At 70.7% G+C, this 114,431-nt stretch carries 104 protein-coding genes, 3 tRNA genes and 3 rRNA genes (2 of these 110 running past the window's edge); 73 read left to right on the forward strand and 37 right to left on the reverse strand.

The annotated features are described in order from the left end of the window. The 3 genes in view from ispD to rlmB are tightly spaced (at most 28 nt apart) and all read left to right on the forward strand, a layout consistent with a single transcriptional unit that may run on beyond the window. On the forward strand, positions 1–262 hold the end of the coding sequence (gene ispD, locus BJK06_RS10240; RefSeq protein WP_083295180.1) for a 2-C-methyl-D-erythritol 4-phosphate cytidylyltransferase. It extends 914 nt beyond the left edge of the window; 262 of the gene's 1,176 nt are visible here — the last part of the coding sequence; its start codon lies off the left edge, out of view; the stop codon is at positions 260–262. 17 nt (positions 263–279) lie between these two features. After that, entirely contained in the window at positions 280–1,689 is a 1,410-nt protein-coding gene (gene cysS, locus BJK06_RS10245; RefSeq protein WP_070417804.1) for a cysteine--tRNA ligase, read from the forward strand. 28 nt (positions 1,690–1,717) lie between these two features. Further along, positions 1,718–2,728, forward strand: a complete 1,011-nt coding sequence (rlmB, locus tag BJK06_RS10250) for a 23S rRNA (guanosine(2251)-2'-O)-methyltransferase RlmB (protein ID WP_070417805.1) — start codon at positions 1,718–1,720, stop codon at positions 2,726–2,728. Between the two features lie 123 nt (positions 2,729–2,851). On the opposite strand, the gene BJK06_RS10255 is transcribed toward rlmB, so the two are convergent. Continuing rightward, positions 2,852–4,159 (reverse strand): DUF4032 domain-containing protein, encoded by a 1,308-nt coding sequence (locus BJK06_RS10255; RefSeq protein WP_092385133.1) that lies wholly within the window; start codon positions 4,157–4,159, stop codon positions 2,852–2,854. Positions 4,160–4,241: 82 nt separating this feature from the next. Beyond that, positions 4,242–5,342 carry an ABC transporter ATP-binding protein gene (locus BJK06_RS10260; RefSeq protein WP_070417806.1) on the reverse strand — a complete coding sequence of 367 codons (1,101 nt, stop codon included), beginning with the start codon at positions 5,340–5,342 and terminating at the stop codon, positions 4,242–4,244. A gap of 243 nt (positions 5,343–5,585) precedes the next feature. On the opposite strand from BJK06_RS10260, the gene BJK06_RS10265 reads away from it, so the two are divergent. Next, the gene (locus BJK06_RS10265) at positions 5,586–6,530 is read left to right on the forward strand and encodes a thioredoxin domain-containing protein (RefSeq protein WP_070417807.1); all 945 of its coding nucleotides are present in this window, start codon (positions 5,586–5,588) and stop codon (positions 6,528–6,530) included. Positions 6,531–6,549: 19 nt separating this feature from the next. Here BJK06_RS10265 and BJK06_RS10270 read toward each other — a convergent pair whose 3' ends face one another. Then, entirely contained in the window at positions 6,550–7,443 is an 894-nt protein-coding gene (locus tag BJK06_RS10270; RefSeq protein ID WP_070417808.1) for a neutral zinc metallopeptidase, read from the reverse strand. A 64-nt stretch (positions 7,444–7,507) separates the two neighbouring features. Here BJK06_RS10270 and BJK06_RS10275 point away from each other — a divergent pair, with 64 nt between their 5' ends. After that, positions 7,508–8,449, forward strand: coding sequence for a 2-deoxy-5-keto-D-gluconate 6-phosphate aldolase domain-containing protein (locus tag BJK06_RS10275; protein WP_070417809.1), 942 nt, complete (start codon positions 7,508–7,510; stop codon positions 8,447–8,449). A 21-nt stretch (positions 8,450–8,470) separates the two neighbouring features. Here BJK06_RS10275 and BJK06_RS10280 read toward each other — a convergent pair whose 3' ends face one another. Then, positions 8,471–9,268, reverse strand: a complete 798-nt coding sequence (locus BJK06_RS10280; RefSeq protein WP_070417810.1) for an NAD(P)H-hydrate epimerase — start codon at positions 9,266–9,268, stop codon at positions 8,471–8,473. On the opposite strand from BJK06_RS10280, the gene BJK06_RS10285 reads away from it, so the two are divergent. Further along, positions 9,267–10,067: an alpha/beta fold hydrolase gene (locus BJK06_RS10285; protein ID WP_070417811.1), complete on the forward strand. Its 801-nt coding sequence runs from the start codon at positions 9,267–9,269 to the stop codon at positions 10,065–10,067. The genes BJK06_RS10280 and BJK06_RS10285 overlap by 2 nt on opposite strands. 53 nt (positions 10,068–10,120) lie before the next feature. After that, complete coding sequence (locus BJK06_RS10290) at positions 10,121–11,152, forward strand: aldo/keto reductase (RefSeq protein WP_070417812.1); 1,032 nt, start codon at positions 10,121–10,123, stop codon at positions 11,150–11,152. 183 nt (positions 11,153–11,335) lie between these two features. On the opposite strand, the gene BJK06_RS10295 is transcribed toward BJK06_RS10290, so the two are convergent. Further along, positions 11,336–11,411, reverse strand: a tRNA-Thr gene (locus BJK06_RS10295). Between the two features lie 36 nt (positions 11,412–11,447). Then, entirely contained in the window at positions 11,448–11,852 is a 405-nt protein-coding gene (gene msrB, locus BJK06_RS10300; RefSeq protein WP_070417813.1) for a peptide-methionine (R)-S-oxide reductase MsrB, read from the reverse strand. A gap of 57 nt (positions 11,853–11,909) precedes the next feature. Here msrB and BJK06_RS10305 point away from each other — a divergent pair, with 57 nt between their 5' ends. From BJK06_RS10305 to BJK06_RS10335, 7 genes are all read left to right on the forward strand, one after another. Then, positions 11,910–12,383: a GNAT family N-acetyltransferase gene (locus BJK06_RS10305; protein ID WP_070417814.1), complete on the forward strand. Its 474-nt coding sequence runs from the start codon at positions 11,910–11,912 to the stop codon at positions 12,381–12,383. Further along, positions 12,383–13,384, forward strand: a complete 1,002-nt coding sequence (locus BJK06_RS10310) for a DUF2332 family protein (protein WP_070417815.1) — start codon at positions 12,383–12,385, stop codon at positions 13,382–13,384. Before BJK06_RS10305 ends, BJK06_RS10310 begins: the two co-directional genes overlap by 1 nt. Before the next feature lie 96 nt (positions 13,385–13,480). After that, entirely contained in the window at positions 13,481–13,777 is a 297-nt protein-coding gene (locus tag BJK06_RS10315) for a DUF3263 domain-containing protein (RefSeq protein WP_229085283.1), read from the forward strand. Next, positions 13,774–14,355 carry a LytR C-terminal domain-containing protein gene (locus BJK06_RS10320; protein WP_070417817.1) on the forward strand — a complete coding sequence of 194 codons (582 nt, stop codon included), beginning with the start codon at positions 13,774–13,776 and terminating at the stop codon, positions 14,353–14,355. The genes BJK06_RS10315 and BJK06_RS10320 overlap by 4 nt, the downstream gene beginning before the upstream one ends. A 203-nt stretch (positions 14,356–14,558) precedes the next feature. Beyond that, positions 14,559–14,762, forward strand: a complete 204-nt coding sequence (locus BJK06_RS10325; RefSeq protein ID WP_022903461.1) for a cold-shock protein — start codon at positions 14,559–14,561, stop codon at positions 14,760–14,762. A gap of 238 nt (positions 14,763–15,000) precedes the next feature. Beyond that, complete coding sequence (gene groL / locus BJK06_RS10330; protein WP_070417818.1) at positions 15,001–16,620, forward strand: chaperonin GroEL; 1,620 nt, start codon at positions 15,001–15,003, stop codon at positions 16,618–16,620. 177 nt (positions 16,621–16,797) lie between these two features. After that, positions 16,798–17,847, forward strand: coding sequence for an endonuclease domain-containing protein (locus BJK06_RS10335; RefSeq protein WP_156794830.1), 1,050 nt, complete (start codon positions 16,798–16,800; stop codon positions 17,845–17,847). 59 nt (positions 17,848–17,906) lie between these two features. Here BJK06_RS10335 and BJK06_RS10340 read toward each other — a convergent pair whose 3' ends face one another. From BJK06_RS10340 to BJK06_RS10360, 5 genes are all read right to left on the reverse strand, one after another. Further along, positions 17,907–19,616 carry a cell wall metabolism sensor histidine kinase WalK gene (locus tag BJK06_RS10340; RefSeq protein WP_070417820.1) on the reverse strand — a complete coding sequence of 570 codons (1,710 nt, stop codon included), beginning with the start codon at positions 19,614–19,616 and terminating at the stop codon, positions 17,907–17,909. A gap of 80 nt (positions 19,617–19,696) precedes the next feature. Continuing rightward, a complete protein-coding gene (locus BJK06_RS10345) occupies positions 19,697–20,392 on the reverse strand; it encodes a response regulator transcription factor (RefSeq protein WP_017888045.1) in 696 nt (231 codons plus the stop codon). Between the two features lie 51 nt (positions 20,393–20,443). Continuing rightward, positions 20,444–22,141, reverse strand: coding sequence for a DNA repair helicase XPB (locus tag BJK06_RS10350; RefSeq protein WP_070417821.1), 1,698 nt, complete (start codon positions 22,139–22,141; stop codon positions 20,444–20,446). 57 nt (positions 22,142–22,198) lie between these two features. Further along, positions 22,199–23,959 (reverse strand): helicase-associated domain-containing protein, encoded by a 1,761-nt coding sequence (locus tag BJK06_RS10355; protein ID WP_070417822.1) that lies wholly within the window; start codon positions 23,957–23,959, stop codon positions 22,199–22,201. Between the two features lie 28 nt (positions 23,960–23,987). After that, entirely contained in the window at positions 23,988–24,287 is a 300-nt protein-coding gene (locus BJK06_RS10360) for a hypothetical protein (RefSeq protein ID WP_070417823.1), read from the reverse strand. A gap of 56 nt (positions 24,288–24,343) precedes the next feature. Between BJK06_RS10360 and BJK06_RS10365 the strand changes: the two genes are divergently transcribed. Further along, positions 24,344–24,721, forward strand: coding sequence for a cold-shock protein (locus BJK06_RS10365; RefSeq protein ID WP_022906598.1), 378 nt, complete (start codon positions 24,344–24,346; stop codon positions 24,719–24,721). Beyond that, on the forward strand, positions 24,721–25,476 hold the full coding sequence (locus BJK06_RS10370; protein ID WP_083295182.1) for a DUF3027 domain-containing protein: 756 nt from the start codon (positions 24,721–24,723) through the stop codon (positions 25,474–25,476). Before BJK06_RS10365 ends, BJK06_RS10370 begins: the two co-directional genes overlap by 1 nt. A gap of 81 nt (positions 25,477–25,557) precedes the next feature. Here BJK06_RS10370 and serC read toward each other — a convergent pair whose 3' ends face one another. Further along, positions 25,558–26,673: a phosphoserine transaminase gene (gene serC / locus BJK06_RS10375; RefSeq protein WP_070417825.1), complete on the reverse strand. Its 1,116-nt coding sequence runs from the start codon at positions 26,671–26,673 to the stop codon at positions 25,558–25,560. 186 nt (positions 26,674–26,859) lie between these two features. On the opposite strand from serC, the gene BJK06_RS10380 reads away from it, so the two are divergent. The 6 genes from BJK06_RS10380 to argG all read left to right on the forward strand — a co-directional run bounded on the left by BJK06_RS10380 (position 26,860) and on the right by argG (position 32,477). Beyond that, entirely contained in the window at positions 26,860–27,555 is a 696-nt protein-coding gene (locus tag BJK06_RS10380; RefSeq protein WP_070417826.1) for a metal-dependent transcriptional regulator, read from the forward strand. Between the two features lie 272 nt (positions 27,556–27,827). Continuing rightward, positions 27,828–28,763: a C40 family peptidase gene (locus BJK06_RS10385; protein ID WP_070417827.1), complete on the forward strand. Its 936-nt coding sequence runs from the start codon at positions 27,828–27,830 to the stop codon at positions 28,761–28,763. A 355-nt stretch (positions 28,764–29,118) separates the two neighbouring features. Then, positions 29,119–29,613, forward strand: a complete 495-nt coding sequence (locus BJK06_RS10390) for an HNH endonuclease (protein ID WP_070417828.1) — start codon at positions 29,119–29,121, stop codon at positions 29,611–29,613. A gap of 139 nt (positions 29,614–29,752) precedes the next feature. Further along, positions 29,753–30,856 carry an epoxide hydrolase family protein gene (locus BJK06_RS10395; protein ID WP_070417829.1) on the forward strand — a complete coding sequence of 368 codons (1,104 nt, stop codon included), beginning with the start codon at positions 29,753–29,755 and terminating at the stop codon, positions 30,854–30,856. Between the two features lie 13 nt (positions 30,857–30,869). Further along, positions 30,870–30,944 (forward strand) — tRNA-Arg (locus BJK06_RS10400). 90 nt (positions 30,945–31,034) lie between these two features. Then, positions 31,035–32,477, forward strand: a complete 1,443-nt coding sequence (argG, locus tag BJK06_RS10405; protein WP_070417830.1) for an argininosuccinate synthase — start codon at positions 31,035–31,037, stop codon at positions 32,475–32,477. 198 nt (positions 32,478–32,675) lie between these two features. On the opposite strand, the gene BJK06_RS10410 is transcribed toward argG, so the two are convergent. Next, positions 32,676–33,815, reverse strand: a complete 1,140-nt coding sequence (locus BJK06_RS10410) for an AI-2E family transporter (RefSeq protein ID WP_070417831.1) — start codon at positions 33,813–33,815, stop codon at positions 32,676–32,678. A gap of 407 nt (positions 33,816–34,222) precedes the next feature. Here BJK06_RS10410 and BJK06_RS18600 point away from each other — a divergent pair, with 407 nt between their 5' ends. Next, positions 34,223–34,390 (forward strand): hypothetical protein, encoded by a 168-nt coding sequence (locus tag BJK06_RS18600; protein WP_156794831.1) that lies wholly within the window; start codon positions 34,223–34,225, stop codon positions 34,388–34,390. A gap of 89 nt (positions 34,391–34,479) precedes the next feature. Here BJK06_RS18600 and BJK06_RS10415 read toward each other — a convergent pair whose 3' ends face one another. Together BJK06_RS10415 and BJK06_RS10420 are read right to left on the reverse strand one after the other, a co-directional pair. Next, positions 34,480–35,913 carry an MATE family efflux transporter gene (locus BJK06_RS10415; RefSeq protein WP_070417832.1) on the reverse strand — a complete coding sequence of 478 codons (1,434 nt, stop codon included), beginning with the start codon at positions 35,911–35,913 and terminating at the stop codon, positions 34,480–34,482. A 140-nt stretch (positions 35,914–36,053) separates the two neighbouring features. Further along, on the reverse strand, positions 36,054–36,497 hold the full coding sequence (locus BJK06_RS10420) for a MarR family winged helix-turn-helix transcriptional regulator (RefSeq protein ID WP_070417833.1): 444 nt from the start codon (positions 36,495–36,497) through the stop codon (positions 36,054–36,056). 417 nt (positions 36,498–36,914) lie between these two features. Between BJK06_RS10420 and BJK06_RS10425 the strand changes: the two genes are divergently transcribed. From BJK06_RS10425 to BJK06_RS10440, 4 genes are all read left to right on the forward strand, one after another. Next, complete coding sequence (locus BJK06_RS10425; protein WP_156794832.1) at positions 36,915–38,993, forward strand: choice-of-anchor G family protein; 2,079 nt, start codon at positions 36,915–36,917, stop codon at positions 38,991–38,993. Positions 38,994–39,216: 223 nt separating this feature from the next. Further along, positions 39,217–39,396, forward strand: coding sequence for a hypothetical protein (locus BJK06_RS10430; protein ID WP_070417835.1), 180 nt, complete (start codon positions 39,217–39,219; stop codon positions 39,394–39,396). A 39-nt stretch (positions 39,397–39,435) separates the two neighbouring features. Continuing rightward, on the forward strand, positions 39,436–40,263 hold the full coding sequence (gene nadE, locus BJK06_RS10435; RefSeq protein WP_308447477.1) for an ammonia-dependent NAD(+) synthetase: 828 nt from the start codon (positions 39,436–39,438) through the stop codon (positions 40,261–40,263). Between the two features lie 145 nt (positions 40,264–40,408). After that, a complete protein-coding gene (locus BJK06_RS10440; RefSeq protein ID WP_070417837.1) occupies positions 40,409–41,857 on the forward strand; it encodes a flotillin family protein in 1,449 nt (482 codons plus the stop codon). A 33-nt stretch (positions 41,858–41,890) separates the two neighbouring features. Here BJK06_RS10440 and BJK06_RS10445 read toward each other — a convergent pair whose 3' ends face one another. Further along, positions 41,891–42,310, reverse strand: coding sequence for a hypothetical protein (locus tag BJK06_RS10445; protein WP_070417838.1), 420 nt, complete (start codon positions 42,308–42,310; stop codon positions 41,891–41,893). A 25-nt stretch (positions 42,311–42,335) separates the two neighbouring features. Next, on the reverse strand, positions 42,336–43,316 hold the full coding sequence (locus BJK06_RS10450; RefSeq protein ID WP_083295184.1) for a phosphotransferase: 981 nt from the start codon (positions 43,314–43,316) through the stop codon (positions 42,336–42,338). Positions 43,317–43,500: 184 nt separating this feature from the next. Between BJK06_RS10450 and BJK06_RS10455 the strand changes: the two genes are divergently transcribed. The 9 genes from BJK06_RS10455 (at position 43,501) to BJK06_RS10495 (ending at position 53,822) form a co-directional block, all read left to right on the forward strand. Beyond that, entirely contained in the window at positions 43,501–45,561 is a 2,061-nt protein-coding gene (locus tag BJK06_RS10455; protein ID WP_070417840.1) for an MDR family MFS transporter, read from the forward strand. Positions 45,562–45,620: 59 nt separating this feature from the next. Next, positions 45,621–46,205: a TetR/AcrR family transcriptional regulator gene (locus tag BJK06_RS10460; protein WP_070417841.1), complete on the forward strand. Its 585-nt coding sequence runs from the start codon at positions 45,621–45,623 to the stop codon at positions 46,203–46,205. A gap of 264 nt (positions 46,206–46,469) precedes the next feature. After that, complete coding sequence (locus BJK06_RS10465; protein WP_070417842.1) at positions 46,470–47,804, forward strand: enolase C-terminal domain-like protein; 1,335 nt, start codon at positions 46,470–46,472, stop codon at positions 47,802–47,804. A gap of 155 nt (positions 47,805–47,959) precedes the next feature. Further along, positions 47,960–49,198 carry a sugar ABC transporter substrate-binding protein gene (locus tag BJK06_RS10470; protein WP_258027616.1) on the forward strand — a complete coding sequence of 413 codons (1,239 nt, stop codon included), beginning with the start codon at positions 47,960–47,962 and terminating at the stop codon, positions 49,196–49,198. A gap of 105 nt (positions 49,199–49,303) precedes the next feature. Next, positions 49,304–50,272 (forward strand): carbohydrate ABC transporter permease, encoded by a 969-nt coding sequence (locus tag BJK06_RS10475; protein ID WP_070417844.1) that lies wholly within the window; start codon positions 49,304–49,306, stop codon positions 50,270–50,272. Further along, positions 50,265–51,185 carry a carbohydrate ABC transporter permease gene (locus BJK06_RS10480; RefSeq protein WP_070417845.1) on the forward strand — a complete coding sequence of 307 codons (921 nt, stop codon included), beginning with the start codon at positions 50,265–50,267 and terminating at the stop codon, positions 51,183–51,185. Before BJK06_RS10475 ends, BJK06_RS10480 begins: the two co-directional genes overlap by 8 nt. A gap of 32 nt (positions 51,186–51,217) precedes the next feature. After that, entirely contained in the window at positions 51,218–52,543 is a 1,326-nt protein-coding gene (locus tag BJK06_RS10485) for an alpha-L-fucosidase (RefSeq protein ID WP_070417846.1), read from the forward strand. Beyond that, a complete protein-coding gene (locus BJK06_RS10490) occupies positions 52,543–52,869 on the forward strand; it encodes an L-rhamnose mutarotase (protein ID WP_070417847.1) in 327 nt (108 codons plus the stop codon). The genes BJK06_RS10485 and BJK06_RS10490 overlap by 1 nt, the downstream gene beginning before the upstream one ends. Then, on the forward strand, positions 52,866–53,822 hold the full coding sequence (locus BJK06_RS10495) for an aldo/keto reductase (protein WP_070417848.1): 957 nt from the start codon (positions 52,866–52,868) through the stop codon (positions 53,820–53,822). The genes BJK06_RS10490 and BJK06_RS10495 overlap by 4 nt, the downstream gene beginning before the upstream one ends. A gap of 137 nt (positions 53,823–53,959) precedes the next feature. Here the strand turns inward: BJK06_RS10495 and BJK06_RS10500 are convergent, their stop codons facing one another. The 6 genes from BJK06_RS10500 to BJK06_RS10525 all read right to left on the reverse strand — a co-directional run bounded on the left by BJK06_RS10500 (position 53,960) and on the right by BJK06_RS10525 (position 57,906). Then, positions 53,960–54,238, reverse strand: a complete 279-nt coding sequence (locus BJK06_RS10500) for a GlsB/YeaQ/YmgE family stress response membrane protein (protein ID WP_070417849.1) — start codon at positions 54,236–54,238, stop codon at positions 53,960–53,962. Between the two features lie 96 nt (positions 54,239–54,334). Next, entirely contained in the window at positions 54,335–54,970 is a 636-nt protein-coding gene (locus BJK06_RS10505) for a FadR/GntR family transcriptional regulator (RefSeq protein WP_070419373.1), read from the reverse strand. A 114-nt stretch (positions 54,971–55,084) separates the two neighbouring features. Continuing rightward, positions 55,085–55,831 carry an SDR family NAD(P)-dependent oxidoreductase gene (locus BJK06_RS10510; protein WP_070417850.1) on the reverse strand — a complete coding sequence of 249 codons (747 nt, stop codon included), beginning with the start codon at positions 55,829–55,831 and terminating at the stop codon, positions 55,085–55,087. Further along, on the reverse strand, positions 55,828–56,697 hold the full coding sequence (locus BJK06_RS10515) for a fumarylacetoacetate hydrolase family protein (RefSeq protein WP_070417851.1): 870 nt from the start codon (positions 56,695–56,697) through the stop codon (positions 55,828–55,830). Before BJK06_RS10515 ends, BJK06_RS10510 begins: the two co-directional genes overlap by 4 nt. 41 nt (positions 56,698–56,738) lie before the next feature. Then, on the reverse strand, positions 56,739–57,578 hold the full coding sequence (locus tag BJK06_RS10520; RefSeq protein ID WP_156794833.1) for an amidohydrolase: 840 nt from the start codon (positions 57,576–57,578) through the stop codon (positions 56,739–56,741). 64 nt (positions 57,579–57,642) lie between these two features. Then, positions 57,643–57,906: a glutaredoxin family protein gene (locus BJK06_RS10525; protein WP_070417852.1), complete on the reverse strand. Its 264-nt coding sequence runs from the start codon at positions 57,904–57,906 to the stop codon at positions 57,643–57,645. A 73-nt stretch (positions 57,907–57,979) separates the two neighbouring features. On the opposite strand from BJK06_RS10525, the gene BJK06_RS10530 reads away from it, so the two are divergent. From BJK06_RS10530 to BJK06_RS10560, 7 genes are all read left to right on the forward strand, one after another. After that, entirely contained in the window at positions 57,980–58,957 is a 978-nt protein-coding gene (locus BJK06_RS10530) for a PrsW family intramembrane metalloprotease (protein WP_070417853.1), read from the forward strand. Positions 58,958–59,016: 59 nt separating this feature from the next. Then, positions 59,017–60,705 (forward strand): adenosylhomocysteinase, encoded by a 1,689-nt coding sequence (locus BJK06_RS10535; RefSeq protein ID WP_070417854.1) that lies wholly within the window; start codon positions 59,017–59,019, stop codon positions 60,703–60,705. Then, positions 60,702–62,072 carry an amidohydrolase family protein gene (locus tag BJK06_RS10540; protein WP_229085764.1) on the forward strand — a complete coding sequence of 457 codons (1,371 nt, stop codon included), beginning with the start codon at positions 60,702–60,704 and terminating at the stop codon, positions 62,070–62,072. Before BJK06_RS10535 ends, BJK06_RS10540 begins: the two co-directional genes overlap by 4 nt. Continuing rightward, entirely contained in the window at positions 62,069–62,566 is a 498-nt protein-coding gene (locus BJK06_RS10545; protein WP_258027617.1) for a cupin domain-containing protein, read from the forward strand. Before BJK06_RS10540 ends, BJK06_RS10545 begins: the two co-directional genes overlap by 4 nt. A gap of 83 nt (positions 62,567–62,649) precedes the next feature. Beyond that, entirely contained in the window at positions 62,650–63,474 is an 825-nt protein-coding gene (locus BJK06_RS10550; protein ID WP_070417855.1) for an ABC transporter substrate-binding protein, read from the forward strand. Positions 63,475–63,478: 4 nt separating this feature from the next. Further along, complete coding sequence (locus BJK06_RS10555) at positions 63,479–64,357, forward strand: amino acid ABC transporter permease (protein WP_070417856.1); 879 nt, start codon at positions 63,479–63,481, stop codon at positions 64,355–64,357. Beyond that, positions 64,354–65,124, forward strand: a complete 771-nt coding sequence (locus tag BJK06_RS10560) for an amino acid ABC transporter ATP-binding protein (protein ID WP_070417857.1) — start codon at positions 64,354–64,356, stop codon at positions 65,122–65,124. The genes BJK06_RS10555 and BJK06_RS10560 overlap by 4 nt, the downstream gene beginning before the upstream one ends. A 24-nt stretch (positions 65,125–65,148) precedes the next feature. On the opposite strand, the gene BJK06_RS10565 is transcribed toward BJK06_RS10560, so the two are convergent. After that, positions 65,149–66,114: an NAD(P)H-quinone oxidoreductase gene (locus BJK06_RS10565; RefSeq protein ID WP_070417858.1), complete on the reverse strand. Its 966-nt coding sequence runs from the start codon at positions 66,112–66,114 to the stop codon at positions 65,149–65,151. A gap of 85 nt (positions 66,115–66,199) precedes the next feature. On the opposite strand from BJK06_RS10565, the gene BJK06_RS10570 reads away from it, so the two are divergent. Together BJK06_RS10570 and BJK06_RS10575 are read left to right on the forward strand one after the other, a co-directional pair. Next, positions 66,200–67,096, forward strand: a complete 897-nt coding sequence (locus tag BJK06_RS10570; protein WP_070417859.1) for a hypothetical protein — start codon at positions 66,200–66,202, stop codon at positions 67,094–67,096. 108 nt (positions 67,097–67,204) lie between these two features. Continuing rightward, positions 67,205–67,669 (forward strand): hypothetical protein, encoded by a 465-nt coding sequence (locus tag BJK06_RS10575; RefSeq protein ID WP_070417860.1) that lies wholly within the window; start codon positions 67,205–67,207, stop codon positions 67,667–67,669. A gap of 65 nt (positions 67,670–67,734) precedes the next feature. Here BJK06_RS10575 and BJK06_RS10580 read toward each other — a convergent pair whose 3' ends face one another. From BJK06_RS10580 to BJK06_RS10595, 4 genes are read right to left on the reverse strand one after another with little or no spacing between them, the layout of a single operon-like run. Then, positions 67,735–68,613 carry an aldo/keto reductase gene (locus BJK06_RS10580; RefSeq protein ID WP_070417861.1) on the reverse strand — a complete coding sequence of 293 codons (879 nt, stop codon included), beginning with the start codon at positions 68,611–68,613 and terminating at the stop codon, positions 67,735–67,737. A 40-nt stretch (positions 68,614–68,653) separates the two neighbouring features. Next, positions 68,654–69,904, reverse strand: coding sequence for an FAD-dependent oxidoreductase (locus BJK06_RS10585; RefSeq protein ID WP_070417862.1), 1,251 nt, complete (start codon positions 69,902–69,904; stop codon positions 68,654–68,656). A 34-nt stretch (positions 69,905–69,938) separates the two neighbouring features. Further along, complete coding sequence (locus BJK06_RS10590) at positions 69,939–70,409, reverse strand: DUF6264 family protein (protein ID WP_070417863.1); 471 nt, start codon at positions 70,407–70,409, stop codon at positions 69,939–69,941. Positions 70,410–70,419: 10 nt separating this feature from the next. Next, the gene (locus BJK06_RS10595; protein ID WP_229085773.1) at positions 70,420–71,310 is read right to left on the reverse strand and encodes a CoA ester lyase; all 891 of its coding nucleotides are present in this window, start codon (positions 71,308–71,310) and stop codon (positions 70,420–70,422) included. A 130-nt stretch (positions 71,311–71,440) separates the two neighbouring features. On the opposite strand from BJK06_RS10595, the gene BJK06_RS10600 reads away from it, so the two are divergent. Together BJK06_RS10600 and BJK06_RS10610 are read left to right on the forward strand one after the other, a co-directional pair. Then, entirely contained in the window at positions 71,441–75,328 is a 3,888-nt protein-coding gene (locus BJK06_RS10600; protein ID WP_070417864.1) for an ATP-binding protein, read from the forward strand. A gap of 315 nt (positions 75,329–75,643) precedes the next feature. Next, positions 75,644–76,231 (forward strand): CDP-alcohol phosphatidyltransferase family protein, encoded by a 588-nt coding sequence (locus tag BJK06_RS10610; RefSeq protein ID WP_070417866.1) that lies wholly within the window; start codon positions 75,644–75,646, stop codon positions 76,229–76,231. A gap of 135 nt (positions 76,232–76,366) precedes the next feature. Here the strand turns inward: BJK06_RS10610 and mscL are convergent, their stop codons facing one another. The 3 genes from mscL to BJK06_RS10625 form a co-directional block, all read right to left on the reverse strand. After that, positions 76,367–76,870: a large conductance mechanosensitive channel protein MscL gene (gene mscL, locus BJK06_RS10615; RefSeq protein WP_070417867.1), complete on the reverse strand. Its 504-nt coding sequence runs from the start codon at positions 76,868–76,870 to the stop codon at positions 76,367–76,369. 72 nt (positions 76,871–76,942) lie between these two features. Further along, on the reverse strand, positions 76,943–77,266 hold the full coding sequence (locus tag BJK06_RS10620; protein WP_070417868.1) for an FmdB family zinc ribbon protein: 324 nt from the start codon (positions 77,264–77,266) through the stop codon (positions 76,943–76,945). Position 77,267: 1 nt separating this feature from the next. Continuing rightward, positions 77,268–77,852 carry a 5-formyltetrahydrofolate cyclo-ligase gene (locus BJK06_RS10625; RefSeq protein WP_070417869.1) on the reverse strand — a complete coding sequence of 195 codons (585 nt, stop codon included), beginning with the start codon at positions 77,850–77,852 and terminating at the stop codon, positions 77,268–77,270. A 114-nt stretch (positions 77,853–77,966) separates the two neighbouring features. Here BJK06_RS10625 and galU point away from each other — a divergent pair, with 114 nt between their 5' ends. The 4 genes from galU to BJK06_RS10645 all read left to right on the forward strand — a co-directional run bounded on the left by galU (position 77,967) and on the right by BJK06_RS10645 (position 80,947). Further along, positions 77,967–78,857, forward strand: coding sequence for a UTP--glucose-1-phosphate uridylyltransferase GalU (gene galU, locus BJK06_RS10630; RefSeq protein ID WP_070417870.1), 891 nt, complete (start codon positions 77,967–77,969; stop codon positions 78,855–78,857). Positions 78,858–78,927: 70 nt separating this feature from the next. Further along, positions 78,928–79,587, forward strand: a complete 660-nt coding sequence (locus BJK06_RS10635) for a GNAT family N-acetyltransferase (RefSeq protein WP_070417871.1) — start codon at positions 78,928–78,930, stop codon at positions 79,585–79,587. Between the two features lie 126 nt (positions 79,588–79,713). Then, positions 79,714–80,823 (forward strand): hypothetical protein, encoded by a 1,110-nt coding sequence (locus tag BJK06_RS10640; RefSeq protein WP_070417872.1) that lies wholly within the window; start codon positions 79,714–79,716, stop codon positions 80,821–80,823. A gap of 51 nt (positions 80,824–80,874) precedes the next feature. Beyond that, positions 80,875–80,947: transfer RNA gene (locus BJK06_RS10645), tRNA-Ala, on the forward strand. Positions 80,948–81,006: 59 nt separating this feature from the next. Here the strand turns inward: BJK06_RS10645 and BJK06_RS10650 are convergent. Then, the gene (locus BJK06_RS10650) at positions 81,007–81,390 is read right to left on the reverse strand and encodes a hypothetical protein (RefSeq protein WP_070417873.1); all 384 of its coding nucleotides are present in this window, start codon (positions 81,388–81,390) and stop codon (positions 81,007–81,009) included. Between the two features lie 73 nt (positions 81,391–81,463). Between BJK06_RS10650 and BJK06_RS10655 the strand changes: the two genes are divergently transcribed. After that, complete coding sequence (locus tag BJK06_RS10655; RefSeq protein ID WP_070417874.1) at positions 81,464–82,504, forward strand: amidase domain-containing protein; 1,041 nt, start codon at positions 81,464–81,466, stop codon at positions 82,502–82,504. A gap of 154 nt (positions 82,505–82,658) precedes the next feature. Here the strand turns inward: BJK06_RS10655 and BJK06_RS10660 are convergent, their stop codons facing one another. Then, positions 82,659–83,858, reverse strand: coding sequence for a hypothetical protein (locus BJK06_RS10660; protein ID WP_258027618.1), 1,200 nt, complete (start codon positions 83,856–83,858; stop codon positions 82,659–82,661). Positions 83,859–83,983: 125 nt separating this feature from the next. On the opposite strand from BJK06_RS10660, the gene BJK06_RS10665 reads away from it, so the two are divergent. Next, positions 83,984–84,832 carry an alpha/beta fold hydrolase gene (locus tag BJK06_RS10665; protein WP_070417875.1) on the forward strand — a complete coding sequence of 283 codons (849 nt, stop codon included), beginning with the start codon at positions 83,984–83,986 and terminating at the stop codon, positions 84,830–84,832. Positions 84,833–84,974: 142 nt separating this feature from the next. Here the strand turns inward: BJK06_RS10665 and BJK06_RS10670 are convergent, their stop codons facing one another. The 3 genes from BJK06_RS10670 to BJK06_RS10680 form a co-directional block, all read right to left on the reverse strand. Then, entirely contained in the window at positions 84,975–86,885 is a 1,911-nt protein-coding gene (locus BJK06_RS10670; protein ID WP_083295188.1) for a glycoside hydrolase family 2 protein, read from the reverse strand. A gap of 76 nt (positions 86,886–86,961) precedes the next feature. Further along, positions 86,962–87,417 (reverse strand): MaoC/PaaZ C-terminal domain-containing protein, encoded by a 456-nt coding sequence (locus tag BJK06_RS10675; RefSeq protein ID WP_070417876.1) that lies wholly within the window; start codon positions 87,415–87,417, stop codon positions 86,962–86,964. Between the two features lie 4 nt (positions 87,418–87,421). Continuing rightward, positions 87,422–88,963 carry a CHAD domain-containing protein gene (locus BJK06_RS10680; protein WP_070417877.1) on the reverse strand — a complete coding sequence of 514 codons (1,542 nt, stop codon included), beginning with the start codon at positions 88,961–88,963 and terminating at the stop codon, positions 87,422–87,424. 192 nt (positions 88,964–89,155) lie between these two features. Between BJK06_RS10680 and BJK06_RS10685 the strand changes: the two genes are divergently transcribed. Next, complete coding sequence (locus BJK06_RS10685) at positions 89,156–90,427, forward strand: phosphotransferase (RefSeq protein WP_070417878.1); 1,272 nt, start codon at positions 89,156–89,158, stop codon at positions 90,425–90,427. A gap of 102 nt (positions 90,428–90,529) precedes the next feature. Here BJK06_RS10685 and BJK06_RS10690 read toward each other — a convergent pair whose 3' ends face one another. Beyond that, the gene (locus BJK06_RS10690; protein ID WP_070417879.1) at positions 90,530–90,877 is read right to left on the reverse strand and encodes a DUF1844 domain-containing protein; all 348 of its coding nucleotides are present in this window, start codon (positions 90,875–90,877) and stop codon (positions 90,530–90,532) included. A gap of 283 nt (positions 90,878–91,160) precedes the next feature. Between BJK06_RS10690 and infC the strand changes: the two genes are divergently transcribed. The 19 genes from infC to BJK06_RS19050 form a co-directional block, all read left to right on the forward strand. Beyond that, entirely contained in the window at positions 91,161–91,826 is a 666-nt protein-coding gene (gene infC, locus BJK06_RS10695) for a translation initiation factor IF-3 (protein ID WP_070417880.1), read from the forward strand. Between the two features lie 61 nt (positions 91,827–91,887). Continuing rightward, positions 91,888–92,082, forward strand: coding sequence for a 50S ribosomal protein L35 (gene rpmI, locus BJK06_RS10700; RefSeq protein WP_022903519.1), 195 nt, complete (start codon positions 91,888–91,890; stop codon positions 92,080–92,082). A 28-nt stretch (positions 92,083–92,110) separates the two neighbouring features. After that, a complete protein-coding gene (gene rplT, locus BJK06_RS10705; RefSeq protein ID WP_022908516.1) occupies positions 92,111–92,494 on the forward strand; it encodes a 50S ribosomal protein L20 in 384 nt (127 codons plus the stop codon). A 66-nt stretch (positions 92,495–92,560) separates the two neighbouring features. Continuing rightward, entirely contained in the window at positions 92,561–93,406 is an 846-nt protein-coding gene (locus BJK06_RS10710; RefSeq protein WP_070417881.1) for an RNA methyltransferase, read from the forward strand. Positions 93,407–93,476: 70 nt separating this feature from the next. Then, on the forward strand, positions 93,477–94,517 hold the full coding sequence (gene pheS / locus BJK06_RS10715) for a phenylalanine--tRNA ligase subunit alpha (protein WP_070419380.1): 1,041 nt from the start codon (positions 93,477–93,479) through the stop codon (positions 94,515–94,517). Further along, on the forward strand, positions 94,517–97,009 hold the full coding sequence (gene pheT / locus BJK06_RS10720; RefSeq protein ID WP_070417882.1) for a phenylalanine--tRNA ligase subunit beta: 2,493 nt from the start codon (positions 94,517–94,519) through the stop codon (positions 97,007–97,009). Before pheS ends, pheT begins: the two co-directional genes overlap by 1 nt. A gap of 77 nt (positions 97,010–97,086) precedes the next feature. Beyond that, the gene (locus BJK06_RS10725) at positions 97,087–98,184 is read left to right on the forward strand and encodes an N-acetyl-gamma-glutamyl-phosphate reductase (protein WP_070417883.1); all 1,098 of its coding nucleotides are present in this window, start codon (positions 97,087–97,089) and stop codon (positions 98,182–98,184) included. Then, complete coding sequence (gene argJ / locus BJK06_RS10730) at positions 98,181–99,380, forward strand: bifunctional glutamate N-acetyltransferase/amino-acid acetyltransferase ArgJ (RefSeq protein WP_070417884.1); 1,200 nt, start codon at positions 98,181–98,183, stop codon at positions 99,378–99,380. Before BJK06_RS10725 ends, argJ begins: the two co-directional genes overlap by 4 nt. Next, positions 99,380–100,417 carry an acetylglutamate kinase gene (gene argB, locus BJK06_RS10735; protein ID WP_070417885.1) on the forward strand — a complete coding sequence of 346 codons (1,038 nt, stop codon included), beginning with the start codon at positions 99,380–99,382 and terminating at the stop codon, positions 100,415–100,417. Before argJ ends, argB begins: the two co-directional genes overlap by 1 nt. Positions 100,418–100,467: 50 nt before the next feature. Continuing rightward, complete coding sequence (locus tag BJK06_RS10740) at positions 100,468–101,652, forward strand: acetylornithine transaminase (RefSeq protein WP_258027751.1); 1,185 nt, start codon at positions 100,468–100,470, stop codon at positions 101,650–101,652. Beyond that, positions 101,649–102,650 carry an ornithine carbamoyltransferase gene (gene argF / locus BJK06_RS10745; protein ID WP_258027619.1) on the forward strand — a complete coding sequence of 334 codons (1,002 nt, stop codon included), beginning with the start codon at positions 101,649–101,651 and terminating at the stop codon, positions 102,648–102,650. The genes BJK06_RS10740 and argF overlap by 4 nt, the downstream gene beginning before the upstream one ends. Positions 102,651–102,665: 15 nt before the next feature. Continuing rightward, positions 102,666–103,862 (forward strand): argininosuccinate synthase, encoded by a 1,197-nt coding sequence (locus tag BJK06_RS10750; protein WP_070417887.1) that lies wholly within the window; start codon positions 102,666–102,668, stop codon positions 103,860–103,862. A 49-nt stretch (positions 103,863–103,911) separates the two neighbouring features. Next, the gene (gene argH / locus BJK06_RS10755; RefSeq protein ID WP_070417888.1) at positions 103,912–105,363 is read left to right on the forward strand and encodes an argininosuccinate lyase; all 1,452 of its coding nucleotides are present in this window, start codon (positions 103,912–103,914) and stop codon (positions 105,361–105,363) included. Next, on the forward strand, positions 105,360–106,055 hold the full coding sequence (locus BJK06_RS10760) for a DNA-3-methyladenine glycosylase (RefSeq protein ID WP_070417889.1): 696 nt from the start codon (positions 105,360–105,362) through the stop codon (positions 106,053–106,055). The genes argH and BJK06_RS10760 overlap by 4 nt, the downstream gene beginning before the upstream one ends. 109 nt (positions 106,056–106,164) lie before the next feature. Further along, positions 106,165–107,478: a tyrosine--tRNA ligase gene (tyrS, locus tag BJK06_RS10765; protein ID WP_070419381.1), complete on the forward strand. Its 1,314-nt coding sequence runs from the start codon at positions 106,165–106,167 to the stop codon at positions 107,476–107,478. Between the two features lie 567 nt (positions 107,479–108,045). Further along, positions 108,046–109,567, forward strand: a 16S ribosomal RNA gene (locus BJK06_RS10770). A 449-nt stretch (positions 109,568–110,016) separates the two neighbouring features. Beyond that, positions 110,017–113,147: ribosomal RNA gene (locus BJK06_RS10775) — 23S ribosomal RNA — on the forward strand. Between the two features lie 135 nt (positions 113,148–113,282). Further along, a 5S ribosomal RNA gene (gene rrf, locus BJK06_RS10780) occupies positions 113,283–113,399 on the forward strand. The 16S, 23S and 5S rRNA genes sit together here, the layout of an rRNA operon. 113 nt (positions 113,400–113,512) lie before the next feature. Continuing rightward, positions 113,513–114,431, forward strand: the 5' portion of a protein-coding gene (locus tag BJK06_RS19050) for a hypothetical protein (protein ID WP_070417890.1). It continues 413 nt past the right edge of the window; only the first 919 of its 1,332 coding nucleotides appear in the window; its start codon is at positions 113,513–113,515; its stop codon lies off the right edge, out of view.

A 114,431-nucleotide genomic window follows, 5' to 3' on the forward strand; every position in this document is an offset into this window, starting at 1 on the left:
CGCCGGGGCGGCGGGTGACGTCTTCGTCCGGGGTGCGGTCGCGATGCTGGCCGCCGCCGGTCTGGCGCCCGTGTCCGTCACCGTGCAGGTCATCGGGAACCGCCCGCGCATCGGCGCACGTCGGACCGAGATGCAGGACGCCCTCGCCGCCGTCGTCGGGGCCCCGGTCGCGGTCTCCGGCACGACGACGGACGGTCTCGGGTTCACCGGCCGCGGCGAGGGGCTCGCCGCGATCGCGACAGCCGTCGTCCGACCGGTCTGACGTCCTAGGCTGGACGCGTGACCGTTCGCCTCTACGACTCCCGCGCCGCTGCCGTCGTCGACCTCGTCCCGCTGGTCGACGGACAGGTGAGCATGTACGTGTGCGGTCCGACCGTGCAGTCGTCGCCGCACATCGGGCACCTGCGCTCCGCGCTCGTCTACGACATCTGGCGCCGCTGGCTCACCCACCGCGGCCTCCGGGTCACGCTCGTGCGGAACGTCACGGACATCGACGACAAGGTGCTCGACCTCGCGCACGGCACCGACGAGGCCTGGTTCGCCCGGGCGTACCGCGTCGAGCTCGAGTTCACGGCCGCGTACAACGCCCTCGGCATCCTGCCCCCGACGTACGAGCCCCGTGCCACCGCGAGCGTGCCGCAGATGCACGACATCATCACCAAGCTCATCGACCGCGGGCACGCCTACGCCGCGGCGGACGGCTCCGGCGACGTCTACTTCGACACCGGCAGCTGGGCGTCCTACGGGGCGCTCACCCGGCAGCGGCGCGAGGACATGGTCGAGGCCACCGACGCCGACCCCCGCGGCAAGCGCGACCCCCGCGACTTCGCGCTCTGGAAGGGCACCAAGCCCGGGGAGCCGTCGACGGCGAACTGGGACTCGCCCTGGGGCCTCGGCCGCCCGGGCTGGCACATCGAGTGCTCGGCGATGTCCCGGCGCTACCTCGGCCCGGCGTTCGACATCCACGGCGGCGGACTCGACCTGCGCTTCCCGCACCACGAGAACGAACTCGCGCAGTCCACGGCGGCCGGGGACCCGTTCGCCTCCTACTGGCTGCACAACGGCCTCGTCTCCGTCGACGGGCAGAAGATGTCGAAGTCGCTCGGCAACTCGATCTTCGCCGCGGACTTCCTCGGGTCCGCGCGTCCCGTGGTCGTCCGGTACTTCCTCGGCGCCGCGCACTACCGCTCGTCGATCGACCACCACGACGGTTCCCTGGCCGAGGCCGAGGCGGCCCTCGACCGGATCGAGGGCTTCCTGACCCGGGCCGCACCGCGGCTCGAGGGCGTCCGGCTGGCCGATGCTCCGGGGGTGCCCGAGGCCTTCGCCGCGGCGATGGACGACGACCTCTCGGTGCCCCAGGCCCTCGCCGTGCTGCACGAGACCGTCCGCTCCGGGAACGCCGCCCTCGACGCGGACGATGCGGAAGCGCTCGGAACCGCGTACCATCAGGTGGCTGCGATGGTGGAAGTGCTCGGCATCGATCCGCGAGCCGCCCACTGGTCGGGTGGTGGCCACGACGCAACGGCCGCACCGCTCGCAGCACTCGTCGAACGCCTCGTGCAGGAACGCGCCGACGCCAGGGCCGCACGCGACTTCGCCACGGCCGACCGCGTGCGCGACGACCTCGCATCCGCGGGCATCACGATCGAGGACACCGCAGCAGGTACACGCTGGAGCATCGCCTGACAACGGCAGTGCCGGACAGGAGAGAGCAATGAAGAACGTCTCGGGCAGCAAGAAGGGACGGCCGGGCGCCGTCCGGACCGGTCGCAAGGGCAACAAGCAGGTCGGCTCCGGGGGTCAGGGCGCGCAGGCGCTCGAGGGCCGCAAGCCCACGCCGAAGGCCGAGGACCGTCCGTACCACCCCGCCGGCAAGCGCAAGGCGGCGAAGGAGCGCTTCGAGGCCGCTCGCGGGCGCCACGGTGCGTCGAGCTCGCCGCAGCAGCGCACCGGTCGTCCGCCGCAGCGGAAGACCGACGACTCCGAGCTGGTCACCGGCCGCAACTCGGTGCTCGAGGCCCTGCGCACGAAGACCCCCTCGACGACGCTGTACATCGCCTCCCGCATCGAGGTCGACGACCGCGTCAAGGAGATCCTCGCCCTCGCCAACCACCGCGGCGTCCCGATCATGGAGATCATGCGTCCGGAGCTCGATCGCATCACGGGGCACGACAGCGTGCACCAGGGTGTCGCGCTCAAGGTCCCGGCGTACGAGTACGCCGTGGCCGAGGACGTGGTCGAGCGGGCGTTCGCCAAGGACGAGGTCCCGCTGCTCGTCGCCCTCGACGGCATCACCGACCCGCGCAACCTCGGTGCGATCATCCGGTCCACCGCGGCCTTCGGCGGCCACGGTGTCGTCGTCCCGCAGCGGCGTTCGGTCGGTGTGACCGCGTCCGCGTGGAAGACCTCGGCCGGTGCGGCCGCCCGGACCCCCGTCGCGATGGCCCCGAACCTCACGCAGACGCTCAAGTCGCTCAAGTCGATGGGCCTGTTCGTCCTCGGCCTCGACGGTGACGGCGACGTGGAGCTCGACGGCCTCGAGCTCGCCGACCGTCCGATCGTGATCGTCGTCGGTTCCGAGGGCAAGGGCCTCTCGCGCCTCGTCACCGAGACCTGCGACGCGATCGTCTCGATCCCGATCTCGAGCGCGACGGAGTCCCTGAACGCGGGCATCGCCGCGAGCGTCACCCTGTGGGAGGTCGCCCGGCGCCGTCGCGCCGAGTAGTCGCACACTTCGTGAGCAGGAATGGTCGCCTCCCGGTTCGGGAGGCGACCATTCCTGCTCACCAAGTGAGGCGCGCGGGCGCGTGGGCGTGCCCGGGGCGTGCCCGGGGCGACCCCGGGCCCGTCAGACCCCGGCTCGCCAGTCCTCGACGTCGTCGGGCGACGCCGGCACCGCGTCGTCGACGACCGGGATCGGCAGCGTCATCGACGAGGTCGGCGGGTTGATCAGCAGCCGCTCGTCGCGACGGTGCCGGAGCACGTCGTTGATGTACGCGGTCGTCGCCTCGGGGAGCGACACCGAGCGCTCTTCTTCCTGCGACATGAACCAGCGGTGCTCGAGCAGCTCGTGGAAGACCTCGGCCGGCTCGAGCCGCCCGCGCAGGTCCCGTGGGATCGAGCGGATCACCGGCTCGAACACCCGCGAGACCCACTCGTGCGCCACCATCTCCTCGTCGAGCAGGTCGCGGCCGTTGCGCGCCCGGTACGAGTCGAGGTCGTTGAGGAGCCGCCGCGCCTGGTTCTCGCCGGCGTCGATCCCGGTGAGGCGCAGGAGTCGTCGCTGGTGGTGTCCCGCGTCGACGACCTTCGGCTGGATGCGCACCTGCGACCCGCCCTCGGTCGTGTGGATCGAGAGCTCCTCGATGTCGAAGCCGAGCGCGTTGAGCCGTTCGACGCGGTCGTTGATGCGCCAGCGTTCCTTGACGTCGAACTGCTCCGTGCCGGTGAGTTCCTTCCAGAGCGTCCGGTACTGCGCGACGATCCGGTTCGAGACGTCCACGGCGTCGGCGTTCTCGTCGAGTCGACCGCCGGCCTCGAGGTCGAGGAGCTCGCCGGCGATGTTCACGCGCGCGACCTCGAGGTCGTTCTCACGCTGCCCGTTCGACAGGCCGCCGGGGTAGAGCTTGCCGGTCTCGGCGTCCACCAGGTACGCCGCGAAGGCACCGGCGTCACGTCGGAACAGCGTGTTCGAGAGCGAGACGTCGCCCCAGTAGAAGCCGATGACGTGCAGGCGCACGAGCAGGAGCGCGAGGGCGTCGACCAGGCGGGTGGCCGTCTCGGGCCGCAGTGTCTGCGAGTACAGGGCGCGGTACGGCAGCGAGAAGCGCAGGTGCCGGGTGACGAGCACCGGGTGCAGGGCCTCGCCGTCGGCGCTCACCCGGTTCGTGATCACGGCGACGGGGTCGACGCACGGCACGTCCATGCGCTGCAGGGTGCGGAGCATCTCGTACTCCGAGCGGGCGACCTCTTCGCCGGTCTCCTTCACGGCGACGACGTACCCGCCGAGCTGCACGAACCGCACGAGGTGCCGCGAGATGCCCTTCGGGAGCGCGACGATCGTCTCGTCCGGCCAGTCCGCCAGTGGGAGGTCCCACGGCAGGTCGAGGAGTCCGGGGTCGACGGTTGCGGCGGTGATGGACATCGAGTCGGGCACGGTTGGTTCCTCTGGTACGTGTGCGACGGACGGGAGGCGCGGTGCCAGCTGGCACCGCGCCTCCTGTGGGGACCTTCCAGCGTTACGCGCTGACGACGGCCTTGTCGTCGAGCCGCTCGCCCGACTCGGTGTCGAAGGCGTGCACGTGGCCCTGCTTCGGCGTGACGACGATCGTGTCACCGATCGACGGGTGCGAACGCCCGTCGACGCGGGCGACGATGTCGACGCGCGAACCCTTGACGTCGGCGTGACCGTACAGGTAGCCGTCGGCGCCGAGCTCCTCGACCACGTCGACCGTGACGGGCAGGCCCTCGCCCGACTGCGCCACGATGACGTCCTCGGGGCGGATGCCGACCGTGATGTTCCCGGAACGCGCGTTGGAGAGCGTGTCGCGGTCGATGGGGTGGTTGAGCGAACCGAACTTGATGCCGCCCTCGACCACGTCGGCCGGGAGGAGGTTCATCGCCGGCGAGCCGATGAAGCCCGCGACGAAGACGTTGTTCGGCTTCTCGTAGAGGTCGCGCGGCGAGCCGACCTGCTGCAGGATGCCGTCCTTGAGCACCGCGATGCGGTCACCCATGGTGAGCGCCTCGGTCTGGTCGTGCGTGACGTAGACCGTGGTGACGCCGAGACGACGCTGCAGCGAGGCGATCTGGGTACGGGTCTGGACGCGGAGCTTGGCGTCGAGGTTCGACAGCGGCTCGTCCATGAGGAACACCTGCGGCTGACGGACGATCGCGCGGCCCATCGCGACGCGCTGACGCTGACCACCGGAGAGCGCCTTCGGCTTGCGGCCGAGGTACTGCTCGAGGTCGAGGAGCTTCGCGGCTTCCTGCACGCGGGTGGCGCGCTCGTCCTTGCCGACGCCGGCGATCTTGAGCGCGAAGCCCATGTTCTCGGCGACGGTCATGTGCGGGTACAGCGCGTAGTTCTGGAACACCATCGCGATGTCGCGGTCCTTCGGCGGGACGTCCGTGACGTCGCGGTCGCCGATGCGGATCGAGCCGGAGTTGACCTCTTCGAGGCCGGCCAGCATGCGTAGGGACGTGGACTTGCCACAGCCCGAGGGGCCGACGAGGACGAGGAACTCGCCGTCGGCGACGTCCAGGTCCAGGGAGTCGACCGCGGGACGGTTGCCTCCGGGGTAGAGACGGGTTGCCTTGTCATAGGTGACGGACGCCATGAGCGTTCGGTCCTTCCTTCACCGGCAGGTACGTGCCGGACGATCCGAGTGAAGCGGTTGCCCGTGGGGGCCCCGGATGGTCGCCGTCGACCATCGAGGTTCATACAACACGATCTGCCCCGTGAGCGCCAGTGCTCACACCGGGTTGGGTGGTTCCCATCGGGTCCCGGTACGATCGGCGGGTCCGTCCGGCCTGCCGGGGGAAGCCGTACGGACGACGACCAACGTGAGGACACTCGACGCATGACCAACCGCCCCGAGGGTGACGCCCGCGCCGCGCGGAACGAACGACGCGAAGCCGCACGACAGCGCGCCCAGCGTGCCCGCACCCAGCAGAAGCGCCGCCAGCGCGGACTCCGACTCGGCCTGCAGATCGGCATCGGCGTCGTCCTGCTCGCCGCAGCGACCGTCGTGACACTCGTCCTCGTCGACTCCGTGCAGCCCGCGGGCCCCGGCCCGGCGAACACCTCGCAGGGCGGCATCACGATCGGGCAGGACCTCAAGGCGGTCACGGCGTCCTCGCAGTCGCCCGCGCCGACCTCGACGGACGCCGCCGGCTCGGTGCGCATCACGATGTACGTCGACTACCTCTGCCCGATCTGCGGCCAGTTCGAGGACGCGAACGGCGAGTACATCCAGAACCTCGTCGACTCCGGTGCGGCGACGGTGGACATCCACCCGATCGCGATCCTCTCGAACCGGTCGCAGGGCACGAAGTACTCGCTCCGTGCCGCGAACGCCGCCGCCTGCGTCGCGGACAGCTCGCCGGACCAGTTCTTCGCCGTCAACCAGGCGCTGTTCGCGAAGCAGCCGGAGGAGGGCACCGCCGGGTTGACCGACGCGCAGCTGACGAAGGTCGTCACGGGCGTGGACGGGCTGCAGAAGCGGTCGACGATCACGAAGTGCATCGAGGACCAGACATACAGCAAGTGGATCGACGAGCGGACCACCGCGGTGACCGGTGGTGACATCCCCGGGTCGACGCTCAAGGAGTTCCCCGGCACGCCCCTCGTGCTCGTGAACGGACAGCGCTACGAGCTCACGTCGCCGATCACGAACGACGACTTCCGGACCTTCGTGGTGACGGCTGCCGGTGCGAGCGACGCCACCCCGACGCCGACGCCGACGCCCACGCCGAGTGCCACCCCGACCCGGTCCGCGACGCCGAGCGCCTCGCCGTCGAACTGACCCGGGCTGCTGACCCGGACTACAGGGACGAACCCGGCACGCTGAACGTGTCGCACGCCGTCGCGCCGCGCTGGTAGCCCCGCAGGAACCAGTTCTGGCGCTGCTCGCTCGACCCGTGGGTGAACGAGTCCGGGTCGACCCGACCGCTCGAGCGCTCCTGGATGCTGTCGTCGCCGACGGCGCTCGCGGCGGACAGCGCGTCCTCGATCTCGGCACGCGTGATCGGCTCGAAGAAGGTCTCGCCGTTCGCGTCCTTCGTGGTCGCGGCGTCGCCGACCCAGGCGCCCGCGTAGCAGTCCGCCTGCAGCTCGACGCGGACGCTGCCGGACGACGCACCGGTCCCGGAGCGGTCGGTGTTCGCGAAGGCACCCTGGAGCTGCTGGATGTGGTGGCCCCACTCGTGCGCGACGACGTACATCTGCGCGAGCGGCCCTCCGGAGGAGCCGTACTTCGACTGCAGGTCGTCGTAGAACGCGGTGTCGAGGTAGATCGCCCGGTCCGGCGGGCAGTAGAACGGGCCGGTCGCCGCCGACGCCTGGCCGCACGAGGTGCTCGTCGAGCCGCCGAACAGGATGAACCCCGGGGTCGTGTAGGCGATCCCGAGCTTCCGTGACTCGGACGTCCAGTACCCGTCGAGCGACTCCGCGGCGCCCTCCATCCGGCACTCGATCTTGAGGTTCGCGTCACGGCCCGTTCGGCACTCGGCTGCTGCGTCGATGGTCTCACCGCGCTGCTGGATCTCGGTCGTGCCGTTGCCGCCGTCGATGATGCCGGAGAGGTCGACGCCGGTGAACTGTGCGATGAGGAACACGACGATGGCGCCGACGCCCACCGCGCCGCCGCCGATCGCAGCGCCGCGCCCCCGCCGGGTGACCTTCCCGCCCTTGAGCTGCGAGTCGTCGTTGAACGTCATGCCCCGAATGTACGGGTGAGCGGTGCTCGGTGCCCGCATCGGCGGGAGGAGTAGACCGGACGGCATGCCCGTCCTCGACGAATCCCACCCCCTCTTCCTCTTCGCGATGGACCAGCGGTCCTCGCTCCTCGAGCACACCTACGACGAGTCCGGCGGGGAGCCGCTCGACGACGCCGAGGCCGAGCGCGTGCGCGCCGGGAAGCAGCTCGTCTACCGCGGCGTCCTCACGGCGCTCGCGGCAGGTGCATCCCGCGAGCGGACCGGCGTCCTCGTCGACGAGCGCTACGGCTCCGACGTCGCCCGGCTCGTCAAGGAGGCCGGCCTCCAGCTCGCGATGCCGATCGAGCGGTCGGGCCGTGAGTGGTTCGAACTCGAGTACGGCGAGGACTGGATCGCGCACGTGGACGCCTTCGACCCGGACTGGGTGAAGGTGCTCGTGCGTGACAACCCCGACTTCGACGCGGAGCGCCGCGAGCGGCAGGCATCGGAGCTCGCCGAGGTCGCGGGCGTGCTGCACGTTGCCGGCCGGCCGTTCCTGGTCGAACTGCTCGTGCCAGCGACCGACGAGCAGCGGGCATCGGTCGAGGACTACGACCGCGACCTCCGACCGGACCTCGTCGTGCAGGTCATCGAGTACCTGCAGGACCACGGGGTCGAGGCGGACGTGTGGAAGCTCGAGGGCCTCGACGAGCGCGCGGACGCGGAACGGGTCGTCCGGACCGTGCGTCGCGGTGGCCGGGACGCGGTGCAGTGCATCGTCCTCGGACGGGACGCCCCCGAGGAGCAGCTCGACCACTGGCTGCGCACCGCCGCCGGGGTGGACGGGTTCGTCGGGTTCGCCATCGGTCGCAGCAACTGGGAGGAACCGCTCGAGGACGTCGTCCGCGAACACCTCGACACCGAGGCCGCCGAGGGACTCATCGCGGCGAACTACCGCCACTTCGTCGACACCTGGCTCGAGGCCCGCCCGGGCATCGAGCACGGCGTGGACGCCGGCGCGGTCTGACCCCGGGTCCGAGCCCGGGTCTCAGGTGCGGACCAGCGGCTCCACGCCCGCCAGGTCCTCACCGATCCCGACGTCGACGAGCTCGATCCGCCCGGCGAGGCTCGCGCCCGGTCCGCGGAGCAGCCCGGCCTTCACCCCGCCGAACGTCACCGTGACGTCCGCCTGCAGCACGTGGTCGTCCGCGATCGCGCCGGTGTCGACGTCGATGCCGCTCGGCACGTCGACCGCCACGACGAACGGTGCGCGCTGGTCGCGCGCGAGCTGGCGGATCGCCGCGACGACCTCGCGCGCCGGAGAGCGGAGCGCGGACGCGCCGTGCACGCCGATGCCGAGGATCCCGTCGAGCACCAGGTCCGTCTCGAGCGCCGCGTCGGTCGCGACGGCGGCCAGGCGCGCAGCGTCATCCCGGGAGGCCGCTGCGAGGAGGTCCGCGGCCGGACGGACCGACCCGGTGTCGGACGGGCGGTCCAGGAGGCGCGCCCCGGCGTCCAGCGCCGCTGCCAGGCCCGCCCCGTGGACGCGTGAGCCGACGCGCAGCACCGTCACGCGCCTCCCGTCCGCCGCCAGGCGTGCCCCCGCGAACAGCGCGTCACCACCGTTGTCGCCGCTGCCCACCAGCAGCAGGACCGATCCCGGTCCGTCAGCCGGACGCACGGCCGGGTCGTCGAGCAGTCCGCCGACGATCCGCGCCAGCCCGTCCGCCGCACGCTGCATGAGCGGTTCGCCCGCGTCGAGGTGCGGCCGCTCCGCCGCCCGGATCTGATCGCCGCCGTAGCCGTCCATGGCGACCACAGTGCCCCGGTAGCCTGGAGGGGACATGTCACTCGTCCCCGAAGCACCCCGTCCCCGCGTCGTGATGTCCCCGGACGGGCTGAAGATCGCCACCTACGACTTCGGCGACCCCGAGGCGCCGGCGGTCGTCGCCGTGCACGGGTTCGCCTCCGGCGCGCTGCTGAACTGGCACGCCTCGGGGTGGACGCGCGACCTCGTCCGCGCCGGGTACCGCGTCGTCGCGCTCGACCAGCGCGGGCACGGCGCCTCGTCGAAGCCGCACGACCCGTCCGCGTACTCGATGGAGCACCTCGTCGCGGACGTCGTCAGCGTGATCGACACCTACCTGCTCGACGACGTCGCGTACCTCGGGTACTCGCTCGGCGCCCGCGTCGGCTGGCACACCGCCGAGCAGCTCCCCGACCGGATCACCCGTGCGGTGTTCGGCGGCATCCCCGACGCCGACCCGATGCGGCGCGTGCGGGTCGACCAGGCGAAGGCGCACCTCGCCCACGGGACCCCGATCGAGGACCGCGTGACGAACGGCTACCTGACGATGGCCGCCGGCGTCGAGGGGAACGACCTCGGCGCGCTCGTGGCGATGGTCGAGGGGATGCGGGGCAGCATCGAGCCGACGCCGTCGAACGCGCCCGCGCAGCCCGTACTGATGGCCGCGGGCAGCGAGGACGGCATCAAGGACAGTGCCGTGCGGCTCGCGGCGGCGGCCCCGGACGCCTCGTTCTTCGAGATCCCGGGCCGGAACCACTTCAACGCACCGACGTCGCGCGACTTCCGCCAGGCCGCGATCACGTTCCTGACCGAGACCGCCGTGTCCGACCAGCGCTGACGGGTACTGCCAGGTCCTCGTTGTCCCCGGTGGTCGCGCGTACCGTCCCGGCCATGGACTACAGACTCCTCGGCAACAGCGGGACATCGGTGTCGACGCTGACCCTCGGCACCATGACCTTCGGCAGCGAAGCCGACGAACCCACCTCGCACACCATCATCGACACGTTCGTCGCCGCCGGCGGCACGCTCATCGACACGGCGGACGTCTACTCCGGCAACGAGTCCGAGCGCATCATCGGCCGCTGGCTCGCCGCGCACCCGACCGAGGCACAGCAGGTCGTCCTCGCCACCAAGGGGCGCTTCCCGCAGGGCGACGGGCCGAACGACCTCGGGCTGTCCCGTCGGCACCTCCGGGTCGCCCTCGACGCCTCGCTCGAGCGTCTCGGTGTCGAACACATCGACCTGTACCAGATGCACGCGTGGGACGCCCTCACCCCGATCGAGGAGACCCTGCGCTTCCTCGACGACGCCGTGTCCGCGGGCAAGATCGGCTCCTACGGGTTCTCGAACTACCTCGGGTACCAGATCACGAAGGCCGTGTACGAGGCGAAGGGCCACGGGTGGGCCCCGCCCGTGACGCTGCAGCCGCAGTACAACCTGCTCGTCCGCGACATCGAGCACGAGATCGTCCCCGCCTGCCTCGACGCCGGCATCGGCCTGCTGCCCTGGTCGCCCCTCGCCGGCGGCTGGCTCTCCGGCAAGTACCAGCGCGACGAGGCCCCCAGCGGCGCGACCCGGCTCGGCGAGAACCCGGCGCGCGGGATGGAGGCGTGGGAGGCGCGGAACGGCGACGAGCGCACCTGGGCCGTCCTCGACGCGGTGTCGGACATCGCCGACGCGCACGGTGCCTCGCGGTCGCAGGTCTCCCTGGCGTGGCTCCTCGCCCGACCGGCCGTGACGAGCGTCATCCTCGGTGCCCGGACGGTCTCGCAGCTCGAGGACAACCTCGGTGCCGCCGACCTCGTCCTCGACGACGCCGAGCTCGCACGGCTCACCGAGGTCAGCGCGCCGCGCATCGACGACTACCCCTACGGCACCGCGGGTGTCGCGCAGCGCGAGCGGAAGATCACCGGGGGTCGCTGAGCGTTCGCTGTCCGACGGGTGCGGCTTTCCGCGAGCTTGACCAGGGATGTGGACACCGTGTTCGGTGCGGTGTCACCATCACTGCACGACCGGCTGGTTACCGCGTCGAGCGCTCGGAACGCCCCCTGATCCGTGTTCCACGCGCCGAAGGCCCCGGGTGTTCCCACCCGGGGCCTTCGCACGTGGGGCCGGCAGCGGGACTCGAACCCGCAACCCCCGTATTACAAGTACGGTGCGCTACCAATTGCGCCATGCCGGCTGACGCGCCCATCCTAGCGGCGGACGCGCCGGGGCCTCACTCGCTCTTCTCGGAGAAGTTCAGCGAGATCGAGTTCATGCAGTAGCGGTCACCCGTCGGCGTGCCGAACCCGTCGGGGAACACGTGGCCGAGGTGCGAGCCGCAGTTCGCGCAGCGGACCTCGGTGCGTGCCATGCCGAGGGAGTTGTCCTCGAGCAGCTGCACTGCGTCGGGATCGACCGACTCGTAGAACGACGGCCAGCCGCAGCCGGAGTCGAACTTCGTGCCGCTCTTGAACAGCTCCGCGCCGCACGCCGCACAGGTGTAGACACCGGCGCGCTCCTCGTCGAGGAGGTCACCCGTCCACGGGCGCTCCGTGCCGGCCTGCCGGAGGACGGCGTACTGGTCCGGGGAGAGCTCCTCGCGCCACTGGGCGTCGGACTTGTCGACGTTGTATGCCATTGTTTCCTCCTGCTCCTGTCGCCGTTGCTGGACGACCACTTCGGTAAACTCGCGACGATGTCCGAACATTCCGTGCACCACGCCCGTTGGGACCGTCTGACGACGGACGAACTGTACGGCATCGTGGTGATCCGGAACCGCGTGTTCGCACTGGAACAACGCGTCACGGCCGAGGACTACGACGGCCGTGACCGTGAACCGGACACCGAGCACTGGTGGTTCGGCACCGACGACCGAGCGGTTGGGTACCTGCGGCTCATCCGACCCGCACCGGACGAGGTCCACCCGGACGGTTCGGCAGCACCCGCCTGGGTGATCGGCCGGGTCGCCACCGACCCCGGACACCGCGGGAGCGGGATCGCCGGTCGCCTCGTGGCCGCGGTGCTCGGTGCGCACGGGCACGAGCCGTTCGTCCTGCACGCCCAGGAGTACGTCGCTGGACTCTACGAGCGCCACGGCTTCGTCCGCTTCGGAGCGCCCTACGACGAGGCCGGCATCCGTCACGTCGGCATGCACCGTCCCGGTCGCTGATGGACACGCGGGAGCGGTACGCCGCCTACGCGGAGCGCATCGCGGGCGTCTCGCCGTCCTACGCCGCGTGGGCGCGGTCGCTGGACGACGGGGCGGTGTCTTTGCTCGACGAGGTCCCGGAATCGAAGCGGCAGCCGGAACTCCTCTTCGCGGTCGCCCGTCGCCTGGGCGCCGATCCGGCGGACCCCGGTGCGCTGCGCGCGCTCGTCCAGGAGGCGCGACCCGCCCTGGTCGCCGCCCTCGCCTCCGCCACGGTGCAGGCCAACGACCCCAGACGCCTCGCCCCGGTGGTCCCGCTGTTCGCGGCGCTCGCCGCGCGGGTCGGGCGGCCGCTCGGTCTCGTCGACGCGGGGGCGGCGGCGGGGCTGTGCTCGATCCCGGACCGGGTGACGCTCGACTACGTCGTCGGGGCGCGGTCCGAGGTCGTCCGCATGCACACGGCCTCCGTCGAGCCCGGCGTGCACCTCGTCGCGGCGGCCAGCGGCGCGGTGCCGGCACCGGCAGCGTGCCCGATCGACGTCCGGGCGCGGGTGGCCCTCGACCCGAACCCGATCGACCTCGCCGGGCCCGGGGCGTTCGACCGGCTCGTCGAGGCCGTCCCGCCCGAGGCGACGGACCGCACCGCCCTGATGCGCGAGGCTGCGCGTGCGACGCTCGCCGCGCCTCCCGTCCGCATCCGGGGCACCCTGCCTGGTGACCTCGACCGCGCACTGGAGGCCCTGCCGGACGACGTCGTGCCCGTCGTCCTGACCACCGGGACCCTCGTGTACGTCCCCGGCGCGGACCGCCAGCGGTTCGTCGACCGGGTGCGCGAGCGGGGCGTGCACTGGATCGCGCTGGAACGCACGGGGATCCTCAGCGGGGTCGCCGCGACCCTGCCGGACGACGTCGACCCCGCTGATCCGGAGGCGTTCGCGACCGCATCGCTCGACGGTGTGGCCCTGGCCGTCTCGGACCCGTTCGGGGTCCGCGTCCGGTGGTTGGCCGATCCGAACCTGTGACCGGTCTTCGCGACAGTCCAGCGGCGTGCCAGGGTGCGGATGACCTCCACCCCTACGATGTGCGAGACCCGTTCCCCCACCGTGATCGGAACCGCAGTGACCGCCACACCCGTCGAGCTCGACGAGCTCGCCAAGCACGTGCTCGCGTTCGAGCACGACCGGGCACGGCACGACCGCACGAAGGAAGCGGAGATCCGGGTCGAGTTCGACATGTCGCCCGCTCGGTACTACCAGGTGCTGAACCGTGTGATCGACTCGCCCGCGGCGCTCGCGTACGACCCGCAGCTGGTCTCCCGGCTGCAGCGGCTCCGGTACGCGCGCACCAGTGCCCGGGCGGCGCGCAGCTTCGTCGCGCCCGGTGCAGCTCCCGAAGGACGTGAAGAGGAACGATGACGACGAGATACCCCCGAGACCGGTTCGACGACGTCGCCGACGGCCCCCGGGTCGGGGCGCACCGCGGTGCGCAGCGGCGTGGGCGCGGGTGGATCGCGTTCGCGTGGGCGGCGCTCGCCACCGGTGTCATCGTGGGGGTCTGCGTCGTCGCGCTCGCGCTCCTGAACGGCAGCTACTCGTTCACCGGCTCGGCATCGCCGTCGGCTTCGGCCTCGGCGTCGGCGTCCGCATCGGCGGCGCCGTCGTCGTCCGCGTCCTCGTCGGCGTCGCAGGCACCGGCCGCGGGGACCCCGGCCGACCAGGGTGCGACGACGCTCGTCGTGCTGAACGGCACGTCGACGACCGGCCTCGCGGCGAAGGGCAGCGCGGCGCTGACCTCGGCCGGGTGGAAGGTGACGTCGACGGGGGACGCCGGCACGACCGGGGCGACCTCGACGATCGTGTACTACCAGCAGGCCGCCCAGGCCGCCGTCGCGCAGGGCATCGCGAAGTCGCTGGGCACGACCGCGGTGCAGCAGTCGGCGGCGTTCCCGAACGCCGACATCAGCGTCGTGCTCGGCGCGGACTACGCCGGCTGATCGTTCCCGGCGCATTCCTGGTCGCGTTCTCCGGTTGGTGATGCGTGCATTTGTGACGGCCGTGTTTCGAGCACGTTGATTCTTGTCGGAATCGACGTGAAACAACGTCACACCTCTTGCCCTGTCGGCATTGTTCGGTAAGAGTCTCCCCAAGACGGCGACTACGCCGTCCGCACCAGCACCACCGCAGGGAGCAAGAGATCATGGCCAACGGAACCGTGAAGTGGTTCAACGCCGAGAAGGGCTTCGGCTTCATCACCGTCGATGGAGGGGGCCAGGACGTGTTCGTGCACTACTCGGCAATCGACATGTCGGGGTACAAGGTCCTCGAGGAGGGCCAGGCAGTGACGTTCGACGTCGGCACCGGGTCGAAGGGGCCGCAGGCCGAATCGGTCCGTCCCGCCTGACCCGGCAACCACCTCGCGAACGCGCCGTCCCGTCCGGGGCGGCGCGTTCGTCCGTGTGCGGCGACCGGCGTTCGTCGCTTCGGTCCCTCGTGTCGGTGCGTGTCCTGGGAACTCGACCCGCGCCTCCTGGCGGTGTTGCACTCGACCCCTGCGAGTGCCAGAATCGGCGTTGGCACTCGCTCACGCTGAGTGCCAGCACGACCCCCATGACGACGTCCGGGAGGGACGAGAAACTCACATGGCTAAGATCATTGCTTTCGACGAGGAGGCCCGCCGTGGCCTCGAGCGCGGCCTGAACATCCTGGCTGACGCCGTGAAGGTGACGCTCGGCCCGCGCGGCCGCAACGTCGTCCTCGAGAAGAAGTGGGGCGCCCCCACGATCACGAACGACGGTGTCTCCATCGCCAAGGAGATCGAGCTCGACGACCCGTACGAGAAGATCGGTGCGGAGCTCGTCAAGGAGGTCGCCAAGAAGACCGACGACGTCGCCGGTGACGGCACGACCACCGCGACCGTCCTCGCCCAGGCCCTCGTCCGCGAAGGCCTCCGCAACGTCGCCGCCGGTGCCGACCCCGTGTCGCTCAAGCGCGGCATCGAGAAGGCCGTCGCCGCCGTTTCCGACCAGCTCCTCGCCAACGCGAAGGACATCGAGACCAAGGACCAGATCGCCGCGACCGCGTCGATCTCGGCCGCTGACCCGACCATCGGCGCGCTCATCGCCGAGGCCATCGACAAGGTCGGCAAGGAAGGTGTCGTCACCGTCGAGGAGTCGAACACCTTCGGCACCGAGCTCGAGCTCACCGAGGGCATGCGCTTCGACAAGGGCTACCTGTCGCAGTACTTCGTGACCGACCCCGAGCGTCAGGAAGCCGTCTTCGAGGACGCCTACATCCTGATCGTCAACTCGAAGATCTCGAACATCAAGGACCTCCTGCCGGTCGTCGACAAGGTGATCCAGGCGGGCAAGCAGCTCCTGATCATCGCCGAGGACGTCGACGGCGAGGCCCTGGCCACGCTCGTCGTGAACAAGATCCGCGGCATCTTCAAGTCCGTCGCCGTCAAGGCCCCGGGCTTCGGCGACCGTCGCAAGGCCATGCTGCAGGACATCGCGATCCTCACCGGCGGCCAGGTCATCTCGGAAGAGGTCGGCCTCAAGCTCGAGAACGCGACGCTCGACCTGCTCGGCAAGGCCCGCAAGGTCATCATCACCAAGGACGAGACGACCATCGTCGAGGGTGCCGGTGACGAGGAGCAGATCGCGGGCCGCGTCCGCCAGATCCGCTCCGAGATCGAGGCGACCGACTCCGACTACGACCGCGAGAAGCTCCAGGAGCGCCTCGCGAAGCTCGCCGGTGGCGTGGCCGTCATCAAGGCCGGTGCCGCGACCGAGGTCGAGCTCAAGGAGCGCAAGCACCGCATCGAGGACGCCGTCCGCAACGCGAAGGCCGCTGTCGAAGAGGGCATCGTCGCCGGTGGTGGCGTCGCCCTCATCCAGGCGTCCGTCGTGCTCGACACCCTCGAGCTCGAGGGCGACGAGGCGACCGGTGCGAACATCGTCCGCGTCGCGATCGACGCGCCGCTCAAGCAGATCGCGCTGAACGCCGGTCTCGAGCCGGGTGTCGTCGCCGCCAAGGTCCGCGAGCTCGAGTCGGGTCACGGCCTCAACGCCGCGACCGGTGAGTACGTCGATCTCGTCGCCGCGGGCATCATCGACCCGGCCAAGGTCACGCGCTCGGCGCTGCAGAACGCTGCGTCGATCGCCGGTCTGTTCCTCACGACCGAGGCCGTCGTCGCCGACAAGCCCGAGCGCACCCCTGCTGCTCCGGCCGGCGACCCGACGGGTGGCATGGACTTCTAAGCAGTCCTGACGGAAGGGCCTCGCACGCTGCGCGTGCGGGGCCCTTCCGCGTGCGGGGGGGGGGGGGGGCGGCGCCGGCGGGGGCTGGGGGCGGGCGGGGCCGCCGAGCGGGCGGAAGACGTCACGCTCGCCGATTCCTGGCGGCACCTACCGCCCGCTCCGCGAACCACGCGCGGCGTGTTCTGCCCGCTCAGTCCCGAGACTGTTCCCGCACAGGAGGCGCGGCTCGGCAGTTCTCCACAGGTCGCCTCCCGAAGATCCTCCGTTGGGCACCTCTTGGCGACGATGGTGCGCATGCGCGACGCACGTCCCCTTCCGGTTCCGTTCCAGTACGCCCCGTTCCGCGTTCGGGACGCGCTTGCGCGGGACATCCCCGCGGGTCGACTCCGGCGCCGTGACCTCGAGTCGCCCGTCCACGGTGTGCGCGCTCGTGCCGGTTCGACCGTCAGTCGGATCGACGCGATCGCGGTGGTGCTCCGACCCGACCAGCACTTCAGCCACACCAGTGCGGCGTCGATCTGGGGCGCACCGTTGCCGTCGGCTGCTCGCAACGGCCCGGTGCACGTCACCTCGGCGTCGGACAACGCCATGCGGCGCACCGGAGTGGTGGGGCACCGGTCGGCATCGACGGACGTCCGACTGCACTGTGGCAAACGGGTGAGCGCACCGGCGCAGATGTGGTTCGAGTGTGCCTCGCTGCTCGAACTCGCCGACCTGGTGGTGATCGGTGATCACCTCGTCGGTCGGAGCGGACTCGCGACCATCGATGAGCTCGCCGAGGCGATCCGTGCTGGGGCACGAGCATCTCGGATGGCGCGTGCTGCACTGGAGTTGATCCGCGTCGGAGCGGAGTCAGCGATGGAGACCCGCGTCCGTCTCGCCGTCGTCGACGCGGGGTTCCCCGAGCCGCAGCTCAACATCGACGTCCTCGACGGTGCTGGCAAGTTCCTCGGACGCGTCGACATGGCCTGGCCGGAGTACCGCATCGCCCTCGAGTACGACGGTGACCACCACCGGGAGCGCGAGACCTTCCACCACGACCAGCGTCGCCGGAACGGCTTCGAGGTGAACGGCTGGCTCGTGATCCACGTCACCGCTGCCGATGCCGCTCGTCCAGCGGTCATGTTCGAGCGACTGCGTCAGGCTTTCGCGTTGCGAGTGGGCAGGACACGCGGCCAGTCGACCGCCGACCGGGCGGTTCGTGCCGGTCTGGAGCGTCGAACGTGACAGATAGTGCCCGCTCGGGACGGGCGTGGGCCGGCGGGCGGGCGGCACGCCCGCGGGCGTCAAGCGCCGGCGGGCGCGGGGGCGGCGTAGTCGCGGGGGAGCAGGGGGAGCCACACGCGGAAGGTCGCGCCGCCGCCCTCGGTGTCGAACACCTCGACCGACCCGTGGTGCGCCGCGACGATGCCCGAGACGATCGCGAGCCCGAGGCCCGAGCCGCCGGTGTCCCGTGCGCGCGAGGTGTCGGCACGCCAGAAGCGCTGGAAGATCTTGTCGCGCAGCTGCGGCGGGATGCCCTCGCCGTGGTCGATCACGTCGATGTGCGCCATCCCGCGCTCGTCGTCCACGCCGATGCCGATCTCGATCGGGTCGTCGTGCTCCGTGAAGCGCATGGCGTTGCCCATGAGGTTCGTCACGATCTGGCGGATCTTGTTCTCCTCCGCCAGGACGATCGGCGGCCGCTTCGGCAGCACGACGGTGGGCAGCGGGGTGGTCTCGTCGGTGGGGGCAGCCGTGCCGTCGACACCCATCGCGCGGGTGCGGCGGGCGCGGAGTCGCGCGATCGTCTGGCGCGAGAACGCGATGGGGCCGGTCGTGTTCGCGGACGTCGGCGATGCCGGGGGGCCGTCGCCGGAACCGGGGGCCGAGGCGGGAGCCGACGCCGGGCGGACCGCGTGCGGCACGCTCTCGCCGGTCACCGAGTCCTCGACGAGCACCTGGATCTCGCGGTCGGGGTTCGACGCCATCGTGTCGAGCGCGGAGTCACGGGCGATGGCGACGAGGTCGACCGGGCCGAGCTCGAGCGGCTTCGACTCGTCGATGCGGGCGAGCTGTAGCAGGTCCTGCACGAGGAGGCCCATGCGCTGGGCTTCCTTCTCGATGCGCTCCATCGCCTGGGCGACGTCCTCTTCCTTACGGAGCGCGCCCATCCGGTAGAGCTCGGCGTACCCGCGGAGCGACACGAGGGGCGTGCGGAGCTCGTGGGAGGCGTCCCCGACGAACCGGCGCATCTGGTCGATGGTGCGCTGCCGGTCCTCGAACGCGGAGTCGATGCGCTCGAGCATGGAGTTGAGGGACCGGTTCAGTCGACCGACCTCGGTGTTGGGGGTGTCGGCTTCGAGGCGCTGGTTGAAGTCACCGGCGGCGAACCGGGCAGCGGTGTCCTCGACGTCGCGCAGGGGGTCGAACGTCGCTGTCACGAGGAGCCGAGTGAGCATGGCGCCGAGCAGGATCACCGAGGCACCGAAGCTCAGGAAGATGGCGGTGAATCGCAGGACGGTCTGGTCGGTGTCGGCGCTCGACACCGCGACCAGGACGTACCCGGCCTGCGTGGTGCCGGTCGACTGGTCCTGCAGCGACGCCGGGATGACCTGCGCACGCCACTCGTGGTTGTGCTGGCTGTCGTACAGCGAGAAGCGCGAACTGGTCTGCGCCGCGGAGGAGAAGTCGAGCTCGTGGATGTCGGGGCGGCTCGACGCCGGGGTCTGGCAGATCTGCTTGCCGGCGGAGTCGTACGCGGCGACGTACGCGCTCTGCGAGAGGACGACGGAGAGCTTGCAGTACTGCTCACCGTCGCTGATGTTCTGACCCTCGAGCTGTTCCGTCGTCTGACGGACGTTGTTGTCCAGCTGGGCCATGAGGTACGTCGACAGCACCGTCATCGTGCCGAGCCCCGCGACGAGCAGTCCGAGCGCCACCAGGAGCACCGTGATCCCGGTGATCTTGGTGCGCAGGGAGATCCCGTCCCACCAGCGGCTCATTCGCGTGTGCATGCTGCCCCAACGATAGACAGCGGTCGCCCGGTGAAACCGGACGACCGCCGTGAAGACGAACCCCGAGGGGTCCGGACGACCTACGAGGCCTTGGACGCCTTGAGCATGTAGCCGAACCCGCGCTTGGTCTGGATGATCGGCTCGGCCGAGTACTGGTCGAGCTTGCGGCGCAGGTAGGAGATGTAGGACTCGACGATGCCGGCGTCGCCGTTGAAGTCGTACTCCCACACGTGGTCGAGGATCTGCGCCTTCGACAGCACGCGGTTCGGGTTGAGCATGAGGTAGCGGAGCAGCTTGAACTCGGTCGGGGAGAGCTCGATCTGCGCGTCGCCGATCGTGACCTCGTGCGTGTCCTGGTCCATCGTGAGCTCGCCGGCGCGGATGATCGCGTCTTCCTCGTCGTTCATCGTGCGACGGAGGATCGCCTTGATGCGGGCGACGATCTCGTCGAGGGAGAACGGCTTCGTGACGTAGTCGTCGCCGCCGACGGTGAGACCGGTGATCTTGTCCTCGGTGTCGTCCTTGGCGGTGAGGAACAGGATCGGGGAGGTGTACCCCGACGACCGCAGGCGCTTGGTGACGCCGAAGCCGTTCATGTCGGGCAGCATGACGTCGAGGATGATCAGGTCCGGCTCTTCCTCGAGCACGGCGGAGATCGCCTGTGCTCCGTTGCCCACCGCGCGCACGGCGAAGCCGGCGAAACGCAGCGAGGTCGTCAGGAGGTCGCGGATGTTCGGCTCGTCGTCGACGATCAGGATCTTGGGGCCATCGCTCATGGTCCTATCTTCTGACCGTTCCCTAGTGGTTTCCTGAGAGCGGTTGGTGCGTCAGCCCACGACCGCCTGGACCTGGTCGGCATCGAGGATCGTGTAGGAGTACCCCTGCTCCGCGAGGAACCGCTGCCGGTTCTGCGCGAAGTCCTGGTCGACGGTGTCCCGCGTCACGAGCGTGTAGAACGACGCCGGCAGCCCGTCCTTGTTCGGGCGGAGGAGTCGGCCGAGTCGCTGGGCCTCTTCCTGACGGGATCCGAACGAGCCGGACACCTGGATCGCCACCGTCGCGTCGGGCAGGTCGACCGAGAAGTTCGCGACCTTCGAGACGACGAGCACGTCGATCGACCCCTCGCGGAAGGCCTGGTAGAGCCGCTCCCGCTCGTCGACGGGGGTCGAACCGGTGATCTCGGCGGCGTCCAGGGACCCGGCGAGCGAGTCGAGCTGGTCGATGTACTGCCCGATCACGAGGATCTGCTCGCCGCGGTGCTTCTCGATGAGCTCGCGCACCACCGGGGTCTTCGCCGGCGAGGTCGCCGCGAGCCGGTACCGCTCGTCGTCGCTTGATGCCGCGTACTCGAGGCGGTCCTGGTGCGGCAGGTCGATGCGCACCTCGTAGCAGGCGGCGGGGGAGATGTACCCCTGCGCCTCGATCTCCTTCCACGGGGCGTCGTAGCGCTTCGGCCCGATGAGCGAGAAGACGTCGCCCTCGCGCCCGTCCTCGCGCACGAGGGTCGCCGTGAGCCCGAGTCGCCGCCGGGCCTGGAGGTCGGCGGTGAGCTTGAACACCGGCGCCGGCAGCAGGTGCACCTCGTCGTAGACGATGAGTCCCCAGTCGAGGGCGTCGAGGAGCGACAGGTGCGTGTACTCGCCCTTCCGGCGGGCGGTGAGGATCTGGTACGTCGCGATCGTGACCGGACGGATCTCCTTCACGCTGCCCGAGTACTCGCCGATCTCGTCCTCGGTGAGGGTGGTCCGGCGCAGCAGCTCGGATCGCCACTGCCGGGCCGAGACGGTGTTCGTCACGAGGATGAGCGTCGTCGCCTTGACCGTCGCCATCGCTCCGGCGCCCACGAGCGTCTTGCCGGCACCACAGGGCAGCACGACGACGCCGGAGCCCTGCGCGAAGAACGTGTCGACCGCCTGTTCCTGGTAGGGACGCAGGTGCCAGTCGTCGGTGTCGAGGTCGATCGGGTGCGGCTGCCCGGGCGTGTACCCGGCGAGGTCCTCGGCCGGCCAGCCGAGCTTCACGAGCTCCTGCTTGATCTGCCCGCGTGCCCACGGGAGCAGCTCGACCTCTTCCGGGGAGCGCATGTCGCCCAGCAGCGGCTTGATCCGCTTCGAGCGGATGACCTCGGCGAGGACCGTGGGCTCGGACGCGGTGAGGAGCAGGACCGGCTGGCGCTCGAGCTCTTCGGCCGGGGAGTTCGCGATCGCCGGCGCGTCCGGACGCTCTTCGCGCCGGATGACGAGTCGGCCGTACCGTGCCACGGTGTCGCGGATGTCCACCGTGACGCTCTGCGGGACGGGGAACTTCGCGAAGTGCTCGAGCGTGTGGATCATGCTCTCGGCGTCGTGCCCGGCCGCCCGCGCGTTCCACAGGCCGAGTCGGGTGATGCGGTACGTGTGCACGTGTTCCGGCGCGCGTTCGAGCTCGGCGAACACCGCGAGGTCGTGCCGTGCGTCCTCGGCGTCGGGGTGCGCCACCTCGAGGAGCACGGTGCGGTCGCTCTGCACGATCAGCGGTCCGTTCATGACGGATCAGCCTAGGCCGCTCGGCTGCGAACCAGCGCGGATCGGCTCACCTCTGGATCAGGCGTCGCTCTCCACAGCCACCACGAGGGAGAGCGGGAGCGTCCGCTCGACGTCGACGGCCGTGTCGCGTCCCCGCACGCGTCCGGCGGCGACCGAGGTCGGCACGATCGAGAACGGCCGCTCGGAACCGTCCGGCATGCGCACCGTCAGGCGGATCGGCGTGCGTCCTCGGACGGCGAGGTCGATCTGCCGCCCCAGCCACTCCTGCTCGGGCTCGGCCTCGCCGCGCTCGGTGGTGACACGGAGCCGTTCCACGAGTGCGTGCGCCGCCTGCTCCGGGTTGCGTCCGGTGGTGCGTCGACGGCCTGGAGGAACGGATCCCGTCGCCGGGCGGGCTGCGGCCGTCAGGACGGCCGGGTAGCGCTGGTCCTCGAGCGCCGTGTGGACGACGTGCGGCGGGTAGCGGGTCAGCAGGGTGGTCAGGTCGCTGCGCTCCCACGCCAGCTGCCGGAGCTCGGCGTCCACCCCGATGAGGTCGAGCTGGTCCGGCGTGCCGTGCACGCGGGCCCCGACCCCGTCGGCGCCGACGTCGACCACGATGCTGCCGTCCCGCGAGGACACCTGGTCGACGAGGTAGGAGAGCGGCTGCGGCAGGCCCGTCGCGGACAGCCGTTCCAGCAGCGCGACGACGTCCTGCCGGGTGTGGCCGGCCCGGAACGCGCGGCGGAGCGAGTCCTCGGAGATGCGGTACCGGGCGGCGAGGCCCGGCGCCTCGAGCACGGCGACGGTCCGGAGCGCGGCGTCGTCGACCGGCGCGAGCGGTCCCGGTGCGATGACCGTGAGGTCGTGCTGCAGGTACACGGCGTCGACCGTGCGGGGGAGGTCCTCCGCAGCGGGGGCCGGGTCTCCGTCCAGCAGTGCACGGCCGGTGCTCGTCACGCGGCCGTCGACCGTGAGCCCGAGTGCGGCCGCGGTGCCCGCGACGTCGAGCAGCACCGCGTCGAGCCAGCGCGAGCCCGCCGGGTACGCCCACCGGCCGGCCGACACGAGGTCGCGCAGGTCGTCGCCGGCCACGTCGAGCACGCTCCGGACGGCGGGGTCGAGTGCGTCCCGCCATGCCGACACCAGCGTCGACCAGCGGTCCGGCCAGCTCGCGACGAGCCAGGCGTCGCCGGCCGCCGTGGTCGCCCACGTGCCGTTGCCCGTGTCCGCGAACCCGATCCGTTCGAGCAGCGCCAGGCGGCCGGGGACCACGACCGGGTCCGCGCCGGCACGCTCGCCGAGCGTCTTCGCGAGCGGGGTGCCGATGCCGCCCTTCACGAGCTCGCGCACCGCGCCCTCGGACACCGCCCGGAGGAGTTCGGCGAGCACGGTCATCGTCGCGAAGGCGTGCTCCGCGCCGGTCGTCCGGGCGCGCTCGTCGTCGCCCGTCTCGTCCACCGGAGCGGCGGGGCGGGGGTGGTCCGCGCCTCCTGGGAGACCGGCGATCTCGTCGTGGGCGGCCAGCCGGGCCGACACCGCGTCGTCGACGCCGCCGTCCTCGTCCGCCAGGCCGAGCGCGACCGCCGGGGCGAGGTCGTCGGCGGAGCCCGCGCCGTCACGCAGCGCGAGCAGTGTCCGACGGGGCAGGTGCTCGATCGCGGCGTCGACCGCGTCGTCGGTGCGGAGCGCCTCGGCGAGGTCGAAGAAGTCCGAGATGCGCAGCGGGCCGGTCTCGGCGAGGACCGCCGCGGGGAGCCGGCGCGCCACGACGAGCCGTTCGAGGGCGTCGTCCGGCATCGCCCGGAGCCGGGCGGCGAGGTCTGCGGTGGTCGTCATCGTCCGCCGCGCTCGTCCGACGCGGTCCTCAGCGCGCCGTCCGGTTCGCTCGGGCCCGACGGGTCCAGGTGATGCCGAGGAGGGTGAACACGAGCACCATGCCGATCGGGAAGCCGACCAGCGGGATCGCCATGATCACGGGCCACGGCATCGATCCCTGGGCGCTGGGGACGGTCAGCCACATCACGATCATGGCGGCCATGCAGAGGAAGGCGGCGATGAAGATCCCGCCGACCATGAACGCGAGGGCGCGTTCGGTACGATTGAACGTCACCGGGGGTTCCGCGGAGTCCTGCGTGTTCCCGGTGGACCGGGTCGGGTTGGCCATCGACCCAGGATATCCGACGCACCACGGCCGTTCCACGATCACGAGGAGACCGACGAATGCCCACCGGCAAGGTCAAGTTCTACGACGACCAGAAGGGGTTCGGGTTCATCACCGGCGACGACGGCGAACCCGTCTTCCTGCACGCGTCCTCGCTCCCCGACGGCGTCACGTCGGTGAAGGCCGGTTCGCGGCTCGAGTACGGCGTCGTCCAGGGGAAGAAGGGGTCGCAGGCGCTGTCCGTGCGGCTCCTCGACCCGCAGCCGTCCCTCGCGAAGATGTCGCGACGATCGGCGGACGACATGGCCGTGATCGTCGAGGACCTCGTGAAGGAGCTCGACCGGATCAGCGGGGACTTCCGGCACGGCCGGTACCCGAAGAACGGCACCCGAATCGCTGCGATCCTGCGGCACGTCGCTGACCAGTTGGACGCGTGATGACCGATACCTCCCCTGTTGCTCCTGCCCCTTCCGAAGACCTCACCGCGCTCGCCCGCACGGCGCTGCTCGAGGTGACCCCCGAGTCGACCGTCGGCGCGTTCGCCGGCACCGTCGACGAGGGTGACGGTGTCGTCTCGGTGCTGTTCGCCAACCGCATGGCCGGATACCCCGGCTGGCGCTGGACCGTCTCGATCGCCCAGGTGTCCGGTGACGAGCCGACCGTGCTCGAGGTCGAGCTCATGCCCGGTGACGGCTCGCTGCTGGCGCCCGACTGGGTGCCGTGGTCCGAGCGGCTCGCCGAGTACCGGGCCGGCCAGGACACCGACGGTGCCGAGGGCGAGCACGACGACGAGTCCGACGAGGACGACGACGAGGACTTCGACGGCGACGAGGACGACGCGGACGAGGACGCCGACTACGACGACTCGGACGACGACGAGTCCGACGACGACGAAGCGGACGACGAAGACGACTTCGACGCCGACGAGGACGACCTCGACGAGCCGGACGACGACGACATCGACGGTGTGGACGTCGACGAGCTGGACGGGTCCGAGGACCACACCGACGACTCGGACGATGACGACACCGACGACGCGGACACCGACGACACCGACCAGCAGGTCGCACCGGCCGAGCCGGCCCGGGGCCGCCGTCGCACCCAGCGGGTGCGCCCGGTCGACCCGGACGCCGACCTCGAGGTCGACCGGCTGGACGCTGGCGAGGTCGACCCGGAGCACCACCGCGCCTGACGGGCGACCGACCGGTCCCCGGACGGACAGGAGGCGCGGTGCCAGCTGGCACCGCGCCTCCTGTCGTGCGGACCGACCGCGTCAGCGCAGGGCGCTCACGGTGAAGTCGATCGCCTGCACGAGCTTCGCGACGTCGTCCGGGTCGATCGCCGTGAAGGTCGCGATGCGGAGCTGGTTGCGGCCGAGCTTCCGGTACGGCTCCGTGTCGACGATCCCGTTCTGGCGCAGCGTCGCGGCGACGGCCTTGGCGTCGATCGAGTCGTCGAGGTCGATCGTGGCGACGACCTGCGACCGGGCTGCGGGGTCGGTCACGAACGGCGTCGCGTAGTCGACCGACTCCGCCCAGTCGTAGAGCGTCGACGACGAGGTCTTCGTGCGGGTGTCTGCCCAGGCGAGGCCGCCGGACTCGTTGATCCAGCGGACCTGGTCGTCGAGGAGGATCAGGGTCGCGAGCGCCGGGGTGTTCAGCGTCTGGTTCAGCCGCGAGTTGTCGACGGCGTTCTTGAGCGAGAGGAACTCGGGGATGTACCGGCCGCTCGCGGCGATGCGCTCGACACGCTCGATCGCCGCGGGGGAGAACAGCGCGAGCCAGAGGCCACCGTCCGAGGCGAAGTTCTTCTGCGGGGCGAAGTAGTAGACGTCCGTCGCGCTGACGTCGAACGCGGCACCACCGGCGGCGCTCGTGGCGTCGACGACGGTGAGGGTGCCGGCGTCCCCGGCGGCGCGGACGACCGGCGCCATGACACCCGTCGAGGTCTCGTTGTGCGGGTAGGCGTAGACGTCCACGCCCTCGACGATCTCGAGCGGGGCGAGGGATCCGCCGGGGGCCTCGACCACGTGCGGCGCCTCGAGCCAGGGGGCGCCGGCGGCCTTGGCGAACTTCGAGCCGAACTCGCCGAACGACAGGTTCTCGGCCCGGCGCTCGATCAGCCCGAACGCGGCGGCGTCCCAGAACGCGGTCGAGCCGCCGTTGCCGAGGACGACCTCGTAGCCCTCTGGGAGGTCGAACAGGTCGCCGAGGCCGGCGCGGACGCTGCCCACGAGGTCCTTGACGGGCTTCTGGCGGTGGGACGTGCCGAGGATCGTCGCGCCGCGGGTCACGAGGGACTCGAGCTGCGCGCCACGGATCTTGGACGGTCCGCAGCCGAATCGGCCATCGGTCGGGAGGAGTTCGGCGGGGATGACGATGTCTGCCATGCACCGATCCTAACGAGCGGTATCCCAGCGCGAGTGACCATGTACCGGCCGGACGGGGCGGGCCGACGCCGCGCCTCCTGGCCGCATCGCGCACGGACTTTCTTGCACCTTGCAAGTGTTGGTCATTCCATGTCGCCTCGAACAAGTAGGGTGGGGCGCGCTGGGCCCAGACATGAGAGGCGGACCGTGACCGATCTCGTCGACACCACGGAGATGTACCTTCGCACCATCCTCGACCTCGAGGAAGAGGCGATCGTGCCGCTGCGCGCCCGCATCTCGGAGCGTCTCGGCCACTCGGGTCCCACCGTCTCGCAGACCATCGCCCGCATGGAGCGCGACGGCCTGGTTGTCGTCTCGGGCGACCGGCACCTCGAACTCACCGACGAAGGACGCTCGCGCGCGACGCACGTGATGCGCAAGCACCGGCTCGCTGAGCGCCTGCTCTCCGACGTCATCGGTCTCGACTGGGCGTTCGTCCACGACGAGGCATGCCGCTGGGAGCACGTGATGAGCGAGCAGGTCGAGGTCCGTCTGCTCGAGATGCTCGGCAACCCGACTGAGTCGCCGTACGGCAACCCGATCCCGGGTCTCGCCGAGATCGGTGGCCCGGCCGCACCCGGCTTCCTCGACGGCGTGCAGAACATCGTCGCCGCGACCGAGGGCACCGACTCCGTCGCGACCGGGGTCATCCGCCGCCTGGGCGAGCCCGTGCAGTTCGAACCGGAGCTCCTCCACCAGCTGCGGTCCGCCGGTGTCATGCCCGGCCGGGTCGCGAGCGTGCAGCGCGCAGGGGCCTACGTCGCCGTGCGCGTCGACGGCGAGGACGCGGGCATCGAGCTCCCGACCGAGGTCGCGCAGCACGTCTACATCGAGCGCTCCTGACCTGTCTGCCCCTGAAACTGGGACGGGGCGTGTTTCTGCGGCCTGATCAGGGCTTCTTTACCGATTCGTTACAAAGTGGCGGTTTCATCTCGACAAGGTAACGGTCGGCACGTACACTCGACGAGTCCGCCGGCCACCCACGAGGCCCAGGACCCGTGACAGGACGTCTCGAACCCGTCTCCTGTCTCGATCGGAAACGATGACGAACGGATGGGGTTGCACGGTCGGCGATCACCCCCGCTGGCAGTGGTGACGAGACGCCGGAGACACCCTTGACGCAGACCGGTTCCGCCGCGGACGACCAGACGCCCGCGAACCCGACGAACACCGCGAACGCCACCGGCGCCCCCCTCTCGCGCCGAGCAGCCCGCGCCGTCACCCCGGTGCGCGACGCTCCGCTCCCCGGCGGCCGTCGTGCCGCCCAGGCCGCGCGCACCGCCGCCTCCACCAAGGCGAGCTCGTCGGCCCGCAAGCGCCGCTTCCTCGCGCCGGTCGTCCTGACCGTGGCTGCGGGCATGTTCGGCACCGTCGCGGTCGCCCCGGCGTTCGCCGCGACGCAGCAGTCGACCGGGACGGACGCCGCGACCGCGCAGCGCCAGGTCCGCACGACCGAGGCCCAGAACTTCTCCGTCTCCGACGCGGTCGCCCTCGCCGGCACGAGCCGCGACGGCTACGGTGCGACGGCGCAGTCCACGCTCGACGCCGAGGCAGCGCAGAAGGCCGCCGACGCCGCGGCGAAGCAGGCGTCCGAGCAGGCCGCGGCCACCCAGGCCGCCCGCGCGCAGACCGCCTCGCAGTACGCGTCGTACACGGGGCCGAGCGCCTCCGACTACGTCGCCTCGTCGACCGCCGCGAACACCCCGTTCTCGCTGCCGGCCGTGGTCGCCACCGCCAAGCAGTACATCGGCACCCCGTACGTCTTCGGCGGCGCGGACCCGTCGGGCTTCGACTGCTCGGGCTACGTCATGTTCGTGTACGCGCAGTACGGCATCAACCTCGCGCACTCCGTGCCGCTGCAGGACCAGGCCGGCACCACGATCCCCGAGTCCGAGGCGCAGCCGGGTGACGTCGTCATCTTCAACAACGAGGCGCACGACGGCTTCTACATGGGCAACGGCAGGATCATGGACGCGCCGAAGCCCGGCGGCTCCGTGTCGATCCGCCCGATCTGGACCAGCGACTACCACATCGTCCGCTTCGGCATCTGACGCAGACCGCGGGCGTCGATCCCGTGAACATCGCCGGAACCGGCCCGTGCACCCTCGTGCCGGGCCGGTTTCTGACGTACCCTGACCGTGCACCGGCCCGAACGGTCCGAGCAGGGAGACCCCATGTCAGCGTTCCGCACGACCCGCACCATGGGTCGGCGCGCGCACGTCGACATATGGTCGACCACCGCCTGCGTGCACGAGCACGCCCCTGCATGACCTGAGCACTGCCCATCCGGGTGGTGCTCTTGGTGGTTCAGGGGCCGTTCGCGCGAGCGGAGGTCACCTGCGCGGTACCCCGGTCCGACGCACCCGCACAGCCTGGAAGCCGTCCAGGCACGTCGGAAGGGAACCCATGCGCACTCTCGTCCTCAACGCCGGTTACGAGCCCCTCGCGGTGATCTCGTTCCGTCGGGCCCTCGTGCTGGTCATGAACCAGAAGGCCGCCATCGTCGCTGCCGACCTCGACCACCCGGTCACGGGGTCGACGTCGACCTACGACCGTCCGTCCGTCATCATCCTCACCCGGTACGTCCGCATCCCGCACTCGAGACTCGTGCCGGTGTCGCGCCGGGGCGTCCTCCGCCGGGACGCCAACCGGTGCGCGTACTGCGATCGACACGCCACCACGATCGACCACGTGCAGCCTCGCTCGCGCGGGGGCGAGGACTCGTGGGAGAACCTCGTCGCCTGCTGCCTGGCGTGCAACAACACCAAGGGCGACCGCACCCCGCAGGAGATGGGGTGGCGGCTCCGCTTCCGCCCGAAGGCGCCGCACGGCTCCTCGTGGGTGGTGCGGGGCATCGAGCGTCCGCAGTCCGAGTGGGACGAGTACCTGGTGGCCGCGTAGCGGTACCGTGCGGCTGACGCCGTGACGGACCGGAGGCGCGGGTCGGGCCCGACCCGCGCCTCCAGTCCGTCCCGGTGCCGGACCAGGACCGTGTCGGCCGTGGCGACCGGCTGTCGGTGGGCGGGCGTAGCGTGCCGCCATGACGGAGACCCCCGAGATCGACGACGCGACGATCGACGACCTGCGAACGCGCCTGCGCGCGACCCGCTGGCCGGACGCTCCCACCGGGACCGGGTGGTCGCTCGGCATCGACGTCGACGAGCTGCGCCCGCTCGTCGAGTACTGGGCGGACGGCTTCGACTTCGACGCGCACCGGGCGGCACTCGCCGCACTGCCGTCGCGCCGGGTCGAGGTGGACGGTACCGGCATCCACGTGCTGCACGCCCGCGCGGCGACGCCGGGTGCGCTGCCCGTGCTGCTCGCGCACGGCTGGCCGGACTCCGGGTGGCGATACCGCAAGGTGCTGCCGATGCTCGTCGACGCCGGGTTCGACGTGATCGTGCCGGACATGCCCGGCTACGGGTTCTCCGACGCCCCGCCGCAGCCGATCGACGCACGGGCCGTCGCCGGGATGTGGGCGACGCTGATGACCGACCTCGGGTACGAGCGGTTCGCGGTGTCCGGCGGGGACATCGGCACGCACGTCGTGCGGTACCTCGCGCTCGACCACCCCGAGCGGGTCGTCGCCGTGCACCGGATCGACGGCGGGCTCGCCTGGCCCGGGCTCGACCCGTCGACGCTGTCCGAGGCGGAGCGTGCCTTCGTCGCCGAGACCGAGCGGTGGCGCACCGACGAAGGCGCCTACGCGATGATGCACCGGACCAAGCCGCAGACCGCGGCGGTCGGCCTGAACGACTCCCCGGCCGGGCTCGCGGCGTGGATCGTCGAGAAGCTCCGTTCGTGGAGCGACTGCGGCGGGGACCTCTGGTCGGTGTACACGCGGGACGAGGTCCTGGCGTTGCTCACCGAGTACTGGGCCACGGCGACGATCGGGTCGGCGATGCGGATGTACCACGCGAACGCGGCGGTTCCTGCAGCGCAGCTCGAGCGTCGGGTCGAGGTGCCGTCCGGGTTCTCGATCTTCCCGGGGGACCTCGTGCGGGCGCCGAAGGAGTGGCTCGAGCGGACGACGAACCTCGTGTACCACCACGAACTCGACCGGGGCGGGCACTTCGCGGCGTTCGAGCAGCCGGGGCTGTTCGTCGACGAGCTCCGGGCCTTCCTGGAGCCGTTCCGCCGCTAGAGTGGGAGGGCCAGCCTCTGTAGCTCAATGGAAGAGCAGTTCCGTCCTAAGGAAACGGTTGGGGGTTCGAGTCCCTCCAGGGGCACCAGCAGGTCGCAGGGGTTCGAGTCCCTGCGGCGCCGGCCAGGGGCACTTCTCACGTCGATGTACCGGCTGGACTCCCCGTACGATTGACGTCGTGTCCAAGGTCCTGAGCAGTCTCCCCGTCGGCGAACGAGTCGGCATCGCGTTCTCCGGAGGTCTCGACACCTCCTGCGCGGTCGCCTGGATGCGCGAGAAGGGAGCGGTGCCCTGCACGTACACGGCCGACATCGGCCAGTACGACGAGCCGGACATCGACGCCGTCCCCGGTCGTGCCCACGAGTACGGCGCCGAGATCGCCCGACTCGTCGACGCGAAGAGCGCCCTCGTGGAAGAGGGCCTCGTCGCCCTGCAGACCGGTGCCTTCCACATCCGCTCCGGCGGCAAGACCTACTTCAACACGACGCCCCTCGGTCGCGCCGTGACGGGCACGATGCTCGTCCGCGCCATGAAGGAGGACGGCGTCGACATCTGGGGCGACGGCTCCACGTACAAGGGCAACGACATCGAGCGGTTCTACCGCTACGGCCTGATGGCGAACCCGCGGCTGCGCGTCTACAAGCCGTGGCTCGACTCCGAGTTCGTCGAGGAGCTCGGCGGCCGCAAGGAGATGAGCGAGTGGCTCGTCGCCCGGGGCTTCCCGTACCGCGACTCCACCGAGAAGGCCTACTCGACCGACGCGAACATCTGGGGCGCCACGCACGAGGCGAAGAGCCTCGAGGAGCTCTCGAGCGGCCTGGACATCGTCGAGCCGATCATGGGCGTCGCCGCCTGGCGTGACGACGTCGAGGTCGCCACCGAGGTCGTGAGCGTCCGCTTCGAGGCCGGTCGCCCCGTCGCGATCAACGGCGTCGAGTACGCCGACGCCGTGGCGCTCGTCTACGAGGCGAACGCGATCGGTGGCCGCCACGGCCTCGGCGCGTCCGACCAGATCGAGAACCGCATCATCGAGGCGAAGAGCCGCGGCATCTACGAGGCGCCGGGCATGGCACTGCTGCACATCGCCTACGAGCGCCTGCTCAACGCGATCCACAACGAGGACACCGTCGCGTCGTACCACACCGAGGGCCGCCGTCTCGGTCGCCTCATGTACGAGGGGCGCTGGCTCGACCCGCAGTCCCTCATGCTTCGTGAGTCGCTGCAGCGCTGGGTCGCCTCGGCCGTCACCGGCGAGGTCACCCTGCGCCTGCGTCGCGGCGACGACTACACGATCCTCGACACCACGGGCCCGGCGCTGTCGTACCACCCGGACAAGCTCTCGATGGAGCGTGTCGGCGACGCGGCGTTCGGCCCGGACGACCGCATCGGCCAGCTGACCATGCGCAACCTCGACATCGCCGACTCGCGGGCACGCCTCGAGCAGTACGCCGCCGCCGGGCTCATCGGCGGGGCGACGGGCGACCTCGTCGGCGAGCTCGAGTCGGGCGAGTCGGAGGAGATCCTCGGCGGCGCGGTCGTCACCTCGGATGCCGACGACGCGCTCGGTCGTGCGACGGATCTCGCGTCCGAGGGTGCGGCGTTCGACTCCGGCACCGACTGACCCCGGTCTGCACCACGACGAAGGGGGCCTCCGCCACGTGCGGAGGCCCCCTTCTCTGCGACGTCACACGCGTCGATCGACACGTGGTTCGTCGGAGTGTGCGCGTGCATCAGATGCGCGTACATCGTTCGACATTCCGCCTGTCGATCGACTGGCGGAACGTCGAACACGCGGCGGAAAGCCGAGCACCCGCCCGCGTCAGCGCGCCTCGGCGGACTCCACGCGCTTCTGCCGCCACGGGCGCGCCGGCTTGTCGGGCCCGTCCCACACCTGCACGACGCCCCACGCGGCGGCGAGCAGCGGCACCGAGATGATCGCGCCGGTGATGCCCGCGAGCACCGTGCCGGCGGTCAGGCCGATCAGGATGACGAGGCCGTGCAGCTTGAGCGTCTTGCCCATCAGGACGGGCTGGAGCAGGTTGCCCTCGAGCTGGTTCACGAGGACGACGATGCCGACGACGATCAGCGCCTGGACGGGGCCGAGCGCGACGAGGGCGACGAGGGCGGCGAGGATGCCGGCCGCGGTCGCACCGACGATCGGGATGAACGCCGTGATGAACACGACGACGGCGAGGGGCAGCGCGAGCGGCACCCCGACGATCGTGATGCCGACGCCGATGCCGATCGCGTCCACCGCGGCGACGGTGGCGGTCCCGCGGACGTAGCCGCCGAGCGTCTGCACGACCCGGTCACCCACCCGGCGAGCACGGTCGTAGCGGGCACCGGTGAAGGGACGGAGGAGGAACTCCCAGATGGCCGGACCGTCCTTGAGGAAGAAGAACAGCACCACGATCATCAGCACGAGGCCGGTGAGGAAGTTCGCCGTGGCCGATGCCCCCGCGAGCGCGCCGGAACCGAACTGCGAGCTGGTGACGAAGTCCTGGATGCCCTTCACGGCATCGTCGATCTGCGACTGGTCGATCGAGATCGGCAGCGTCGACGCGAAGTCCTGGAGCTGGTCGAACCCGCTCAGGGCCGACTTCTGCAGATCGGGCCACTGCGAGATGACGGCCACGACGATGAGCCAGCCGACGAGGCCGAGCACGACCAGCACGCCGATCAGGACCGCGAGGGTCGCGAGCACGGACGGCACCCGGTGCCGCCGCAGCCAGGACACGACGGGGTGCATGGCCGACGCGATGATGAGGGCGAGCAGCACCGGGATCGTGACGACGCTGAGCGTGGCGGCGGCGTAGACGATGCCGATGACGACGACGAGCACGACGATGATCTGCAGGCAGCGGGTGGCCAGAGCGCCGAACGAGTCGGACCACTGCTTCGCCACCTGGCTCGGCGGTGCGTCGGAGTGCGGGGGCTGCGGGGTGCCGAACAGGGGCATGGGGCTCCTCGGGGTACGGGTGTGCCCGCCCACCGTACCGGGGCGACGACGATCCGGGCCGGGGCGGCCTCGGTCACGGCTCGGCGTCGTCCGAGATCCGATGAGGACGTGGCGGCTGGCGCCCGGTGCGCGTTCCGGACGGTTCTCGTGCCGACGGTCGCGCGACAGTACGCTGGGGGACATCGGACCGACTCAGGGTTCCGTCGCCTTTGATGCTCCTCGCGGTCTGCGGGGTCTGGCGCAACGGGACGGTCCGATCGGATCCGGAGTGCGCATCACTCCGACGAAGGGCTGGTCGACGTGACCGCCACTGTCCACGCGTTCTCGCACCCCGTCGAACTGTTCGTCGGGTCACCCCGCACCCCCCGCGGCCCGCTGGCCGTCTCCGTCGTCGAGCTGGTGCTCGCGTGACCGCCCGTCGCCAGGAGGACTGGCACCGCCACGGCATGCGCTCGCCCGAGGACATCGCCGGCCTGCTCGCCGCGCGCCTCGGCGGCGCGGACGAGACGCTCCGCGCGGTCGGGCCGACGTGGGACGAGCCGTCCTACGCGGACTTCCTCGGCGAGCAGCTCTGAACCGACCGCTGCCGCGCCGCTGACGCGCCAGACGGACGGGAGGCGCGGTGCCAGCCGGCACCGCGCCTCCCGTCCGTCGTGGCGTCCCGTCAGACCGCCGCCGCCTCCTCGAGCGTGGCGTCCGCCCGCTCCGGCGAGCCCTCGGCGAGGCCGCGGGCGATCCGCCTGCGCGACGCGAGCCAGAGCACCAGCGCCGCGACGAACACGAGCACCTCGGTCACGGTCAGTGCCCAGATGATCCCGGCGAGCCCGAACCACAGGTTCCCGACGATCACGATCGGGATGAACAGCACGCCCTGCGCCATCGACAGCACCATGGCCGGCAGCACCATCCCGGTGGCCTGGAACAGCGAGGTCAGCAGCCCGGTGAACCCGTTCACGATCGTGGCGACGAGCTGCGCCGTGAGGATGGTCAGGCCGATCGCGAGCACCGAGTGGTCGCCGGAGAAGACCGTGAAGACCTGCTCGCGGAAGACGAACACCGTGCCGGAGAACAGCAGGACGATCGTCCCGACGGTGAACGCGGCACCGCGGAGTGCGGCTCGGAGCCGAACCGCGTCGCCCTTGCCGAAGGCGTAGGCGAGCAGCGGCAGCACGCCGATGGTCACGCCCATCACCAGGAACTCCGGGACCTGGGCGATGCGGACGGCGACGCCCATCGCCGCGAGCGGGTCGTCCCCGTAGGCGGCCGCGAGGTTGTTCAGCACGAGGGTCGTCACGATGGGGAACCCGGACTGCAGCAGTTCGCTCGAGCCGATACCGAACACCGGCTTGAGGATGTCCGCCCGCAGCGTGAACCACTTCGGTGCGAAGCTCACGTTCGCGCTGTTCCGCTGGAGCCAGACGACCCAGTAGCCGATCGCCACGACGTTGCCGAGGCCGACGGCGAGTGCGGCACCGGCGACGCCCCAGTGCAGCACGAGGATGAAGAGCACGTCGAACACGAGGTTGCCGACGGTCGACAGGACGAGCCCGACCATGGCCTGCCGTGCCGCCCCCTCGGACCGGACGATCTGCTCCAGGGCGAACGACGCGGCGAGCACCGGCACGAACGCGAGCATGACCGAGACGTACGCGCTCGTGGCGGGCACCGCGGCGGCGTCTGCTCCGAGCACGGCGACGAGCGGGTGCAGGAACACCAGGCCGAGCACGGCGAGGACCACACCGGTGACGACGGCTCCCCAGAGGGCGAAGGAGGCGACGCGCTTGATGTCCTCGGCCTTGGTGGGATCGTGCTCCGAGGCCCCGAGCATGCGCGACATGAGGGCACTGCCACCGACGCCGAACACGCCGCCGACGGCCATGATGATGCCGAGGAGCGGGGTGCCGAACGTGATCGCGGCGAGCAGCGAGGTGTCGTGCTGCGATCCGATGAAGCCGGCGTTGATGACGTTGTAGACGGCGCTGACGACCATCGCGGCGGCCATCGGGACGCACAGGTGGACGAGCGCGCGGCCGATCGGTGCGGCGGACAGGTACCAGCGGTTCTTCGCCGCGGCGGTGTCGGGTGCTGTGGTGCTCATGGCTGCCTCCTTCTGGGCAGGGCGGAGCGCGCGCCGACCATCGGTCGGCGCCGCAGGGCATGACTGATGACGCGATCGGCGGGTGCCGACGCGTGGGGGTGGGTCGCGCCTCCTGGACGGGCCTGGAGGCGCGGGTCAGGTCACCGGGTGGGTTCCGGCAGTTCCGCGGTCACCTTGTGCAGGAGCTCCTGCAGGGTGGCGCGCTCGTGGGCGTCGAGCGGCGCGAGCAGGACGTCGTCGAGGGCGATCATGGCGTCCTCGAAGCCGGCGATGAGGGCGATCCCCTCGTCGGTGGCGAAGACCCGTTTCGTCCGGGCGTTCTCGGCGTCCGCCCGGCGTTCGACGAGCCCGCGGCGCTCGAGTCCCTGCAGGAGACTCGAGACGCTGGCCGCACTCGTCCGGGTGATGTCGGCGATGTCGCGCTGGATCGCGCCGGGCGTGTGCTGCAGGTACCCGAGCACGAAGCTCTGCTCCTGGGTGAGGTCGCGTTCGCGGACCCATTCCTCGGCCGCCTTGCGCTGCGCCCACCCGATCCAGCGCATCTGCTGGAGGGGCGTGTCGAACCGGGGTGCCTGCTGCGTCATGATCAGAACGCTAACTGTTCGACCTCTAACTGTCAACACTCGAACTGATCCGCTCACGGCGTGCCCCGAACGGGGGTATCGCCACGACGGGGGACCCCCCTTGTAGATTGCACAGGAAACGCGGTCTCACCAACCGCTCATCCTCAGCTCGACGACGCAGCCGAGCCCACCCGGGGGGATCAGGACATGGCACGAGGACGAACGATGCGCGCACGATCGATGCGCCCGTCCGTGGACGCTGCCTGCACCGCTCCCCGCCTCGCCGGGGGTGATCACCCCGGATAGCCGCGCCCGCGCGCAGCACGACGCGCACACGTGACTCCGGGCCGCCCCACCAGCGCGCCCGTCGGATCTCCCGCCCCACCAGCGGGGGATGGATCAGCAGGCGGACGACCTCCGCCTGGAGGAAGAGGCACCATGCCACGCACTGCAACACGCTTCGCGCTCCGCGCGGGCGCCACGGCCACCGTCGCGGCCGTGATCATCGGGGGAGCAGCCCTCCCCGCACACGCCGCTGCGACCGACGCGACCCAGGCCGAGGGCCGTCTGCTCTCCGGCAGCGGCTCCGTCGACCTCGACAGCGTCGCGGCGCTCGCCGGGTCCTTCGGCGCGACCGCTCCCGGCGGGGCGACCGCCGGGCAGTCCGACCCGCTCGACCTCTCGGTGCTGAACAGCATCGGGATCAACGTCCCCGGGGGCATCCAACTGCTCGGCCAGAACGGTCTCGTGAACGTCGGCGTCGCCGGCCAGGTCGCGAGCACGGACACCACCTCGGCGGTCGCGGCCGCCGGAGCCGTCGGCGCGGACGGCGCGATCCAGGTCGGTCCGGGCACCCCCGGCGCCGGCGCCACCGTGAACCTCACCCCGCTGCTCGGCGACCTCGACGTCGACGGCGTCGTGAGCGAGCTCTCGGTCGGGCTCGGCGCGCTGTCCGCCCGGGCCGAGGCGACGCGGACGTTCGGCGCTCCGGACGTCACCACCGACTACCAGGTCGCCGGCGCGCAGGTCCGGCTCGTCAGCCCCGCCGTCCAGCAGCTCGTGACGTCGCTGGACACGACGCTCGGCACCACCGACGACACCGTGAACGCGGCGATCGGCGAGGACGGTCTCACCACCGACCTCACCGCGGCGCTGCTCGACCCGGTGACCGACGCCGTGAACACCCTCGGGCTCGGGGTCCTGACCCTCGACGACACCACCGCCCAGCTCACCGCCGACGTGGACCTGCAGGGTGCGCTCGCCACCGTGACGCAGCAGCCGCTCACCGACGGCCCGGTCACGATCGACCTGTCCACGGGCGTGGTCACGATCGACCTCGCGCAGCTCTACACGCTGAACGACCTGCCGGCGAACACCACGCTGCTCGACGACGCGACGATCAACGCGCAGATCACCGGCGCGATCTCGGACATCCTGACCGAGCAGCTGCCGGCACTCCTCACCACGACGCTCACGAACGCCCTGGACGTCGCCGACGTGCAGCTCGTCGTGGACACCGGCGTCGACCTGCTCGGAGCCGACGTGGCGGGGCTGACCCTCACGGTCGACACCACCGTCGGGGACCTGCTCGGCACCGGTGACGGCGCCACGCTCACGGTCACCGGCGACGGGATCCTCGGCCCGGTGCTCGGCACGCTCGACCCGCTGCTGCAGCCGCTGCTCGGCTCGACCATCGTCCCGGCGCTGACCGGCATCCTCGGTGACGTGCTCGGCGGGGACTTCGTGGCGGACACCGTGCAGACCCTGCTCACCACCATCACGTCGACCGTCACGGCGCTCGACCCGCTGCTCGACGTGGTGAACCAGCTCGTCTCCGTCACGATCAACTCGCAGACCGCCCCGGCGTTCACCGAGCCGACCGCCGACGACACCGGGGCCACCACGGTCCGGGCCGTCCGCGTGCAGCTCCTGCCGGCGGCGGACCTGGCGACCGTCGACCTCGCGACGGCGACCGTGCAGGCGGACCCGTTCGCGGGCATCGCCATCACCTCGCCCGAGGACGGGACGGACTACACGGTCCCGGCGGACGACGACACCACCTCGGTGCCGGTCACGGGCACCGCGGAGCCGGGCGCCGACGTCGACGTCACGCTCGACGGTGACGACGAGGGCACGCAGTCGACCGTCGCGGGCGAGGACGGCACGTGGACGGTCACGTTCCCCGGGGTCGCCGTCGGTGACCACGAGGCCGAGGCGGTCGAGACGATCGGCACGCTCGTGAGCGACCCCGCCGCGGTGACCTTCGCGGTCGCAGCAGCACCGGTCGACCCGACCGACCCGGGCACGCCGGGTACGCCCGGTACGCCGGGGACCCCCGGAGGCGCAGGCGGCCCCGGCGGCGCGGGCGGTGCCGGTGCCGGTGCGGTCGGCAACGGCACGGGTGCCGGGAGCCTCGCCTACACCGGTGCCGAGCTCCTGCCGCTGCTGCTCCTCGCCGGGCTGCTCCTCGCGGCCGGCGGCGGCACGCTCGTCGCGCGGCGCATGCGTCGAGCCTGACACGGACGGGCGCCGGCGGGTACCGGCGCCCGTCTCCCGGGTCCGCGGCGCGTTCGGGTCGCCGCGGTCCCGCCGGTGCGGTGGTGGTTCGGGCCACCACCGCACCGGCACCCCTCGTCCCGCCGCCGGCCCCTCCCGGCCGGCCGACTCGATCCACCGCTTCCGACCGCTTCCGACCGCTTCCGACCGCTTCCGACCGCTTCCGACCGCTTCCGACCGCGACGTGAGGACCACCGTGCACGACCACGACACCCACCCGCTCGACCGCCACGTCGGGCCCCCGCACGTCGAACGCTTCGTCCTCACCCGGGCGCAGGAGACCATCGGCGTCGTCTGCACCTGCGCGATCGGGGCCGACCACGACAACACCATCCGTCCGGTCGGCGCGGATCGCGTCCACTGAACCCTGTGCACGCGGCGGATGCAGCGGGATACTGGGGTGGTGCGTGAACTCCAAGCCGCCATCGCAGCGGACCTCAACGTCCAGCCGACCATCGACCCGGAGCAGGAGATCGCCCGTCGCGTCGGGTTCCTCCGGGACTACCTGCTCACCACCGGCGCCAAGGGCTACCTGCTCGCGATCAGCGGCGGCCAGGACTCGACGCTCGCCGGACGCCTGACCCAGCTCGCCGTCGAGTCGCTCCGCGCCGAGGGGCACCCCGCCGAGTTCACCACCGTCCGCATGCCGTACCGCGTGCAGGCCGACGAGGACGACGCCCAGCTCGCGCTGCGGTTCATCGCGGCCGACCCGGGCATCACCGTGAACATCGAGCACGGTGTCGACGGGGTCATGCAGGACACCGCGGCCTCGGGGGTGGAGCTGAGCGACTTCGTGAAGGGCAACGTCAAGGCCCGGATGCGGATGGTCGCGCAGTACGCCGTCGCCGGGCAGCGGGGGCTCCTCGTCGTCGGGACCGACCACGCGGCCGAGGCCGTGACCGGCTTCTTCACGAAGTACGGCGACGGCGGTGTCGACCTCACCCCGCTCACCGGGCTGTCGAAGAGCCAGGGCCGGCAGCTGCTCGAGCACCTCGGCGCCCCGGCCCGCCTGTACGAGAAGGCCCCCACCGCCGACCTGCTCGACGAGACGCCCGGCCAGACGGACGAGGCGAACCTCGGGCTGTCGTACGCCGAGATCGACGCGTACCTGCAGGGCCACGACGTGCCGATCGAGGTCGCCGAGGCGATCGAGTCGCGCTACCGGGCGACGGAGCACAAGCGCCAGGTCCCGGCGACGCCCTTCGACGACTGGTGGCGTGCGGGCGCGTAGGCGCTGACGCGACCCCGTCCAGGAGGCGCGGTGCGGGTCCGTCCCGCACCGCGCCTCCTGTCTGTCCGTGCGTTCTCCTACGATGGGAGCCAACGGAACAACAGATGCGGAATCCAGGCTGCGGCCTGTTCCACGAGGGGGAGTCATGGAAGTCCTGTTCGCGCTCGGAGCCGTCCCGCTGATCGTCGTGGGGGTCGTCGTCCTGGCGGTCATCGTGCTGATCTACGCGAAGCTCGTCTACCGCAACGCCGGCGCCGACGAAGCGCTCATCATCACCGGCAAGCGCTCCCGCAAGGTGAAGAACCCCGACGGCACCGAGACGGTCGAGTCCGGGATCAAGGTCGTCCTCGGCGCCGGTGTCCTGGTCCGGCCGTTCTTCGAGCGCGTCGCCAAGATCTCGCTGAGCTCGCGCGCGATCGACATCAACGTGAACGCGCAGGACTCCCGCGGCGTGACCATCGACGTCGAGGCCGTGGCGCTCGTCAAGGTGGGCGAGGCCGACGCGTCGATCCGGGCCGCCGCGCAGCGGTTCCTCGGCCAGGAGAAGAAGATCGACGACTTCGCGCGCGAGGTCCTGTCCGGTTCCCTCCGTGCCTCGATCGGTGCGACCGACGTGTCGACCATCATCCGCAACCGCGACCAGCTCACCGTCGCCGTGCTCGACGTCGCGAAGGACGCCCTGCACAGCCAGGGACTCGACGTCGACTCGTTCGAGATCAAGGGCATCTCCGACCGCAACGACTACATCAGTGACCTCGGACGTGCCGAGCGCGCGCGGGTCCGGCTCGAGGCCGAGAACGCCGAGGCCCAGGCCGACCGCGAAGCGCGTGAAGCCCGTGCCACGGCCGACCAGGCCATCGCCGAGGCGGAGAACACCCTCGCGATCCGTCGGGCCGCGCTGCAGCTCGACGCCGACCGTGCCTCCGCCGAAGCCGCCGCCGCCGGCCCGCTCGCCCAGGCCCGCGCGGCGCAGGGCGTCGTCGAGCAGGAGCAGCTGACCGCGCAGAAGCGTGCCGAACTCCGCCGTGCCGAGCTCGAGTCCGAGGTGTCCGCGGTGGCCGAGGCGCAGGCGCGCAAGACCCGCGTCGAGGCCGAGGCGGCCGCCGCTGCCCAGGTCGAGACCGCCCGTGCCCAGGCAGAGGCCCGACGCATCTCGGCCGAGGCAATCGCCGCCGAGGCCCAGGCCGAGTCCGAGGCGCGCAAGCTCGCGGCCGACGCCTCCCGCGCCGAGGGTGAAGCCGCCGCCGACGCGATCCGCGCCAAGGGCCAGGCCGAGGCCGACGCCACGAAGGCACAGGCGGACGCACTCGCCCAGCACTCCGAGGCCGTCCTCCGGGTGAAGGCGATCGAGACGCTGCCGAGCATCGCCCGCGAGCTCGCGGCCCCGATGGGCAACATCGACAAGCTGACCGTCGTGTCCTCCGACGGCGCCGGAGCGCTCTCGAAGAGCGTGGTCAGTCAGTTCAGCGAAGTCGACGCCCTGCTCGGGACGACGGCCGGCTTCACGCTGAGCGACATCGTCAAGAGCACCACGACGGGGCAGGCCGCAGCCCGCGCCGTCGTGCGTGAGCAGGAGTCCGCGGCGGCCGAGTAGCCGAACCGTCGTCCGGCGCGGGCGCGGCGGGGGTCAGTCCTCGTCGCGCCCGTCGTCGTCGCGGCGGTCGCGCTGCTGCCCGCCGGCGTCCTCGCGCTCACCGGCGCCGTCGTGTCCGTCCCGGCGCTGGTCCGCCAGGCGCTGCTGCCAGACGACGCTGCGGGCGGCTCCCTCGAGGATGTCGTCGACGCTCCGGCCGGTCTGCGCGGCGAGGGCACCGCTGAGACCCGCGGTGAGCGTGCCCCCGGCCGACGCCAGTCGTTCGACCACCTGCTCCTGCCGTTCGGTCAACGGTTCGTCGATCATCTCGTCGATGGTGTCGCGGATGTTCTGCTCGCTCGCGTCCAGGGCCGCCTCGTCGCCCGAGTGCAGTGCTGCTGCCTCGCCGACGACGACGAGTCCGAGCCGCGCAGCATCGTCTTCCGGACGCTGGCCTTCGTGCTCGTCAGTCATGGGCGGGACGGTACGCTCGACTGGATCACGCTTCCTGGACAGTGGGGTACGTGGGCTCTTCCCCCGGCGGCAGTCCTCCCCACCGTCGCAGCAGCCACTCGGCGGCCGCCAGCCCCTCGCGTCGCTGGAAGTCCCGGAGCGTCGGCATGTGCGGGATCGCCGGGCGTGACGCCTTCTCGAAGAACGTCCCGGCGAGCCCGGCGAGGACCGCGTCCACGCTCGACGCCGGCACCCCCGCGAACACCCGGTGGGTGGCGAGGTGGTGCTCGACGTCGGCGTCCTCGCCGCGCACCAGTACGTCGAGCAGGTAGGTGAGCGGGTCGAGCCAGTGCGCGCCGACGGCCGCCCACGGCCAGTCGATGACCCAGACGACACCGTCCGCGTCGACGAGCAGGTTGTCGGCGCGGCAGTCGACGTGCGCCAGGGAATCGCCATCGACGGCCGCCGCGGCGCCGCGTGCCGCCCGCGCCATCGCGGGCGCAGCGGCGACCACGTGCGCCGGGACGACGTCGGGGACGCCTGAGGCGGCCATCCGGTCCCAGGCGCCGAAGTCCTCGACGAGGTCGTCCGCGACGCGCGGGAGCTGTGCGAGCGTCCCGGTGGCGGTCGGCAGCGTGTCGAGTGCGTCGAGCACGGCGGTGACGTCGGACCCGTCGCCCGCCGTGCCGGGGTGGTGTCCGTCCACGTCCTCGATGACGAGGGCGATCCAATCGTCGCCGTCGACGGTCCCGCGCACGGTGTCGATCAGCCGAGGTGCCTGCACCGAACCGGGCAGGTGGCCCATGACCTCGGCCTCACGCTCGTGCATCCCGAAGCCGTCCGGGTTCCGCGACCGAGAGAGCGTCTTCACGAACGCTCGTCGACCGTCCGCGGTGACCACCCGGTCGGCGCCACCGGGGGAGTACCCGCCCGCCTGTGACTCGGCCTGTGCCACCGCACCCCCGAGCACCGTCTCGATGCGCTCCCGCAGGACTGCCGGCACATCGGTCCACGTCGTCCGCCCCATGCGGCCCACGGTACCTGAGGAGGCGTTCACAAACATGCACAATGGGAAAGATTGCGTATGTAGCAAAGGTGCTCATGGTGTAAAGTTGCAGCGTCTGCAAGGTTGACCCGCCGTCAACGGCCCGCCACGACGCCCCGGCGTCCCTCGCGACCACGACCACCACACGCACCCCTGAAGGACCCCCATGTCTACTGCCACCGCACCCGTCGAGGTGTCGCGCGGACGACAGAGCTCCCCGGCCGGCCAGCCGGGGAAGCCGATCATGTCGCACCGCCAGATCCTCCTCGTCATCTACGGCCTCATGGCCGGCATGTTCCTCTCGTCGCTCGACCAGACGATCGTCGGCACGGCCATCCGCACCATCGGCGACGACCTGCACGGTCTCGACCAGCAGGCCTGGGTCACCACGGCCTACCTGATCGCGTCGACGATCACCACGCCGATCTACGGCAAGCTCTCCGACGTCTTCGGCCGTCGTCCCCTCTACATCTTCGGCATCGCGGTCTTCATCATCGGCTCGCTGCTCTCGACCATGTCGACGTCGATGATCATGCTCGCCGCGTTCCGTGCCTTCCAGGGCATCGGTGCCGGTGCGCTGATGTCCCTGCCGCTCGCGATCATGGGCGACATCCTCGCTCCCCGCGAGCGCGCGAAGTACCAGGGGTACTTCCTGGCCGTCTTCGGCATCTCCTCGGTCATCGGTCCGCTCATCGGCGGGCTCTTCTCCGGCGCGTCGACCATCCTCGGCGTCACCGGCTGGCGCTGGGTCTTCCTGATCAACGTCCCGATCGGCATCGCGGCACTCCTCATGGTCATCGCGTTCCTGCACCTGCCGAAGTTCGGCGACGCCAAGGCGAAGCCGCGGATCGACTGGTGGGGCGCGACCGCCGTCATCGTGACCCTCGTCCCGCTCCTGCTCGTGGCCGAACAGGGCCGCACCTGGGGCTGGGGCTCGGCCGCCGCGATCGCCTGCTACGTCATCGGTGCCCTCGGCCTGGTCGCCTTCCTCGTCATCGAGACGCTCATGAAGGACGACGCGATCATCCCGCTGAAGCTCTTCCGCTCGGGCGTCTTCTCGATGGCCACGATCCTCGGCTTCCTCGTGGGCTTCGCGATGTTCGGCGCCATGCTGACCATCCCGCTGTACCTGCAGATCGTCACGGGTCTCACCCCGACCGAGTCCGGCTTCGCGACCCTGCCGATGATCGGTGGGCTCATGATCGCCTCGATCGCCTCCGGCCAGATCGTCGCCCGCACCGGCAAGTACCGGATCTTCCCGGTGATCGGCACCGCGCTCGTCTCGCTCGGCTACGTCGTCCTGACGTTCATGACCATCGACAAGCCGCTCTGGTTCCTGATGATCGGCATGTTCCTCATCGGGCTCGGCCTCGGTCAGCTCATGCAGAGCATCACCCTCGCCTCGCAGAACTCCGTGCAGCCGCGTGACATGGGTGTGGCGACCAGCTCGGCGACGTTCTTCCGCCAGATCGGTGGAACGCTCGGCACCGCGGTGCTCCTGAGCGTCCTGTTCTCGATCATGCCGGCGAACATCCTGCACGCGACGGCCGACCAGAAGAACCTGACCGGTGCACTCGACGCCGCGCTCAACCCGACGGTCGCCAGCGCCGAGGCGAACCAGGGCGTCATGGACCAGATCTGGAACCCGATCGTCACCCCGATCAAGCAGCAGGTCCAGTCCGGACTCGACCAGGCCACCGCGCAGGTGACCCAGGCCACGGCCGGCGCTCCCGAGGCCGTGCAGCAGCAGGCACTCTCCGCCGCCGCCGACAAGGCCCACGCGTCCGTGCAGGACGGCAAGCTCGTCGTCGACTGGTCCGACTCGGCCCAGCGCACGTACTGGGTGGACGACCTCGCCCCGGCGCTGTCGAAGCAGATCGACAAGGGCACGAGCGACAAGGGCGCGTCGAGCAGCGAGACGAGCGACACGTCCTACCTGAACGGTGCGGACGCCGCGCTCACCAGGCCCTTCATGACCGGGTTCAACTCGTCGGCCGTCACGGTCTACTGGGTCGGCTTCGCGGTCATCCTGCTCGCCTTCGTCCTGAGCTGGTTCTTCAAGGCGCCGCCGCTCCGCAAGAGCTCGGCCCTGCAGGAGCAGGCGGACAACGAGGGCACGGCTGACGACCTCGAGGTCCAGGCGGTCAAGGCCGCCGACACCATGGGCTCGCCGACCGCTCCCGTCACCGGTTCGATCCCCGTCCAGCGGGGCGCGTCGGACCGCTAGGCCGCACGGGGCCTCCCGCCACCGCGGGAGGCCCCGTCGTCCGTCCGAGGAGCCACCACGTGACCACCACCGAAGCCCCCGCCCCCGGCGACAGCGGCCTGCGGGAGCGCAAGAAGCAGCAGACCCGGGCCGCCATCCACCGGTCCGCGCTCGAGCTCGTCACCGATCGCGGGCTCGCCGGCGTCACGGTCGAGGAGATCTGCGCCGCCGCCGGCGTCTCGCCCCGCACGTTCTTCAACTACTTCCCGTCCAAGGGCAACGCCGCCCTCGGCCTCCCCGCGACCACCGTCCCGGACCCTGCCCGCGCGACCTTCCTCGCCGGTGCGGGCACGCTCGTGTCCGACCTCTGCGATCTCGTCGCGCAGACCGTGACCCTGCCCGAGGACCGCCGCCGGATGAAGTCGCTCGTGCAGGCGCGGCCCGAGATGGTCCCGACGATGCTGCAGTGGATGGCCGAGGCCCGGTCGGCGATCGTCGAGGTCGCCGCCGAACGCACCGACGCCGAGGCGGCGCGGACCGCCGTCACGCTCGTCATGGCCGCCGTCATCGAGGTCGCGCACCGGTTCTCGGTCGCGTCCCGCGACGAGCTGGCGGACCGGCTCCGCGGCGTGGTCGCGGAGATGGGGCGGCTCGCCGCCGTCTGAGCAGCGCGACCACGTCCAGGAGGTGGGCCCCACCGGCCGGTTCCGGCGCGACGCGCCAGCGGCGTGGCGGCCGTGCCCGGAGGGACGGCGCGGGTCCGACCCGCACCGCGCCTCCTGTCTGTCTGCCTGCCGTCGCGTGCTGTCATCCGATCACTCACCGCGCATCGTGGCTGAAACATCCAGAAATTGGACCTTGACAGCAGAGACATCGGATGTTTCGATGAGTCCGTTCGGTCGACGGAGACCGAACGGGTAGGAGACACGATGAGCCGCATCACCGGTCTGCGCGTCCGCGACGTCCGGTTCCCGACCTCCCGGGACCACGATGGATCCGACGCCATGAACCCGGCGCCCGACTACTCCGCCGCCTACGTCGAGATCGCGACCGACGCCCTGGACGGGCACGTCGGCACCGCCTTCGTCTTCACGATCGGCCGCGGCAACGAGGTGCAGGAAGCGGCGATCGCCGCCCTCCGCGAGCACGTCGTCGGCGCGGACGCCGAGTCGGTCTTGGCGGACATGGGCGGGACGTGGCGCACGCTCGTCCACGACTCGCAGCTCCGGTGGCTCGGGCCCGAGAAGGGCGTGATGCACATGGCGATCGGCGCCGTGGTGAACGCCCTCTGGGACCTCCGGGCGAAGCGTGCCGGGCAGCCGCTCTGGGCGCTGCTCGCCGACCTCAGCCCGGACGAGCTCGTCGACCTGGTGGACTTCCGGTACCTCTCCGACGCCATCACCCCGGCCGACGCACGGGAGCTGTTCGAGGCCGCTGTGCCGCTCCGTGCCGAGCGCCGACGCCGCCTCGAGCACGAGGGCTACCCCGCGTACACCACCACCCCCGGCTGGCTCGGCTACGACGACGAGAAGCTCGCCCGCCTCTGCCGCGAGGCCGTCGACGAGGGCTTCACCCAGATCAAGCTCAAGGTCGGCGGGGACATCGACGAGGACGTCCGACGTCTCGGGATCGCCCGCGCCACGGTCGGTCCGGACATCCGGATCGCGATCGACGCCAACCAGCGCTGGGACGTCGACGAGGCGGTCACGTGGATCGAGCGGCTCCGCCCGTTCGACATCGCGTGGGTCGAGGAACCCACGAGCCCCGACGACGTCCTCGGACACGCCGAGATCGCCCGCCGCATCGCACCGATCCCGGTGGCGACGGGGGAGCACATGGCGAACCGCGTGATCGCGAAGCAGCTCATCCAGGCGGACGCGATGTCGGTGCTCCAGATCGACGCCACGCGGGTCGCCGGGGTGAACGAGAACCTCGCGATCCTGCTCCTCGCCGCCAAGTACGGCGTCCGCGTCTGCCCGCACGCTGGCGGGGTCGGTCTGTGCGAGGCGGTGCAGCACCTCTCGATGTTCGACGCCGTCGCGCTCACCGGCGACCTCGACACCCGCTGCATCGAGTTCGTCGACCACCTGCACGAGCACTTCGTGACACCGGTCGACGTGCACGACGGCCGCTACTGGCCGCCCACCGCTCCCGGCGCGGGCACCGAGATGCACGCCGCCACGCTCGAGGACCACGCGTTCCCCGACGGCCCGGTCTGGGCCGCCGTCGTCGCGAGCGTCCCGGACGCCGTCCGCGTCGCCTGACGCACCCCGACCCCGTCCGCGTCGCCTGACGCACCCCGACCCCGTCCGCGTCGCCTGACGCACCCCGATCGCGACGTCCGACGCCCCTGACCCGCACCACGTTCCTCCCGAACCGACCCCCCCACCCTGATCACCACGACGAAGTGGAGACTCCGATGCACCGACGCCGAATCGTCGCGGGGCTGGCGGCAGCCGCCGCCACCGCGCTCGTCCTCGCTGGTTGTTCCTCCGGCAGCAGTGCCGGCGGCAGCCAGTCCAAGGACGCCATGACCTGGTCCATGTGGATCGCCGGGAAGGAGGACAAGGCCGCCTGGCAGAAGGTCGCCGACACCGTCAAGAGCGAGGACGGCATCACCCTGACGATCCAGGGCGCCCCGTTCGAGAACTACTTCACGAAGCTCAGCACGCAGCTCAGCGCCGGCAGCGCCCAGTGCATCGTGAGCATGCAGTCGCTCCGCGCGGCGAACTACACCTCGTCGCTCCTGTCGCTCGACGACCTCGCGAAGAAAGACGGCCTCGACCTGTCGGCGTACGACAGCACGGCGCTCGACGGCATGAAGGTCGACGGCAAGCTCTACGGTCTGCCGTACGACACCGGGCCCATCCTGATGTTCTACAACAAGGACCTCTTCAAGCAGGCCGGCGTGGCAGACCCCGAGCCCGGGTGGACCACCGACGACTTCGAGCAGGCCGGCGAGGCGCTCAAGGCGAAGGGCATCACCGAGTTCGGCTCGACCGTGGGCGACCTCAACCTCGAGTCGATGATCTACGGCTACAACGGCGGCCGGGTGATCACGAAGGCCGGCAAGATCGATGCCACCGACACGAAGTTCGCGGACGGTCTGGACTGGCTCGCGAGCCTGGTGAAGAAGGGCTACGCGACCCAGGCCTCGTCGGACACCTCGACGCCCGGCAACGACTTCGCCGCCGGCAAGGTCGCGATGTACACGGACGGTCCGTGGTCGCTGATCAGCCAGAAGGCCAAGGTGAAGTTCGACCTCGGTGTCACGACGCTGCCGGCCGGGACCTCGGGCCCGTCGACGTTCGCCGCCGGTTCTGGCTTCGGCGTCTCGAAGCAGTGCAAGTACCCGGAGCAGGCGTTCAAGGCCGTCCAGACGATGACGAGCGAGAAGGTCCTGACGTCCCTCGCCGAGCAGGGGCGTGCCTTCCCGGCCCGGACCGCGGCGCAGGACGCGTGGTACTCCAGCGCCGGCATCGACGGGGCCGAGACCGCGCTCAAGGCGGCCCTCGCCAAGTCCTCGCCGCTCCCGGGCAACAAGCAGAGCGACCAGCTGGGCCAGCTCTTCACGCAGTACGCGCTCCAGGCGGTCAACGGACAGACGTCCGGCAAGGACACGGTGTCCTCGATCGCCGGCCAGCTCGGCACGCAGTGACCGACGCGACCGACTGACGGACTGGAGGCGCGGGTCGACCCCGCCCCGCGCCTCCAGTCCGCCACCCCGACAGCAAGCACCCGCGAACGACGAGGAGGTCGTCGCATGACCACCATCCAGGATCCACCGGCGGTCCCCGCCGTCGCGACCGCGGTCGCGACGGGCACGGCCACGCCCCGCCCCAAGGGCGGTGACGCCGACGGCGTCGTCGGTCGACGCTCGTGGTGGGGCGCCGCCTTCGCCGCGCCGCACTCCATCGGGCTGGTCGTCTTCACGGCGTTCCCGATCATCGCCTCCCTCGTCGTCAGCTTCATGAACTGGCCGATGCTCGGCGAGCGCAGCTTCGCCGGCATCGAGAACTACGCCAGGCTCTTCGCCGACCCGGTGTTCCGGACGGTGACGCTCAACACGGCCCTGTTCGTCGTGCTGTACGTGCCGCTCAACCTCGTCGTGTCGCTCGGGCTCGCCGCCTGGCTGACGCCGCGGATCGCCGGTCGACACGTCTTCCGCGTGCTGTTCTTCATCCCGACCATCACGCCGATCGTCGCGAACGTCGTGGTGTGGCGGATGCTCTACCAGCCGGGTGGCGCGATCGACGCCTCCCTGCAGTCGACGGTCGGCGTGCACGCGCCGAACTTCCTCGCCGACGAGCACTGGGCGATGCTCGCGATCGTCGCGATGAGCGTCTGGCAGGGCTTCGGGTACAACATGCTCATCTTCTCGGCGGCGCTCGACGCCGTGCCCGAGAACCAGATCGAGGCGTCGCAGCTCGACGGCGCGAACGCGTGGCAGACGTTCTGGGCGATCAAGTTCCCGCTCATCTCACCGTCGGTGTTCTTCGCCACGATGATGACGCTGATCACCTCGTTCCAGGTGTTCGTGCAGCCCTTCGTCCTCACCAAGGGCGGACCGGGCACGGCGACGGAGACCCTCGTGCAGTACATCTACAACACGGGCTTCCAGAACCAGCAGCTCGGGCTGGCCTCCGCCGGTGCCTGGGTGCTGTTCGTCATCATCCTCGGGATCACGGCCGTCCAGTTCCTCGGGCAGAAGCGGTGGGTGCACTATGAGTGAGCTGACCAAGCCCCGCACGAGCGGGTTCACGACGTCGAACCGCACGGTCAACCCGCGGTCCGTGCCCCGGACCGCCTCGGCACCCCGGCCCGGACGGCTCCGGCACGCGATCGGCTACGCGCTCCTCTGCCTCGTCGCGCTGCTCTTCGTCTCGCCGCTCATCTACATGGTGGCGACGAGCCTCAAGCCGGCGGACCAGGTGTTCACCACGCCGCCGACGCTCTGGGGACGCTCGCTCGAGTGGGACAACTACGTCCAGGCGTTCACCTACCTGCCGTTCGCCCGCTTCATCCTGAACGGGATCTTCGTGGCGGCCGCCGGCACCGTGATCAACGTCGTCGTGGCCGTGCTCTCCGGGTACGCGTTCTCGCGGCTGCGCTGGCGGGGACGGAACACCGTGTTCCTGCTCTTCCTGGTGACGCTGATGATCCCGCAGGACGTCCTCGTCATCCCGATGTACGTGATGATGCAGGGCTTCGGGTGGGTGGACACCTTCCAGGCGCTCATCGTCCCGTGGGCGTTCACGGCGCTCGGCGCGTTCCTGATCCGGCAGTTCTTCCTCACCGTGCCGCAGGAGCTCGACGACGCAGCACGCGTCGACGGCGCCGGCGCCATCCGGACCTTCGTCTCGGTGATGCTGCCGCTCGCCCGGCCGACGATGGCCGTGCTCGCGGTCTTCTCGTTCATCTCCTACTGGAACTCGTTCCTCTGGCCGCTCGTCGTGGTCAACGACGTCGAAGCCCACGGCACGATCCCGCTCGGCCTGCAGCAGTTCTTCGGGCAGCAGGGGTCCGAGTGGAACCTCGTGATGGCGGCCTCGGTGATCTCGATGCTCCCCACCGTGATCCTCCTCGTCCTGCTGCAGAAGCACCTCGTCAAGGGCATCGTCACCAGCGGCCTCGGCGGCCGGTGACGTGCTGTACTCGTGAAAGGAACACTGGCCACATGACCATCACCGCACCTGCAGAGCCGCAGACCGCGACCGATCCCTCCGGGCTGCCCGCGTGGTTCACCCACGACCGGTTCGGCATGTTCATCCACTGGGGGCTCTACGCCCTGCCGGCACGGCACGAGTGGGTGAAGAACCGCGAGCGGATCACCGACGCCGACTACCAGAAGTACTTCGACCACTTCGACCCGGACCTGTTCGACGCCGCCGACTGGGCGCGACGAGCACGTGAAGCGGGCATGAAGTACGTCGTCCTCACCACGAAGCACCACGAGGGCTTCGCGCTCTGGGACAGCGCACTGACCGACTACAAGTCCACGAACACCCCGTTCGGCCGCGACATCGTGCGCGAGTTCGTCGACGCCGTCCGCGCCGAGGGACTGCGGGTCGGGTTCTACCACTCGCTCATCGACTGGCACCACCCGGACTTCACGATCGACGGCGTGCACCCGAGGCGGGACGACGGCGACGAGGCGATCGCCGCGTTGAACGAGGGCCGGGACATGGCGCGCTACCGGGACTACCTGCACGGGCAGGTGACGGAGCTGTTGTCCGACTACGGGCGGATCGACTACCTGTTCTACGACTTCTCGTACCGCGACAACGACCACGAGGACATCTGGGGCGGCAAGGGCCGCGACGACTGGGGCTCCGAGGAGCTGTTGGCGCTGACCAGGCGGCTCCAGCCCGGCATCATCGTCAACGACCGGCTCGACCTGCCCGGGGACATCGTCACGCCGGAGCAGTACCAGCCGGACAAGCCGATGGAGGTCGACGGCGTCCAGGTGCCGTGGGAGGCCTGCCAGACCCTCAACGGCTCGTGGGGGTACGACCGCGACAACCTGAACGTCAAGAGCACCGACCTGCTCGTGCGCATGCTCGTCGACGGGGTCTCGAACAACGGGAACATGCTCCTCAACGTCGGGCCGACCGGTCGTGGCGAGTTCGACGGGGTCGCCCGGACGGCGCTCGCCGGGATCGGCACGTGGATGCACCAGCACGCGCGGTCGGTGTACGGCGCGGGACCGTCGTCGTTCCGGGCGCCGGCGGGCACCGTGTACACCCAGAACGGGAACCGGCTGTACCTGCACCTCTTCACGTGGCCGTTCGAGCACGTGCACCTCGCCGACCTCGCCGGCCGGGTCGAGTACGCCCAGCTCCTGAACGACGCGTCGGAGATCCACTACCGCGAGATCGCGCCCGGCACCCGGGCGCAGAACACCGGCCTCGGTGGACAGCCCGCGGGGACGCTGACGCTCACACTGCCGATCGTCCGGCCGGACGTGGCGGTGCCCGTGGTCGAGCTCTTCCTGCGCGACTGATGCAGCGCATCCTGACGAGGACCCGGCTGCGGGCGGGGAGCGAGGCGGCGTACGAACGCGTGCACGCCGCGGTCCCGCCCGCGCTGGCGGCACGGCTCCGCGCGGCCGGCGTGCAGGACTGGACGATCTGGCGGGACGGGCAGGACCTCGTGCACCTCGTCGAGGTCGACGACTACCGGGCGATGCGGAGGGCGCTCGCCGACGACCCCGTGAACGCCGACTGGCAGGCCGTGGTGAACCCGTTGCTCGAGGCGGACGACGACTACTCCGGCGGCGACGACGGCATCCCCCGGGTGTGGTCGCTCGCGGACCAGGTGGACGCGTGACGGCCCCGGACCTCGACCGCGGACCGTTCTGGTTCGGTGGTGCGGGGATCGGCAACCTGCTGCGCGAGGTGTCCGACGACGAGGCGCGGGCCACGGTCGACGCCGCGTGGGAGGCCGGGGTCCGCGGGTTCGACACCGCGCCGCACTACGGGCTCGGGCTGTCCGAGCGACGGCTCGGAGCGGCACTCGCCGAGCGGCCGCGGTCCGACTACCTGGTGTCGACGAAGGTCGGACGCCTGCTCGTGCCCGGGCGGGGCGCGGGGGACGACCTGGACTCCGGCGGGTTCGCGGTGCCGGACGACCTGGTCCGGCAGTGGGATCCCTCCCCGTCGGGCGTGCGGCGGTCCCTCGACGAGTCCCTCGGGCGGCTCGGGCTCGACCACGTGGACATCGCCTACCTGCACGACCCGGACGTGTACTCACTGCGGGACGGGCTGACGCAGGCGCTGCCGACGCTCGTCGAGCTCCGGGACGAGGGGGTCGTCCGAGCGGTCGGCGTCGGGTCGAACTCCGTCGAGGCCCTCGAGGCAGCGGTGTCCACCGGCATGTGCGACGTGGTCATGCTCGCCGGGCGGTACACGCTGCTCGAGCAGCCGGCGGCGGCGCTGGTCGCACGGTGCGCGGACCTCGGGGTCGCCGTGGTCGCGGTCGGCGTCTACAACTCGGGGCTGCTCGGCCGGGACCGGCCGGACGCCTCGGCGACGTACGACTACGCGGTGGCGCCGGCGTCGCTCGTCGAACGGGCGAACGCGATCGCCGACGTGTGCGAACGGCACGGCGTCACGCTGCCGGAGGCCGCGCTCGTGTTCCCGCGCCGGGCGGCTGCGGTCCGGGCGATCGCCCTCGGTGCGCAGTCGGCGGAGCAGGTGCGCTCGAACGTCGCTCGGGCGGCCGCGACGGTGCCCGAGGCACTCTGGGACGACCTGCGCACCGCGCGCCTGCTCGCCGCCTGACGCGGGCGGCGCGGCGCGCGGCAGTCGGGCGCCCCGGCGCGGATAGCGTGCGCACAACGAAAGTCACCCCGAACCACGCGGATGCGCGGTTCGGGGTGACTTCGGTTGTGCGCCGGGTCGTGCCCGGCCACGTCCGACTAGCGGGTGCGGGCGCTCCGGCCGGCGAACCGCGTGTAGATGAACAGCACGATGACGGCGCCGATGATCGAGCCGATGATGCCGGCGGGCTGGAAGAAGCCGTCCATCGGGTCGTGCTGGAAGATCAGGAACCCGAGGAACCCGCCCACGAACGACCCGATGATGCCGAGCAGGATGGTCATGGGGATCGAGATGTGCTGCTTGCCGGGGATGATGAGCCGCGCGAGGGCGCCGGCGATGAGTCCGATGATGATCAAGCTGATGATGAGACCGATCACGGTTTCCTCCTCGTGGGTGCGGTTGCCGCGGCATGGTTGCCGGAGTCAGGGCCGACAACCGACCCAACTCGCACCTGCCTGGGAGGACTGCCGGGTTCAGTCGAGCGAGCGCCGCAGCCAGCGCTCCACACCCTCCACGTGCGCCACGACGAGCGCCTGCACGAGCTGCGGGTCGCGGCGGCGGATGGCGTCCACGATCGCCGCGTGCTCGTCGAGCGTGCGCTGCACGGAGCCGTTCTGCGTCAGGCCGCGCCAGACCCGCACCCGGACGGTCTTGCTCGACAGGGCGTCGAGCAGGCCGGACAGGTACTGGTTGCCGCCGATGCCCGCGATCGTCGAGTGGAACTGCAGGTCGTGGGCGACGAGGTCCTCGACGCCGGTGTCCTCGCCGACGGACTGCATGAGCGCGTGCAGGTCGTCGATCTGCTGCTCCGAGGCGCGGGCGGTCGCGAGGACGGCGGACGCGGGCTCGAGGATCCGCCGGACCTCGAGCAGGTCCACGAGCGACCGGTCGTGGTGCATGTCGACGACGAACGACACCGCCTCGAGCAGGACGGTCGGCTCGAGCGACGTCACGTACGTGCCGTCGCCGCGCCGGACGTCGAGCACGCGGATGAGTTCGAGGGCCTTCACCGCTTCGCGGAGGCTGTTCCGCGACAGCCCGAGGGACTCGCTGAGCTCCTTCTCGGGCGGGAGGCGCTGCCCGGGTTGGAGCTCGCCGCTCACGATCATCTGCTGGATGCGTGCGATCGCATCATCCGTCAGCGACGCCACGTCACCACCTCCTGCTCGGCCACTCGCCCACGCGAGCCGACACGACGACGATAGTCGCGCCTCCAAGGCCCATCAGGCGGGCCGGAGCCGGAGCGCCTGCATCCCGCCGTCGACCGCGAGGTCGACACCCGTCGTCGACCGGGCGAGCGGGCTGGTGAGGTAGGCGACGGCCTCGGCCACCTCCTCGGGGGCGACGAGGCGTCCGTGCGGTTGGCGTGCCTCCAGGGCCGCCCGTTCCGCTGCCGGGTCGTCGGCGCGCTCGAGCAGCCGCGCGACCCACGGGGTGTCCGCGGTGCCGGGGTTGACGGCGTTGACGCGGATGCCCTCCCGGAGGTGGTCGGCCGCCATGGCGCGGGTCAGGGCGGCGATCGCGCCCTTCGTCGCCGAGTACAGCGCGCGCTGGGGCAGCCCCGCGGTGGCGGCGATCGAGCAGGTGTTCACGATGCTCGCGGCGTCGGAGTCGCGGAGGTGCGGCAGGCACGCGCGCGAGAGCCGGACCGCGCCGAGCACGTTCACCTCGTACACGCGGCGCCACTCGTCGTCGGGGTTGTCCTCGACGGTGCCCTGTGCGCCGATGCCGGCGTTGTTGACCAGGACGTCGAGCCCGCCGAGCTGCTCGACGGCGTCGGCGACCGCTGCCCGGACGGACGTGTCGTCACCGACGTCGCAGCGGAACGACAGGGCGTCGTCCGCGGGCTGCAGGTCGAGCACCGCGACGGTCGCACCTCGGTCACGGAGTGCGGCGACGATCGCGGCGCCGATCCCCGAGGCGCCCCCGGTGACGACGGCACGCAGGCCCTCGTGGGTCCCGGCGGTCATGCTGCGCCCATCGTCTGGCGCTGCGAGCCGAGGCCCTCGGCGGTGAGTTCGACGACGTCGCCGGCCTGCAGGTACGGCGCACCGCTGCCGAGGGCGACCCCCGCGGGTGTCCCGGTGCTGATCACGTCGCCCGGGTACAGGACCATGAACTGCGACAGGTACCGGACGATCTCGGCCGGCCGGAAGATCATGTCCCGGGTGCTCCCGTCCTGCCGGAGCTCGCCGTTCACCCGGAGCTGCAGCGACAGGGCGTTCGGGTCGAGACCGTCCGCCTCGAGCGCGGACGGCGTGACGAGCCACGGGCCGAGCGGGTTGAACGTCTCGCAGGACTTCCCCTTGTCCCACTGCCCGCCGCGTTCGAGCTGGAACGCGCGCTCCGAGACGTCGTTGGCGATGGCGTAGCCGGCGATGTGCGTCGCGGCCTCGTCCTCGGACGCGCAGTAGCGCGCGGTGGTGCCGATCACGATCGCGAGCTCGATCTCCCAGTCGGTCTTCGTGCTGCCGCGGGGGACGAGGACCTCGTCGTCGGGTCCGATCACCGTCATCGGGTCCTTCATGAACACGATCGGCTCGGTGGGGATGTCGGCGCCGGTCTCGGCGGCGTGGTCGCGGTAGTTCAGGCCGATGCAGACGACCTTGCCGGGGCGGGCGACGGGCGACCCGCGCCGGAGACCGGCGGCCCGGTCGATCACGGGAAGGTCGCCGGCGGCGCGGGCGTGCCGCACGAGGGCGTCGGGGCCGGGGTCGGACGCCAGGAAGCCACCGCTGATGTCACCGGTGAGGCTCCGGAGGTCGAGCACCTCGCCGTCGTCGTCGATCGCGACCGGGATCTCGTCGCCCGCCGGGCCAAGTCGTGCGAACCGCATCGTTCCTCGCTCTCCTGCTGCGCCGGTGCAGCGGAAACATCCTATGTCTGAGTCGAGGCTCCGGCAAGGTAGATCCGCTCGGCCGTCCCGCGGAGCACAGCGTCGCGCTCGGCCGGCGACAGGTCGGCGAGGGCGTCGCTCGTCGTGTGCAGGACCTCGGCGTAGTCGGCAGCGAGCGTCGACACCGGCCAGTCGGAGCCGAACAGCGAGCGCTCCGGGCCGAAGTGCTCGACGACCGCGCGGGCGTACCGGGCGACGGGGCGCTCCCGCCAGTCGGTACCCGCCTCGGTGAGCAGCCCGGAGACCTTGCACGCCACGTTGGGCCTGACGGCGAAGTCCCGCATCCGGTCCGGCCACGAGGGGTCCCCGGTGTCGATCGACGGCTTGCCAGCATGGTCGAGGACGAACGACGCCTCGGGCACGGCGTCGACGAGGGCGAGGGCGGCGTCGTGCTCCCGGGCCCGCACGAGCAGGTCGAACACGAGGCCGGCACGCGCGACGGCACGGACGCCGCGGACGATCTCCGGCCGGGCGAGCCACCCGGGGTCGGGCTCGTCCTGTGCCTGGTGGCGGATGCCGACGAGCCGCTCGCCGCCCGGACCGGTCGACACCGACGCCACGCGCTCGGCCACGTCGGGCGCGGTCAGGTCCACCCAGCCGACGACGCCCGCGACCGGCGCGGGCTGCGCGAGGAGCCAGGCGGTCTCGCCCGGGTCGTGCACCGCCTGCACCGCGATCGTCCGCGTGACGGAGGTCCCGGTGGTGGCCGCACGCAGGTCGTCCACGTCGAACCGTCGCCGGATCGGGGCGACCGAGTCGTCCATCCAGGGGTAGGGACGGTCTGCCGGGTCCCAGAGGTGGTGGTGAGCGTCGATGATCACGCCGCCATCATGCCCGATTCATCCGATGTCCGGGCGGGGGAGGCGGCGCGAGCGCGCCCGGGCGTCAGACGAGGCCGGCGGCCGCGAGCTCCGAGCGCAGTTCGGCGTCCGACGGCTCGACGAAGTGCTTCCCGTTCGGCAGCACGACGACGGGGATGTTCTTCCGCCCGCTGATCTCCTCGGCGCGGTCCGCCGCGGTCAGGTCCGCCTCCACGTCGACGTACTCGTAGTCCACCCCGAGGGTGTCGAGCAGCGCCTTGGAACGGCGGCAGTCGCGGCACCAGTCCGCACCGAACATCGTGACCTTGTCGAAGGATGCATCGCTCATGCCCAGAGAGTACGTCCGACGAGCCCCGCGCATTCCCGTGACCCCCGGTGCGGCCGCGGAGCACCATGGCTCCATGAGCCTGTCCACGGACGTCCGCGCCGCTCACCCGCACCACCGTCACGGCTGGTGGTGGAAGACCCTCCTCGTCGGGTTCCTGCTCTGGGTGGTCACGATCGTCGTCACGATCACGACGCTGAACACGAACCTCGTCCCGACGATCATCCTGCTCGGTAGCTTCCTCGTGCCCTTCACGGTGGTGCTGTTCGTCATCGAGCGGGTGACCGGATCGGTGAGCACGATGCAGCTCATCGTCGCGTTCTTCGTCGGCGGGATCCTCGGCGTCCTCGGGGCGTCCCTGCTCGAGGCGAACCTGCAGCAGGACGCCCTGGTGTACATCGTCGTCGGGTTCGTCGAGGAGTTCGTCAAGGGCGTCCTGCTGCTGTTCGTCGGGTGGCGGGTCCGCCCGAAGACGGCTCGGCAGGGAGCACTCCTCGGGGCGACGGTCGGAGCCGGGTTCGCCGCGTTCGAGTCGGCGGGGTACGCGTTCAACGCGGCGATCACCGCGCGGGGCATCGACCTGGTGTCCCTGCTGCAGACCGAGGTCGTCCGTGCGGTGCTGTCCCCGGTCGGGCACGTGCTGTGGACGTCGATCCTCGGCGCCGTCCTGTTCGGGGCCGCCCGTGGTCGCGACCGGTTCCGGTGGTCGTGGGCCCCGGTCGTCGCCTACGTGGGGGTCTCCCTGCTGCACGGGCTGTGGGACTCGAACTCGACGATCTCGACCCTGCTGGCGTTCGTCGTGACGGGGACGCCGTTCTCGGCGGCGCGGAACGGGGTCGTCCCGGCGTCGATCGCCGGCGTCGCGACGACCCTGTACGTGATCGGGCTCGCGATCGTGTCGGCCGTGGGGGTCGTGGTCCTCGTCAGCGTGCTGCGCCGGCACCGACGGCTCGACCGGAGCGCGAACGCGCTCGCCGGCTGGCCGGCTGCCTCGTCGTCGTCGCCGGTCGGCGACGGGTGGGACGGCACGCCCCCGCCACACGTCCTGCGCTGACGAGCCCCCGGCCACCCGCCGGACACGGGCGCGCCACCCGCTCGCCCTACGATTGGGGCATGCCGCCAGGAGCCGACCCCGAGACCCGCGCCTGGGCCTCGGCGGCCGTCCGGCGCTTCGCGAGCGCGACGAACCTCCTCGTCGCCGCGCGCCGCTTCCGCATCGTCGGCGGCGACCCCCGCGACACCGCGGCGCTGCGCTCCCTGCTGACGGGGCTCGGCGCCCGCGAGGCGCTGCCCCACGAACCCGTCGACCAGCTCTGGTGCGCCGGCTCACCGGAGGACTCCACGCCGGTCATCGAGCGCGAAGCCGACCGTCCCCGGGGTGCGACCCTCGTCGTGGTCGACGCCGGACGACACCTCCCCGCCGTCGACGAGGACGCCTTCGGCCCGGTCGCGATCGCCCGTCCCGGGGTCCTCGGGGTGCCGATGACCTCGGACGACGTCTTCCTCGTCTCCACCGGCCGCGACCCCGAGGACGACCCCGCCGCCGAGGCCCGCCTGCGCTGGGCCCGCCGGTCGATGCCCGTGTCGCGAGCGGTCGCCGCCGAGCTCCGCGACGGGGGACTCCTCCGTGGCACCCGGATCGGCGTCGCGATGTTCCTCGAGCCGAAGACCGCCGTGCTGAGCCTGCTCCTCCGGGACGCCGGCGCCGAGGTCGTCGTCTACGCCCACGCCGACGAGACCGACGACGCCGTGGCCGACACGCTCCGGGCAGCCGGGCTGACCGTGTACGCGAGCAGTGCCGCCTCGCTCCCCGAGCAGCGGGCCCTCGCCCTCGCGATGCTCGACACCCGGCCGGACATCCTGCTCGACGACGGCTCGCACGTGATCCGTCTCGCGCACCAGGAGCGCCCGGACCTGGTGCCCACGATGCTCGGCGCAGCAGAGGAGACGACGAGCGGCCTCCGCCCGCTCCGCACCATGGCGGCGCGAGGCGAGCTCGGCATCCCCGTCGTCGCGGTGAACGACGCCCGCACCAAGACCTTCTTCGACAACCGGTACGGCACCGGGCAGTCGACGGTGTTCGCGGTGCTCGACCTGCTCGACCGGCTCCCGTCCGGTACGCACCGCGTGGTCCCGGGAGGCACGGCGGTCGTCGCCGGGTTCGGCCACGTCGGCGAGGGGGTCGCCCTGGTGCTCACGGCACTCGGTCTGCGGGTGACGGTCGCCGAGACGGACCCGGTCCGCGCCCTGCAGGCGCTCTTCGCCGGCTACGCCGTCGCACCCCTGGCCGAGGCGGTGCAGGACGCCGACCTCGTGATGAGCGCCACGGGGGTCGCCGACACGGTCGACCTCCGCACGCTGCGGTCGTGCGCGGACGGCACGGTCGTCGCGGTCGCGGGCGGCGTCGACCACGAGGTGGCGCTCGACGACGCCCGAGCAGCCGGCGCCGAGCGGGTCCCGGTGGGTCCGAAGGCCGAGCGACTCGTGTTCCCCGGTGCGGACTGCGGCCCGATCGTGCTCGACGGCGGCGGCTGCATCAACATCACCGCTGCCGAGGGCAACCCGATCGAGATCATGGACCTGTCCTTCGCCGCACAGCTCGGCGCCGTCCGGATGCTCCTCGAACGGGGCGACGAACTCGACCGTGCCGTCGTGCCGATCGACCCCGCGGTGGACGAGGCGACCGCCCGCGCGGCGCTCGCCGCCTTCGGAGCGCCAGCCGCGCCTCCTGGACCGCTCGCCGAGCACCCCGCCGACCGTGAGCCCGACGTCCGGACCCGCCGTTTCGGAGACCCGTCGTGACCGCCGGGCACCCCGTCACCGTCCACTCGGCGCGCATCGTCGTGCCGATGACGGCGCCGCCCATCGCCGACGGCGCCGTCGCGGTGCAGGACGGCCGCATCCTGCACGTCGGCGACCGGTCGTGGGTCGTCGACCAGCTCGCCGGCTCGGGCGTGCCCTTCACCGAACGGCCGTGGCGAGGTGCCCTCCTCCCCGGTCTCGTGAACGCGCACTCGCACCTGCAGTACACCGGCATGGCCAGTGTCGGACAGCGGCAGTACAGCGGTTTCGAGGACTGGGCCCGCGCGTTCAACGAGGACTACGCCGAGCCGCACGACTGGCACGCCGAGGCGGCAGCCGGCGCGACGTCGTCGATCCTCGCCGGTGTGACGAGCATCGCCGACGTCGTCACGGACATCGAGGCGTCGACCGTGCTCGCCGAAGCGGGCCTCGGCGGCATCGCCTACTGGGAGGTCATGGACTGGGAGAACGCGGCCTGGCAGTCCCACGGCCGCGACCAAGTGCTCGCCGAACTCGAGCGGATCCCGACGGACCCGGGCGCCGGGCTCTCCCCGCACGCGCCGTACTCGCTCGACGTCGCCCCACTGCTCGAACTCCCCGACATCGTGCGCCAGCGCGGTCTCCGGCTGCACCTGCACCTCGGCGAGGCCGCGTTCGAGGGCGAGCGCGTCGCCCTCGGGCCGGTGCCCGGGCTCGAGGGCGTCGACGGCGTCGGCCACGGCAACGACTGGCACCTGGCGAACGTGCCGTCGTTCCGGGCCATGCGCGCGCTCGGCTTCGGTGCGAGCGCGACCGCGTTCGTCGACCGGCTGGGCGTGCTCGGCCCCGACTGCCACATCGCGCACGGTGTGTACATGACCGCCGCCGACCGGGCACTGCTGCGCGCACGGGGGACCGCCGTCGCGCTCTGCCCTCGCTCGAACGCCGTCATCGGGCTCGATCCGCCACCCGTCGCCGACTACCTGCGCGAGGGCAGCCCGATCGCGATCGGCACGGACTCGCTGTCGTCGTCGCCGTCCCTCGACCTGATGGCCGACGTCACCGCGCTGCACCGGATCGCCCGGTCGCAGGGCTACGGGCACCGCGACCTGCACGAACGACTGCTCGCCGCGGCGACCCTCGGCGGCGCGCACGCCATGGGGCTCGCCGTCGGGCCGGACCGGATCGGGCACCTCGCCGTCGGGGCACGTGCCGACCTGGCCGTCTTCGACGTCGACGCCCGGACCGTGCCGGACGCCCTCGCCGAACTCGTCGAGGATGGAGCCGGCCGTGCCGTCGCGACCGTGGTCCGCGGTGTCGTCCGGGCCGTCGACGGTGCGCTGACCGGCCCGCCCGCCCCACCTGATCGTTCCTTGGAGGAATCATGACCGAGACCGCACCCCGCCCGGGCATGGCCGCCCGTCGCACCGTCGACGGAACCCTGATCGAGTGGCTCGACGTGCCGAAGCGCGCCGTCGCCCTCGGCATGGAGCCGCACCCCGAGGGCGGCTGGTACGTCCGCACCTGGACCTCGCCCGCGACCGTGTCGACGCCGGCGGGCGACCGGCCCGCCGCGACCCTGATCCACTTCCTGCTGCCCCCGGGCGAGGCCTCGGCCTGGCACCGGGTCACGAGCGACGAGATATGGATGTGGCACGGGCCGGACAGCGTCGACCTGCAGCTCGGTGGCGACGGCGACCAGCCCGAGCCCGGGGCGACGATCACGCTCGGCCCGGACGCCGGGCGCGACCGGGTGAACGACGCGCAGGCGTTCGTGCGCGGCGGGGTGTGGCAGCGGACCCTGCCGGGCGACGGCGAGGTGCTGCTGAGCTGCCTGGTGTCGCCCGGGTTCTCGTTCGACGACTTCGCGCTCGCCGAGTAGTCGCGAGACATCTGTTTCGCGTTGGTATCCCAACGCGAAGTACACTTCGTCCTGCCCCCACCCCCTCGCACGAAGGCCCGACCGTGACCCGATCCCTCCGTCTCACCATCGCCGTCGCGACCGCTGCGGTCGCCGCACTCGCGCTCTCGTCCTGCTCGGCGGGCGGCAGCGGCAACGCCGACGGCACCGTCACCGACGGCAAGCTCACGATCGCGACCGGGCAGCCCGCGTACTCGCCGTGGGTCGAGGACAACAAGCCGCAGTCCGGCAAGGGCTTCGAGGCCGCCGTGGCCTACGCCGTCGCGAAGGAGATGGGCTACGACGAGTCCGACGTCGTGTGGAAGCGGAGCACCTTCGACAGCGCCATCGCTCCCGGCCCGAAGGACTGGGACCTGAACGTCCAGCAGTTCTCCATCGACGCCAAGCGCAAGAAGGCCGTCGACATGTCGAGCGCGTACTACACGACGACCCAGGCGGTCGTGACGACGCAGTCCTCGAAGGCCGCCGACGACACCACCATCGCGGCGCTGAAGCAGGACGCGATCGGTGTCGCGACCGGGTCGACGAGCATCCAGAGCGTGAAGGACGTCCTCGGGGTCACCCCGCAGGTCTTCAACTCGAACGACGACGCCGTCCTCGCGCTCAAGTCGGGCCAGATCGACGCGATCGTGACCGACCTGCCGACCGCCTTCTACATGTCCGGCGCGCAGCTCGACGGCAAGGGCACGGTCTCGGCGCAGTTCCCGTCCGACGGCACGGGTGACCAGTTCGGCTTCGTGCTGCCGAAGGACTCCGAACTGACGAGCAAGGTCGACAAGGCACTCAAGTCGCTCAAGGCCGACGGCACGCTCCAGGACCTGCAGACCAAGTGGCTCTCCTCGGAGACCGACACCCCCGTCCTGAAGTAGCCGCATGACCGTTCCAGCAGGCGCCGGCACCCCGGTGGCCGCAGCCGCGCCGAGCCAGGTCGAGCTGGAGCGTCGGCTCTACCGTCGGCAGCGCGGACGCCGGTCGATCGTGGTGTCCGTCGCGTCGACGCTCGTCGTGATCGCCGTCGTCTACTTCGGCGTCGTGAACACCCCCGGGTGGGCCGCGGTCCAGCAGTCGTTCTTCGATCCGCAGACCGCGATCGACTCGTTCCCGTCGATCCTCGAGGGCCTCTGGCTGAACATCCGGATCCTGTTCTTCAGCGCCATCGGCGTCGCGGTGTTCGGCACCCTGCTGGCGGTCGTCCGGGGCCTGCGGAGCCCGGTGTTCTTCCCCCTGCGGATGCTCGCCACCGGCTACACCGACCTGTTCCGCGGCCTGCCCCTCATCATCGTGCTGTACCTGGTGGGCTACGGGATCCCCGGCCTCGGGGTCTTCCCGCGCCTCCCCGCCGAGGTCTGGGGCACCATCGCGATCGTCCTGACCTACTCGTCGTACATCGCCGAGGTGCTCCGCGCCGGCATGGAGGCCGTGCACCCCTCGCAGCGCCTCGCCGCCCGGTCGCTCGGGCTGTCGCACGCGAAGACCCTGCGCCTCGTCGTGCTGCCGCAGGCGATCCGCAAGGTCACGCCCGCGCTCATGAACGACTTCGTGTCGATGCAGAAGGACGTCGGTCTCGTGTCGATCCTCGGCGCGGTGGACGCGGTCCGTTCCGCGCAGATCGCCCAGGCCGAGACCTACAACTTCACGCCCTACTTCGTCGCCGGACTGCTCTTCGTCGTGATCAGCCTGCCGCTGATCCGCGTCACGGACGCGATCGCGCGTCGCCAGCAGCGGCGCGAGCAGATCGGAGGGACCGTATGACGGGCCAGGAGGCGCGGATCACCCCCGACACGTCGGCCGCCGTCCTCGAGCTGCGCGGGTTGCGCAAGGCATTCGGCGAGCACGAGGTCCTGCGCGGGATCGACCTGACGGTGCACCGACACGAGGTCATCTGCGTCATCGGGGCCTCGGGCTCCGGCAAGTCGACGCTCCTCAAGACGGTGAACCTGCTCGAGGGCATCGACGACGGCGAGATCCTGCTGCAGGGCACGGACATCGCCGATCCCCGCATCGACGTCGACGCCACCCGGGCCCGGATCGGCGTCGTGTTCCAGCAGTTCAACCTGTTCCCGCACATGAGCGTGCTCGACAACGTGACCCTCGCCTCCCGGCAGGTGCACGGCGTCGGCAGGGCGCAGGCAGAGGAGACCGCCCGGCGGCTCCTCGGGCGGATCGGCCTCGCCGACTTCGCCGGGGCCTACCCGGACCGGCTCTCCGGCGGGCAGCAGCAGCGCGTGGCGATCGTGCGCGCGATCGCGTCCGACCCCGAGCTCCTGCTGCTCGACGAGGTCACGAGCGCCCTCGACCCGCAGCTCGTCGGCGAGGTGCTCGACCTGGTGACCGAGCTGAAGCGGCAGGGCTCGACGATCCTGATGACCACGCACGAGATGCACTTCGCGCGGAACGTGGCCGACCGGATCGTGTTCCTGCACCAGGGCGAGGTCGTCGAGCAGGGTGCCCCGGCCGAGGTCCTCGACGCCCCCCAGCACCCCGCGCTCGTCGAGTTCCTCGCCCGCGTCCACGCCTGACGCACCCGCCCGGGTGCTGCGCGCCTAGGGCGTCAGCAGCACCTTCCCGACGACCTCACCGTCCCGGACCCGCCGGTGCGCCTCGGCGGCCTCGGCGAGCGGCAGGACCGAGTCGATGACCGGGCGCACCCGACCGTCCGCCACGAACGGCCAGACGTTGTACCGGACGGCCTCGACGATCGCGGCCTTCTCGTCGAGCGGCCGGGCACGCAGGGTCGTCGCACTGATCGTCGCCCGCTTCCGCATCATCGCGCCGAGGTCGAGCTCGCCGGTGCGGCCGCTGCCCGAGGCGATCACGGCGACGTGCCCGTTCGGCGCGAGGACCTCGATGTTCCGCGCCAGGTAGTCCGGCCCGACCACGTCGAGCACCACGTCCACGCCACGGCCCCCGGTGAACTCGAGCGCCCGTGCGACGAAGTCCTCCGAGCGGTGGTCGACGACGAGGTCCGCGCCGAGCTCCCGGGAGGCCTGCACCTTCCGCTCACCCCCGGACGTCGCGATCACGGTCGCTCCGAGCGCCTTCGCCCAGAGCACCGCGTGCGACCCCATGCCGCCGGTGCCGCCGTGCACGAGCAGGGTGTGTCCGGGGCGGAGCCCGGCGAGCATGCCGACGTTCGAGTACACCGTGCACGCGGCTTCCGGCAGCCCCGCGGCCTCGACGAGGTCGATCCCCTCCGGCACCGGCAGCACCTGGGTCTCCGGGGCGACGACCAGTGCCGCGTAGCCGCCGCCGGACAGCAGCGCGCAGACCCGGTCTCCGACGGCGAACCCCTCGACGCCGTCGCCGAGTGCGCGGACGGTGCCGGAGACCTCGAGGCCGAGGACGTCCGACGCCCCGGGAGGCGGCGGGTAGTTGCCGGCCGCCTGCTGCAGGTCGGCGTTGTTCACCCCGGCGGCCGCGACCTCGATGAGGACCTCGCCGGCTCCGGGGACCGGGTCGGGGAGGTCGTGCAGGTCGAGGGTGCCGTTCTCGGAGGTGATCGCTCGCATGCCCCCGACGCTACGCGTCACGAACACGGCGAGGAATCTCTCGCATGTGATATTCTTATTTCAACTCGGGTGGAAGAGAGAGCACATGACGAAACCGATCAACGCCTTCTGGTGGTCTCCCCGTCGGGATCTCCGCGCACTGGCGCACGAACTCCGTGACCACGCCCCCGCGTGGTCCAGGCTCGCACTCGGGCGTGGACGAGCGTTCACGAACCACGGGGACGAGCTCTCGGAGCTCGTTCTCACGGAGGCCCTCGGTCGGCGCGTCCGGTGGGCGCCCCTCGGCCGTGAAGACATCGTCGCCATCGGCAGCGCGATCGTGCCGTACCTCACGCGCGGTGGCGTCGGCCAGATCTGGGGGACCGGCCTGCACACGCCGGACGTCCCGGCGGACCGTGCGGCTGCGGTCCGCGACCGCGTCCTCGCGATCCGTGGACCGCTCGCGCGGGCGGCGCTCGGCCTGCCGGAGTCCACCCAGATCGGCGACCCGGGACTCCTCGTCCGGTCGCTCCGTCCGGGCCTGCCCCGGGAACGCCGTCGCGGCACAGTGCTCGTCTCGCACTTCACGTCCCACATGACCGCGGTCGAGCGGCGGACGATCTCCGCGATCTGCTCGACCGGGGTGCGCCTCCTCTCGCCGACCCTGACGCCCGCCGACATGCTGGCCGAGCTCGGTGCGGCGGAGCACGTGATGAGCGCTGGCATGCACGGCGTGATCCTCGCGCACGCGCTGCGGACGCCCGCGACCCTCGTCTCGCTGAAGTCTCCCGCCGCCACCGAAGCGGCCTTCAAGTACCGCGACTACCACCAGTCCGTCGGCCTCGACGTCCACCCGACCCCGTGGACGAGCGTCCTGGGCGCCGACGGGCGTCACGCTGCGAGGGAACGTGGCGAACGAGACCTCGCGATCGCCGACGCCCGGATCGACGAACTCGTCGAGGGGCTCTTCCGTTCGGCCGCGCCGCTCCGCAGCGGGCACTGAGTGACTGCACCGGGAACGCGGTCGACCTGTGGATCTCCCATGTAGCCTCGACGCGGATCCGCACCCCGTCCCGGGGTCGCGGGCACGACTCCGGGGGGACCCACCACCATGCGCACCAAGCTCGTCTCGCTCACCACGGCCGCCATCGCCGTCGCACTCCTCGCCGGCTGCTCCGCCGGCGGCTCCGGCTCGGACGCCACGACGGCCGCCAAGTCGACGCCGACCCCGACGCAGACCAAGGCCGAGGCCTGCAAGCTGTTCACGAACGAGGTCACCGACGCCACGAAGGGCATGCAGATGCAGCTCACCGAGCTGCAGAGCGACCCGCAGGCCGCGATGGCGAAGCTCGACGAGTTCGACGCCACGCTCGAGGACAGCGCCGACAAGGTGACCAACACCGAGGTGAAGCCGAAGACCGACGCGTTCGCGGGCGCCTTCTCGGACTTCGTGGGCATGACGAAGGACCTCGCGGCCTCGAAGGACCCGTCGGCGCTGTCCAGCTCCGGCTTCACCGAGGGGCTCCAGAAGCTGGAGACGACGGGCAAGGACTTCCAGGAGGTCTGCCAGTCCTGACGCGCGCCGACGCGTGATCGCGACCCGCGCCTCCAGGGCAGTCCAGGAGGCGCGGGTCGCGTCGTCTACGCAGCCGCCGGCTGCGACGCGTCCAGTCGGGCCACGTCCTCGGGACGGAGCTTGACGGTCGCGGCCGTCACCGAGTCGAGGATCGACTGCGGGCGCGACGCCCCGGGGATGGGGACGACGACGTCGCTCTTCTGCAGCTCCCACGCCAGCGCGACGACCTGCGGGCTGACGCCGCGGTCGCGGGCGATGTACGCGAAGTCCTCGTAGGCGGTGCCGAGCTCCGCGGCGTTCGCGATGCCGCCGAGGGGGCTCCACGGCAGGAACGCGATCCCGAGCTCGTCGCACAGTGCGAGTTCCGGTTCGCTCGAGCGGAACTTCGGCGAGAACTGGTTCTGCACCGAGGCGAGTCGGCCGTCGAGGACCTCGTTCGCCGTGCGGATCTGGTCGGGGTCGGCGTTCGAGATGCCGGCCATCCGGATGACGCCCTCGTCGAGGAGCTCGGCGAGCGCACCGATCGAGTCCGCGTAGGGCACCGCCGGGTCCGGACGGTGGAACTGGTAGAGCCCGACGGCGTCCACTCCGAGGCGCTTCGCGGACGCCTTCGCCGCTTCCTTGAGGTACTCCGGACGGCCGTTCTGCGCCCACGGGCCGGGCTCGGGCCGGAGGTGCCCGCCCTTCGTGGCGATGAGGACGTCCGAGGTGTCGCCGTGGAACTCCCGCACGGCCTTCGCGATGAGCGACTCGTTGTGCCCCACCTCGTCGTGGGCGGCCAGGTGGTACGCGTCGGCGGTGTCGATGAGCGTGACGCCGGCCTCGAGCGCGGCGTGGATCGTCGCGATGGACTGCCGCTCGTCCGGACGCCCCTCGATGGACATGGGCATCCCGCCGAGTCCGATGGCACTGACCGACACGTCTCCGATGACTCGTTGCTTCATGCCCCCAGCATGCGCCGGGAGGGACGGGTCGTGTCCAGGGTCAGCGCCGTGCCCATGCGGGGGCGTGCTCGGGGAGCGGTCCGAAGGCGATCCCGCGCGCGTAGAGGCCGCGGACGGGCGGCACGTACCGGGCGAGCAGGACGGGGAGCCGCGGCGGGCCGGCCTGCAGGGCCCCGGCGAAGGCCCGCTCGAACACCACGCGGTGCAGGAACGCCTGGGCGGTCTGCACGACCACGGCCGGCGGGGTGCGCCGCCGCTGCACCGCGGCGAGGGCACGGTCGAGGTCCGCGCCGCGGAGCCCCCGTCCGAGCGCCGGCGCCAGGATCGCAGCCGTCGCGACCGCGTCCTGCACCGCCAGGTTGATGCCGACGCCGCCCGCCGGGGACATGGCGTGCGCCGCGTCGCCGATGCAGAGCAGCCCCGGACGCCACCATCGGGTGAGCCGGTCCATCCGGACGTCGAGCACGTGCACGTCGTCCATCGACGCGATCGTGTCCACGCGGCCCGCGAAGTCCGGTCGGAGCCGCGCGACCCGGGCCCGGAAGGCCTCCACCCCGGCGGCGCGGAGGGCCGCGTCCGACCCCTTCGGCGCGAAGTACGCGACCTGGTGGTAGTCGGGCCGCGGGAAGCTGAGCAGGACGTCGGTGCCGGAGAACGCCGGGACGAGCGCGGTCGTCGCGTCGCCGGGCTCGCGGGGGAGCCGGAACCACCACGTGTCGAACGGCACCGGGAACGACCGCGGGTGCAGGCCGGCGGCGCTGCGCAGCACCGAGTCACGGCCGTCGCAGGCGATGACGACGTCGGCGCGGAGTTCCTCGGTCACGCCGTCCGGATCGCGGTACGGCGCCAGGTGCACGCCCGTCACGACGCCGTTCTCCTCGATCGTGCCGGTGGCCGCGAGACCCATCGTGATCTCGAACGAGGGCTCCTCGCGGGCGGCGGTGACGAGCAGGTCGAGCAGGTCCCACTGCGGCACCATCGCCACGTGGTCGTACGGCGGGCGCAGGCGCGAGAAGTCGCCGAGGAGCGCACGCGAGCCGTCCGGCAGCGGCAGGGAGAAGTCGTCGAGGCGCGACTGCGGCAGGGCGGCGAACCGCTCCCCGAGCCCGAGCTCGTCGAGCAGCCGGATCGTCGAGGCGTGGACGGTGTCACCGCGGAAGTCCCGGTTGAAGTCGTCGTGCTTCTCGACGACCCGGACCGCGATGCCGGCACGGGCGAGGAGCAGGCCGAGGACGACCCCGGCGGGGCCGCCACCGACCACCGCGACCGTCGTCCGCGAGACCGTCACCATGCCCCGGACGCTACCCCGGTCCGGGTCGCAGGCGTCAGGCGGTGGGGGAGACCGACGAGGACGCCGAGCCGCCGTCCGCCGCCCCCGCGAAGACGACGCCGCCCCACGTGATGACCACGATCGCGAGCACGAAGCCGATCGCGGCGATCCACCACGACGTCCGACGGCGGATCCACGCGCCGATCGACAGGACGATCGTGGCGACGCCGATCACGAACGCACCGCCGACGGCGATCGCGGTCCCACCGATGTAGCCACCCGGCGTGCAGCCGGTGGCGGCGTCGCACGTGGCCGTCGCCGAGATGACGGCGATGATCCCGACGACCGCGGTGACGACCGTCATGACGGCGCCGAACGCCAGGAGCAGCACGGTCGAGATCCGGTCGGCGAGCTTCCCCGGCGGGAACAGCGTCGAGCCGCCCTGCTCCCACGTGGCCCGCTGGGCACCGGTGGGGTCGGAGGGTGAGGACTGCGGCGGACCGCCGGGCACGTTGGACCAGGTCATGGGTGCAGTCCTACCGCGCCTCGACGCCGAACGCCTGTGCGAGGCGCTGGATCTTCTGCGCGCGACCGAGTCGGGGCAGGTCGGAGCCGTCGCGGATGACCCGGCCGCGGGCCTCGAAGTCGTCGAGGAAGTCCTGCGCCCAGGCGACGTCGGTCGGCGTGGGGGAGATGACCTCGTTGATGACGGGCAGCTGCTCGGTGTCGAGGCACAGCTTGCCGGTGAGCCCGAGCGAGACCGCGACCTGCGACTGCTCGCGGAGGATCGGGTGCGACGACCCCACCGTCGGGCCGTCGATCGGGCCGGGCAGGTCGCCCACGCGGGACGCCACGACGAGCTTCGACCGCGGGTACGCCATCGCGAGCGTGTCCGCGCTCGTCCCGGTGTCCCGCCGGTAGTCGCCCGAGCCGAACGCCAGCCGGAACGCCCCCTGGGCCTTCGCGATCGAGACCGACTCCTCGATGCCCAGGGCCGACTCGACCAGGGCGATCACCGGGGTCTGGCCGCCGAGCCGGTGCCAGGTGTCGGTGACCTGCGCCGGGGACTCGGTCTTCGCGAGCATGACCCCCTGCAGCCCGGGCAGTCCGCGGAGCTCCTCGACGTCGTCCGCCCAGAAGTCCGTCGTCACGTCGTTGATCCGCACCCAGGCCTCGCCGCCGCCGGCCAGCCACGCGGCGACGCCCTGGCGGGCCGACGGCTTGGCGGCGGGGTCCACCGCGTCCTCGATGTCCAGGATGATCTGGTCGGCACGGGACCGCTGCGACTTCTCGAACCGGTCGGTCGCGGTCCCGGAGACGAGGAGCCACGAACGGGAGATCTCGGCGGGGACCGATCGACGTCGGTTCGGTGCGGGAGCGGACTCCGGCGCGGGGGTGGGGGGAGCGGTGCGGTCGTCGATGGCCATGCCCCGTTGGTACCACACCGGCGCGCCCGGTCGCGCATCGGCGGGGGCCGGAAAGTCCGAAACCTCGGTTCATTGCCAGAGTGCCAGCCCGCTTCCGCCTACAGTGTCGGATGTGTGGCGAGCGGACAGGGTGACCGACGGCGAGGACGACGTGAACGACGACGTCCCCGTCGAGGGCGCCGACGCGCCCGCGGACGGGCGTGACGGACAGCAGGACGGGCGCGACGGACAGCAGGACGGGCGCGACGGACAGCAGGGGGAGCAGGACCGACGGGGGCAGCAGGAAGAGACCGCCGTGACGGACGAACCCGACCGCACCCTGCGCCCGGAACTGCAGCTCACGAGTCCGCAGGCGATCAGCCTGGGTGATCCGCGCCTCCAGGCCGGCAACGCCGCCGAACCCGCCTGGGACGTCTGGCGCAAGCAGCTGACCGGCGTCGGCGGCACCAGCCCCCTCACGCACTTCGCCGACCACCCCCGGGCCCGCATCGAGCTCTCGACGACGCACCCGGGCGGCCTCGCGCAGTTCATCACCGGCAAGACGACCCTGCTGTCGAGCCTGATCCGTGACGAGGTGGCACTCCGGGCCGCCCGCATCGCCGCCGGTCACGTCGAGGCCAAGGGCACCGAGCTGTCCACCGTGCGCGGCATCGACGCCGTGAAGCTCGGCATCGGCATGGCCGACTGGCAGCACGGCGACGAGCAGTTCCGCGGCCCGGTGCTGCTGCGCCCGCTCGCGATCCGTCGGCACGGCCGCGACTTCGAGGTCCGCCTGCTCGGCGAGCCCGTCCTCAACCCCGGCCTCGCCGACGCGCTGCACGAGCAGTTCGGGGTCATCCTCGACGCCCAGTCCTTCGTGGCGCTCGCGCAGCAGGACGGCTCCTTCACGCCGAACCCGGTGATTGACCGGCTCCGCGGGCTCACCGCGCACATCCCGGGCTTCTCGGTGCACGCACGCCTGGTCGTGTCCACCTTCGCCGAGGTCGCGACCGGGATGGTCGAGGACACCGAGGACCTGTCCCACCCCGTGCTCGACGCCCTCGCCGGCAACCCGAGCGCCAAGTGGCAGGTCGAGCAGTCGTACCACCCGGTCGAGCAGACCCCGTCGGACGAGCGGAGCCCGGAGACCGACACGCTCCTGCTCGACGCCGACGACGAGCAGGAGAACGTGATCGCACAGATCACGGCCGGCAACTCGATCGTGGTGAAGACCCTCCCGGGCACGGGTGGCACGCAGACGATCGTGAACGCGCTCGGCGGCCTCGTCGCGGCGAACAAGCGCGTCCTCGTCGTGAGTCCGCGCCGTGCGACCCTGCGCGGCATCGCGGCGCGGTTCTCCGAGGTGCAGCTCCCCGGCGTCGCCGTCACCCCGGGCACCCTCCGTCGTGACGTCGTCCGTGCGATCGCCCGCAACGAGAAGGCCTCGCGTCCGAACCTGCGCGAGGTCGACGACGCCCTGGTCCGGCTCCGCAAGGTCCTCAAGGACTACCGCGGCTCGCTGACGCGCGTCGACCCCGACTTCCGCGTCTCGGTGCTCGACTGCCTCGTCGAGCTGTCGCGCCTGTCGCTGCTGCCCGTCCCGCCGTCGACCACCGCGCGCCTGTCGAAGACCTCGGTGACGAGCATGGTCGAGGGGCGCTCCCGCGTCGCCGAGACGATGGTCAGCGCCGCGAACCTCGGCGAGTTCCGCTACGGCCCGGACGACTCGCCCTGGTACGGCGCGAAGTTCTCCTCGAGCGACGGTGCCCAGCGCGCCCACCGGATCGCGAAGGACCTCGACGCCGACGGCCTGCCGACCCTGCTCCGTCGGGCCCACGACCTCGTCGCCACGACGCACATGCGGCAGTTCACGACGATCAACGAGCTCGGCATCTACCTGCGCCTGCTCACCGAGATCCGCGACACCCTCGACCGCTTCCTGCCCGTCGTCTTCGACCGCTCGGTCTCCGAGCTCGTGGCCGCCACCGCCCCGCGCGGCGAGGGTGCGCCGATGTCGAGCACGAACCGGCGCCGGCTGAAGAAGCTCGCCCGCGAGTACGTCCGCCCCGGTGTGCACGTGTCCGACCTGCACGAGGCGTTGACCCGCGTCCAGCAGCAGCGCGTCCTCTGGCAGCGCTACGTCGCCGCCGGCGTGAACCCCGAGGTGCCCACCGGCATCGCGGACGTCCAGGTCCTGTTCTCGAACGTCGTCGAGGACCTCGCGCGCCTCGACGAGCCGCTGGGTCGCACCGCCCGCGAGACCCAGCTGGCGAACGTGCCGATCGACGAGCTCGTCCCGACGATCGCCCGCCTCGCCGAGGAGTCCGACGTCCTGCACAACCTGCAGGAGCGCACCGAGCTCATGCAGACCCTGCGCGACCTGCAGCTCGAACCGCTCATCACGGACCTGGCGAACCGCCACGTGCCGGACACCCACGTCCCCGCCGAGCTCGAGCTCGCGTGGTGGCAGTCTGCCCTCGAGACGATGCTCGAGTCCGACCGGGCCCTGCTCGGCGCGAACACCGACATGCTCGACCGGGTCGAGGCCGACTTCCGGCTCGTCGACGACGCGCACGCGGCCGGGGTCTCCCAGGGCCTGGCGTGGCAGCTGGCCGAGAACTGGAAGGTCGGACTCGTCGACTGGCCGGACGAGGCCACCGCGCTGAAGACCCAGCTGCGGGACGGCGCGATCACCTCGCGTCTGCTGCAGGACTCCGCGCCGCACCTGTCCCGGTCGATCGCGCCGGTGTGGCTCGCGTCGCCGTACGAGGTGTCGCAGATCGCCGACACGATGCCCTTCGACACCGTGATCCTCGTCGACGCGGGCGCCGTCACCATCGCCGAGACCGTCGGGGCCGTCCGCCGCGCCCGCCAGACCGTCGTGTTCGGCGACCCGGTCACGCAGACCCCGTCGCCGTTCCGGATCGCGGTCGACCCGGCGCACCGTGCGCTGCAGGTCGACGAGGGCACGCTCGACGCCTTCCACGCCGACTCCGCGCTCGCGAAGCTGTCCACGCTGCTGCCGACCCTGTCGCTCACCCGCTCGTACCGCGCCGGCGGCGAGGACCTCGCCGAGCTCGTCAACCGTCGCTTCTACGGCGGACGCATCGAGTCGCTGCCCTGGGCCGGCTCGTTCCTCGGGCACGGGTCGATCGCGCTCGACTACGTCAGCGACGGCAAGGCCGTGCCGGACCCCGAGTCGGGGGCGGTCGAGAGCGTCGACGCCGAGGTGGACCGCGTCGTCCGGCTCGTCATGGACCACGCCCGCACCCGTCCGACCGAGTCGCTCATGGTCATCACCGCCTCGGCGAAGCACGCCGTCCGCGTCGAGCAGGCCGTGCTCACCGCGGCCCAGGGGCACAAGGACCTCACCGAGTTCGTCATCGGCGACCGGGCCGAGCCGTTCATCGTCGCGACGCTCGAGCAGTCCGTCGCCCAGAGCCGCGACCGCGTCGTGTTCTCGATCGGCTACGGCCGCACCCCGCACGGCCGTGTCCTGCGCGACTTCGGTCCGCTCGGTAAGCCCGGTGGGGAGCGCCTGCTCGCCGTCGCGATGACCCGGGCACGTCGCTCGATGGTCATCGTCACCTGCTTCCAGCCGTCGGACATCGAGGCCGAGCGGATGGGCCACGGCACCGTCGCCCTCGCCGAGATCCTCGCCGAGGTCCGTGCGCGCACCACGGCCGAGTACGTCCCGGACGACTCCGACCCGCTGCTCGTCGACCTCGCCCGTCGCCTCGAGATGCGCGGCATCCCCGTCGCGTTGGGGCACCGCGGCAAGCTCGGCCTGGTCGCCGCGCACGGTGGGGTGTGCGTCACGATCGAGACCGACGCGACGCTCGTGAAGGGGTCGCTCCGCGAGTCGCTCCGGCTCCGACCCGAGGTGCTCCGCCGACTCGGGTGGCACTACGTGCGCGTGCACGCGTTCCAGCTCTTCTCGGACCCGGACCGCGTCGCGAACACCGTCGCCGCGGTGCTCGGTGTCGATCGCGGTGCCACGCAGGAGATCTCCATCCCCCCGATCCCCGCACGCCGATGACTCCTCGGCCGAGCCGACGGGCCTCCCGGCCGGCCGGTCCGGTGACGCCCGAGACGGACCAGCTGGTGGGCACGTGGACGCGGGCCGACGACGCGTCGTCAGCCGCCCCTCCCGTCCCGTCGGCGACCGACGACGGTGAGGCGCATGCGCAGCCGGGAGGCGCGGTGCGGCGCCGCAGGCGCGTCACCACCCAGCCGGTGCCGGGCTACGACCCGGTGGCGCCGCCGGAACCGGCCCGCCACCGCGACGGGGAGAACGACGACCAGCTCCGGCGCGACGTCCCGCCGCACTGGTGAGCAGGTAGCCTGTCCTGCGATGACTGACACCGTGCGGGAGCGCCCCGACTGGCAGACCTGGCCGAACCTGATCTCGCTGTTCCGGCTGCTGCTGATCCCGGTGTTCGTGTGGCTCGTCGTCGCCGGACACCCCGGCTGGGCGCTCGTCGCGCTCGTCGTCATCGGGGTGAGCGACTGGGCGGACGGCTTCATCGCTCGCAAGTTCGACCAGGGCTCGAAGCTCGGCAAGGCGATCGACCCCGTCGCCGACCGACTCGCGATCATCGCGATCGTGCTGTCGCTCGTGCTGACCGGGCTGCTGCCGTGGTGGGTCGTCGCCGTCGTGGTGCTCGTCGACCTGGTGCTCGTCGTGCTCTCGAGCGTGCTGTTCCACGGCAACCCGGACCTCGACGTCACGTGGACCGGCAAGATCCGGTCGGCGCTGCTCTTCGTCGGGCTCCCGGTGCTGCTGTTCTCCGCGGTGCACACCGTCGACGAGAACGCGCCGTGGGTCCGCGTCGTCGCCCTCGTGTTCGTCTACCTCGGGACCGCCGGGCACGTGCTGGCGGGCGTCCAGTACGCGATCGCGATGTTCGCGAAGCGGCGCGAGGTGTCGGCCGCGCGCTGACGCCTGGCGCGCGCTCGTGCCGGCCGCGCGCTGGCGGCGGGTGCCGTCGAACCACGAAACCGACGTCGAACCGACCCGGGGGCCTGGTTCGACGTCGGTTTCGTGGTTCCACCCGACCGACCGACCGACCGACCGCTAGAGCTTCGTCGTGCCGCCGATGCCGGGACCCTCGGGAGCGGTCGACGGCGCCACGTGCGCACCGCCACCGGTGTTCGCGGGCACGCCGTTCTGCGAGCGGAGCAGGTCGCGGATCTCGAGCAGCACCTCGACGTCGGTCGGCGGGACGTCCTGCGGCGTCTGCTCCTCGTCGTTCTTGACCCGTTCGAACGCGACCTTCTTGAGGTGGTTCACGGGGAGCACGAGGGCGAAGTACACGACGGCCGCGACGATGACGAAGTTGATCACCGCGCCGATCACCGAGCCGAACATGAGGGTCGCCGGCTTGCCGCCCGCCACGGTCGGGATGTCGACCTTGAGCGCGTCGTCGAGGCTCGACGCGTTGAACACCGCGCCGATCGCCGGGTTGATGATCGCGTTCACGATGACGGTCACGATGGCGGTGAACGCTGCACCGATGACGACTGCGACGGCCAGGTCGATGACGTTGCCGCGGAGCAGGAACTCCTTGAAGCCCTTCACGGGACTCCTTCCGGGTCGAGGACGGCCGCCGGACGGCGACCCCATCAACCTACCGAGGAGTCCGGACCCCGGTCAGGACCCGGCGGGCTTCGGCGTGGTCGAGGCAGCGGGCTTCGCGGCTGCGGGCTTCGACTCGGTCTTCGCCGGCGTCGAGGACGAGGACTCCGACGAGCCGGACGAGCCCGACGAGCCCGACGACTCCGACGAGCCCTTCGGCGCCGCCCGGGAATCGGTCCGGTAGAAGCCGCCCCCGTTGAACGTCACCCCGACCGGCGAGAAGACCTTGCGCAGCACGCCGCCGCACGCCGGGCACTCGGTGAGCGTGGCGTCCGAGAACGACTGCTTGATGTCGAAGGCGTTGCCGCACTCCGTGCAGCGGTACGAGTAGGTGGGCACCCTAGCTCCGGAAGGTGATGATGCGCGACGGCGTGATGATGCCGTCGACGGGTTCGTCGTGGGTCTCGCGCGGGACCTCGTCGAGGTACTCCGCGTCGAAGATCACAGCATAGACGGGCGGGCGGTTCGCCATCGACCCGAGCGTCTTGTCGTAGTAGCCGCGTCCCCAGCCCATCCGGACGCCGTCGTGTCCCACCGCGGCGGCGGGAGCGAGGATCGCGTCGACGTCGTTGATCGCGAGGGGGGAGAGCACCTCGCCGACGACCTCGGGCACGCCGGCCAGCCCCTCGGCCTCGGAGGCACCGTCGCCGACCGCCCAGTCGAGCAGGCCGTCCTCGCGGGTGATCGGCAGGAGCACCCGGATGCCGCGCTCGAACGCCCAGTTCAGGAACGGGCGGACGTCGGGTTCCTCGGGTGCGGAGAGGTACAGCGCGATCGACTCGACCTGGCGCTCCTCGGCGAAGCGCTGCAGGGTCGCGGTGAGCGCCGCGGTGTCGGTCTCGCGTTCGGTCGTGGTCCGGGTGCGCCGCCGCTGCCGGAGCTCGGCTCGCAGGGCGCGCTTCTCGTTCCCGAGATCGGCGATCATGCCGAGGAGTCTACCGAGGGCACGTCTTGCGGCTTTCCGCCGCCGAGCGCGAGAAGCCGTGTCCTCCGTAGCGACGACATGCCCCCTCCAGGGGTCATCCGATACCGTCCAGGCATGGGCTTCCAGATTTCGAAGGCCGTGATCCCCGCCGCAGGCCTGGGCACGCGCTTCCTCCCCGCCACCAAGGCGATGCCGAAGGAGATGCTCCCCGTCGTCGACAAGCCGGCCATCCAGTACGTGGTGGAAGAGGCCGTCGGCGCAGGGCTCACCGACGTGCTGATGATCACGGGCCGCAACAAGAACGCGCTCGAGAACCACTTCGACCACGTGTCCGAGCTCGAGGAGACCCTCAAGAAGAAGGGCGACCACGAGAAGCTGCAGAAGGTGAACCAGTCCACGGACCTCGCCGACATGCACTACGTCCGCCAGGGTGACCCGCTGGGCCTCGGCCACGCCGTGCTCCGCGCCAAGATGCACGTCGGCCGCGAGCCGTTCGCCGTGCTCCTCGGTGACGACATCATCGACGCCCGCGACCCGCTGCTCAAGCGCATGATCGAGGTCCAGGGCGAGAAGAACGCCACCGTCGTCGCCCTGCTCGAGGTCCCGGAGTCGCAGACCCACCTCTACGGCATCGCCACGGTCGAGGAGACCGACACCGACGACGTCGTGAAGATCACCGGCCTCGTCGAGAAGCCCCCGCGGGGCGAGGCGCCCTCGAACCTGGCCATCATCGGCCGCTACGTCATCCGTCCCGAGGTCTTCGACGTCCTCGAGAAGCAGGAGCCGGGCAAGGGCGGCGAGATCCAGCTGACCGACGCGCTCATGAAGATGGCGAACGCCGAGGAGTGGACCGGCGGCGTGTACGGCGTCGTGTTCCGTGGACGCCGGTACGACACCGGTGACAAACTCGACTACATCAAGGCGATCGTCCAGCTCGCCTCGGACCGCGAAGACCTCGGCCCCGACCTCAAGTCGTGGCTCAAGGAGTTCAACGCGGGCGAATAGACGACCCGTCGCCGAACGGGTCCGGGGAACACCCCCGGGCCCGTTCGACGCTCCCGGAGGAACCAGCGCGATGACGACGATCCCGACCCTGTCCCACGGGCGGGTCACCATCCGGCCCCTCCGACTCCGCGACACCCGCGACCTCGACGTCGCCCTCGCGAGCAACCGCTCGTGGCTCCGCACGTGGGAGGCCACGAACCCCTCCGGTCACGTCTCCACCGACGTCCGCGGCAGCATCCGCGCGCTCCAGGCCAACGCCCGCGCGGGGCTCGGGCTCCCGTTCGCGATGGAGCTCGACGGCCGCTTCGTCGGACAGCTCAACGTCTCCGGCATCACGTACGGCTCCCTGGCCAGTGCCTCGATCGGCTACTGGGTCGTCGAGGACGCCGCCGGCCACAACGTCACGCCGATCGCCGTCGCGATGGCGGTGGACCACTGCTTCCGCGTGGTCGGCATCCACCGCATCGAGATCTGCATCCGTCCCGAGAACGCCCCGTCGCTGCGGGTGGTCGAGAAGCTCGGCTTCCGGTACGAGGGGCTCCGCCGCCGCTACATCCACATCAATGGCGACTGGCGCGACCACTTCTGCTTCGCCCTCGTCGCGGAAGAGGTCCGCGAGGGCGTCCTCGAACGCTGGGTCCGCGGCCAGGTCCCGCCGGGCGTCGGTTCGGTCCCGCTCGCGGCACGCGACGAGGCCGCGATGCCGCTGCACACCACGCCCCGCGTCTGACCCGCGGGTCCGGTCCGTCCGGGCGGCCCGGGGGGCGCGGCTCGCCCCCGGCGATTTCGTCACGACACGCGCAACACGCGTCCGGCAATCACCGGACGGGGGAACGCCCACCCCTACCGTGTCCCCATGGCAGGTATCGGCTCCTGGGGCGGCGGCATCGTCCTGCTCATCGCGGCCGTGCTCTGGCTCGTCTACCTCATGCCGTCCTGGGCGGCCCGTCGGCAGTACCTCGCCACCGAGCGGAACGCGATCCGGCTGCAGCAGACCCTCCGCATCCTCGCGCAGACCGCCGAGCTGCCGGACGAGGTCCGCATCGAGATGAACGCGAAGTCCCTCGCCGAGGCCCAGCGGGTCGCGAAGTCGGAGGAGGCGAAGCGCACCGCGATCGTCCGCGCCCACGAGGCCGCCCGGCAGCGGGAGATCACCCGTCGACTGGCCGAGCAGGCACCCGTGCTCGAGCGGGCCTCGGCGGTCCCGGCACTCACCGCGATGCGCATGCGTCGGTCCCGACTGGGGGCGACCCTGCTCGGCACGCTCGGCCTCGTCGTCGCGGTCGTCGTGTTCGTCGCGGCCCCCGCCGCCTGGCTCGTCGGTGTCGCCGGCCTCGTCGCCGCCGGTGGGTCCGCAGCGGTCCTCGCCCAGCTGCACCAGGTGGCGAAGGCGCGGAAGGCCCGGACCGCGACGGTCGTGCCGGAGTCGAGCCGCGCCTCCAGGCCCGCGAGCGAGTGGACGGACCCGGCGCCGCCGCTGTCGACCGAGCAGCCCGCCGAGCCCGCTCATGACCGCAGCTGGACGCCGAACCGCGTCCCGAAGCCGCTGTACGTCGAACGCCCGAAGGTCCCGGCGGCCACGCCGGAGTCCTCGGCGGAGCTCGCCGCCCGCCTGAAGGAGCGGGTCGCCGCGGCCAAGGCGGAAGCCGAGGCCGAGGCGGCCGCGATCCGTGCCGCCGAGACCGACCCGTCGCTCGCGCGGGTGTCGCCCATGCGCCCGGACGTCGAGGAAGCCGTCGCGTCGCTCTCCGCGCACGACCAGGGGCGGCTCGCCGAACGGCTGGGCCTGCGCGCGCCGGCCGGCACGGGAACTCCCGTCGCCCAGGCCGCTCCCGCTCCGGAACCCGCTGCTCCCGCCGCACCCCCGGCGCCGCCGAGCAAGTGGGCCGGCATGGGTGTCCTCGGCGAGGACGCGTACGAGCAGGCGGACCTCGACGCCATCATGCGTCGCCGCCGCGCCGTCTGATCGCCCGATTTCGGATCGGGCCGACGCGGGTGCTAGTGTGGACGCGTTCTCGGGGCTATGGCGCAGTTGGTAGCGCGTCTCGTTCGCAATGAGAAGGTCAGGGGTTCGAATCCCCTTAGCTCCACTCCGAGACAGAAGGCCACCCGATCGGGTGGCCTTCGTCGTTCCCGGGGCGGGCCCGGGTCAGCCGGGGACGCTCTCCGTCAGGATCCCGGCCTGGGCGAGTTCGCCGTGGATCGCGTTGGCGGCCTGCTCGAAGGCGCGGTTGCCGCGCGAGATGCCGAGCGCACCGCCCTTGAGCGCCGACTTGCCGGCACCGCGCAGGAGCCGCGCGACCGTCCGACCGTCCGGCGTGACCATGATCTGCACGTCGAGGCGGGTGTGGAAGGTCCGGTCGTTCGCCATGCCGCCGATGAGCAGCGTGAGGCTCATGCTGCCGCGGGTGGCGCGGAGGGCTCCCTGTTCGCCGTCGTCGACGGTGTAGCCCTCGCGGACGAGTGCGCCGCGGACGAGTGCGCGGACGTGGTCGGGGGCGGCTGCGACGAAGAAGTCGTGGCTCTCGGGCATGGGTGGTCTGATCCTCTCGACGGTGGTTCCTGCCAGAGATCATGCCGTGTCGTCGCCTACCCTGGGAAGCACCATGACTGCTTCACTGACGCGCCGCTCCCTGCTGTCCCTCGCCGGCGTGACCGGCATCGGGCTCGCCGTCGCCGCGTGCTCGTCGGGGGACGGCGGAACGGGCAAGGCGTCCGGTGGTGGCACGAGCAACGGTGGCGGTTCGTCCACGCCCACCGCGAAGCCCATCGCGAAGTCGCTGAGCCCTGCGCAGGTCCCGCTCGCCGGCGGTGTGACGATCACCGTCGCCGGCTCCGGGCTGGCAGCGGTCACGGGCGTCACGGTCGGGGGCATCGCCGCGCGGGACGTCCGGGCGACCGCCACGAAGGTGACCTTCACGGCACCGCACCAGGCGATGTACACGGCGGGTTCGGCGGACGTCGCGCTCTTCACGACCGCGATCGAGCCGTCACCGTCCGTCAACCAGTCCTCGGACGGCAACGGCAGCGCCGCGAACGACGGGCAGACCGGGGCGACGCAGGACTCCGCGACGGCCACGCCCACACCGACCACCGCGCCCGTCCCGGACGCCTCGACGGCGGTCGCGACCTCGACCCTGGCCTACGCGGCACTGACCGACGTCGACCGGCAGCTCGAGTACGCGATGGCGCACTGGAAGGACTACAACCTCGCCGAGTACGGCACCATGAACCCGATCGGTGGCGACTGCGCGAACTACGTGTCGCAGACCTTGATCGCCCGCGGCTGGCAGCAGCGCTCCGACTGGTACAACCGGTCGGCCGGGGCGGAGCACTCGGCGACGTGGACCTACTGCCCGACGATGGACCCGTGGCTGACCGCGAACGCCGCGGAGTTCGGACTCACCCGCCGCTCCCTCGACGAGCGCGACAAGGTCAAGGTCGGCGACATCGTGTTCTACGACTGGAACGACAACGACTCGCCGGACCACACCACGATCGTGTCCGAGGTGTTCACCGAGCCGGACGGCACGGTCCGCATCAAGTCGGCGAGCCACAACCAGGACGGGCCGTACCGCGACCTCGACGAGATGATCACGGTGCAGCACCCGGGCGGGACCGCCTGGTTCCACACGTTCGACGCGTAGCGCCGGCGCGCGCCGGGCCGCGGCCGCGTTCGCGTTCGCGTTCGCGTTCGCGTCGAACCACGAAGGCGACACCGAACCACCGACCCGCCCTGGTTCGGTGTCGGTTCCGTGGTTCGACGTCGGCCCGCCGCGCCGGGCCGCGCCGCGCCGCTCGTCAGGGGTACCCGAGGAACCAGAGCAGCACGACGGCGACCGGCTGCAGGCACACGCCCACGACGAGCCACACGACCGCCCGCCGCCGCGTCCGCACGAACACGTCCGACCCGAGCAGCGGCGCCGTCGGCATGAGCAACCGGGGCAGGGACTGCTGCGGCAGGAACACCGCCACGAGGTACAGCGCGTACGCCGCCGTGAACGCCCACACGTCCACCCCGAGGGCCCGGACCGACCTCCGCGTCCAGAACCACACCGCCCCCGCGAGCACGGCGACCACGAGCACGATCCCGAGCGGCCCGAGCCACGTCCCCGCCATCGTGAACCACGGCGTGAGCGGCGCGAAGCGCTGCCGCCCCACGAACCCCACCCACCACGACAGTTCGGTGTCGAGGTACGCGTTCGGCCGACCCGTCACGGCCGAGGCGATCACCGGCCACGCCAGCCCCGCCGCAGCCACCACCAGCCCCGACACGACGATCGCCACGGCGTCCCGCACCGGGAGCGCCCGACGCTCCTGCACCCATCGCACGACGAGGTGCACCGCGAGCGCCACGGCCAACGCCAGCACCCCCGGCTTCGTGAACGCGGCCACGAGCCCGAGCGGCGCGACCAGCCAGTAGCGCCGACGGACGAGCGCCAGCAGCGCCCCGAACAGCAGCAGCAGGAACGTGCTCTCGGCGTAGGCCACCTGCAGCAGGAACGCGGTGGGACCGAACGCGAACAGCGCCGTCGCCCACCGCGCACGGTGCGAGCAGCCCACGGCGAGCACCAGCCGGTAGAGCAGCACGCACGCCCCGGCCCCGGCGAGCGTCGCGACGAGCACGCCGGCGACCCAGAACGACCCGCCCGTCAGCGGCATGACCGCGCGCACGAGCGTCGGGAACACCGGCAGGAACGCCCAGGCGTTCGGGAGGACGTGCCCCGAGTCATCGAGCGGCAGCGTCGTCGGGTACCCGTGCTCCGCGATGATCCGGTAGAAGGACGCGTCCCACGACCCCGAGAACGTGAAGAAGGACGGATCGCGTCGGGACGACGCGAACGGCCAGCCGTTCGCCGTCGCCACGACGTACACGGTCGCGAGCAGGACCGTGCTGACCACGCGCGAGGCCAACCACAGGAGCAGGGGAGTGGTCCAGCCGCTGTGGCGCGCCTCCAGGGCCGGCCTGGAGGCGCGGCTCGTCTCCCCGGCGCTCGTCACCGCCCGATCCTCGCACGTCCACGGCACGTCACCGGTGTCCGCAAGGCGTACGGTTCCAGCCTCGGGGAGGGCCCACGGCGTTGCATGGTCGGCGTTCCCTGGAAGACGCAACCACCGGAGGCACCATGCCGTTCATCACCGTCGGAGCCGAGAACGGGCACGACATCGACCTGCACTACGACGACTTCGGATCGGGCGACCCGGTCGTCCTCATCCACGGCTGGCCCCTGTCCGGCCGCTCGTGGGAGGGCCAGATCCCGGCCCTCGTCGAGGCCGGGCACCGTGTCGTCGCGTACGACCGTCGTGGCTTCGGACAGTCGTCGCAGCCGTGGGGCGGGTACGACTACGACACGTTCGCCGCCGACCTCGACACCCTGCTCGACCAGCTCGGGCTGACCGAGGTCACGCTGATCGGGTTCTCGATGGGTGGCGGTGAGCTCGCGCGCTACGTGTCCACCTACGGCACGGGCCGGGTGAAGAAGCTCGTGTTCGCGAGCGCGGTGCCGCCGTACCTCTGGAAGTCCGACGACAACCCCGACGGCGGGGTCGACCAGAACCTCGCGGACTGGTTCTCGAACGGGATCACCGGGGACCGCCCCGCGTTCCTGCACGAGTTCGTCGACCTGTTCTACACGGCGGGCAAGCCCTCGCTCGTGAACAAGCCCCTGGTGTCGGGCGACCAGCGCGCGTACGACCTCGCGATCGCCGAGCTCGCATCGCCGAAGGGCACGCTCGACTGCACCGTCGCGTTCGCCACGACGGACTTCCGCGACGACCTCACCAAGATCGACGTGCCGACGCTCGTGATCCACGGCGACTCCGACGGCATCGTGCCGTTCGAGGTGTCCGGCAAGCGGACCGCTGCGGTGATCCCGAACGCGCAGACCCACGTCATCGAGGGCGGGCCGCACGGGGTGCTGGCATCGCACAAGGACGAGTGGAACGAGGCCGTCCTGCGGTTCCTCGCCTCCTGACCCGCGCCTCCTGACCCTCGCCGAGACGCCGCGTCGGCCTCGCACCGATCTCCGCGTCTCGTGAGCAGCAATGGTCGGGTCCGTTCGTCGGACCCGACCATTCCTGCTCACCGAGGACGTGCCTCCCGGCTCCTGCGTCGCGTCAGCGTCCGGTGACCGCGCGCCGGATCTGCTCGATCGGCACCTTCGGGGTGCGGTCCGCGTTCAGCAGGCCGTTCGTCTCCTGCATCGTGTCCGTGAGCTGCGTCCAGCAGGACCCGGCGAGGAACGAACTCGCGCGGATCGCGTCGTACAGCGCCGTGATCCGGGCGATCCAGTCGTCGCCGTCGGCCGCGGTCGTGTAGCCCCAGCCGTCCTCGCGCTGGGCGCCGGGCTGGTAGTTCACGCCGCCGAACTCGGTGAGCATGACCGGCTGCCCGCGGTCGACCGCCCCACCGACCAGCACCCAGCGGTCGGACGGGCCCATGCCGTGGAACAGTGCCGTGCGCGCCGCGTCGTCGGCGTAGGTCGCCGCGAGCCGGGGCCCGTCGCCCTCGTAGTCGTGGATCGTGATGATGTCCGAGTCCGGGTGCTCCCACCCGTCGTTCGAGATCACCGGCCGTGTCGGGTCGATCGCCCGCGTGACGTCGGCCAACGACCGCGCGTAGGCCTGCTGCGCGGGATCGGTCGCGATGTGCTGCACGCCCCAGCTCTCGTTCGCCGGGACCCACGTGACGATCGACGGGTGCGAGGCGTCGCGCTCGACGGCGTCCATCCACTCGCGCATCAGCCGCTGCACGGCCCGCGGCGAGAACGCGTACGCGCCCGGCGCCTCACCCCACACGAGGATGCCGAGCCGGTCCGCCCAGTAGAGGAAGCGCGGGTCCTCGATCTTCTGGTGGTTGCGTGCGGCGTTGAAGCCGAGCTCCTTGATGAGCTCGACCTCGCGGCGGAGCGCCTCGCGGGAGGGGGCTGCGATGTGCGAGTCCGGCCAGTACCCCTGGTTGAGGACGCTGCGGACGTCGTAGCTCCGGCCGTTGAGGAGGAACGCGCCACCGTCGACGCCGACGGTGCGCACGCCGAAGTAGGACGCGACGGCGTCGATCGGGGTCGGGTCGCTGCCGGATCCCAGCAGGGTGACCGTGGCGTCGACGAGCCGCGGTGCCTCCGGCGACCAGTGCAGTTCGTCCTCGGCCTGCCCGTTCGCCTGCCGGGCGATCGGGACGAGCACGTCGAACTCGTTCGCCGTCGCACCGAGCGTGGTCTCGATCGTCGCGAGGTGTTCGTCGCGCTCGTCCCAGCGGGCGTCGACGCGGAGGCGCTCGCCGCCGGTCCGGACCCCGGCGAGCCGGACGGTCAGGCGGAGCGTCTGGTGGTCGAGGTTGGTCCAGCGGAGGTACTCGATCGACGTGGTCGGCACGGCCTCGAGCCAGACGGTCTGCCAGATGCCGGTGGTGCGGCGGTACCAGATGGCGTGCGGGTCCTCGTGCCAGTCCTGCTTGCCGCGGGGCTGGGTGAGGTCGTGCGGGTCGTCCTCGGCGCGGACGACGAGGGTGTGCACGGCGTCGGAGGTGTCGCCGCCGCTGCCGGCATCGGTGCCGGCGGTGGCGGTGGCGGTGGCGGTCAGGACGTCGGTCACGTCGAACGAGAACGGCGTGTGGCCGCCCTCGTGCTCGCCGATGAACTGCCCGTCGATCCAGACCCGGGCACGGTGGTCCACCGCGCCGAAGTGCAGCAGGAGCCGGGGTGCCGCGTCGCCGTGTCCGGCGGCCTCGAGCTCGGCGCGGCCGATGGTGCGGGAGTACCAGACGACGGGGTGGAAGCCCGGCTCGTCGATGCCCGACGCGACGGACTCGGGCGGGAACGGGACGACGATGTCCCGTGCGTCGGGGAAGCCGGTCCGCCAGGCGGGGTCGTCGCCGTCGTTGCGGAAGGACCACGTGCCGTCGAGGTCGGCCCACTGCGGGCGGAGCATCTGCGGCCGGGGGTACGTGCCGTCCTGCCGGGAGGCGAGCGGGAGGGCCTGCGGGGAAGCGGTGTCAGGTGCGGCGACGATGCCGTCGAGCGTGCTCATGCCTCCATGCTGGCGCGGCTGGTACATCGTTGTAAAGAGCGCGGCAACGATTCCGGGCGAGTGCCCGCCCGGCCTGTCAGGCGATCGCGGCGTCCCGCGTCAGGACCATGACGTCCATGCGCCCCTGCTGCACGGTCTCGCCCCGCTGGTTCCGGAGCGACACCGTCCGCTCGACGATGCCCGTCGTCCCGGAGCTCGTGAGCCGCGTCGACAGGATCTCGACCTCGCACGTCAGGGTGTCCCCGATGAACACCGGCGCCGTGAAGCGCCACTGGTCGATGCCGAGCAGCGCGACGGCCGAGCCCTCGAACACCCCGGTGCGGGCGATCAGCCCGAGGCAGAGCGAGGTGCCGAGCAGCCCGTGCACGACCCGCTGGCCGTAGCGGGTCCTGGCGGCGAACTCGACGTCGGTGTGGACCTGGTTGTTGTCGTTCGTCCACGAGGCGAACGACACGACGTCCGCCTCGGTGATGGTCCGGCCCGGGGTCGTGAAGGTCTGTCCGGCGGCGAGGTCTTCGAGGTAGTGCGGCACCCGGTCATCCTCGCAGACCGGTCGCCACGCGCGACCGCAGGCGGGCGACGAGGTGCTCGGCCCGGTCCCGCTCGCGCTCGACGACGGCGTGCTCGGTCGTGGCGAGGACCCCGGCGCCGAACGTGTCCGCCCCGCTCCTCGCCGCGAGGGTCGCCAGCTCCCGGTGGGCCGCGGTGGCGTGCGCCGCGTCGAGCACCTCGCCGAGGCCGTCCTGGACCCGCCGCAGCAACCCGAGGCGCCGCTTCCCGAGGTCCGTCGCCTCGTCGGCGGCCTGCAGGGCGTAGCGCAGGCGCCGAGCCGCCTTCCGGATCTCGTGCAGGTCGTCGAGCGTCTCGGTGCCGCCGTCGATCGCCTTCGCGACCCGCTTCCGCTCGCGCGCGATACGGCGGACGGCGAACGCCTGGGCGTCGTCGTCGGCGTGCGGTCCCCGCGGTACCCGGGCGACGAGGTCGTCGAGGCGGTCCAGTGCCCGGAACCACGTCGCCGAGCGCAGGGCGTGCCGGAGTTCGGCGGCCGCCGCCGCGCGGGACTCGGCGACGTGCGCACCGATCCGGTCGAGGGTCTCGGCGTCGACGAAGCCCTCGGGAGCGCGGCCGGCCGTGCGGAGCAACCGGTCGCGCAGGACCTCGGCGTCGCGGGCGACACCGGCCACCCGCGAGACCTCGGCCAGTTCGGCGCGCAGGGGTTCGGTGGCGTCGCGGTCGAGGGCACCGCGGTACGCGGCCAGCACGCTCCGCAGCCGACGGAGGACCTTCCGGAGGTCGTGCAGCGACCCGTGCTCGTCGGCACGCACCCTCGGGTCGACCGCGACGAGGTCCGCGCGCAACGATCGGAGCACCGCTCGCAGGGCAGCGGCCGCGGAGCCCCGTCGTGGGCGTGCCGCCGACCCCTTCCGACGCTCGGGGTCGGCACGGAGCGCAGGGTGCCCGGCCCCGCCTCCAGCCCGCCCGGCCCCACCATCAGCGCGCCCGGCCCCGCCCCGGGCGCCACCACCCGCCCCGGGTTCCGCCGCGTCCGCCAGTGCCCGCTCCGCAGCCCGGGACACCGTCCCGCCCCGCCCGTCGTCGCTCAGCGCCCACCACCGAGCCGACCGGAGCACCGCGGCGTCGGGCTCGCCCTCGTCCACACGGACGTCGGCCACCTCGGCGCGGAGCCGCCCGTCCCGCCCGCGCAGCTCGACGAGGGTCGTCACCGTGTCCCGCACCCGGACGACCCGGACCGGGCGGCCGCGCAGGAAGACCTCGACCACGTCGCGCGGTACGTGGTCCGCATCGTGGTCGTCGCCGCCGTCGAGGTCCGGGGGCACCTCGACCGGTCCGTCACCGCGGTCGACGCTCCACCCGGCGTCCGACCGGAGGAGCTCGACGCCCTCGGCCGCGAGGACCCGGTCGTCGGTGTCCCACAGGTGCTCGCGCAGCACCACGGGGCCGTGCCGGTGGACGCGGTCGGCGAAGGGTTCGAGGGCGGGCAGTCGCCGGTCGTCGGCGATGCGCCACGTGCGACGGGGGTCGGTGCGGCCGAGCGGCTCCGGGTGCGGGGTCTGCATGCCGTCAGTGTCGTCCGCCGCGAGGCCCTCGTCACCGGGCCTGCCGCGTTCTGTGGATGCCCCACCCGGAACGACGCCCTGTGGAGGACAGCGGACGACCCGAACCCACCGCCCCACGACCCCAGCGCCCAGCGCCCCACGCCCCACGACCCAGCGCACCACCCTCAGCCCCCGGCGCGTACGGTTCGCCCCATGAGCGACGAGGCACCCGTCCCCGCCCCCGGCGAGCCCACCGACCGCACCCTCGAGGGCTGGATCGCCCACCAGCGCTGGTACACGGCGAAGGGCACCACCCCGCGGCTCCGCACCCTCGCGCAGCCCGCCGGTACCCGCCTCGTCCTCGACGACGCCCCGACCGGCCCCGTCCTCTACCAGGCGCCGGTCAGCCCCGACGCGGCCGGGGCCGTGCACGACGCGACCGCCGATCCGGACTGGATCCGCTCTCTCGCCGCGCGCATCGACGCCGACGACGAGAGTCTCGTCCCGATCGGCACCGTCCGGCGGTCCCGGGTGCTCAGCGGCGAACAGTCGAACACCTCGGTGATCTGCGAGACCGACACCGGCACCGAGGTCATCGTGAAGGTCTTCCGCGTGCTGCACCACGGCGACAACCCGGACGTCACCACGCAGCTCGCCCTCTCGGCCGCGGGCAGCGCACGGGTGCCGCGCGTGTACGGCGCGCTCCGCGGGAGCTGGCCGGACCCGGGGCGCTCCGACGGCACCGCGAGCGGGCACCTCGCCTTCGCCCAGGAGTTCCTGCCGGGGCTGCAGGACGCCTGGCGCGTGGCGCTCGGCGACGCCCGCGAGGGCATCCCCTTCGCATCCGACGCCGAGCGGCTCGGGCTCGCGCTCGCCGAGGTGCACCGCACCCTCGCCGAGGCCCTGCCGACCGAGCCCGCCGCCGACGACCGCCGTGCCGCCGCGATCGCCACGATGCACGGCCGGCTCGACGCCGCGGCACGCGAGGCCCCGGCGATCGGGCCGCACGTCGACGCCGTCCGTGCGGTCTACGCCCGGGCCGCGGACGCCGACTGGCCCGACCTCCAGCGCATCCACGGCGACCTGCACCTCGGACAGGTGCTCGCCGCTCCGGAACCCCGCGGCTGGGTCTTCCTCGACTTCGAGGGCGAGCCGCTCCGGCCGCTCACCGAGCGCTCCCTGCCGGACGTCACGCTCCGGGACGTCGCCGGCATGCTGCGCTCGTTCGACTACGTCCAGGGCTCGCTCGCCCAGGACGCCGCACCCGTCGATGCGGGGGAGTGGGCGCAGGACGCCCGGTCGGCGTTCCTCGACGGCTACCAGCAGGGGACGGGATCGGACCTGCGTGCCCACCGGGAACTGCTCGACGCGTTCGAACTCGACAAGGCCGTCTACGAGGTCGTCTACGAGACCCGGAACCGTCCCGACTGGGTCGGCATCCCGCTCGCCGCGGTCACGCGCCTGGTCGCGCGCAGCACGGCCTGACCGACGGGCCGAGGGCTGCGGCCCTGGACCGGACCGGATGACGGACGGGAGGCGCGGTGCCAGCCGGCACCGCGCCTCCCGTCCGTCATCGGGTGACGCCCGTCAGTTGACGGGTCCGGTGTACTTCTCACCCGGTCCGGCGCCCGGCGCGTCCTGGATGCTCGACGCCTCGCGGAACGCGAGCTGCACCGAACGGAGTCCGTCGCGCAGCGGGCGGGCGTGGTGGTCCCCGATCTCCGTCGCCGCGGCGGTGACGAGCCCCGCGAGCGCCGAGATGAGCTTGCGCGCCTCGTCGAGGTCCGTCTGCTGCTCGGGGTCGTCCGCGAGACCCACCTTGACGGCGGCCGCGCTGAGGAGGTGCACCGCCACGGTGTTGATGAGTTCGACGGCCGGCACCTCCGAGATGTCGCGGGCGGCCTCGTCGGGCTCGGGGGAAGGGGTGTCGGTCACGGTGCTCCTCTGCTAGACTCGTCCGCGGCAGATGCTGTCAGTGTGCCCGGACTCGTGCGAACGAGGCCGATCACTCCCGCAGCGTCACGAAAGAGGAGTCTCTCCCACCCGCGGCCGCGCACCACAGGCTACCGGGTCCACACCGCTCCACCGGCGTCCGCGTCGGTCGGCCGTCCCGTAGGGGTCGGCGTCGGGCGGCTGCCGAACGGGTCACGATCCGTGCGTCAGATCTCCTCTCTCGTGCCGTCGTCCAGGGCAAACGCCCCGGACGGCCACCACCTGATTGAAGGAGCTCCGCATTCCCGATCCCCGTACCAACGACCGAATCCGCGTCCCCGAGGTCCGACTCGTCGGCCCCCAGGGCGAGCAGGTCGGCGTTGTCCCCATCGCCGTCGCACTGCGCCTCGCGCAGGAAGCCGAGCTGGATCTGGTCGAGGTCGCGCCGAACTCGAAGCCGCCCGTGGCGAAGATCATGGACTACGGCAAGTTCAAGTACGAGGCCGCTCAGAAGGCCAAGGAAGCGCGTCGCAACCAGGTGAACACGGACCTCAAGGAAGTCCGTTTCCGCCTGAAGATCGACGTGCACGACTACGAGACGAAGCGCAAGCGCGCCGAGGGCTTCCTCCTCGGTGGCGACAAGGTGAAGGCGATGATCCTCTTCCGTGGCCGCGAGCAGTCGCGTCCGGAGCAGGGTGTCCGTCTCCTCCAGAAGTTCGCCGAGGAGATCGCCGAGTTCGGTGTCGTCGAGTCGCGTCCGACCCAGGACGGCCGCAACATGACGATGATCATCGCCCCGCTCAAGAACAAGTCCGACGTCAAGGGCGAGCAGAACGCCAAGCGCGCTGCTCAGAAGGCCGAGCGTCGTGCGTCGGAGCACGCTGCGAAGGGCAAGGACGAGACCACCGACGTGGCTCCCGAGCCCGCGCAGGCCGAAGCTCCCGCCGAATAGGTCCCACCGACCGATCCCGCAACGACGCGGCTCCCCATCCATCCCACGGAAAGGCACCACCATGCCCAAGCAGAAGACCCACTCCGGGTCGAAGAAGCGCTTCAAGGTCACCGGCAGCGGCAAGATCATGAAGCAGCAGGCCGGTATGCGTCACAACCTCGAGGTCAAGAGCGCCAAGCGCAAGGCCCGCCTCAACGAGGACCAGGTCCTCGCCAAGGCTGACGCGAAGAACGTCAAGAAGCTCCTCGGCCACTGAGCCCCGCAGAACGTAAAGGAATAGATCAATGGCACGAGTAAAGAGAGCGGTCAACGCCGCCAAGAAGCGCCGCGTCATCCTCGAGCGCGCCGAGGGCTACCGCGGTCAGCGTTCGCGTCTGTACCGCAAGGCCAAGGAGCAGGTCACCCACTCCCTCGTCTACGCGTACCGCGACCGTCACGCGAAGAAGGGCGAGTTCCGTCGCCTCTGGATCCAGCGCATCAACGCCGCGTCGCGTGCGAACGGCCTGACCTACAACCGCCTCATCCAGGGCCTCGGCCTTGCCGGCGTCGAGGTCGACCGTCGCATCCTCGCGGACCTCGCGGTGAACAACCCCGAGACGTTCGCGGCGCTCGTCGAGACCGCCAAGAAGGCGCTCCCGGCCGACACCTCGGCCCCGAAGGCTGCGTAGTCAGTTCTTCTGCTCGCGAAACCCCCGCCGGTCCGGCGGGGGTTTCGTCGTTCCTAGACTTGTCCCGTGAGCGATCTCCTCGAGAACCCCAAGGCCGGCCGTGTCCGTGCCGTCGCAGCGCTGTCGAAGAAGGACGTGCGCGCCGACACGGGCCTGTTCCTGCTCGAAGGGCCGCAGGCGGTGCGTGAGGCGATCGAGTACCGCCCGGAGCTCCTCCGCGAGCTCTACGTGACCCCGACGGCGGCCGCGCGCTACGGCCTCGACGACGCGCCGGTCGACACGTGGTTCGTGACCGAACAGGTCCTCGACGCGATGGCGGACACGGTGACGCCGCAGGGCGTCGTCGCGGTGTGCCAGCAGTTCCCGACGTCGGTGAAGGACGTCTTCCCCGACGCCGGTGCCGCCCAGGAGGCGCGTGGCGGCCTGCCGGGGATCGTCGCGATCCTCGAAGAGGTGCGTGATCCGGGCAACGCCGGCACCATCATCCGTGCGGCCGACGCCGCCGGCGCCGACGCGGTGGTCCTCACCGGGCGCAGCGTCGACCCGTACAACCCGAAGGTCGTGCGGTCGACCACGGGCTCGCTCTTCCACGTGCCGGTGTCGGTCGGCGTGACGCTCGCCGACGCGGTCTCCCGTGCCCGGGGCCTCGGGTACACGATCCTGGCCGCCGACGTCTCGGGCGACGACCTGCCCGAGGTCCGCGCCGACGGCATGCTCGACGGTCCGACCGCGTGGGTGTTCGGCAACGAAGCACGTGGTCTGACCACCGAGGACCTCGCCCTCGTCGACCGCGCCGTGAAGGTGCCGATCTACGGCAAGGCGGAGTCGATGAACCTCGCGACCGCGGCGTCCGTCTGCCTGTACGAGTCGGCGTTCGCGCAGCGCACGGCTCGTCCCTCCACAGGCGACTGATCGGGGGACTCCTCCCCAGACCGTCCGGTACCGGACGGCGGTATCCCACGGGCCGGTAGGCTTGGGTCTCGTGTCAGAACCTCTCGAGATCAGCGAATCGGCCGTCGCCGACGCCGTGGACCGGGCCCTCGCGGCGGTCCGCGCCACGACGACCGTCGCCGAGCTGAAGCAGGCCAGGGCCGAGCACACCGGCGAACAGTCCGCGCTGGCGCGGATGAACGCGTCGATGCGCAGCGTGCCGAAGGAGCAGAAGGCGGCCGCGGGCAAGCTCGTCGGACAGGCCCGTGGGCAGGTGAACGCGGCGATCGCCGAGCAGGAGTCCGTGCTCGCCGAAGCCGAGGAACGTGCACGCCTCGACGCCGAGCGCGTCGACGTCACCGCGCTCCCGGTCCGCCGCGCGCCCGGCTCGCGGCACCCGCTGTCGCTCCTCAACGAGACCGTGGCCGACATCTTCGTCGGCATGGGGTGGGAAGTCGCGGAAGGCCCCGAGCTCGAGCACGAGTGGTTCAACTTCGACGCGCTGAACTTCGACCCGGACCACCCGGCCCGGGCCATGGCCGACACGATCTTCGTCGAGCCGGTCGAGCGCCACCTCGTCATGCGCACGCACACCTCTCCGGTGCAGGTGCGGTCGCTGCTCTCGCGCGACCTACCGCTCTACGTCATCGCGCCGGGCCGGGTGTACCGCGCCGACGAGCTCGACGCCACGCACCTGCCGGTCTTCACCCAGGTCGAGGGCATCGCGATCGACAAGGGCCTGACGATGGCGCACCTGCGCGGCACGCTCGAGCACTTCGCGCGCCAGATGTTCGGGGCCGAGGCGCAGATCCGTCTCCGCCCGAACTACTTCCCGTTCACCGAACCCAGCGCCGAGATGGACGTCTGGCAGCCGAACGCCAAGGGCGGCGCCCGGTGGGTCGAGTGGGGCGGCTGCGGCATGGTCAACCCGAACGTCCTGCGCGCCGCCGGCATCGACCCGGCCGAGTACCAGGGCTTCGCGTTCGGCATGGGCATCGAGCGGACGCTGCAGTTCCGCAACGGCCTGAACGACATGCGTGACTTCCTCGAGGGCGACATCCGCTTCTCGCAGCAGTTCGGAACGGTGGTCTGATGCGCGTCCCACTCCGTTGGCTCGGCGAGTCCGTCGACCTCCCCGACGACGTCACCCTCGAGCACGTCCACGCGGCGCTCGTGTCGGTGGGCTTCGAGGAAGAGGACGTCCACACCTACGACCTCACGGGCCCGATCGTCGTCGGCCGCGTGCTCGAGCGCGAGCCCGAGCCGCAGAAGAACGGCAAGACGATCAACTGGTGCCAGGTGGACGTCGGTGAGCCCGAGCCCCGCGGCATCGTGTGCGGCGCGCACAACTTCGACGTCGGCGACCTCGTCGTCGTCACGCTCCCCGGCGCCGTCCTGCCCGGCCCGTTCCCGATCGCCGCACGCAAGACCTACGGGCACGTGTCCGACGGCATGATCGCCTCGGCACGCGAGCTCGGTCTCGGCGACGAGCACGACGGCATCCTCCGCTTCGCGGACCTCGGCATGGATCCCGAGGTCGGCGCGGACGCCATCGCGCTCCTCGGTCTCGACGACGCCGCGGTGGAGATCAACGTGACCCCGGACCGCGGGTACGTGCTGAGCATGCGCGGCGTCGCTCGCGAGTACGCCCACGCCACCGGCGCGACCTTCCACGACCCGGTCGAGCGGGTCACCCCCCGCAGCGCCGAGGGCTTCCCGGTCGTGATCGACGACCGGGCCCCGGTGCGTGGCCGGGTCGGCGCGCACACGTTCGTCACCCGTGTCGTCCGTGGCATCGACCCGACCGCGAAGACCCCGGCGTGGATGGTCTCGCGCCTCGCCCTCGCCGGTGTCCGGTCGATCTCGCTGCCCGTCGACATCACGAACTACGTCATGTTCGAGCTCGGTCAGCCGCTGCACGGGTACGACCTCCGGACGCTGCAGGGCGGGCTCGGTGTCCGTCGTGCTGCTGCCGGCGAGACCCTGACGACCCTCGACCACGTCGAACGGACGCTCGACCCGGAAGACCTCGTCATCACCGACGACTCCGGTCCCGTCGGCCTCGCCGGCGTGATGGGCGGTGCCCGGACCGAGATCTCCGACGCGACCACCGACGTCCTGATCGAGGCGGCCGGCTTCGACCAGACCTCCATCGCCCGGACCGCGCGTCGGCACAAGCTCCCGAGCGAGGCGTCCCGACGCTTCGAGCGCGGTGTCGACCCGCTCGTGGCCGAGGCCGCTGCGAACCGTGCGGTCGAGCTCCTCGTCGAGCTCGCGGGCGGCACCGCGGACCCCCTCGGCTCGACGCTCGTCGACACCGAGCCCCGTCCGACGGTCACGATGCGCATCGCCCGTCCGGCCGAGCTCGTCGGAGTCGACTACACCGACGCCGAGGTCATCGACACCCTGCGCGCGATCGGTGCGTCGGTCGACGTCGACGGGGACACGCTCGCCGTCGTGCCGCCGACCTGGCGCCCCGACCTCACCGACGACACCACCCTCGTCGAAGAGGTCGCGCGCATCGTCGGCTACGACCGCATCCCGAGCGTCCTCCCCGTCGCGCCGCCCGGACGTGGTCTGACCGTTCACCAGCAGGCACGTCGTCGCGTCGCCGCTGCACTCGCCGCCGACGGCCTGGTCGAGGTCGTCACCGCGCCCTTCGTGTCGCAGGCGACGCAGGACGCCTACCCGGGCATCGACGGTGCCGGCGGGCCGAGCGTGGTCCTCGCGAACGCCCTCGACAGCGAGCAGAGCCTCCTCCGTCGCAGCGGGGTGCCGGCACTCGTCGACGCCGCCCGCCGCAACGTGTCGCGCGGCCTCGTCGACGTCGCGCTCTACGAGACCTCGCGGGTGTTCCTGCCGGTCGCGGGCGAGACGCTCGGTACCGACACGGTCCCGGCCGGCGCCGTGCTCCCGGACCGCGACACCCTCGCCGCGCTCGACGCGTCCCTGCCGCCGCAGCCGTTCCACGTGTCAGCGCTGCTCACCGGCAACCGGGTCGTGAAGCAGCCCGGCGTACAGCCCGAGCCGTACGGCATCGCGGACGCACTCGACGTCGCGCGCGCCGTCGCGTGGGCGGTCGGGGTCGAGCTCACGGTGGCGCAGACGACGCACCCGTCCCTGCACCCGGGCCGTGCGGCATCGCTCCTCGTGGACGGAACCGTCGTCGGCGTCGCGGGTGAACTCCTGCCCGAGCTGACCGAGGCAGCGGTCCTGCCGCGCGTCGTCGCGGTCGTCGAACTCGACCTCGACGCCATGGTCCGGGCGGCGCCCGAACTGGTGTCGGTGGCACCGATCGTGTCCTACCCGGCGGCGACGCAGGACCTGTCCCTCGTGGTGGGTGCCGGCGTACCGGCGGGTGACGTACTGGATGCGGTGCGCACTGGTGCCGGAGAGCTGTTGGAGTATGCTCGCCTCGTGGATGACTACCGGGGCACCGGCGTGGACGAGGGACAGAAGTCCCTGACGTTCGCGCTGCGCTTCCGCGCCACGGACCGCACGCTGACCGCTGCCGAGGCCACTGAGGCCCGTGACGGCGCCGTCCGACGTGCCGGCGAGCGATTCGGGGCGACCCTGCGCGACTGATCCCATCGGGACCAGCACCGCCCGGGGCCGCCGCCTCCGACTCTCTCGACGACCAGTCCGACCAAAGGTGGAATCCCATGTCCGTATCCGTCGCCGTGGCGGGAGCCTCCGGCTACGCGGGCGGTGAGCTCCTGCGCGTGCTCTCCGCCCATCCCGAGTTCGACGTCAGGACGGTGACGGCGTTCTCGAACGCCGGACAGCCGCTCATCGCGACGCAGCCGCACCTCCGCTCGCTGTCGCACCTGACCCTCGAGCCGACGACGGCGGAGAACCTGCGCGGACACGACGTCGTGTTCCTGGCGCTGCCGCACGGCCAGTCCGGGGCCATCACCGCGGAGCTCGGCGGCGACGCCCTCGTCGTGGACTGCGGCGCGGACCACCGGCTGACGGACCCGGCGGCGTGGGAAGCGTTCTACGGCGGCGACTACCACGGCGCGTGGACCTACGGGCTGCCGGAGCTGCTGCACGCGGCGCCGACGCCCGGGTCGGCGGACGAGTGGCGTGACGTGGACGACATCCAGACGCAGAGCCGGCAGCGGGCGGCGCTCGTGGGGACGAAGCGGATCGCCGTCCCCGGGTGCAACGTGACCGCGGTCACGCTCGGCATCCAGCCGGGCATCCAGGCCGGGCTGATCGAGTCGGACGACCTCGTGGCCGTGCTGAGCGTCGGCCCGAGCGGTGCCGGCAAGAAGCTCGCGAGCACGTACCTGGCGTCCGAGATCATGGGCTCCGCGAGCGCGTACGCGGTCGGCGGGAAGCACCGCCACATCCCGGAGATCCAGCAGAACCTCGTGGTCGCCGGCGCGTCCGAGGTGACGATCTCGTTCACCCCGGTCCTCGTGCCCATGTCCCGCGGCATCCTGGCGACGACGACTGCGAAGCTCGCGCCCGGTGTGAGCGCCCGTGACGTCCGGCTCGCCTGGGAGCAGGCCTACGCCGACGAGCCCTTCGTGCACCTCCTGTCCGAGGGCGAGTTCCCCCGGGTCGCCGACACCATCGGCGCGAACACCGCACTGATCGGGCTGGCGGTCGACGAGGCCGCCGGTCGCGTCGTCGCGGTGAGCGCCCTCGACAACCTGGCCAAAGGCACCGCCGGTGCTGCGGTCCAGTCGACGAACATCGCCCTGGGCTTCCCGGAGACCCTCGGCCTCAGCGTGGACGGAGTCGCACCGTGACCGACGCAAGCCAGCCCACCCACACCGACCCGGGCCTCCAGGGCGTCACCGCGGCAGCGGGCTTCCGCGCGGCCGGCGTGACGGCCGGTCTCAAGTCGAGCGGCAAGCCCGACGTTGCCCTCGTCGTCAACGACGGGCCGGACGCCGCAGTGGCCGCGGTCTTCACCAGCAACCGTGCCCAGGCGCACCCCGTGATCTGGTCGCGCCAGGCGGTCGGCGACGGTACCGCCCGAGCGGTCGTCCTGAACTCCGGCGGCGCAAACTGCTTCACCGGTCCGTTCGGCTTCCAGACCACCCACATGACCGCCGAAGCCGTGGGCGAGGCGCTCGGCATCGGCGCCGGCGACGTCGTCGTCTGCTCGACCGGCCTCATCGGGGTCGGCGACCAGACGTTCCGCGACAACGTCCTCAGGGGCGTCGACCTCGCGAGTGCGGCACTGTCGGCCGACGGCGGTCCGGACGCCGCGACCGCCATCATGACCACCGACACGAAGCCGAAGCAGTCGGTCGTCACCGAGGACGGCTGGACCGTCGGCGGCATGGCCAAGGGCGCGGGCATGCTCGCACCCGGGCTCGCGACGATGCTCGTCGTGATCACCACGGACGCCGTCGTCGGCTCGGACGAGCTCGACCAGGCGCTCCGGGCCGCCACCCGCGTCACCTTCGACCGGGTCGACTCGGACGGCTGCATGTCGACGAACGACACCGTGGTGCTGCTGTCCTCCGGCGCGAGCGGCGTCACGCCCGAGGTCGGCGACTTCCAAGAAGCCCTGACCGCGGTCTGCGCCGACCTCGCACGGCAGCTGCAGCAGGACGCCGAGGGCGCGAGCCACGACATCGCGATCCACGTCGTGAACGCCGCGACCGAGGACGACGCCGTCACGGTCGGCCGGAGCGTCGCCCGGAACAACCTGTTCAAGGCCGCGGTGTTCGGCAACGACCCGAACTGGGGCCGGGTGCTCGCTGCGATCGGCACCACCGACGCCGAGTTCGACCCGTACGCCGTCGACGTCTCGATGAACGGGGTCCGTGTCTGCCACGCCGGCGCACCGGACGAGCCGAGCGACCGCGTCGACCTGACGCCGCGCGACACCGACGTCCTCATCGACCTCGGCGTCGGACCGTTCTCGGCGACGATCCTGACGAACGACCTCACGCACGACTACGTCCACGAGAACAGCGCGTACACCAGCTGATGGCCGACGACAGCATCCTCTCGAAGGAAGAAGAGCACGAGCTCGCGACCGTCAAGGCCGCGACCCTCATCGAGTCCCTGCCGTGGCTGAAGCGGTTCTCGGGCAAGATCGTCGTCGTCAAGTTCGGCGGCAACGCCATGGTGAACGAGGACCTCAAGCGCGCGTTCGCCGAGGACATGGTCTACCTCCGGTACGCCGGCCTCCACCCGGTGGTCGTGCACGGCGGCGGCCCGCAGATCTCGGCGGCGCTGAAGGAACAGGGCATCGCGTCCGAGTTCCGCGGCGGCTACCGAGTCACCACGACCGAGGCGATCACGGTCGTCCGCGACGTGCTCGCCGGCGAGGTCAACCGCGAGATCGTCGACCTGATGAACGAGCACGGCGAGGGCCTCGCGGTCGGCGTCTTCGGCGACGGCGGCTCGCTGTTCACCGGCGAGAAGAAGGGCGTCGTCGTCGACGGCGAGCACTTCGACCTCGGGCACGTCGGCGACATCACGCACGTCGACCCCTCCGGTGTGCTCGCCGCGATCGAGGCCGGGCGCATCCCCGTGGTGTCGAGCATCGCCATCGACGACGCCCACCCGGACCAGGCGCTCAACGTGAACGCCGACGCCGCGGCGGGCGCGCTCGCGATCGCCCTCAAGGCGTCGAAGCTCATGATGCTCACCGACGTCCCCGGCCTGTACCGCAACTGGCCGGACCGCGACTCGATCGTTGACCTCATCGCGGTCGAGGAACTCCGCGCGCTCCTGCCGTCACTCGAGTCGGGCATGATCCCGAAGATGACCGCGTGCCTCGACGCCGTGGTCGGCGGGGTCGGCGGCGCGACGATCATCGACGGGCGGATCCCGCACTCGATCCTGCTCGAGGTGTTCACCCTGCGCGGCGCGGGCACCGAGGTGATCCCGGACCCGAGCCGACGCACCGAGAACCAGATGACCCACGCCGAGATCGGCCGACGCGTCGCAGCACCGTCGACGAGCAGCACCACCGGCCAACACGTGGCCAGCACGACCGAGAAGGGACAGCCGCAGTGAGCACCGAGACGCAGACCGAGACCTGGAACGACCGGTTCGGGGCGTCGCTCATGCGATCCCTGACCCCGCCGAAGATCATGCTCGAGCGCGGCGAGGGCTGTCGCGTCTGGGACGTCGACGGCAACGAGTACCTCGACTTCCTCGCCGGCATCGCCGTCAACTCGCTCGGCCACGCGCACCCCGCGCTGGTCGAGGCGATCAGCGACCAGGCCGCCAAGCTCGTGCACGTCTCGAACTACTTCGCGACCCCGCCGCAGCTCGAGCTCGCCGAGCGGCTCAAGCGCATCACGGGCGCAGGTGAGGCCGGCCGTGTGTACTTCGGCAACTCCGGCGCCGAGGCCAACGAGGCCGCGTTCAAGCTCGCACGGCTGAACAAGGGCGCCGACGGGCAGAAGACCCGCATCCTCGCGCTGAAGCAGGGCTTCCACGGCCGCACGATGGGCGCGCTCGCGCTCACCGGCAAGCCCGCCCTGCAAGAGGACTTCCTGCCGATGGTCCCCGGGGTCGAGCACATCGACTCCACGGTCGCCGCGCTCGAGGAGTCGATCGACGACACCGTGGCCGCGCTCATCGTCGAACCGATCAAGGGCGAGGCCGGCGTGGTCGACCTGCCCGAGGGGTTCCTGCTCGCCGCTCGCCGCCTGACCGCGGAACACGGCGTGCTGCTGATCCTCGACGAGATCCAGACGGGCGTGGGCCGGACCGGCAACTGGTTCACCTACCAGGGCCACGGTTTCGAGCCGGACGCCATCACGATCGCGAAGGGCATCGCGGGCGGGTTCCCGATCGGCGCCCTGGTCACCTTCGGCTGGGCGTCCGAACTGTTCTCGGCCGGCCAGCACGGCTCGACGTTCGGTGGCAACCCGCTCGGCACCCGGGTGGCGAACGCCGTCCTCGCCGAGATCGAGCGCGCGGACCTCGTGTCCGGTGCGGTGACGAAGGGGGAGCGGATCCGTGCGGGCATCGCGAGCATCGGCTCGCCCCTCGTCGAAGAGGTCCGTGGCACCGGCCTCCTCATCGGGGTCGGTCTGACCGGCCCGGTCGCCGCCGCCGTCAACGCCGCCGCGCTCGAGCGCGGCCTGATCATCAACGCCCCGAACGAGTCGAGCCTGCGCATCGCGCCGCCGCTCGTCGTGTCCGACGCCGAGATCGACGAGTTCGTGTCGATCCTCAGCGAGAGCCTGGCCGCAGTCGCCGCCGAGCAGGGCACCACCACCCAGGAGACCTCCGCATGACCCGTCACTTCCTCCGCGACGACGACCTCAGCCAGGCGGAGCAGTCCGCGATCCTCGACCTCGCCGAGCAGATGAAGGCCGACCGGTGGGGTGCCAAGCCCCTCGCCGGACCGCAGAGCGTCGCCGTGATCTTCGACAAGTCGTCCACCCGCACGCGGGTGTCCTTCCACGTCGGCATCTCCGACCTCGGCGGCAGCCCGCTCATCATCTCGACGGCGAACAGCCAGCTGGGGGGCAAGGAGACGCCGTCCGACACCGCACGCGTCCTCGAGCGCATGGTGTCGGCGATCGTGTGGCGCACCTACGGCCAGGCCGGGCTCGAGGAGATGGCGGCGAACACCAGTGTCCCCGTCGTCAACGCCCTGTCGGACGACTTCCACCCGTGCCAGCTGCTCGCTGACCTGCTCACCATCCGCGAGCACCGCGGGACCCTGGCGGGGCAGACCGTGGCCTTCATCGGCGACGGCGCGAGCAACATGGCGCAGTCCTACCTGCTCGCCGGGGCCACCGCGGGCATGCACGTCCGCGTCGCGGCACCGGCCGAGTTCTCCCCGGCGGCCGAGGTCGTCACGGACGCCGAGCGTCGCGCTGCCGTGACCGGCGGTTCCGTGCTCGTCGTGACCGACCCGGTCGCCGCCGTCGCCGGAGCGGACGTCGTCGTGACCGACACCTGGGTGTCGATGGGCAAGGAGGACGAGAAGCAGGCGCGGCTCGACACCTTCAACGGGTACCGCGTGGACGACGCGATGATGGCGCACGCCGCCGACGACGCCGTGTTCATGCACTGCCTGCCCGCCGACCGTGGGTTCGAGGTCACGGCCGAGGTCATCGACGGTCCGGGGAGCATCATCTGGGACGAGGCGGAGAACCGTCTCCACGCCCAGAAGGCGCTGCTCGCGTGGCTCCTCGCAGCGAACGCGACCGGCGCTCCCACCGCGACCGGCGCTCCCGCCGCGACCGGCGCCCACGCGACGACCGGCGCCCCCGCGACCGCCTGACCCAGGGAGACCACCGTGGCAGACCGCGTCGTCCTCGCGTACTCGGGCGGACTCGACACGTCCGCCGGCATCGGCTGGCTGCGTGACGCCACCGGCAAGGACGTCGTCGCCCTCGCGGTCGACGTCGGCCAGGGCGGCGAGGACATGGCGGCGATCCGGCAGCGCGCGCTCGACTGCGGCGCCGTCGAGTCGATCGTCATCGACGCGAAGGACGAGTTCGCCGACGACTACCTCGTCCCCGCGCTGCAGGCCAATGCCCTGTACCAGAAGCGCTACCCGCTCGTCTCCGCGCTGAGTCGTCCCCTCATCGCGAAGCACCTGGCGCTCACAGCGAAGCAGCTCGGTGCCGACAGCGTGGCGCACGGGTGCACGGGCAAGGGCAACGACCAGGTCCGCTTCGAGGCGGCGGTCGCGGCCCTCGCCCCGGACCTGACGAGCGTCGCACCGGTGCGGGACCTCGCGCTCACCCGCGACCGAGCGATCGCCTACGCCCAGCAGCACGGCCTGCCGGTCGAACAGTCGGAACGCTCGCCCTGGTCGATCGACCAGAACGTGTGGGGTCGAGCGGTCGAGACCGGTCACCTCGAGGACCCGTGGAACGCCCCGGCGGAGGAGCTCTACGCCTACACGCAGGACCCGACCGTCCCGCGCGCTCCGGACGAGGTGACGATCACCTTCGAGCAGGGGGTCCCCGTCGCCATCGACGGACAGCGGTTCAGCGTGCTGCGCGTCGTGCAGGAGCTCAACGCACTCGCGGGCAAGCACGGTGTCGGTCGGATCGACGTGGTCGAGGACCGTCTCGTCGGCATCAAGTCGCGCGAGGTGTACGAGGCGCCGGCCGCCGTCGCCCTGATCGCCGCGCACGAGGAGCTCGAGAACCTGACCCTCGAACGCGACGTCAACCGGTACAAGCGGCAGGTCGAGTCGGACTGGGCCGACCTGGTCTACGACGGGCTGTGGTTCAGCGGCCTGAAGCGGAGCCTCGACGCCTTCATCGCCCACACTCAGCAGCACGTCTCCGGCGACGTCCGACTCCGGCTCCACGCGGGCCGAGCCGTCGTGACCGGACGCCGCTCCAGCCAGAGCCTCTACGACTTCGACCTCGCGACCTACGACACGGGCGACGCCTTCGACCAGTCGCACGCGAAGGGGTTCATCGACATCTGGTCGTTGCCGAGCAAGATCTCCGCCCGCCGCGACCGGGCCAACTGAGCGCCCAGGCACCCCGCCCCCAAACCCACGACCGGACGACGAGAGAACCATGACCGACGCGAACCAGCCCGCCGCCAAGACCGACGCCACCAACACCGGCGCCCTCTGGGGTGGCCGCTTCGCGGACGGCCCGAGCGCCGAGCTCGCCGCCCTCTCCCGATCGACCCACTTCGACTGGCAGCTCGCCCCCTACGACATCGCCGGCTCCCGCGCCCACGCCCGCGCCCTCAACACCGCCGGGTACCTGACGGCCGACGAGCTCGAGCGGATGCTCGCCGGCCTCGACCGCCTCGAGTCCGCGCACGCCGACGGCACGCTGCAGCCCGCCGACAGCGACGAGGACGTGCACGGCGCCCTCGAACGACTCCTCATCGCCGACCTCGGCCCCGAGCTCGGCGGGAAGCTGCGCGCCGGCCGGAGCCGCAACGACCAGATCGCGACGCTGGGTCGAATGCACATGCTCGACCACGGTCGCCGGATCGGGCACCTCGTCATCGACCTCGTCGACGCGATCTCCCAGCAGGCGAACGAGCACCCCGGCGCGATCATGCCGGGTCGCACGCACCTGCAGCACGCGCAGCCGGTCCTCCTCGCACACCACCTGCTCGCGCACGCGTGGCCCCTGGTCCGTGACCTCGAGCGTCTCCGCGACTGGGCGGACCGCGCGAGTGTGAGCCCGTACGGCGCCGGCGCCCTCGCGGGGAGCTCGCTCGGCCTCGACCCCTCGGCGATCGCCCACGAGCTCGGGTTCGCCCGCCCCGCGGACAACTCGATCGACGCCACGGCGGCTCGTGACGTGGTCGCCGAGTTCGCGTTCGTCCTCGCGCAGATCGGCATCGACGTCTCCCGCCTGGCGGAGGAGATCATCCTCTGGAACACGAAGGAGTTCGGCTTCGTCCGGCTGCACGACGCGTTCTCCACGGGGTCGAGCATCATGCCCCAGAAGAAGAACCCGGACATCGCCGAGCTCGCCCGGGGCAAGTCCGGCCGGCTCATCGGCAACCTGACCGGCCTGCTCGCAACCCTCAAGGGCCTGCCGCTCGCCTACAACCGCGACCTGCAGGAGGACAAGGAGCCCGTCTTCGACTCGGTCGCCACCCTGGAGGTCCTGCTCCCCGCATTCACCGGCATGGTCGCGACCCTCTCGTTCGACACCGACCGCATGGCCGAGCTCGCGCCGCAGGGCTTCTCGCTCGCGACGGACGTCGCCGAGTGGCTCGTCCGCCAGGGGGTGCCGTTCCGTGACGCGCACGAGGTGTCCGGCGCGCTGGTCCGGTACTGCGAGGAGCGCGGGATCGAACTCGACGACCCCACCGACGACGAGTACCGGACGGTGTCCGAACACCTCACGCCCGAGGTCCGCGGCGTCCTCACCATCGAGGGTTCCGTCGCGTCGCGCGCCGGCATCGGCGGCACCGCGCCGGACCGCGTCGCCGAACAGCTCGCGTCGCTCACCCGTCGCGTCCACGACCTGGCGGAGGGCGTGCCCTTCACCCGATGACCGACCCCACGCTCGCGCTGCTGTCCGAACCGGCGCCGGTCTCGGCGCCGGCGTTGCTCGGTGCGACGATCGCGGGCAAGGGCGTGACCCTGCGCATCACCGAGGTCGAGGCCTACTTCGGCCCCACCGACCCTGGCTCGCACGGCCACCGCGGCCCGACGCCGCGCAACCGTCACCTGTTCGGACCGCCCGGGACGCTCTACGCCTACCGCTCCTACGGCATCCACACGTGCGTCAACGTCGTCAGTGCGCCGGAGGGCACGTCGTCGGGATCGCTGCTGCGGGGCGCGCAGGTCGTGGAGGGTCTCGAGGCGGCCCGTTCCCGCCGCGGCGGCTCCGTCACGGACGTCGCGCTCGCGCGCGGTCCCGGCAACCTCGGCGGAGCGCTCGGTGCGGTGCTCGGCGAGGACGACGGCAGCAGACTCCTCGACGGCTCCGGCCCGTACATGCTGACGCTGGCTCCCGGCCTGGAGGCGCGGCTCGCCGCCGTCGGACCGACCCGCGTCGTCGAGGAACTCCTGTCCGAGACCGTGCCCGGTCCGGCGGCGACCGGTCCGGTCCCGCGGATCTCCCGAGGGCCGCGCACCGGCGTCGGCGGCATCGCCGGCGGCGCGCGCTTCCCCTGGCGCTTCTGGCTCACCGGTGACCCGACGGTGTCGGCGTACCGGCGGCACAAGGGTGCCCTCGACTGATCCCCACCGGCACGGCCGTCCGCCGCTGGCGGGTCGCGCCGGAACCGGCGGCGTGGCCCCGGGACCCGACCCGCGCCTCCTGGACCGCGCGCGCCGCTACGATGGCTGGGTGTCCAGTGAATCCGCTCACGATGTCCTGACGCGCCAGCAGAACGACCCGACCTTCGCCTCGGTCTGGGACGAACTGCGCTGGCGTGATCTGGTGCACGTCTCCACCGACGAGACGGCACTCAAGGAGGCTCTCGACGGCGAGCCGATCACGTACTACTGCGGTTTCGACCCGACGGCGCCGTCCCTGCACTGCGGGAACCTGCTGCAGCTGCTCACCATGCGCCGGATCCAGCTCGCCGGGCACAAGCCGCTCGCACTGGTCGGTGGTTCCACCGGGTTGATCGGCGATCCGCGGCCGACAGCCGAGCGGACGCTCAACACCCGCGAGACCGTGCAGGAGTGGGTCACGCGGTTGCAGGGCCAGGTGTCGCGGTTCCTCAGCCCCGACGGCGAGAACGGCGTGCGGCTGGTGAACAACCTCGACTGGACGGCACCGCTGTCCGCGATCGACTTCCTTCGCGACATCGGCAAGTACTTCCGCGTGAACTCGATGCTCAAGAAGGACGCCGTCGCCGCGCGCCTGAACTCCGACGCGGGCATCAGCTACACCGAGTTCAGCTACCAGATCCTGCAGGGCCTCGACTACCGCGAGCTCTTCCGCCAGTACGGGTGCACCCTGCAGACGGGCGGCTCGGACCAGTGGGGCAACCTGACCTCGGGGACGGAACTCATCCGTCGTGCCGAGGGGGCGACGGTGCACGCGCTGGGGACGCCCCTCATCACGAACTCCGACGGCACGAAGTTCGGCAAGAGCGAGGGCAACGCGATCTGGCTCGACCCGGACATGACCTCGCCGTACGCGTTCTACCAGTTCTGGCTCAACACGACGGACGCCGACGTGATCGCCCGGCTCCGCCAGTTCACGTTCCTGTCCCGCGCCGAGATCGAGCGGCTCGAGCAGGCCGTGGCCGACGAGCCGTTCCGGCGCGAGGCGCAACGGACCCTCGCGTTCGAGGTGACAGCGGTCGTGCACGGGGTCGAGGCGACGCAGGCGGCGATCGATGCCTCCGCGGCGTTGTTCGGCAACGGCGACCTGGGCGCGCTGGACACCACCACCCTGCGGTCGGCGATCGCGGAGCTCCCGGGGTCGGTGGCGCTGCCCGGTGATGCGGACGTGGCCCGAGCGCTCGTCGACACCGAGTTGGTGAAGTCCCTCGGCGAAGCCCGTCGCGCCATCGACCAGGGTGGTGTGTACGTGAACAACACCCGCGCCGAGGACCCGACCGCGCCGCTGTCCGACCTCGCCCTGCCCGGGGGAGTGCTCGTGCTCCGTCGTGGCAAGAAGACCCTGGCCGGCGTGACGCTCTCCTGATCGCCGCCGCTCGTCGATGCCCGGTTTCCCTGGTGGGAGCCGGGCATCGCTGCGTCCGGGCCGCACGTGTTGCACAACGCGACACGCCCGGGATGTGGCCCGTCTTGGCGCACCCGCTGAACGCTGCGTATAGTTCTTACTCGTCACCCCAAAGGTGCGGCGGAGCGGCTGGAGCGAAAGCCCAGAGCACGCCGGCCCTCAAGCGGGACCATCCTCCACTGAAGTTCAGATCTTGCCTTGCGCTGGATCGCTTCGACGCCTAGGATGACTACTCCACCGGTTCTCTCCTACGGGATGAGCCACTGGGCCTCAGGGTCCGACGACACACCGGTGGTCAAACCAAGAACGAAAGCCTCTCTGGCGGAACCTCTTTCGGGGTCGAGTGGGGAGTGCGTCTGGTCCTTGAGAACTCAACAGCGTGCACATTGTCAATGCCAATTTATTGACCCCGTGACTCATCAGTTTGCTGGTGGGTTCGGAGACAATTCCTTTTGGATTGAAGATTGTCAGTAGACAGTCAACAGTCAGAATCAACTCGCTGACATCTTCGGGTGTTGGTTGTAATTTTTTACGGAGAGTTTGATCCTGGCTCAGGACGAACGCTGGCGGCGTGCTTAACACATGCAAGTCGAACGATGATGCCCAGCTTGCTGGGTGGATTAGTGGCGAACGGGTGAGTAACACGTGAGTAACCTGCCCCTGACTCTGGGATAAGCGTTGGAAACGACGTCTAATACTGGATATGATCACTGGCCGCATGGTCTGGTGGTGGAAAGATTTTTTGGTTGGGGATGGACTCGCGGCCTATCAGCTTGTTGGTGAGGTAATGGCTCACCAAGGCGACGACGGGTAGCCGGCCTGAGAGGGTGACCGGCCACACTGGGACTGAGACACGGCCCAGACTCCTACGGGAGGCAGCAGTGGGGAATATTGCACAATGGGCGAAAGCCTGATGCAGCAACGCCGCGTGAGGGATGACGGCCTTCGGGTTGTAAACCTCTTTTAGTAGGGAAGAAGCGAAAGTGACGGTACCTGCAGAAAAAGCACCGGCTAACTACGTGCCAGCAGCCGCGGTAATACGTAGGGTGCAAGCGTTGTCCGGAATTATTGGGCGTAAAGAGCTCGTAGGCGGTTTGTCGCGTCTGCTGTGAAATCCCGAGGCTCAACCTCGGGCTTGCAGTGGGTACGGGCAGACTAGAGTGCGGTAGGGGAGATTGGAATTCCTGGTGTAGCGGTGGAATGCGCAGATATCAGGAGGAACACCGATGGCGAAGGCAGATCTCTGGGCCGTAACTGACGCTGAGGAGCGAAAGCGTGGGGAGCGAACAGGATTAGATACCCTGGTAGTCCACGCCGTAAACGTTGGGCGCTAGATGTAGGGACCTTTCCACGGTTTCTGTGTCGTAGCTAACGCATTAAGCGCCCCGCCTGGGGAGTACGGCCGCAAGGCTAAAACTCAAAGGAATTGACGGGGGCCCGCACAAGCGGCGGAGCATGCGGATTAATTCGATGCAACGCGAAGAACCTTACCAAGGCTTGACATACACCGGAAACGGCCAGAGATGGTCGCCCCCTTGTGGTCGGTGTACAGGTGGTGCATGGTTGTCGTCAGCTCGTGTCGTGAGATGTTGGGTTAAGTCCCGCAACGAGCGCAACCCTCGTTCTATGTTGCCAGCGCGTTATGGCGGGGACTCATAGGAGACTGCCGGGGTCAACTCGGAGGAAGGTGGGGATGACGTCAAATCATCATGCCCCTTATGTCTTGGGCTTCACGCATGCTACAATGGCCGGTACAAAGGGCTGCGATACCGTAAGGTGGAGCGAATCCCAAAAAGCCGGTCTCAGTTCGGATTGAGGTCTGCAACTCGACCTCATGAAGTCGGAGTCGCTAGTAATCGCAGATCAGCAACGCTGCGGTGAATACGTTCCCGGGCCTTGTACACACCGCCCGTCAAGTCATGAAAGTCGGTAACACCCGAAGCCGGTGGCCTAACCCTTGTGGAAGGAGCCGTCGAAGGTGGGATCGGTGATTAGGACTAAGTCGTAACAAGGTAGCCGTACCGGAAGGTGCGGCTGGATCACCTCCTTTCTAAGGAGCATCTGGCTCGTCGTGTCCTTCGGGGGACGGTGGGTCCAGGCGCCGGATCGAGACGAACGTTCTCGCCGGTAGCTCATGGGTGGAACATTGACAGTGCAGTCGGGAGCGCAGCTTCTGACCTCAGTACGCCGGGGCCTTCGTGGTTCGGGTTGGAACGGGTTGGGGGTGAGCGGGTCGGCTGGTGCACGTTGTTGGGTCCTGAGGGACCAGGCTTCCCGGCCGAGTGTGGTCGGGGGTTGAGCCGTGATTGGGGCCTTTGGGTTCTGGTTGGGTTCTTCGGTGGGCCGCATGATGCTGGGAGCGTTGTTCCTGGGGGAGTGTGGTGCCGATCGTATGTTGAGAACTACACAGTGGACGCGAGCATCTTAGATCGCTCGTGACGATGATCAGGCCCTTTGGGTGTGGTGATTGTTCGAGTCGATCGCAATTTTAATCTTTGTGGTCAAGTTTCTAAGAGCAAACGGTGGATGCCTTGGCATCTGGAGCCGAAGAAGGACGTAGAAATCTGCGATAAGCCTCGGGGAGCTGATAATCGAGCTGTGAGCCGAGGATTTCCGAATGGGGAAACCCCGCTGGGCGCTTTTGTGACCTGGTGACTCCCGCCTGAATATATAGGGCGGGTAGAGGGAACGTGGGGAAGTGAAACATCTCAGTACCCACAGGAAGAGAAAACAACATGTGATTCCGTGAGTAGTGGCGAGCGAAAGCGGATGAGGCTAAACCGATCATGTGTGATAGCCGGCGGGCGTTGCATGGTCGGGGTTGTGGGACACGTCGCTCAGTTCTGCCGGACTGGGGCGGTTACAGCGCATCATAGTCGAACCGGTTTGAAAGCCGGGCCGTAGTGGGTGCCAGCCCCGTAGACGAAATGGTGTTATGGCCGGATGTGTATCCCAAGTAGCACGGGGCCCGAGAAATCCCGTGTGAATCTGTCAGGACCACCTGATAAGCCTAAATACTCCCAGATGACCGATAGCGGACAAGTACCGTGAGGGAAAGGTGAAAAGTACCCCGGGAGGGGAGTGAAATAGTACCTGAAACCGTTTGCTTACAAACCGTCGGAGCCTCCTTGTAGGGGTGACGGCGTGCCTTTTGAAGAATGAGCCTGCGAGTTAGTGATATGTGGCGAGGTTAACCCGTGTGGGGCAGCCGTAGCGAAAGCGAGTCTGAATAGGGCGATTTGAGTCGCATGTCCTAGACCCGAAGCGAAGTGATCTATCCATGGCCAGGTTGAAGCGACGGTAAGACGTCGTGGAGGACCGAACCCACTTCAGTTGAAAATGGAGGGGATGAGCTGTGGATAGGGGTGAAAGGCCAATCAAACTTCGTGATAGCTGGTTCTCTCCGAAATGCATTTAGGTGCAGCGTTGCGTGTTTCTCGCCGGAGGTAGAGCTACTGGATGGCCGATGGGCCTCAACAGGTTACTGACGTCAGCCAAACTCCGAATGCCGGTGAGTGAGAGCGCAGCAGTGAGACGGTGGGGGATAAGCTTCATCGTCGAGAGGGAAACAACCCAGACTACCAACTAAGGCCCCTAAGCGTGTGCTAAGTGGGAAAGGATGTGGAGTTGCATAGACAACCAGGAGGTTGGCTTAGAAGCAGCCACCCTTGAAAGAGTGCGTAATAGCTCACTGGTCAAGTGATTCCGCGCCGACAATGTAACGGGGCTCAAGCACACCGCCGAAGTTGTAGATTTCGCACACTCGATAAGCCTTCGTGGTTCAGTCGTGCGGAGTGGTAGGAGAGCGTCGTGTGGCGAGTGAAGCGGCGGAGTGATCCAGCCGTGGACGCTACACGAGTGAGAATGCAGGCATGAGTAGCGAAAGACGGGTGAGAAACCCGTCCTCCGAAAGACCAAGGGTTCCAGGGCCAGGTTAATCCGCCCTGGGTAAGTCGGGACCTAAGGCGAGGCCGACAGGCGTAGTCGATGGACAACGGGTTGATATTCCCGTACCGGCGAACAACCGCCCAAGCTAATCCAGTGGTGCTAAGAGTCCTAACCCGCATTGACCGGATCCCTTCGGGGTGATGGCGTGCGGTCTAACGCTCGACCCCATGCTGGTGCGGTTAGCGTATGAACAGGTGTGACGCAGGAAGGTAGCTGAGCCAGGCGATGGTATCCGTAAGGTGATCCTGGTGTAAGGATGTAGGGCTGACGATAGGCAAATCCGTCGTCTGTATGCCTGAGATCCGACGCGTACCCGTAAGGGGAAATCAGTGATCCTATGCTGCCGAGAAAAGCATCGACGCGAGGTTGCAGCCGCCCGTACCCGAAACCGACTCAGGTGGTCAGGTAGAGAATACCAAGGAGATCGAGAGAATCGTGGTTAAGGAACTCGGCAAAATGCCCCCGTAACTTCGGGAGAAGGGGGGCCGGACACGTGATGCGGACTTGCTCCGCTGAGCGTTGAAGGCCGCAGAGACCAGTGGGAAGCGACTGTTTACTAAAAACACAGGTCCGTGCGAAGTCGCAAGACGATGTATACGGACTGACGCCTGCCCGGTGCTGGAAGGTTAAGAGGAAGGGTTAGCCTTTGGGCGAAGCTCTGAATTTAAGCCCCAGTAAACGGCGGTGGTAACTATAACCATCCTAAGGTAGCGAAATTCCTTGTCGGGTAAGTTCCGACCTGCACGAATGGCGTAACGACTTCCCAGCTGTCTCAACCGCGAACTCGGCGAAATTGCACTACGAGTAAAGATGCTCGTTACGCGCAGCAGGACGGAAAGACCCCGTGACCTTTACTACAGCTTGGTATTGGTGTTCGGTGTGGCTTGTGTAGGATAGGTGGGAGACTGTGAAGCGGGCACGCTAGTGTTCGTGGAGTCATTGTTGAAATACCACTCTGGTCACTCTGGATGTCTAACGTAGGACCCTGATCGGGTTCATGGACAGTGCCTGGTGGGTAGTTTAACTGGGGCGGTTGCCTCCCAAAGAGTAACGGAGGCGCCCAAAGGTTCCCTCAACCTGGTTGGCAATCAGGTGGCGAGTGTAAGTGCACAAGGGAGCTTGACTGTGAGACTGACAGGTCGAGCAGGGACGAAAGTCGGGACTAGTGATCCGGCAGTGGCTTGTGGAAGCGCTGTCGCTCAACGGATAAAAGGTACCTCGGGGATAACAGGCTGATCTTGCCCAAGAGTCCATATCGACGGCATGGTTTGGCACCTCGATGTCGGCTCGTCGCATCCTGGGGCTGGAGTAGGTCCCAAGGGTTGGGCTGTTCGCCCATTAAAGCGGTACGCGAGCTGGGTTTAGAACGTCGTGAGACAGTTCGGTCCCTATCCGCTGCGCGCGTTGGAAATTTGAGAAGATCTATCCCTAGTACGAGAGGACCGGGATGGACGAACCTCTGGTGTGTCAGTTGTTCTGCCAAGGGCACCGCTGATTAGCTACGTTCGGACCGGATAACCGCTGAAAGCATCTAAGCGGGAAGCCGTCTTCGAGATGAGATTTCCATGCACCTTGAGTGTGAGAGGCTCCCAGCAGACTACTGGGTTGATAGGCCGGATGTGGAAGCGGGGACTAACGACCCGTGGAGCTGACCGGTACTAATAAGCCGAAGACTTGACAATACAACTATTTCCCACACTTCGGTGTGGGGCTCGCGTCCACTTTGTGGTTCCCGACAGACGATCGGGAACAAGAAACTGAACACCGCGCATGCGCGGAACAGCTTTCGAATTTCCAAGCGATTGGGTCGAAGGTGTTCCGGTGGTCATAGCGAGAGGGAAACGCCCGGTCACATTCCGAACCCGGAAGCTAAGCCTCTCAGCGCCGATGGTACTGCAAGGGGGACCTTGTGGGAGAGTAGGACGCCGCCGGACTCAATTTAGTAAGAAGATGTGGCCATCGGCCCTCCATCGAGAACTCGTAGGGGAGACCCTCGTTCTCGGGAGGCCGGTGGCTACTTCTGTTTCTGCCGCACCTCGCTCGACTCGTGCGCTCGTTCGTGATGGACTGGGTGCACGCGTACGGGCGGGACAGTGCGGCGCCGACACACACAACGACACAGCGGACGATGGCCTGGGCGAGCGCTCGGGCACGCAATGAGGAGCAACGGTGGCGAACGACGACGATCAGCGGCGGAACGACGGCGATCGTGGAGACCGACGAGGCCGCGATGGCGACCGGTCCCCTCGGCGTGACGGTGGGAACCGTTGGTCGTCCGGGCCGCGCGACTTCGAGCGCCGCGAGAGCGACCGGCGCGATGCTCCCCGGCGCGACGCTCCCCGGCGCGATGGGGATCTTCCTGCTCGGGATTCTGGTTCGTCCCGTGACGGGGCGCGCTCCTACCGGGACGGCGATCGTCCGTTCCGCGATGGTGGCCGGCGGCCCGCCTGGCGTGGTGACCGTGACGACTCGAGTCGTCCTCCTCGTGGTGACGGTCCGCGCAGCTCGGATCGTCCTGCTCGTGATGGGGATCGCCCGTTCCGTGGGGGTTCCGACCGTCCTCGTCGTGATGGTGACCGTCCGTTCCGTTCGGATCGTCCGGCTCGCGATGGGGATCGTCCACGTCGTGACGGGGACCGTCCGTTCCGTGGTGGCGACGACCGTCCGCGTCGTGACGGTGACCGTCCGTTCCGGTCCGATCGCCCCGCTCGTGATGGCGACCGTCCGTTCCGGTCGGACCGTCCGGCTCGTGATGGTGACCGTCCGTTCCGGTCGGACCGTCCGGCTCGTGATGGTGACCGTCCGTTCCGGTCGGATCGCCCCGCTCGTGATGGCGACCGTCCGTTCCGTGGGGGTACCGACCGTCCGCGTCGCGATGGTGACCGCCCGTTCCGTGGTGGCGATGACCGTCCGCGTCGCGATGGCGACCGTCCGTTCCGGTCGGACCGTCCGGCTCGTGATGGCGA

Source organism: Curtobacterium sp. BH-2-1-1 (assembly GCF_001806325.1).
Taxonomy (GTDB): Bacteria; Actinomycetota; Actinomycetes; order Actinomycetales; family Microbacteriaceae; genus Curtobacterium.

Bases quoted from the DNA above. Each gene is read 5' to 3' on its own strand.
- BJK06_RS10340 (WP_070417820.1), bottom strand. From the start codon at position 19,616: ATGCACACGCGAATGAGCCGCTGGTGGGACGGGATCTCCCTGCGCACC.
- BJK06_RS10270 (WP_070417808.1), bottom strand. From the start codon at position 7,443: ATGACGTTCAACGACGACTCGCAGCTCAAGGGCGGGAAGGTCACCCGG.
- BJK06_RS10345 (WP_017888045.1), bottom strand. From the start codon at position 20,392: ATGAGCGATGGCCCCAAGATCCTGATCGTCGACGACGAGCCGAACATC.
- BJK06_RS10610 (WP_070417866.1), top strand. From the start codon at position 75,644: ATGACTGACACCGTGCGGGAGCGCCCCGACTGGCAGACCTGGCCGAAC.
- BJK06_RS10760 (WP_070417889.1), top strand. From the start codon at position 105,360: ATGACCGACCCCACGCTCGCGCTGCTGTCCGAACCGGCGCCGGTCTCG.
- BJK06_RS10670 (WP_083295188.1), bottom strand. From the start codon at position 86,885: ATGAGCACGCTCGACGGCATCGTCGCCGCACCTGACACCGCTTCCCCG.
- BJK06_RS10505 (WP_070419373.1), bottom strand. From the start codon at position 54,970: ATGATCGTGAGCGGCGAGCTCCAACCCGGGCAGCGCCTCCCGCCCGAG.
- serC (WP_070417825.1), bottom strand. From the start codon at position 26,673: ATGGCAGACATCGTCATCCCCGCCGAACTCCTCCCGACCGATGGCCGA.
- BJK06_RS10320 (WP_070417817.1), top strand. From the start codon at position 13,774: ATGACGACGAGATACCCCCGAGACCGGTTCGACGACGTCGCCGACGGC.
- BJK06_RS10565 (WP_070417858.1), bottom strand. From the start codon at position 66,114: ATGCGAGCGATCACCTCCGAGAACGGCACCCTCGACCTGCACGACCTC.
- BJK06_RS10580 (WP_070417861.1), bottom strand. From the start codon at position 68,613: ATGAAGCAACGAGTCATCGGAGACGTGTCGGTCAGTGCCATCGGACTC.
- BJK06_RS10410 (WP_070417831.1), bottom strand. From the start codon at position 33,815: ATGCCCCTGTTCGGCACCCCGCAGCCCCCGCACTCCGACGCACCGCCG.
- BJK06_RS10285 (WP_070417811.1), top strand. From the start codon at position 9,267: ATGTCACTCGTCCCCGAAGCACCCCGTCCCCGCGTCGTGATGTCCCCG.
- pheT (WP_070417882.1), top strand. From the start codon at position 94,517: ATGCGCGTCCCACTCCGTTGGCTCGGCGAGTCCGTCGACCTCCCCGAC.
- BJK06_RS10475 (WP_070417844.1), top strand. From the start codon at position 49,304: ATGACCACCATCCAGGATCCACCGGCGGTCCCCGCCGTCGCGACCGCG.
- BJK06_RS10740 (WP_258027751.1), top strand. From the start codon at position 100,468: ATGCGATCCCTGACCCCGCCGAAGATCATGCTCGAGCGCGGCGAGGGC.
- BJK06_RS10595 (WP_229085773.1), bottom strand. From the start codon at position 71,310: ATGGCCATCGACGACCGCACCGCTCCCCCCACCCCCGCGCCGGAGTCC.
- BJK06_RS10635 (WP_070417871.1), top strand. From the start codon at position 78,928: ATGACGACGATCCCGACCCTGTCCCACGGGCGGGTCACCATCCGGCCC.
- BJK06_RS10530 (WP_070417853.1), top strand. From the start codon at position 57,980: ATGAGCCTGTCCACGGACGTCCGCGCCGCTCACCCGCACCACCGTCAC.
- BJK06_RS10325 (WP_022903461.1), top strand. From the start codon at position 14,559: ATGGCCAACGGAACCGTGAAGTGGTTCAACGCCGAGAAGGGCTTCGGC.
- rpmI (WP_022903519.1), top strand. From the start codon at position 91,888: ATGCCCAAGCAGAAGACCCACTCCGGGTCGAAGAAGCGCTTCAAGGTC.
- BJK06_RS10545 (WP_258027617.1), top strand. From the start codon at position 62,069: ATGACCGAGACCGCACCCCGCCCGGGCATGGCCGCCCGTCGCACCGTC.
- BJK06_RS10395 (WP_070417829.1), top strand. From the start codon at position 29,753: ATGACGGAGACCCCCGAGATCGACGACGCGACGATCGACGACCTGCGA.
- BJK06_RS10470 (WP_258027616.1), top strand. From the start codon at position 47,960: ATGCACCGACGCCGAATCGTCGCGGGGCTGGCGGCAGCCGCCGCCACC.
- argB (WP_070417885.1), top strand. From the start codon at position 99,380: ATGGCCGACGACAGCATCCTCTCGAAGGAAGAAGAGCACGAGCTCGCG.
- BJK06_RS10535 (WP_070417854.1), top strand. From the start codon at position 59,017: ATGCCGCCAGGAGCCGACCCCGAGACCCGCGCCTGGGCCTCGGCGGCC.
- BJK06_RS10665 (WP_070417875.1), top strand. From the start codon at position 83,984: ATGCCGTTCATCACCGTCGGAGCCGAGAACGGGCACGACATCGACCTG.
- BJK06_RS10455 (WP_070417840.1), top strand. From the start codon at position 43,501: ATGTCTACTGCCACCGCACCCGTCGAGGTGTCGCGCGGACGACAGAGC.
- BJK06_RS10485 (WP_070417846.1), top strand. From the start codon at position 51,218: ATGACCATCACCGCACCTGCAGAGCCGCAGACCGCGACCGATCCCTCC.
- BJK06_RS10365 (WP_022906598.1), top strand. From the start codon at position 24,344: ATGCCCACCGGCAAGGTCAAGTTCTACGACGACCAGAAGGGGTTCGGG.
- BJK06_RS10510 (WP_070417850.1), bottom strand. From the start codon at position 55,831: ATGACCGCCGGGACCCACGAGGGCCTGCGTGCCGTCGTCACCGGGGGC.
- BJK06_RS10280 (WP_070417810.1), bottom strand. From the start codon at position 9,268: ATGTCCCCTCCAGGCTACCGGGGCACTGTGGTCGCCATGGACGGCTAC.
- BJK06_RS10640 (WP_070417872.1), top strand. From the start codon at position 79,714: ATGGCAGGTATCGGCTCCTGGGGCGGCGGCATCGTCCTGCTCATCGCG.
- BJK06_RS10445 (WP_070417838.1), bottom strand. From the start codon at position 42,310: ATGACTGACGAGCACGAAGGCCAGCGTCCGGAAGACGATGCTGCGCGG.
- BJK06_RS10390 (WP_070417828.1), top strand. From the start codon at position 29,119: ATGCGCACTCTCGTCCTCAACGCCGGTTACGAGCCCCTCGCGGTGATC.
- BJK06_RS10355 (WP_070417822.1), bottom strand. From the start codon at position 23,959: ATGACGACCACCGCAGACCTCGCCGCCCGGCTCCGGGCGATGCCGGAC.
- BJK06_RS10305 (WP_070417814.1), top strand. From the start codon at position 11,910: ATGTCCGAACATTCCGTGCACCACGCCCGTTGGGACCGTCTGACGACG.
- BJK06_RS10560 (WP_070417857.1), top strand. From the start codon at position 64,354: ATGACGGGCCAGGAGGCGCGGATCACCCCCGACACGTCGGCCGCCGTC.
- BJK06_RS10450 (WP_083295184.1), bottom strand. From the start codon at position 43,316: ATGGGGCGGACGACGTGGACCGATGTGCCGGCAGTCCTGCGGGAGCGC.
- BJK06_RS10575 (WP_070417860.1), top strand. From the start codon at position 67,205: ATGCGCACCAAGCTCGTCTCGCTCACCACGGCCGCCATCGCCGTCGCA.
- BJK06_RS10310 (WP_070417815.1), top strand. From the start codon at position 12,383: ATGGACACGCGGGAGCGGTACGCCGCCTACGCGGAGCGCATCGCGGGC.
- BJK06_RS10275 (WP_070417809.1), top strand. From the start codon at position 7,508: ATGCCCGTCCTCGACGAATCCCACCCCCTCTTCCTCTTCGCGATGGAC.
- BJK06_RS10465 (WP_070417842.1), top strand. From the start codon at position 46,470: ATGAGCCGCATCACCGGTCTGCGCGTCCGCGACGTCCGGTTCCCGACC.
- BJK06_RS10650 (WP_070417873.1), bottom strand. From the start codon at position 81,390: ATGCCCGAGAGCCACGACTTCTTCGTCGCAGCCGCCCCCGACCACGTC.
- argH (WP_070417888.1), top strand. From the start codon at position 103,912: ATGACCGACGCGAACCAGCCCGCCGCCAAGACCGACGCCACCAACACC.
- BJK06_RS10260 (WP_070417806.1), bottom strand. From the start codon at position 5,342: ATGGCGTCCGTCACCTATGACAAGGCAACCCGTCTCTACCCCGGAGGC.
- BJK06_RS10415 (WP_070417832.1), bottom strand. From the start codon at position 35,913: ATGAGCACCACAGCACCCGACACCGCCGCGGCGAAGAACCGCTGGTAC.
- BJK06_RS10370 (WP_083295182.1), top strand. From the start codon at position 24,721: ATGACCGATACCTCCCCTGTTGCTCCTGCCCCTTCCGAAGACCTCACC.
- BJK06_RS10515 (WP_070417851.1), bottom strand. From the start codon at position 56,697: ATGCGGTTCGCACGACTTGGCCCGGCGGGCGACGAGATCCCGGTCGCG.
- BJK06_RS10425 (WP_156794832.1), top strand. From the start codon at position 36,915: ATGCCACGCACTGCAACACGCTTCGCGCTCCGCGCGGGCGCCACGGCC.
- BJK06_RS10590 (WP_070417863.1), bottom strand. From the start codon at position 70,409: ATGACCTGGTCCAACGTGCCCGGCGGTCCGCCGCAGTCCTCACCCTCC.
- BJK06_RS10440 (WP_070417837.1), top strand. From the start codon at position 40,409: ATGGAAGTCCTGTTCGCGCTCGGAGCCGTCCCGCTGATCGTCGTGGGG.
- argF (WP_258027619.1), top strand. From the start codon at position 101,649: ATGACCCGTCACTTCCTCCGCGACGACGACCTCAGCCAGGCGGAGCAG.
- galU (WP_070417870.1), top strand. From the start codon at position 77,967: ATGGGCTTCCAGATTTCGAAGGCCGTGATCCCCGCCGCAGGCCTGGGC.
- BJK06_RS10350 (WP_070417821.1), bottom strand. From the start codon at position 22,141: ATGAACGGACCGCTGATCGTGCAGAGCGACCGCACCGTGCTCCTCGAG.
- BJK06_RS10725 (WP_070417883.1), top strand. From the start codon at position 97,087: ATGTCCGTATCCGTCGCCGTGGCGGGAGCCTCCGGCTACGCGGGCGGT.
- groL (WP_070417818.1), top strand. From the start codon at position 15,001: ATGGCTAAGATCATTGCTTTCGACGAGGAGGCCCGCCGTGGCCTCGAG.
- BJK06_RS10685 (WP_070417878.1), top strand. From the start codon at position 89,156: ATGAGCGACGAGGCACCCGTCCCCGCCCCCGGCGAGCCCACCGACCGC.
- BJK06_RS10525 (WP_070417852.1), bottom strand. From the start codon at position 57,906: ATGAGCGATGCATCCTTCGACAAGGTCACGATGTTCGGTGCGGACTGG.
- BJK06_RS10480 (WP_070417845.1), top strand. From the start codon at position 50,265: ATGAGTGAGCTGACCAAGCCCCGCACGAGCGGGTTCACGACGTCGAAC.
- rplT (WP_022908516.1), top strand. From the start codon at position 92,111: ATGGCACGAGTAAAGAGAGCGGTCAACGCCGCCAAGAAGCGCCGCGTC.
- BJK06_RS10655 (WP_070417874.1), top strand. From the start codon at position 81,464: ATGACTGCTTCACTGACGCGCCGCTCCCTGCTGTCCCTCGCCGGCGTG.
- BJK06_RS10625 (WP_070417869.1), bottom strand. From the start codon at position 77,852: ATGATCGCCGATCTCGGGAACGAGAAGCGCGCCCTGCGAGCCGAGCTC.
- BJK06_RS10290 (WP_070417812.1), top strand. From the start codon at position 10,121: ATGGACTACAGACTCCTCGGCAACAGCGGGACATCGGTGTCGACGCTG.
- BJK06_RS10420 (WP_070417833.1), bottom strand. From the start codon at position 36,497: ATGACGCAGCAGGCACCCCGGTTCGACACGCCCCTCCAGCAGATGCGC.
- BJK06_RS10490 (WP_070417847.1), top strand. From the start codon at position 52,543: ATGCAGCGCATCCTGACGAGGACCCGGCTGCGGGCGGGGAGCGAGGCG.
- BJK06_RS10680 (WP_070417877.1), bottom strand. From the start codon at position 88,963: ATGCAGACCCCGCACCCGGAGCCGCTCGGCCGCACCGACCCCCGTCGC.
- BJK06_RS10585 (WP_070417862.1), bottom strand. From the start codon at position 69,904: ATGGTGACGGTCTCGCGGACGACGGTCGCGGTGGTCGGTGGCGGCCCC.
- rlmB (WP_070417805.1), top strand. From the start codon at position 1,718: ATGAAGAACGTCTCGGGCAGCAAGAAGGGACGGCCGGGCGCCGTCCGG.
- BJK06_RS10360 (WP_070417823.1), bottom strand. From the start codon at position 24,287: ATGGCCAACCCGACCCGGTCCACCGGGAACACGCAGGACTCCGCGGAA.
- BJK06_RS10265 (WP_070417807.1), top strand. From the start codon at position 5,586: ATGACCAACCGCCCCGAGGGTGACGCCCGCGCCGCGCGGAACGAACGA.
- msrB (WP_070417813.1), bottom strand. From the start codon at position 11,852: ATGGCATACAACGTCGACAAGTCCGACGCCCAGTGGCGCGAGGAGCTC.
- BJK06_RS10555 (WP_070417856.1), top strand. From the start codon at position 63,479: ATGACCGTTCCAGCAGGCGCCGGCACCCCGGTGGCCGCAGCCGCGCCG.
- BJK06_RS10570 (WP_070417859.1), top strand. From the start codon at position 66,200: ATGACGAAACCGATCAACGCCTTCTGGTGGTCTCCCCGTCGGGATCTC.